General features: G+C 67.7%; 101 protein-coding genes and 18 pseudogenes (2 of these 119 only partly in view). 72 read left to right on the top strand and 47 right to left on the bottom strand.

Annotated elements, in window-relative coordinates:
- From ACJX2R_RS10790 to ACJX2R_RS10815, 6 genes are all read left to right on the top strand, one after another.
- Positions 1-178 carry the 3' portion of a hypothetical protein gene (locus ACJX2R_RS10790; protein WP_413099897.1) on the top strand. 8 nt of this gene lie to the left of the window's left edge, so the window shows 178 of its 186 coding nt (coding positions 9-186); its start codon lies off the left edge, out of view; the stop codon is at positions 176-178.
- Positions 179-241: 63 nt separating this feature from the next.
- Positions 242-502 (top strand): AtaL-like protein, encoded by a 261-nt coding sequence (locus ACJX2R_RS10795; RefSeq protein WP_413099898.1) that lies wholly within the window; start codon positions 242-244, stop codon positions 500-502.
- Positions 495-1,418 (top strand): VOC family protein, encoded by a 924-nt coding sequence (locus ACJX2R_RS10800; RefSeq protein WP_413099899.1) that lies wholly within the window; start codon positions 495-497, stop codon positions 1,416-1,418. Before ACJX2R_RS10795 ends, ACJX2R_RS10800 begins: the two co-directional genes overlap by 8 nt.
- Positions 1,419-1,772: 354 nt before the next feature.
- Positions 1,773-2,024, top strand: a complete 252-nt coding sequence (locus ACJX2R_RS10805; protein WP_413099900.1) for a hypothetical protein — start codon at positions 1,773-1,775, stop codon at positions 2,022-2,024.
- A 202-nt stretch (positions 2,025-2,226) separates the two neighbouring features.
- Positions 2,227-2,832 (top strand): dihydrofolate reductase family protein, encoded by a 606-nt coding sequence (locus tag ACJX2R_RS10810; RefSeq protein WP_413099901.1) that lies wholly within the window; start codon positions 2,227-2,229, stop codon positions 2,830-2,832.
- Positions 2,833-3,029: 197 nt separating this feature from the next.
- The gene (locus ACJX2R_RS10815) at positions 3,030-3,578 is read left to right on the top strand and encodes an integrase core domain-containing protein (protein ID WP_413099902.1); all 549 of its coding nucleotides are present in this window, start codon (positions 3,030-3,032) and stop codon (positions 3,576-3,578) included.
- A 76-nt stretch (positions 3,579-3,654) separates the two neighbouring features.
- Here ACJX2R_RS10815 and ACJX2R_RS10820 read toward each other — a convergent pair whose 3' ends face one another.
- Positions 3,655-4,353 carry a FadR/GntR family transcriptional regulator gene (locus tag ACJX2R_RS10820; RefSeq protein WP_413099903.1) on the bottom strand — a complete coding sequence of 233 codons (699 nt, stop codon included), beginning with the start codon at positions 4,351-4,353 and terminating at the stop codon, positions 3,655-3,657.
- Positions 4,354-4,593: 240 nt separating this feature from the next.
- Between ACJX2R_RS10820 and ACJX2R_RS10825 the strand changes: the two genes are divergently transcribed.
- The 6 genes and pseudogenes from ACJX2R_RS10825 to ACJX2R_RS10850 form a co-directional block, all read left to right on the top strand.
- Positions 4,594-5,838, top strand: coding sequence for an aminotransferase class V-fold PLP-dependent enzyme (locus tag ACJX2R_RS10825; RefSeq protein WP_413099904.1), 1,245 nt, complete (start codon positions 4,594-4,596; stop codon positions 5,836-5,838).
- A gap of 85 nt (positions 5,839-5,923) precedes the next feature.
- Positions 5,924-7,225: an ABC transporter substrate-binding protein gene (locus tag ACJX2R_RS10830; RefSeq protein WP_413099905.1), complete on the top strand. Its 1,302-nt coding sequence runs from the start codon at positions 5,924-5,926 to the stop codon at positions 7,223-7,225.
- Positions 7,226-7,227: 2 nt separating this feature from the next.
- Positions 7,228-8,217: a carbohydrate ABC transporter permease gene (locus tag ACJX2R_RS10835; protein WP_413099906.1), complete on the top strand. Its 990-nt coding sequence runs from the start codon at positions 7,228-7,230 to the stop codon at positions 8,215-8,217.
- Positions 8,214-9,050 (top strand): carbohydrate ABC transporter permease, encoded by an 837-nt coding sequence (locus ACJX2R_RS10840; protein ID WP_413099907.1) that lies wholly within the window; start codon positions 8,214-8,216, stop codon positions 9,048-9,050. The genes ACJX2R_RS10835 and ACJX2R_RS10840 overlap by 4 nt, the downstream gene beginning before the upstream one ends.
- A gap of 5 nt (positions 9,051-9,055) precedes the next feature.
- Positions 9,056-10,681, top strand: a complete 1,626-nt coding sequence (locus ACJX2R_RS10845; protein ID WP_413099908.1) for a hypothetical protein — start codon at positions 9,056-9,058, stop codon at positions 10,679-10,681.
- Between the two features lie 129 nt (positions 10,682-10,810).
- Positions 10,811-11,041, top strand: a pseudogene (locus ACJX2R_RS10850) (aminotransferase class III-fold pyridoxal phosphate-dependent enzyme); the annotation flags it as partial.
- Positions 11,042-11,073: 32 nt separating this feature from the next.
- Here the strand turns inward: ACJX2R_RS10850 and ACJX2R_RS10855 are convergent.
- Positions 11,074-11,655 carry a TetR/AcrR family transcriptional regulator gene (locus ACJX2R_RS10855; protein ID WP_413099909.1) on the bottom strand — a complete coding sequence of 194 codons (582 nt, stop codon included), beginning with the start codon at positions 11,653-11,655 and terminating at the stop codon, positions 11,074-11,076.
- Positions 11,656-11,795: 140 nt separating this feature from the next.
- Here ACJX2R_RS10855 and ACJX2R_RS10860 point away from each other — a divergent pair, with 140 nt between their 5' ends.
- Entirely contained in the window at positions 11,796-12,533 is a 738-nt protein-coding gene (locus tag ACJX2R_RS10860) for an SDR family oxidoreductase (protein ID WP_413099910.1), read from the top strand.
- A 444-nt stretch (positions 12,534-12,977) separates the two neighbouring features.
- Here ACJX2R_RS10860 and ACJX2R_RS10865 read toward each other — a convergent pair.
- The 3 genes and pseudogenes from ACJX2R_RS10865 to ACJX2R_RS10875 all read right to left on the bottom strand — a co-directional run.
- Positions 12,978-13,211: pseudogene (locus ACJX2R_RS10865) on the bottom strand (MFS transporter); the annotation flags it as partial.
- Complete coding sequence (locus tag ACJX2R_RS10870) at positions 13,118-13,507, bottom strand: MFS transporter (RefSeq protein WP_413099911.1); 390 nt, start codon at positions 13,505-13,507, stop codon at positions 13,118-13,120. The pseudogene ACJX2R_RS10865 and the gene ACJX2R_RS10870, both read right to left, overlap by 94 nt.
- Positions 13,447-13,701, bottom strand: a complete 255-nt coding sequence (locus tag ACJX2R_RS10875; protein ID WP_413099912.1) for an IclR family transcriptional regulator C-terminal domain-containing protein — start codon at positions 13,699-13,701, stop codon at positions 13,447-13,449. Before ACJX2R_RS10875 ends, ACJX2R_RS10870 begins: the two co-directional genes overlap by 61 nt.
- On the opposite strand from ACJX2R_RS10875, the gene ACJX2R_RS10880 reads away from it, so the two are divergent.
- The 3 genes from ACJX2R_RS10880 (at position 13,631) to ACJX2R_RS10890 (ending at position 15,418) form a co-directional block, all read left to right on the top strand.
- On the top strand, positions 13,631-14,392 hold the full coding sequence (locus ACJX2R_RS10880) for an iron-containing alcohol dehydrogenase (protein WP_413099913.1): 762 nt from the start codon (positions 13,631-13,633) through the stop codon (positions 14,390-14,392). The two genes, ACJX2R_RS10875 and ACJX2R_RS10880, sit on opposite strands and share 71 nt — an antisense overlap.
- 115 nt (positions 14,393-14,507) lie before the next feature.
- Entirely contained in the window at positions 14,508-15,023 is a 516-nt protein-coding gene (locus tag ACJX2R_RS10885) for a DoxX family protein (protein WP_413099914.1), read from the top strand.
- Between the two features lie 125 nt (positions 15,024-15,148).
- On the top strand, positions 15,149-15,418 hold the full coding sequence (locus ACJX2R_RS10890) for an alpha-amylase (protein WP_413099915.1): 270 nt from the start codon (positions 15,149-15,151) through the stop codon (positions 15,416-15,418).
- A 186-nt stretch (positions 15,419-15,604) separates the two neighbouring features.
- Here the strand turns inward: ACJX2R_RS10890 and ACJX2R_RS10895 are convergent.
- Positions 15,605-15,859 (bottom strand): annotated as a pseudogene (locus ACJX2R_RS10895) (phosphotransferase); the annotation flags it as partial.
- A gap of 58 nt (positions 15,860-15,917) precedes the next feature.
- Positions 15,918-17,231 (bottom strand): amino acid permease, encoded by a 1,314-nt coding sequence (locus tag ACJX2R_RS10900; RefSeq protein ID WP_413099916.1) that lies wholly within the window; start codon positions 17,229-17,231, stop codon positions 15,918-15,920.
- 572 nt (positions 17,232-17,803) lie between these two features.
- Between ACJX2R_RS10900 and ACJX2R_RS10905 the strand changes: the two genes are divergently transcribed.
- Complete coding sequence (locus ACJX2R_RS10905; RefSeq protein ID WP_413099917.1) at positions 17,804-18,493, top strand: GntR family transcriptional regulator; 690 nt, start codon at positions 17,804-17,806, stop codon at positions 18,491-18,493.
- Positions 18,494-18,788: 295 nt separating this feature from the next.
- Here ACJX2R_RS10905 and ACJX2R_RS10910 read toward each other — a convergent pair whose 3' ends face one another.
- Complete coding sequence (locus ACJX2R_RS10910; RefSeq protein WP_413099918.1) at positions 18,789-20,138, bottom strand: MFS transporter; 1,350 nt, start codon at positions 20,136-20,138, stop codon at positions 18,789-18,791.
- A gap of 313 nt (positions 20,139-20,451) precedes the next feature.
- Between ACJX2R_RS10910 and ACJX2R_RS10915 the strand changes: the two genes are divergently transcribed.
- From ACJX2R_RS10915 to ACJX2R_RS10970, 12 genes and pseudogenes are all read left to right on the top strand, one after another.
- Entirely contained in the window at positions 20,452-21,333 is an 882-nt protein-coding gene (locus tag ACJX2R_RS10915) for a glutamate cyclase domain-containing protein (RefSeq protein ID WP_413099919.1), read from the top strand.
- A gap of 64 nt (positions 21,334-21,397) precedes the next feature.
- On the top strand, positions 21,398-22,066 hold the full coding sequence (locus tag ACJX2R_RS10920; protein ID WP_413099920.1) for an aspartate/glutamate racemase family protein: 669 nt from the start codon (positions 21,398-21,400) through the stop codon (positions 22,064-22,066).
- A gap of 56 nt (positions 22,067-22,122) precedes the next feature.
- Positions 22,123-23,394, top strand: coding sequence for a 3-oxo-tetronate kinase (otnK, locus tag ACJX2R_RS10925; RefSeq protein WP_413099921.1), 1,272 nt, complete (start codon positions 22,123-22,125; stop codon positions 23,392-23,394).
- 66 nt (positions 23,395-23,460) lie between these two features.
- Entirely contained in the window at positions 23,461-23,898 is a 438-nt protein-coding gene (locus ACJX2R_RS10930) for a class II aldolase/adducin family protein (RefSeq protein ID WP_413105820.1), read from the top strand.
- Positions 23,895-24,761 carry an alpha/beta fold hydrolase gene (locus tag ACJX2R_RS10935; RefSeq protein WP_413099922.1) on the top strand — a complete coding sequence of 289 codons (867 nt, stop codon included), beginning with the start codon at positions 23,895-23,897 and terminating at the stop codon, positions 24,759-24,761. The genes ACJX2R_RS10930 and ACJX2R_RS10935 overlap by 4 nt, the downstream gene beginning before the upstream one ends.
- A 10-nt stretch (positions 24,762-24,771) precedes the next feature.
- Positions 24,772-25,209 (top strand): RidA family protein, encoded by a 438-nt coding sequence (locus ACJX2R_RS10940; RefSeq protein WP_413099923.1) that lies wholly within the window; start codon positions 24,772-24,774, stop codon positions 25,207-25,209.
- The gene (locus ACJX2R_RS10945; RefSeq protein WP_413099924.1) at positions 25,206-26,018 is read left to right on the top strand and encodes a hydroxypyruvate isomerase family protein; all 813 of its coding nucleotides are present in this window, start codon (positions 25,206-25,208) and stop codon (positions 26,016-26,018) included. The genes ACJX2R_RS10940 and ACJX2R_RS10945 overlap by 4 nt, the downstream gene beginning before the upstream one ends.
- Positions 26,019-26,025: 7 nt before the next feature.
- Complete coding sequence (locus ACJX2R_RS10950; RefSeq protein WP_413099925.1) at positions 26,026-26,790, top strand: molybdate ABC transporter substrate-binding protein; 765 nt, start codon at positions 26,026-26,028, stop codon at positions 26,788-26,790.
- Positions 26,791-26,860: 70 nt separating this feature from the next.
- Positions 26,861-27,145: pseudogene (locus ACJX2R_RS10955) on the top strand (hypothetical protein); the annotation flags it as partial.
- 78 nt (positions 27,146-27,223) lie between these two features.
- Positions 27,224-28,087 (top strand): annotated as a pseudogene (locus ACJX2R_RS10960) (SpoIIE family protein phosphatase); the annotation flags it as partial.
- A gap of 495 nt (positions 28,088-28,582) precedes the next feature.
- Entirely contained in the window at positions 28,583-29,395 is an 813-nt protein-coding gene (locus ACJX2R_RS10965; protein WP_137969203.1) for an SDR family NAD(P)-dependent oxidoreductase, read from the top strand.
- Between the two features lie 276 nt (positions 29,396-29,671).
- A pseudogene (locus ACJX2R_RS10970) lies at positions 29,672-30,609 on the top strand (serine hydrolase domain-containing protein).
- A gap of 50 nt (positions 30,610-30,659) precedes the next feature.
- On the opposite strand, the gene ACJX2R_RS10975 reads toward ACJX2R_RS10970, so the two are convergent.
- The 4 genes from ACJX2R_RS10975 to ACJX2R_RS10990 all read right to left on the bottom strand — a co-directional run bounded on the left by ACJX2R_RS10975 (position 30,660) and on the right by ACJX2R_RS10990 (position 34,626).
- The gene (locus tag ACJX2R_RS10975) at positions 30,660-31,853 is read right to left on the bottom strand and encodes a cytochrome P450 (protein ID WP_413099926.1); all 1,194 of its coding nucleotides are present in this window, start codon (positions 31,851-31,853) and stop codon (positions 30,660-30,662) included.
- 10 nt (positions 31,854-31,863) lie between these two features.
- Positions 31,864-32,781: a PDR/VanB family oxidoreductase gene (locus ACJX2R_RS10980; RefSeq protein WP_413099927.1), complete on the bottom strand. Its 918-nt coding sequence runs from the start codon at positions 32,779-32,781 to the stop codon at positions 31,864-31,866.
- A gap of 166 nt (positions 32,782-32,947) precedes the next feature.
- Positions 32,948-33,766 (bottom strand): SDR family oxidoreductase, encoded by an 819-nt coding sequence (locus ACJX2R_RS10985; protein ID WP_413099928.1) that lies wholly within the window; start codon positions 33,764-33,766, stop codon positions 32,948-32,950.
- Between the two features lie 71 nt (positions 33,767-33,837).
- Complete coding sequence (locus tag ACJX2R_RS10990; protein WP_413099929.1) at positions 33,838-34,626, bottom strand: SDR family NAD(P)-dependent oxidoreductase; 789 nt, start codon at positions 34,624-34,626, stop codon at positions 33,838-33,840.
- 385 nt (positions 34,627-35,011) lie between these two features.
- Between ACJX2R_RS10990 and ACJX2R_RS10995 the strand changes: the two genes are divergently transcribed.
- Positions 35,012-37,405, top strand: a complete 2,394-nt coding sequence (locus tag ACJX2R_RS10995; RefSeq protein WP_413099930.1) for a SpoIIE family protein phosphatase — start codon at positions 35,012-35,014, stop codon at positions 37,403-37,405.
- On the opposite strand, the gene ACJX2R_RS11000 is transcribed toward ACJX2R_RS10995, so the two are convergent.
- The 6 genes from ACJX2R_RS11000 to ACJX2R_RS11025 all read right to left on the bottom strand — a co-directional run bounded on the left by ACJX2R_RS11000 (position 37,389) and on the right by ACJX2R_RS11025 (position 45,884).
- Positions 37,389-39,023: a long-chain fatty acid--CoA ligase gene (locus ACJX2R_RS11000; protein WP_413099931.1), complete on the bottom strand. Its 1,635-nt coding sequence runs from the start codon at positions 39,021-39,023 to the stop codon at positions 37,389-37,391. The two genes, ACJX2R_RS10995 and ACJX2R_RS11000, sit on opposite strands and share 17 nt — an antisense overlap.
- An 80-nt stretch (positions 39,024-39,103) precedes the next feature.
- Positions 39,104-40,348 carry an MFS transporter gene (locus ACJX2R_RS11005; protein ID WP_413099932.1) on the bottom strand — a complete coding sequence of 415 codons (1,245 nt, stop codon included), beginning with the start codon at positions 40,346-40,348 and terminating at the stop codon, positions 39,104-39,106.
- A 5-nt stretch (positions 40,349-40,353) separates the two neighbouring features.
- On the bottom strand, positions 40,354-41,349 hold the full coding sequence (locus tag ACJX2R_RS11010) for an NAD-dependent epimerase/dehydratase family protein (RefSeq protein ID WP_413099933.1): 996 nt from the start codon (positions 41,347-41,349) through the stop codon (positions 40,354-40,356).
- Complete coding sequence (locus ACJX2R_RS11015) at positions 41,346-41,672, bottom strand: hypothetical protein (protein WP_413099934.1); 327 nt, start codon at positions 41,670-41,672, stop codon at positions 41,346-41,348. Before ACJX2R_RS11015 ends, ACJX2R_RS11010 begins: the two co-directional genes overlap by 4 nt.
- Positions 41,659-43,629 (bottom strand): hydantoinase B/oxoprolinase family protein, encoded by a 1,971-nt coding sequence (locus tag ACJX2R_RS11020; protein WP_413099935.1) that lies wholly within the window; start codon positions 43,627-43,629, stop codon positions 41,659-41,661. The genes ACJX2R_RS11015 and ACJX2R_RS11020 overlap by 14 nt, the downstream gene beginning before the upstream one ends.
- Positions 43,626-45,884, bottom strand: coding sequence for a hydantoinase/oxoprolinase family protein (locus tag ACJX2R_RS11025; RefSeq protein ID WP_413099936.1), 2,259 nt, complete (start codon positions 45,882-45,884; stop codon positions 43,626-43,628). Before ACJX2R_RS11025 ends, ACJX2R_RS11020 begins: the two co-directional genes overlap by 4 nt.
- Before the next feature lie 106 nt (positions 45,885-45,990).
- Here ACJX2R_RS11025 and ACJX2R_RS11030 point away from each other — a divergent pair, with 106 nt between their 5' ends.
- The 7 genes and pseudogenes from ACJX2R_RS11030 to ACJX2R_RS11060 all read left to right on the top strand — a co-directional run bounded on the left by ACJX2R_RS11030 (position 45,991) and on the right by ACJX2R_RS11060 (position 52,010).
- Positions 45,991-46,893 carry a LysR family transcriptional regulator gene (locus ACJX2R_RS11030; RefSeq protein WP_413099937.1) on the top strand — a complete coding sequence of 301 codons (903 nt, stop codon included), beginning with the start codon at positions 45,991-45,993 and terminating at the stop codon, positions 46,891-46,893.
- A gap of 114 nt (positions 46,894-47,007) precedes the next feature.
- Positions 47,008-47,871 carry a fumarylacetoacetate hydrolase family protein gene (locus ACJX2R_RS11035; RefSeq protein WP_413099938.1) on the top strand — a complete coding sequence of 288 codons (864 nt, stop codon included), beginning with the start codon at positions 47,008-47,010 and terminating at the stop codon, positions 47,869-47,871.
- The gene (locus ACJX2R_RS11040) at positions 47,868-48,800 is read left to right on the top strand and encodes an ornithine cyclodeaminase family protein (protein ID WP_413099939.1); all 933 of its coding nucleotides are present in this window, start codon (positions 47,868-47,870) and stop codon (positions 48,798-48,800) included. The genes ACJX2R_RS11035 and ACJX2R_RS11040 overlap by 4 nt, the downstream gene beginning before the upstream one ends.
- A 17-nt stretch (positions 48,801-48,817) precedes the next feature.
- Positions 48,818-49,978 carry a hypothetical protein gene (locus ACJX2R_RS11045; RefSeq protein ID WP_413099940.1) on the top strand — a complete coding sequence of 387 codons (1,161 nt, stop codon included), beginning with the start codon at positions 48,818-48,820 and terminating at the stop codon, positions 49,976-49,978.
- A gap of 36 nt (positions 49,979-50,014) precedes the next feature.
- Positions 50,015-50,929 (top strand): 4-hydroxy-tetrahydrodipicolinate synthase, encoded by a 915-nt coding sequence (gene dapA, locus ACJX2R_RS11050; protein WP_413099941.1) that lies wholly within the window; start codon positions 50,015-50,017, stop codon positions 50,927-50,929.
- Between the two features lie 199 nt (positions 50,930-51,128).
- Positions 51,129-51,359: pseudogene (locus tag ACJX2R_RS11055) on the top strand (helix-turn-helix domain-containing protein); the annotation flags it as partial.
- 72 nt (positions 51,360-51,431) lie between these two features.
- Positions 51,432-52,010, top strand: coding sequence for a hypothetical protein (locus tag ACJX2R_RS11060; RefSeq protein WP_413105821.1), 579 nt, complete (start codon positions 51,432-51,434; stop codon positions 52,008-52,010).
- Positions 52,011-52,092: 82 nt separating this feature from the next.
- Here the strand turns inward: ACJX2R_RS11060 and ACJX2R_RS11065 are convergent, their stop codons facing one another.
- On the bottom strand, positions 52,093-52,653 hold the full coding sequence (locus tag ACJX2R_RS11065) for a hypothetical protein (RefSeq protein WP_413099942.1): 561 nt from the start codon (positions 52,651-52,653) through the stop codon (positions 52,093-52,095).
- A gap of 482 nt (positions 52,654-53,135) precedes the next feature.
- The gene (locus ACJX2R_RS11070) at positions 53,136-53,903 is read right to left on the bottom strand and encodes a creatininase family protein (RefSeq protein ID WP_413099943.1); all 768 of its coding nucleotides are present in this window, start codon (positions 53,901-53,903) and stop codon (positions 53,136-53,138) included.
- 132 nt (positions 53,904-54,035) lie between these two features.
- Between ACJX2R_RS11070 and ACJX2R_RS11075 the strand changes: the two genes are divergently transcribed.
- The 6 genes from ACJX2R_RS11075 to ACJX2R_RS11100 all read left to right on the top strand — a co-directional run bounded on the left by ACJX2R_RS11075 (position 54,036) and on the right by ACJX2R_RS11100 (position 59,617).
- Positions 54,036-55,214 (top strand): LLM class flavin-dependent oxidoreductase, encoded by a 1,179-nt coding sequence (locus tag ACJX2R_RS11075; RefSeq protein ID WP_413099944.1) that lies wholly within the window; start codon positions 54,036-54,038, stop codon positions 55,212-55,214.
- Complete coding sequence (locus ACJX2R_RS11080; RefSeq protein WP_351905750.1) at positions 55,211-56,029, top strand: enoyl-CoA hydratase/isomerase family protein; 819 nt, start codon at positions 55,211-55,213, stop codon at positions 56,027-56,029. Before ACJX2R_RS11075 ends, ACJX2R_RS11080 begins: the two co-directional genes overlap by 4 nt.
- A 12-nt stretch (positions 56,030-56,041) precedes the next feature.
- Entirely contained in the window at positions 56,042-56,821 is a 780-nt protein-coding gene (locus tag ACJX2R_RS11085) for an enoyl-CoA hydratase/isomerase family protein (protein WP_413099945.1), read from the top strand.
- Positions 56,814-57,314, top strand: coding sequence for a flavin reductase family protein (locus tag ACJX2R_RS11090; protein WP_413099946.1), 501 nt, complete (start codon positions 56,814-56,816; stop codon positions 57,312-57,314). Before ACJX2R_RS11085 ends, ACJX2R_RS11090 begins: the two co-directional genes overlap by 8 nt.
- A gap of 46 nt (positions 57,315-57,360) precedes the next feature.
- Positions 57,361-59,190 carry an AMP-dependent synthetase/ligase gene (locus ACJX2R_RS11095; RefSeq protein WP_413099947.1) on the top strand — a complete coding sequence of 610 codons (1,830 nt, stop codon included), beginning with the start codon at positions 57,361-57,363 and terminating at the stop codon, positions 59,188-59,190.
- 229 nt (positions 59,191-59,419) lie between these two features.
- Complete coding sequence (locus ACJX2R_RS11100) at positions 59,420-59,617, top strand: LysR family transcriptional regulator (RefSeq protein WP_413099948.1); 198 nt, start codon at positions 59,420-59,422, stop codon at positions 59,615-59,617.
- Here the strand turns inward: ACJX2R_RS11100 and ACJX2R_RS11105 are convergent.
- Together ACJX2R_RS11105 and ACJX2R_RS11110 are read right to left on the bottom strand one after the other, a co-directional pair.
- Positions 59,534-60,337 (bottom strand): annotated as a pseudogene (locus tag ACJX2R_RS11105) (transposase family protein); the annotation flags it as partial. The gene ACJX2R_RS11100 and the pseudogene ACJX2R_RS11105 sit on opposite strands and share 84 nt — an antisense overlap.
- Positions 60,334-60,897: pseudogene (locus tag ACJX2R_RS11110) on the bottom strand (AMP-binding enzyme); the annotation flags it as partial. The pseudogenes ACJX2R_RS11105 and ACJX2R_RS11110, both read right to left, overlap by 4 nt.
- Positions 60,898-61,230: 333 nt before the next feature.
- Between ACJX2R_RS11110 and ACJX2R_RS11115 the strand changes: the two are divergent.
- Both ACJX2R_RS11115 and ACJX2R_RS11120 read left to right on the top strand, forming a co-directional pair.
- A pseudogene (locus ACJX2R_RS11115) lies at positions 61,231-61,449 on the top strand (transposase); the annotation flags it as partial.
- Positions 61,450-61,531: 82 nt separating this feature from the next.
- Positions 61,532-61,785: pseudogene (locus tag ACJX2R_RS11120) on the top strand (transposase); the annotation flags it as partial.
- A gap of 170 nt (positions 61,786-61,955) precedes the next feature.
- Here ACJX2R_RS11120 and ACJX2R_RS11125 read toward each other — a convergent pair.
- Positions 61,956-62,963: a glycoside hydrolase family 3 N-terminal domain-containing protein gene (locus ACJX2R_RS11125; RefSeq protein WP_413099949.1), complete on the bottom strand. Its 1,008-nt coding sequence runs from the start codon at positions 62,961-62,963 to the stop codon at positions 61,956-61,958.
- A 13-nt stretch (positions 62,964-62,976) separates the two neighbouring features.
- A pseudogene (locus tag ACJX2R_RS11130) lies at positions 62,977-63,245 on the bottom strand (decarboxylase); the annotation flags it as partial.
- A gap of 137 nt (positions 63,246-63,382) precedes the next feature.
- Between ACJX2R_RS11130 and ACJX2R_RS11135 the strand changes: the two are divergent.
- Positions 63,383-63,490: pseudogene (locus ACJX2R_RS11135) on the top strand (IS5/IS1182 family transposase); the annotation flags it as partial.
- Between the two features lie 29 nt (positions 63,491-63,519).
- Here the strand turns inward: ACJX2R_RS11135 and ACJX2R_RS11140 are convergent.
- The 4 genes from ACJX2R_RS11140 to hisD all read right to left on the bottom strand — a co-directional run bounded on the left by ACJX2R_RS11140 (position 63,520) and on the right by hisD (position 69,041).
- Positions 63,520-65,307: a thiamine pyrophosphate-binding protein gene (locus ACJX2R_RS11140; protein ID WP_413099950.1), complete on the bottom strand. Its 1,788-nt coding sequence runs from the start codon at positions 65,305-65,307 to the stop codon at positions 63,520-63,522.
- Positions 65,308-65,344: 37 nt separating this feature from the next.
- Positions 65,345-66,013, bottom strand: a complete 669-nt coding sequence (locus tag ACJX2R_RS11145; RefSeq protein ID WP_413099951.1) for a ThuA domain-containing protein — start codon at positions 66,011-66,013, stop codon at positions 65,345-65,347.
- Complete coding sequence (locus ACJX2R_RS11150; RefSeq protein WP_413099952.1) at positions 66,010-67,620, bottom strand: APC family permease; 1,611 nt, start codon at positions 67,618-67,620, stop codon at positions 66,010-66,012. Before ACJX2R_RS11150 ends, ACJX2R_RS11145 begins: the two co-directional genes overlap by 4 nt.
- 95 nt (positions 67,621-67,715) lie before the next feature.
- Positions 67,716-69,041, bottom strand: coding sequence for a histidinol dehydrogenase (hisD, locus tag ACJX2R_RS11155; protein WP_413099953.1), 1,326 nt, complete (start codon positions 69,039-69,041; stop codon positions 67,716-67,718).
- 129 nt (positions 69,042-69,170) lie between these two features.
- On the opposite strand from hisD, the gene ACJX2R_RS11160 reads away from it, so the two are divergent.
- Positions 69,171-70,775 carry a PucR family transcriptional regulator gene (locus ACJX2R_RS11160; RefSeq protein WP_413099954.1) on the top strand — a complete coding sequence of 535 codons (1,605 nt, stop codon included), beginning with the start codon at positions 69,171-69,173 and terminating at the stop codon, positions 70,773-70,775.
- A 491-nt stretch (positions 70,776-71,266) separates the two neighbouring features.
- Here the strand turns inward: ACJX2R_RS11160 and ACJX2R_RS11165 are convergent, their stop codons facing one another.
- The 3 genes and pseudogenes from ACJX2R_RS11165 to ACJX2R_RS11175 all read right to left on the bottom strand — a co-directional run bounded on the left by ACJX2R_RS11165 (position 71,267) and on the right by ACJX2R_RS11175 (position 74,909).
- Complete coding sequence (locus ACJX2R_RS11165) at positions 71,267-72,847, bottom strand: GMC family oxidoreductase (RefSeq protein WP_413099955.1); 1,581 nt, start codon at positions 72,845-72,847, stop codon at positions 71,267-71,269.
- Positions 72,848-74,242: 1,395 nt separating this feature from the next.
- Positions 74,243-74,473, bottom strand: a pseudogene (locus tag ACJX2R_RS11170) (transposase); the annotation flags it as partial.
- Positions 74,474-74,516: 43 nt separating this feature from the next.
- A complete protein-coding gene (locus ACJX2R_RS11175) occupies positions 74,517-74,909 on the bottom strand; it encodes a winged helix-turn-helix transcriptional regulator (protein WP_413099956.1) in 393 nt (130 codons plus the stop codon).
- A gap of 106 nt (positions 74,910-75,015) precedes the next feature.
- Between ACJX2R_RS11175 and ACJX2R_RS11180 the strand changes: the two genes are divergently transcribed.
- Both ACJX2R_RS11180 and ACJX2R_RS11185 read left to right on the top strand, forming a co-directional pair.
- The gene (locus ACJX2R_RS11180; protein WP_413099957.1) at positions 75,016-75,849 is read left to right on the top strand and encodes an enoyl-CoA hydratase/isomerase family protein; all 834 of its coding nucleotides are present in this window, start codon (positions 75,016-75,018) and stop codon (positions 75,847-75,849) included.
- A gap of 97 nt (positions 75,850-75,946) precedes the next feature.
- Positions 75,947-76,114: pseudogene (locus ACJX2R_RS11185) on the top strand (transposase); the annotation flags it as partial.
- 693 nt (positions 76,115-76,807) lie between these two features.
- On the opposite strand, the gene ACJX2R_RS11190 reads toward ACJX2R_RS11185, so the two are convergent.
- From ACJX2R_RS11190 to ACJX2R_RS11210, 5 genes are all read right to left on the bottom strand, one after another.
- Positions 76,808-77,764 (bottom strand): fumarylacetoacetate hydrolase family protein, encoded by a 957-nt coding sequence (locus ACJX2R_RS11190; RefSeq protein WP_413099958.1) that lies wholly within the window; start codon positions 77,762-77,764, stop codon positions 76,808-76,810.
- Positions 77,765-78,022: 258 nt separating this feature from the next.
- Positions 78,023-78,907 (bottom strand): fumarylacetoacetate hydrolase family protein, encoded by an 885-nt coding sequence (locus ACJX2R_RS11195; RefSeq protein ID WP_413099959.1) that lies wholly within the window; start codon positions 78,905-78,907, stop codon positions 78,023-78,025.
- Positions 78,908-79,015: 108 nt separating this feature from the next.
- Entirely contained in the window at positions 79,016-79,942 is a 927-nt protein-coding gene (locus tag ACJX2R_RS11200) for an alpha/beta hydrolase (RefSeq protein ID WP_413099960.1), read from the bottom strand.
- 58 nt (positions 79,943-80,000) lie between these two features.
- Positions 80,001-80,936: a VOC family protein gene (locus ACJX2R_RS11205; protein ID WP_413099961.1), complete on the bottom strand. Its 936-nt coding sequence runs from the start codon at positions 80,934-80,936 to the stop codon at positions 80,001-80,003.
- Entirely contained in the window at positions 80,918-82,549 is a 1,632-nt protein-coding gene (locus tag ACJX2R_RS11210; RefSeq protein WP_413099962.1) for an FAD-dependent monooxygenase, read from the bottom strand. Before ACJX2R_RS11210 ends, ACJX2R_RS11205 begins: the two co-directional genes overlap by 19 nt.
- A gap of 47 nt (positions 82,550-82,596) precedes the next feature.
- Here ACJX2R_RS11210 and ACJX2R_RS11215 point away from each other — a divergent pair.
- Together ACJX2R_RS11215 and ACJX2R_RS11220 are read left to right on the top strand one after the other, a co-directional pair.
- Positions 82,597-82,791: pseudogene (locus ACJX2R_RS11215) on the top strand (helix-turn-helix domain-containing protein); the annotation flags it as partial.
- 108 nt (positions 82,792-82,899) lie between these two features.
- A complete protein-coding gene (locus ACJX2R_RS11220; protein WP_413105822.1) occupies positions 82,900-83,364 on the top strand; it encodes an IclR family transcriptional regulator C-terminal domain-containing protein in 465 nt (154 codons plus the stop codon).
- Positions 83,365-83,467: 103 nt separating this feature from the next.
- Here ACJX2R_RS11220 and ACJX2R_RS11225 read toward each other — a convergent pair.
- Positions 83,468-83,605, bottom strand: a pseudogene (locus ACJX2R_RS11225) (IS5/IS1182 family transposase); the annotation flags it as partial.
- Positions 83,606-83,736: 131 nt separating this feature from the next.
- On the opposite strand from ACJX2R_RS11225, the gene ACJX2R_RS11230 reads away from it, so the two are divergent.
- Positions 83,737-84,537 (top strand): IclR family transcriptional regulator, encoded by an 801-nt coding sequence (locus ACJX2R_RS11230; RefSeq protein ID WP_413099963.1) that lies wholly within the window; start codon positions 83,737-83,739, stop codon positions 84,535-84,537.
- On the opposite strand, the gene ACJX2R_RS11235 is transcribed toward ACJX2R_RS11230, so the two are convergent.
- From ACJX2R_RS11235 to ACJX2R_RS11255, 5 genes are read right to left on the bottom strand one after another with little or no spacing between them, the layout of a single operon-like run.
- Positions 84,503-85,507, bottom strand: coding sequence for a glycerate kinase (locus ACJX2R_RS11235; protein WP_413099964.1), 1,005 nt, complete (start codon positions 85,505-85,507; stop codon positions 84,503-84,505). The two genes, ACJX2R_RS11230 and ACJX2R_RS11235, sit on opposite strands and share 35 nt — an antisense overlap.
- Positions 85,498-86,472 (bottom strand): 2-hydroxyacid dehydrogenase, encoded by a 975-nt coding sequence (locus tag ACJX2R_RS11240; RefSeq protein ID WP_413099965.1) that lies wholly within the window; start codon positions 86,470-86,472, stop codon positions 85,498-85,500. The genes ACJX2R_RS11235 and ACJX2R_RS11240 overlap by 10 nt, the downstream gene beginning before the upstream one ends.
- Positions 86,469-87,413 (bottom strand): hypothetical protein, encoded by a 945-nt coding sequence (locus tag ACJX2R_RS11245; RefSeq protein ID WP_413099966.1) that lies wholly within the window; start codon positions 87,411-87,413, stop codon positions 86,469-86,471. The genes ACJX2R_RS11240 and ACJX2R_RS11245 overlap by 4 nt, the downstream gene beginning before the upstream one ends.
- A complete protein-coding gene (locus tag ACJX2R_RS11250; protein ID WP_413099967.1) occupies positions 87,410-88,645 on the bottom strand; it encodes a CaiB/BaiF CoA transferase family protein in 1,236 nt (411 codons plus the stop codon). The genes ACJX2R_RS11245 and ACJX2R_RS11250 overlap by 4 nt, the downstream gene beginning before the upstream one ends.
- Before the next feature lie 28 nt (positions 88,646-88,673).
- Entirely contained in the window at positions 88,674-90,089 is a 1,416-nt protein-coding gene (locus tag ACJX2R_RS11255) for a GntP family permease (protein WP_413099968.1), read from the bottom strand.
- 464 nt (positions 90,090-90,553) lie between these two features.
- Here ACJX2R_RS11255 and ACJX2R_RS11260 point away from each other — a divergent pair, with 464 nt between their 5' ends.
- From ACJX2R_RS11260 to ACJX2R_RS11275, 4 genes are all read left to right on the top strand, one after another.
- Complete coding sequence (locus ACJX2R_RS11260) at positions 90,554-90,715, top strand: hypothetical protein (RefSeq protein ID WP_413099969.1); 162 nt, start codon at positions 90,554-90,556, stop codon at positions 90,713-90,715.
- Between the two features lie 71 nt (positions 90,716-90,786).
- On the top strand, positions 90,787-91,008 hold the full coding sequence (locus tag ACJX2R_RS11265) for a hypothetical protein (protein ID WP_413099970.1): 222 nt from the start codon (positions 90,787-90,789) through the stop codon (positions 91,006-91,008).
- 202 nt (positions 91,009-91,210) lie between these two features.
- Positions 91,211-91,705, top strand: coding sequence for a phosphotransferase (locus ACJX2R_RS11270; protein ID WP_413099971.1), 495 nt, complete (start codon positions 91,211-91,213; stop codon positions 91,703-91,705).
- Positions 91,635-91,925: a phosphotransferase gene (locus tag ACJX2R_RS11275; RefSeq protein WP_413099972.1), complete on the top strand. Its 291-nt coding sequence runs from the start codon at positions 91,635-91,637 to the stop codon at positions 91,923-91,925. Before ACJX2R_RS11270 ends, ACJX2R_RS11275 begins: the two co-directional genes overlap by 71 nt.
- 273 nt (positions 91,926-92,198) lie before the next feature.
- On the opposite strand, the gene ACJX2R_RS11280 is transcribed toward ACJX2R_RS11275, so the two are convergent.
- Together ACJX2R_RS11280 and ACJX2R_RS11285 are read right to left on the bottom strand one after the other, a co-directional pair.
- Positions 92,199-92,768 (bottom strand): MaoC family dehydratase, encoded by a 570-nt coding sequence (locus ACJX2R_RS11280; protein ID WP_413099973.1) that lies wholly within the window; start codon positions 92,766-92,768, stop codon positions 92,199-92,201.
- Positions 92,769-92,824: 56 nt separating this feature from the next.
- Positions 92,825-93,718, bottom strand: coding sequence for a LysR family transcriptional regulator (locus tag ACJX2R_RS11285; RefSeq protein WP_413099974.1), 894 nt, complete (start codon positions 93,716-93,718; stop codon positions 92,825-92,827).
- 112 nt (positions 93,719-93,830) lie between these two features.
- Between ACJX2R_RS11285 and ACJX2R_RS11290 the strand changes: the two genes are divergently transcribed.
- Genes ACJX2R_RS11290 through ACJX2R_RS11300 form a run of 3 tightly spaced genes read left to right on the top strand, consistent with a single transcriptional unit; the run spans position 93,831 to position 97,157 of the window.
- A complete protein-coding gene (locus ACJX2R_RS11290; protein WP_413099975.1) occupies positions 93,831-95,048 on the top strand; it encodes a CaiB/BaiF CoA transferase family protein in 1,218 nt (405 codons plus the stop codon).
- Positions 95,038-96,282: an SLC13 family permease gene (locus ACJX2R_RS11295; RefSeq protein ID WP_413099976.1), complete on the top strand. Its 1,245-nt coding sequence runs from the start codon at positions 95,038-95,040 to the stop codon at positions 96,280-96,282. The genes ACJX2R_RS11290 and ACJX2R_RS11295 overlap by 11 nt, the downstream gene beginning before the upstream one ends.
- A 23-nt stretch (positions 96,283-96,305) precedes the next feature.
- Positions 96,306-97,157 carry an HpcH/HpaI aldolase/citrate lyase family protein gene (locus ACJX2R_RS11300; protein ID WP_413099977.1) on the top strand — a complete coding sequence of 284 codons (852 nt, stop codon included), beginning with the start codon at positions 96,306-96,308 and terminating at the stop codon, positions 97,155-97,157.
- Between the two features lie 401 nt (positions 97,158-97,558).
- Here the strand turns inward: ACJX2R_RS11300 and ACJX2R_RS11305 are convergent, their stop codons facing one another.
- Complete coding sequence (locus ACJX2R_RS11305) at positions 97,559-98,173, bottom strand: NIPSNAP family protein (protein ID WP_413099978.1); 615 nt, start codon at positions 98,171-98,173, stop codon at positions 97,559-97,561.
- A gap of 41 nt (positions 98,174-98,214) precedes the next feature.
- Positions 98,215-98,592: a YciI family protein gene (locus ACJX2R_RS11310; protein WP_413099979.1), complete on the bottom strand. Its 378-nt coding sequence runs from the start codon at positions 98,590-98,592 to the stop codon at positions 98,215-98,217.
- A 134-nt stretch (positions 98,593-98,726) separates the two neighbouring features.
- Between ACJX2R_RS11310 and ACJX2R_RS11315 the strand changes: the two genes are divergently transcribed.
- The 8 genes from ACJX2R_RS11315 to tcuA all read left to right on the top strand — a co-directional run bounded on the left by ACJX2R_RS11315 (position 98,727) and on the right by tcuA (position 108,288).
- A complete protein-coding gene (locus ACJX2R_RS11315) occupies positions 98,727-99,350 on the top strand; it encodes a TetR/AcrR family transcriptional regulator (protein WP_413099980.1) in 624 nt (207 codons plus the stop codon).
- A 705-nt stretch (positions 99,351-100,055) separates the two neighbouring features.
- The gene (locus tag ACJX2R_RS11320; RefSeq protein ID WP_413099981.1) at positions 100,056-101,330 is read left to right on the top strand and encodes an MFS transporter; all 1,275 of its coding nucleotides are present in this window, start codon (positions 100,056-100,058) and stop codon (positions 101,328-101,330) included.
- Positions 101,327-102,319: an Ldh family oxidoreductase gene (locus ACJX2R_RS11325; RefSeq protein ID WP_413099982.1), complete on the top strand. Its 993-nt coding sequence runs from the start codon at positions 101,327-101,329 to the stop codon at positions 102,317-102,319. The genes ACJX2R_RS11320 and ACJX2R_RS11325 overlap by 4 nt, the downstream gene beginning before the upstream one ends.
- A complete protein-coding gene (locus ACJX2R_RS11330; protein ID WP_262705555.1) occupies positions 102,312-102,812 on the top strand; it encodes a PaaI family thioesterase in 501 nt (166 codons plus the stop codon). Before ACJX2R_RS11325 ends, ACJX2R_RS11330 begins: the two co-directional genes overlap by 8 nt.
- A complete protein-coding gene (locus ACJX2R_RS11335) occupies positions 102,790-103,848 on the top strand; it encodes an LLM class flavin-dependent oxidoreductase (protein WP_413099983.1) in 1,059 nt (352 codons plus the stop codon). The genes ACJX2R_RS11330 and ACJX2R_RS11335 overlap by 23 nt, the downstream gene beginning before the upstream one ends.
- On the top strand, positions 103,845-105,488 hold the full coding sequence (locus ACJX2R_RS11340; RefSeq protein ID WP_413099984.1) for an AMP-binding protein: 1,644 nt from the start codon (positions 103,845-103,847) through the stop codon (positions 105,486-105,488). The genes ACJX2R_RS11335 and ACJX2R_RS11340 overlap by 4 nt, the downstream gene beginning before the upstream one ends.
- An 8-nt stretch (positions 105,489-105,496) precedes the next feature.
- Positions 105,497-106,432, top strand: coding sequence for a pyruvate carboxyltransferase (locus ACJX2R_RS11345; RefSeq protein ID WP_413099985.1), 936 nt, complete (start codon positions 105,497-105,499; stop codon positions 106,430-106,432).
- Positions 106,433-106,821: 389 nt separating this feature from the next.
- On the top strand, positions 106,822-108,288 hold the full coding sequence (gene tcuA, locus ACJX2R_RS11350) for an FAD-dependent tricarballylate dehydrogenase TcuA (RefSeq protein ID WP_413099986.1): 1,467 nt from the start codon (positions 106,822-106,824) through the stop codon (positions 108,286-108,288).
- A 186-nt stretch (positions 108,289-108,474) separates the two neighbouring features.
- Here the strand turns inward: tcuA and ACJX2R_RS11355 are convergent, their stop codons facing one another.
- Positions 108,475-108,996: a MarR family winged helix-turn-helix transcriptional regulator gene (locus tag ACJX2R_RS11355; RefSeq protein ID WP_413099987.1), complete on the bottom strand. Its 522-nt coding sequence runs from the start codon at positions 108,994-108,996 to the stop codon at positions 108,475-108,477.
- Positions 108,997-109,092: 96 nt separating this feature from the next.
- Between ACJX2R_RS11355 and ACJX2R_RS11360 the strand changes: the two genes are divergently transcribed.
- The 5 genes and pseudogenes from ACJX2R_RS11360 to ACJX2R_RS11380 all read left to right on the top strand — a co-directional run.
- On the top strand, positions 109,093-109,602 hold the full coding sequence (locus ACJX2R_RS11360) for a flavin reductase family protein (protein ID WP_413099988.1): 510 nt from the start codon (positions 109,093-109,095) through the stop codon (positions 109,600-109,602).
- Between the two features lie 99 nt (positions 109,603-109,701).
- A complete protein-coding gene (locus ACJX2R_RS11365; protein ID WP_413105823.1) occupies positions 109,702-110,466 on the top strand; it encodes a TIGR03084 family metal-binding protein in 765 nt (254 codons plus the stop codon).
- A 44-nt stretch (positions 110,467-110,510) separates the two neighbouring features.
- Positions 110,511-110,890, top strand: a pseudogene (locus tag ACJX2R_RS11370) (acyl-CoA dehydrogenase family protein); the annotation flags it as partial.
- 16 nt (positions 110,891-110,906) lie between these two features.
- Positions 110,907-111,071, top strand: a complete 165-nt coding sequence (locus tag ACJX2R_RS11375) for a hypothetical protein (protein ID WP_413099989.1) — start codon at positions 110,907-110,909, stop codon at positions 111,069-111,071.
- An 866-nt stretch (positions 111,072-111,937) separates the two neighbouring features.
- Positions 111,938-112,421: the 5' end (the start) of a sulfatase gene (locus tag ACJX2R_RS11380; RefSeq protein WP_413099990.1), read on the top strand. 1,274 nt of this gene lie beyond the right edge of the window; 484 of the gene's 1,758 nt are visible here — the first part of the coding sequence; the start codon lies at positions 111,938-111,940; the stop codon falls past the right edge of the window.

A 112,421-nucleotide genomic window follows, 5' to 3' on the forward strand; every position in this document is an offset into this window, starting at 1 on the left:
ACGGCAGGTGCAACAACACTGCGGGGCCCTGGCCGAGGAACTCCACGACCGCCGCAGCACCGCCACCCGGATCGTCGACTGCTGCACTCTGGGCGGCCGGACCACGCCCGCTGTCAGCCGCGCTTCGCCCGGCGGCAGCCTTCCGCGCCGGATCCTGGACGGCATCACCCACCCTTGACACTATACCCCCCGGGGGTACAAGCTGCGGAGTGTTCGTGCACTCGTTTGCCGTGGAGGCGTCGTGTATGAGCTGAGCCGCGCGGCCCCTGAGGACGACGGCCAGGCAGGCGGACCCAAGCTGACCAGGAGCGAGGTGTGGGCCGGGTTGCTCATCGGGGCCTGCGACGCGCGTCCCGTCGGTCCGCTGATCACCCACTGTGAGGTTGTCGAGGAAGAAGCGCAGTTCCAGCGGCTTGAGGACAGCTGCCTGCACACGGTGGCGGCGACGTTGGCGCATCCGCGGGAGCTGAAGTACAGCGGGCAACCGGCGATCAGTGTCTGAGATCATCGAGAGCGAGGAAGACTCCGTGAGCAGCACATCCGTGGATGTTGACTACCTTGACCACTCCGTGGTCGTGACGGTCACCGACCTCAACGGGTTGTACGACACCTATGAGGCACTCGGTTTCACGCTCACACCGCGGTCAACGCACGCAGGTACCGCACAGCCCGACGGCGAACGGCAGTCTCTCGGCACGGCCAACCGCTGCGCCGTCTTCGGCGAGAACTACATCGAGTTGCTCGGTCACCTGGACAGCAGCCTGCCGGATCCGTGGGGCGTGCGTCGACTCGCAGCTGCGTACGAGGGGCTCCGGGGCTACGTCTTCGGCTGCGGTGACGCCGATCACGTCGCTCGGAGACTTGCCGAGCAAAGGATATCCACCACGGGTGTCCTCATGCTGCAACGCGACATTCCGACGCCCGACGGCGTCGGGACGCTGCGGGCGCGGGTAATCCAGGTGGATCCTCCCCTCGCTCCCGAGGGAGGCGTTCGCATCGCAGAGGTCCAGGGGCTGGACCCCATTCACCAGCCGAGATTCCTCGACCACCCCAACGGGGCGGTGGGCCTGTCTCGGGTCACGCTCGTGGTCGCCGACGAGGAAACCGACCGCTACGTGGAGCGATACCGGAAAGTGCTCGGCATACCCGCGCGCCAGATTGGGCCGCGCCATGTGTTCGCTCTGCGGGTCGGCGGCCTGGAGATCGTGCCGTTGTCAGCCCTGGACGAGATTCTTCCCGGCGAGAAGGCCCCGACCTTGCCGTACGTCGCGGCTCAGACCGTCGCGGTCAACGACCTCGGCAGGGCCAAGTCGGTCATCGAGGGCAACGGGTTCGCCATCCGTCCGCTGCCCGGCGGCTTCTTCGTGTCAGCAGACGACACCCGCGGCGCCAACCTTGTCTTCGAAGCGCGGGCATGACCGAGCGCGCCGGACACGCGCCTTTCGCGGCCACCCGTCGCGGTCTGGTGCGTGGCCTCCGCCAGGGCCGGATCGCGGCGTTTCGTGGGTTTCCCTACGGGTCATCGCTCACCGGACCGGCGCGGTTCTCACCCGTCCGCAGGAACTCCCACGTAGCTTGTGTCGAGCGGAAACGCAAGATCAGGGCGGTCATCCCGGAGAACTAGGCGATCAACCCGCTGATCAGAACCACGCACAGGCCCTCCGCCCCTCCGGCCCACATACACTGCGGCGGTCGAGCGGTATCTGACCGGCGCGGGCATCGCGAAGTCCTCCGCCCGGATCCACCGGATCTCGCTGACGACGTGGGGATGGGTGTTCGCCGGCGAGCGAGCACCGACCGGACCGGACCGCCGCAGCACGAAGTCGCCTCCCGTCCCCATCACGGTCATCGACGATCCGGCGCTGCCGGAGGCGCTGGCCGAACTCGCGACTGCCCGCGCGGACGAGATGGACGCCAACACCGTCAACCGGGAGCTGCCCATCGCGCGCAAGGCAATTGGCTGGTGGCAGCGCCAGAGCTGGATCGCATGCGATCCGACGATCGACATCGAGCGGTGGCCGTGACGTTGTTCAGCGGCTCCACCATGACTTCCCCGACTGCGTGCATAGCGCAATCATATGGGCCTCCGGGTCCTCCGAAGCAGTGCCGTCCGTCGGCCTGATCGGATGCAGCGTCATGGGTTTTCTCGTTACTCCACAGCGCGACCGATGAGTTTGTGGCTCCCGGCCGGTCCTAGCTCGTGACACCCTAGGAAAGGACACCGCCATGTCGGAGCTTCTCGTCGACTTCATCACCTCCCTCGACGGCTATGCATCGGGAGAGGGATGGCCCGGGTTCTGGGGCCTCGAGGGCCCGGAGTACCTCGCATGGCTCGGCGAGCAGCCCGGGGCCACCTACCTGATGGGAGCGAACACCTACCGCCTGATGTCGGGCTTCGCCGCAGGCGAGGTCCCGAGTGGCCAAGACGAGTTCAGGCCCGAGGAAGAGGCGTCCGTCGACGAGCTCACGCAAGCGTCCAAGGTGGTGTTCTCCTCCTCACTCGAGGAGCCACTGACGTGGGCCAACTCCACGCTCGTCCGCGACGACGCCGTCGAGGCGGTCCGCGCCATGAAGTCGAGTGGCTCGGGGCTCCTCAGCACGATCGGCAGCCTCAGCCTGTGCCGGTCCCTGCTACGAGCCGGACTCGTCGACCGCTTCCGGGTCGTGATGTTCCCGGTGATCACCGGGGCCACGGGCGAAGAACGCATCTACGACGGCTATCCGGACGTTGCCCTCGAGATGATCGAGCACCGCACCTTCGACGGCCGCATCCAGCTGGTCGAGTACAAGCCCCGCGTGCTCGAGCACCCGCCGCTCGGCGTCCCCGCGTGACCTCGCCCCGTCCGCCGGTCTGGACGGCCGCCAGGCCGGCGCCGGCGGGCGCGGAGCAAGACCTGATAGGGGGCGAACGGCCAACGTCAGGACGCCCGATCCAGGTCGTGGCCGCGTGAGGGTGTCGGCATGATGGCCGACATGCCGACCATCGACGCTGAGGACTCGCCTTCCTCAAAGCCCAGGCCTCCGCCATCATGGCCACCGACCTCTTCCACATCGACACGGTCTTCCTGCGGCGCTGGTTCGTGCTGTTCTTCATCGACCACGGCACCCGACACGTGCACATCGCCGGGGTCACCCGGCACCCGACCGGCCCCTGGATCGCCCAGCAAGCACGGAACTACCTCGTGGACCTCGGTGACCGCGCAGAGTCGATCGGCCTCCTCATCCGGGACCGCGGCACCTACTTCACCGACAGCTTCGACGTCTTCCGGGCGATCGGCGTGCACGTCATTCCGACACCGCCCCGGGTGCCCCGAATGAACGCCATCGCGGAACGCTGGATCGCATCATGCCGACGCGAGGCAACCGACCGCGTCCTGATCGCCGGAGAGCGCCACCTGCGCCTCGTCGTCGGCGAGCACGCGAAGCACCACAACAGACACCGGCCGCATCGATTCCTCGGACAACGGCCGCCAGACCGACTCACCGACCCCGAGCCGACCATCGCCAAGGACCACACTCGCATCAGTCGACACGATCGACTCGGCGGCCTCATCCACGAACACTCGCGGGTCGCATAGGGTGACACAGATTCCGGCACCCACAGGCGCATTGCGAACGCGCAATGGTCTGACGCGTCAAACGCAACGCAACGCGTCAGGCCGGGGAGTCCTCCTCCATGGGCGGCATCAAGGCGCGCAGCCATCGCTCCGTCTGGGCGACATGGGCCTCGGCCGCTCCGGCGGCGGCGCGCGGATCGCGGTCGGCGATCGCGGTGGCCAGCAGGCGGTGATCCTCGTCGCTCTTGCGCCGCATCTGCTCGCCCTCGGGGAGGGTGAAGATCTGGTACTTGCGGGAGCGGGCGCGGAAGACCGAGAGCAGGGAGCCGAGGGCGGGGTTTCCGGCCGCGGTGGCGATCTCGGCATGGAAGCGGTGGTCGAGGTCCGATGCCTCGGTGGGGTCGTCGGTGGCGTCCATGGCCTCGATGAGCGCGAAGAGTTCCCGCACCGTCTCCGGGGTGCTGCGGGCCGCAGCCTGCGCCGCGACGTGGGACTCCAGGACACGCCGGATCTCGTACACCTCCAGCAGACCGGAGAGCGGCAGCAGTTCCAGGGTGAGCGACAGGCTACCTATGATGTCCTCCGGCCTGAGCTGGGAGACATAAGTACCGGAGCCGTGCCGCGGCTCGATCACCCCCAGGGCCGCGAGCATCCGTACGGCCTCGCGCAACGGCCCCCGGGACACGCCGAGTTCCTCGCACAGCTCGCCCTCGGGCGGAATGCGCCCTCCGGCGCTGAGGCGCCCGGTGGCGATCATGTGGCGTAGGCCGTGGAACGCCTTGTCGACTGCGGACATCCGATTCCTCCCGAACGGGCGGGGCGCGGTCCCGCGCCCTTCGTCGCACTGTACCGATTCATCAGATATGTCAGAGGTATCGATCGGAAGTCATCTGATGATCCACGCTGCTACACCCCTTGATTGCCGGGAATCCATCATGCAGGATGCCGAGTCATCATACGTGTTCTGGTCGCGATCAGATCTCTCTCGTTGCTGACGCCCCTCGGAACACCCGGACCCCGGCAGATCGGGACTCATGTGAGCGAGACCGATGTCATCGCGGCGCCACGCCCCCTGTTGCTGGCCGACGGCCGTCCCGCCGACCGGGCGTGGACGCTGGACCCCGCCATGAGACACCTGAACCACGGTTCCTTCGGCGCGGTCCCCCTGGTGGCACAGGAGCGGCAGAAGCAGCTGCGGGTGGAGATGGAGTGCTCTCCGGTGGTGTGGTTCCCGGCGCTGCCTCAGCGGATCGCCGACACCAGGGTCGAGATCGCCGACTTCTTGGCGGTGGCCGCCGACGACCTGGCCCTGGTGCCGAACGCGAGCGCGGGCATCAGCACCGTGTACGCCGCGCTCGACCGTCGCCGCGGCGGGGAGATCGTCGTCACCGACCACGGTTACGGCGCCGTGACCATGGGCGCCGAGCGGCTGGCGCGCGACCGCTGGGATGGCGGGGTCCGCACCGCGCGGATACCCCTCGACGCAGATGAGGAGCAAGCGTGCGAGGCCGTGTTCGCCGAACTGTCCGAGGCGACGGACCTCATCGTGGTGGACCAGATCACCTCGGCGACCGCCCGCCGGCTGCCGGTGGAGCGGATCGGAGCGGAGGCCCGGCGGCGCGGGATCCCGCTGCTCGTGGACGGTGCGCACGCACCTGGTCTGCTCCCCGCCCCGCTCTCGGGGCTGACCTGTGATTTCTGGGTCGGAAACCTGCACAAGTGGGGATGCGCGCCCCGGGGCACCGCAGCGCTCGTCGCCCGCGGTCCACTGCGTGAGCGGCTCTACCCACCGATCGACTCATGGGGTGCAGAGGACCCGTACCCCGACCGCTTCGACCAGCAGGGCACGGTGGATGCCACCTGCTATCTGGCGGCACCGACCGCGCTCGGCTTCATCGAGCACACCTGGGGCTGGAGGCACGCCCGCCGCTATATGGACCACCTGGCCGGTTACGCCGCGCAGGTCATCGGTGCCGCGTTCACCGAGCTGACCGGCGCCGACAGCAGCGTCGACGTCGGCATGCCGGTCCCCGGGATGCGTCTGGTGCGGCTGCCCGAGGGGCTCGGCGCCACCCGCGTCGAGGCCGACGCGCTGCGTGACCGGGTCGCCGGGGAGCTGGGTGTCGAGGCGGCCTTCACCAGCTTCGGCGGCATCGGCTATCTGCGGGTGTCCGCCCACGTCTACAACACCGCCGCCGACTACGAGTACTTCGCCGAGACCTGCGTCCCCGTCCTCGCCGAGTGGGCCCGCGCGGCTCGCGGGCGGCACGGCGCGCCATAGCGGCGCGACACCGTACTCCCCTCCCCACCCCCGACTCCCCAAGCCGCTCCGAGCGCGGCCCGCACCCAAGAAAGAGGTCAGCACGATGAGGAGAAGGACGGCAGCCCTCGCCCTCGGCACCGCCGCGGCGATGGTCCTGACCGGCTGTTCCGCCATGAGTCCGAACGCGAACGGCACGGTCACGCTCAACATGGTCGAGAGCCTGACCAACCCCTCCCGCACCGATCTGCTCAAGGGGCTCATAGCCGACTTCGAGAAGCAGAACCCCAAGATCAAGGTCAACCTGATCTCGCCGCCCACCGAACAGGCCGATCAGAAGATCCAGCAGATGCTCCAGTCCGGCAGCGGCGTGGACGCACTCGAGGTACGGGACATCACGGTCGGCCCGTGGTCGAACAACGGCTGGCTGTACGACATGGCAAAGGACCTCAAGGGCTGGCAGGGCTGGAATGCCATGACGGAGAACGCCGTCAAGGCGTCCGAGGACGCCAAGGGCCGTACCTTCTTCGTCCCCTACGGCTTCTACGGGCTGAGCCTCTTCTACCGCAAGGACCTGATCAAGGACGCCGGGTTCAGCAAGCCCCCGGCCTCCTGGGACCAGCTGCTGAAGCAGGCATCCGCCATCAACGACCCGGCGGAGCGCCGCTACGGCTACGCGTTCCGCGGCGGGGCCAACGCCAACAGCAACGCCACCGCCATCATCGAGGCGTACGTGGCCGACAAGGTCGACCTCGCCAACGGCTACAAGCTGAAGAACGGGCGCACGATCTTCTCCGCGCCCGAGGCCCTGGACGCCCTCAAGACCTACCTCACGCTCTTCAAGAAGGCGTCGCCCAAGTCATCCGTGTCCTGGGGCTATCCGGAGATGGTCGAGGCGTTCTCCAACGGCTCCACGGCCTTCCTCCTCCAGGATCCGGAAGTCATCGCCACGGTCTCCGAGTCCAAGTCGATCTCGAAGGAGCAGTGGGACACCGCTCCGCTGGTGGCCGGACCCAGCGGGAAGACCGTCCAGCCGCTGGCCACCGCCGGGTGGGGCATCGCGAAGGGCAGCAAACACAAGGCCGAGACCGTCAAGCTGATCAAGTTCCTGTCCCAGGGCAAGGCGTCGACGGACTTCACCAAGAAGAACAGCCTGGTGCCGATCCTCAAGTCGGCGACCGATGACCCGTTCTACAAGACCGGCCCGTGGTCGTCCTACGTCACCATGACCAAGCACCCCGACACCTATCTCAACGTCAGCCAGCCGCGCGGCGTGACCTGGTGGAGCGAGTGGGAGCAGAAGTCCGACGCCGATGTGCAGAAGATGGTGACCGGCAAGATGTCGCCCAAGGAGCTGCTGACGGGCTGGGACGCGTACTGGACCGAGAAGTGGGAGCAGGAGAAGTAGGGATGCCCGCCACGTCCGAAACGACGACCGGGCCGAAGACTTCGCGCCCCGTCCGGAAGCAAGCCGCCCCGCGGGCCCGGAACGGGCCGCGGGGCGGCCGGAAGCGGGAGTTCACGACCCGCCGGGGCCTGCTCATCGCCGCCTTCATGGCGCCTGCCGCGATCTTCGTGGCGGTGTTCACGTACTACCCCATGATCGCGGGCAGCCAGATGGCCTTCCGCCACTGGGATCTGAACGATCTCACGGACACCTCCTGGGTGGGCCTGGACAACTTCCACCGTGTCTTCTCCGACCCCAACTGGGGCACCGTGCTGGGCAATACGGGCGCCTGGGTCATCGGATCGATCGTCCCCCAGCTCGTGATCGGTTTCGCGCTCGCCCTGTGGCTGCGCCGCCGGTTCCGCTTCCGTGGCGTCTACCAGGCGCTGATCTTCTTCCCCTGGGCGATCTCCGGGTTCCTCATCGGCATCCTGTTCCGCTGGATGTTCAACAGCGAGTTCGGCGTCGTGAACGATCTGCTCCAGAAGGCGGGGCTGATCGACGAGCCCGTGGCGTGGCTGGCCGATCCGCACAAGGCGATGATCGCCGTACTGATCGCCAACATCTGGTACGGCGTCACCTTCTTCGCCATCATGCTCCTGGCCGCGCTCCAGTCGGTCCCCGACGAGCTGTACGAGGCCGCGGCGCTGGACGGGGCCGGGAAGGCACGCACGCTCTTCCAGATCACCATCCCCTATATCCGGGTCACGCTGGTGCTCACGGTGCTGCTGCGGGTCATCTGGATCTTCAACTTCCCCGATCTGATCTTCGGGATGACCGGTGGCGGGCCGAACAACCAGACACACATCGTGACCACCTGGATGATCAAGATCACTCAGCAGGGCGACTACGGCAAGGCCTCGGCGCTCGGTCTCCTCGTGGTCGCGGGGCTGCTGCTTTTCACGGTGTTCTTCCTGCTGGCCACGCGTGAGAAGCGAGAGGTGAGGTCGTGATCGGCAAAGAGACCGCGGCCGGCCGGGCCGTCCGGATCGTCTTCCTGGTGCTGTGGCTGGCCTTCACCGTGTTCCCGCTGTACTGGATCGCCATCACCTCGCTGAAGGCGCCGGGCGACATCTTCTCCTTCCCCCTCGCCTACTGGCCCGAGCACTTCTCGCTGGAGAACTACAGTGAGCTGTTCAACAAGGCCGACTTCGGGACCTATCTCACCAACAGCCTCATCGTCGCGACCGTCGCGGGCGCGGTCGCCACCGCCATCTCGATGCTGTCGGCGTATGTGCTGGCGCGCTTCGAGTTCCGCACCAAGTCCGCGTTGCTGACGGCCGCCCTGGTCACCCAGATGATCCCGGCCTTCATCGCGCTGGGCCCGCTGTATCTGCTGATGACCGACCTGAAACTGGTCGACAACCGGCTCGGGCTCATCCTCGTCTACATCGCCGTGTGTATCCCCTTCTGCACGGTGATGCTCCGCGGCTTCTTCGAGAACATCCCCGACGCACTGGAGGAGGCCGCGATGATCGACGGCCTCTCCCGGTTCGCGGCGCTGTTCCGGGTGCTGCTCCCGGTGATGCGTCCGGGGATCGTGGCGGCGTTCATCTTCAACTTCGTCAACTGCTGGAACGAGCTGTTCCTGTCGGTGACCCTGATGAACAGCGACGCCAACAAGACGACCCCCACGGCCCTCAACGGATTCATCTCCAGCTTCAACATCGACTGGGGCTCGATGTCCGCGGCGGCCGTGTTCACGATCCTGCCAACCATGGTGCTCTTCGCCTTCGCGAGCCGCCACATCGTGCAGGGGCTCACCTCCGGCGCCGTGAAGGGGTGAGGCCGATGGCCGCGATCGACGTTCCGCTGCCCGACTCCGTCCATGTGATCACCGGTCCGTCCGGGGACCCGCGCACCGCCGCACCGGCGGGGGCGGGCCGCTGGACCGTGCCCGGCGCCGAGGTGACGGCGCGACACGATCCATACGGCGCCCTGCGGCTGGTGCTCGCCGCGCCGGGTCAGGAGGGCCTGTCGACGGTGGCGCTGCGCTGGCGCCACCACCCCGGCGGTCACCGCCCCGCCCTGGTACTCGGCGATGCGTGGGAGCGCTCGTACGGCGAGTTGCAGTGGCGCGGCGTCCAGCCGGAACGCCCCCTGCCCTGGTACTGGCTGAGCACCGACCCGGCGACCGGTGGCTGCGCCGGGCTGGGCGTACGGACCCGCGCCGGGGCGCTGTGCTGCTGGACGGTGGACGAGGACGGCACCACGCTGTGGCTGGACGTACGCTCCGGCGGCCTGCCTGTGCTGCCGGGCGACCGGGAGATCGCCGCCGCCACGGTGGTCGGGGTGGCGACGGGTGCGGACACCACCCCGTACGCGGCGCTCCAGGAGCTGTGCGCCGCCATGTCCCCCGATCCGCTGGTGCCCGCGCAGCCGGTGGTCGGCTGCAACAACTGGTACTACGCCTACGGCCAGGACTTCGGCCCGGACGCCGTACTGCGCGACGCGGCCACCATCGCCGAGTTCGCCGGGGACCATCCAGTGCGGCCGTTCTGTGTCGTCGACGACGGCTGGACGGAGGGCGGGGGAAGCGCCCCGGGAGGGCCGTGGGACACCGGCCTGCCCGGGCTGTTCGACGACATGGCGGGCCTGGCCGCGGGCATCGCCGACCGTGGCGCCCGGCCAGGCCTGTGGTTCCGGCCGCTGCTGTCCCGGGTGCCGACGGAGGGGATGCGCACGGACACCGGCGCTCCCGGCCGGATCCCCCTGGACCCGTCGCTGGACGCGACGCTGGCGACCGTCGCCGCCGATGTCGCCCGCTTCCGCTCCTGGGGTTTCGAGCTGATCAAGCACGACTTCAGCACGTACGACGTCTTCGGCCGCTTCCACCCGGACACACCGCACGAAATGGCCGGTGCCGGATGGCGGCTCGCCGACCGCACCCGCACCACCGCCGAAGTGCTGGTGGGCCTCTACCGGACCATCGCCGAGGCGGCCGGGGGCGCCGTGGTGCTTGGCTGCAACACCGTCGGACATCTGGCGGCGGGTCTGGTACGGGTGCAGCGAACCGGTGACGACACCTCGGGCCGTCACTGGGAGCGCACCCGACGGATGGGCATCAACACCCTCGCCTTCCGGCTGGCCCAGCACAGCCGCTTCTACGCGGTGGATGCCGACTGCGTGCCCTGTGCCCCGGCCACCGAGTGGCGGCTGAACCGTCAGTTCCTGGACCTGGTGGCCCGTTCCGGCACCGCGCTGTTCGTCTCCGTCGCCCCGGCCGCCCGTACCCCGCAGACCGATGCCGACCTCGGCGCGGCCGTCCGGCTCGCGCTGGACGGCGGGTCGCCCGGCGGCGTCGAACCGCTGGACTGGCTCGGGACCACGGCCCCGCGCCGCTGGCGGACGGGCGACGAGGAACGCACGTACACGTGGTCCCAACCCTGGGGTGCGTGGCCGCCGCTTCCGCTCTAGACAGCTGTCGACGGCCCTGGCCATTGGTCAGCCGCGGGTGGATTCGCGACACCGCCGGACGGGTGGACGACCTGATGAACTGTCTCACCGCGAACTCGATATCGACCTCTCGTCGGCCGCTTTCTATTTGACGGACAGCGAGGACTCGCTACCCGCTACTCGCTGATTGGAGAGGTCCGAGGCACCGGGCTCATACTCGGGTTCGAACTCATCGAACCGAAGACCAAGGTCCCGGCCGTCGCGGCGACGAACGCCGTTCTCGCGCAGTGCCGTGAGCGCGGGTTACTCATCGGGAAGGGCGGGTTGTCGGGCAACGTCCTTCGCGTGGCACCGCCGATGACGGTCACACTCGATGAGGCCAGGCAAGCGCTGCCTGCTCAGGCACCGCAACTTCAACGTGCTCGGGGACGAGCCTTCAGGCCGTCAAGGGTGAGGTCGAGCAGCCGTTCCGCTCGTTGCCGTTGTTCAGGGCTCGCCGAGGTGAGGGCGATCCCTTCGAGGGCGGCGCCGATATCGGCGGGACTGATGTCGGTACGAATCGTCCCGGTGGCCGCGCAGGCGGACATGAGGGCGCTCAGGGCGGCTTGGATCATCTCCCGGCTGTGACCGTAGGGGTTGCTCCCCGTCGCGGCGATGGCGCGCAGGGCATCGATCATGCCGTACTTGGCCGTTACGTAGTCCAGGAAGAGGCGGGTCCAGGCACGCAGGGCCTCAAAGGGCGGCTTCGCCGCCAGCAGGGTGGGGGCCGCGTCGCACAGCTGGGCCACTTCATTGCGGTAGACGGCCTCGACCAGCGCTTCGCGAGTGGGGAAGTTGCGGTACAGCGTGGCACTGCCCACCCCTGCCTCTTTGGCGATGCGCTCCAAGTGGGCGTCGAGCCCCTCCGTTGCGAATAGGCGCACTGCCGCCGTGAGGATCTTCTCCCGGTTGCGCCGCGCGTCAGCTCGCAACGGCCGTTGCGCTCCCTCGGCCATAAGCGCTCGCCATCCCTTCTCAGGCTTCCCAGCTTGTTAAACGGGGGCGCGCCCACTTAGGGTATCGTTAATCGGAGGCGCCCCCAATTCCACTGTAGGTCAAGGTATTGGCCTGCACACACCTCACCTAGGGACTGGTCATGTCAGGCATCAAGAGCAAGGTCATCGCACTTACAGGCGCCAGCAGCGGCATCGGAGAGGCGACAGCGACCTATCTCGCCCAACGAGGGGCCAGCTTGGTGCTCGGAGCTCGGCGGAAGGACCGGCTGGACACGGTGGTGGAGCGGATCACGGCGCAGGGCGGCTCAGCCATCGGGATTGTCGTCGACGTGACACGCCGCGAAGACGTCAAGCGCCTGACCGATGCGGCAGTCAACCACTTCGGCCGACTCGATGTCCTGGTCTCCAACGCGGGAACCATGGCGGTCTCACCATTCGACGAGCTGCGCCAGGACGACTGGGACGCCATGGTCGCCACCCACATCACGGGCCTGTTGAACGGCATCGGGGCGGCACTGCCCATCTTCCGACAGCAGCGCTCCGGACAGTTCGTCAATGTGGCCTCCACCGCGGCCTACGTCGTGAAGTCGCCCCAGGGCGTGTACGCAGCCACGAAGACGGCGGTGAAGGTCCTGACCGAAGGACTGCGACTGGAGTCCGGTCCGGACCTGCGCGTCACCCTTGTCTCGCCGGGCATCACCGACACGGAGGGCGTGGGCAAGGGAGCAAGCGCCGAAGCAGCAGCGACGATGATCCAGCTGCGCGACGAGATCGCCATGCCGCCCTCGGCCATCGCCTCCGCCATCGGTTACGCAATCGAGCAGCCCGATGGCATCGACGTCAGCGAGATCGTCGTCCGCCCCACGGTCCAAGCCTGACGATCAGCACGCAACGGCTACCGCCCGGCCTGTCGCCAAACGATGGCGAGCTCAAGCGGTCAGCACATCACCGCTGTTCAGAAGACCAGCGTAGACCTCTGCCGGAGTGCGTGCCTTGGGGGTACTGCCGCAGCCGGTTGGTGTTCTCGTTGGAGCCGCGCTGCCACGGGCTGCGCGGCTTGCAGAGGAAGACTCCTCCGGTAGCGCGGGGCACGCTCGCAGTGGACCGAGATCGGCGAGAGGGCGAGTGCCGCTATGGCTGCGGCGCAGACCAGGGCGTAGAAGCCCCAGGGGTAGGCGATGCCGGCGGTGACCAGCGTGCCGACGCCGCCCACAAGGCAAGCTGGTGACGAGGTTCGCGCCCCGGACAACGTCGGCTCGGTTCCGCCGTGCGGGCTCAGGCGAGGTCTCTCGCTGCCGACTGGCCGCGAGGTAGGTCTCGGACTCCGGAAGTTTGGCCCACAGCAGCGGGAGCAGCGCGGTGCCCAGGAGGCCGCCGACCACAAACATCGACCGCCAGCCAAGCTCGGGCACGAGGACGAGTGCCAGCAGCGCGGTCAGGACGGCGCCGGCGTGGTTGCCGGTCATGGCCATGGTGACCGCCGTCGCGTTCTTCCCCTCGCGGGCATGTTCGGAGATGAACGCCAGCGAGGTCGGCAGACATGCGCCCAGTCCGATGCCGACGACGAAGCCAGGATGATGAAGGCAGTCATCGTGGGGGCGAACCCGCCGACGAGAGTCGCGGCTGAGAAGAGTGCGATGCTGCCGAGCAGGGTGCGGCGCCTGCCCCAGCGGTCGGTCAGCGCGCCGGTTGCCACAGCCCCGAGACCGACGCCGACGAGACCCAGAGTCGAGGCCGTCGTCAGCCAGGCGTCAGTGAAGCCGAGGTCTCCCGTCTTGGACAGGGTGGGAATCACCGTGCCGAGTACCACGAGGTCGAACCCGTCGAGCGCGACCGCGATCCAGTAGAGCACGGCACGATCCCCAGCGCGCCCTTCAGCGCGCCCTGAGCGTCGAAGAGCGGTGCGGCGACTGAGCATGCTCCCAGGGTCAGCTCTTCGATGGCCCAACCCAGTGATGTCTGGCGCACCTGCGCGATGTTGGCGGTCAGCCGGCCGGGCTCGACGAGCGTATACGCCGTGTGCCGCTCCAGCCCGGCGTCGAGCACCTGGCTCAGCAGGCTGGGGTCGGAGAAGGCCAGGATGAGGGACGCCCGGGTTCTGGCGCGCGTGGTCGTCTACGACTCCGAGCTGACCGACGGCCTTCCCCGGTCGGTGAGTGGCCTCAGCGGCCTGAACGCGGTCGCACACGCGGTCGAGGCCGTCTACGCCCCTGACACCTCGCCGTTGGTGGCCGTCACCGCCGGTGAGGCGATCGCGGTGATGACCCGGGCCCTGCGCGGCCTGGACTGCGGTTGGAATGACCGTGACCGGGATAAGGCACTGTACGCTGCCTGGCTCTGCGGCATCTGCCTGGACTCGACCACCATGGGCCTGCACCACCGGCTGTGCCACCTGCTTGGCGGCAGGTTCGACGCCCCGCACGCCGCCACCCACGCCTTGGTTCTGCCGTTCGTCCTGCGCCACCAGGAGCCCTGGCTGCCGGCCGCGCATCGCGAGCTGATGGCCCGGTCAGCCGACGGCGGGGACCTGTGTACGGAACTCCTTCGCCTGGCCCGCGCCTTCGGCGCGCCATCCGGCCTGCGACAGCTCGGAGTCGGCCTTGACGACCTCGCACCGATCGAGCGGCGACTGGCCCAGGGATCACCCCCGGCATCGGCCCGCACGACGAGGAAAGCCTGCTGGCCCTGCTGCGCGCGCTCCACGAGGGCAGTCTCGCGCCGCCGATCGATTCCGTGAGGGACGGGCGAGCGCCCCGCTGAGCGGAACCGATGCGTTGGGGCACGCCGGTCCCCAACCGTTCACCGGCGACATGTCACCCGATCGCCAAAATCCCTCGGTCCCAGGAGGAGCCATGCCGAATCCACTGCTGATGCTGGACCCCAGGAAGCCCCCTCTGACACCACGGAACACACTCGACGACACGGCTCTGCTCATCCTGCGTCTTGCCGTAGGCGGACTGCTTGTCATCCATGGATTCCAAGGGCTCGGCGACCCGGGGCATCGCATAGCGCTCTCCCGCGGCTTCGGGGTCCCGTTCCCGGAGGTGGCGAGCTGGCTCAGCATCCTGGGCGAGATCGGCACCAGCCTGGCTGTCGTGGCCGGTCTGCTCACACGGCTCTCGGCAGTGCTCATGACCGTCCTGATGACGACGACGTGGCTGACCTCAAGCCTGGGCAAGCCCCTCATCGGGGGCAGGGACACTCCGGCCTCGGCGACGGCGGCAGCGGCTGGAGTGGTTGAAGCGTCATCTGGCCCCTCAGGTGCCGCAAGGGCCCCGTTCGCGCCGGTTCCGAAAGGGCCGGGCTGTCCGAAAGAGGGCTCATCGGGTTGCGCTTGTGCTCGCCCCATCGGAACCTTCAACTCCTGAAGGCTTCGCGGCACATTGAGGGTGAAGCATTCAACTACATGTACACATGCGGTCAGCGCGACGAGGAGTAGATGGTGCATAGTTGGATCAAATGGAACGCAGTGCTTGCAGGAGTCGTCACAGCGTTGATTCTCCCGCTCGGCCCATCCGCGTCGGCCGCCGCCGGAGACGGGACATCCGGGCCGGCCCCGGCCTGCGTGGCGATGTACGAGAGCTGGCGATACACCGATGCCGCCAACAACTGCGCGGACACCGTGGGTGTGATGGTCGTCTACCAGGACGGCGCGACCGGCCTGTGCTCCACGCTGCCGCCGGGCGCGTCCAGAACGGTCGGGGAGGGATACCTCGGCCGACACGGTCACCCCGACCACCTGGCGGCCTGCGAGCCGTCCTGAGCCCGCTGCGCCGGATCACGAAGGCTTCATACGGTGTCTCGCCGCTGTCCGCGCAATGCTGAGCAACCTCGTCGAGCACCGTGTCAGCCGTAGTGGTGTCCACCGACCGCGCCGCCAGTGCCAGCCGCGTCCGGGCGTTCCATCGGGTGGTCTCATCCGTCATGACAAGTCCTTCACGCCCGCGCCCGCGCCCGCGTCACCGGAGTGCCAGTCGAGCACCCGCGGGACCGGTACGCCCTGACCGCTCAGCCATGCGACCCGGTCGTGCTCGGCCTTGAGGTCGGCCGCATCCGCAGCGGGCACGCACTTGGCATACCGAGTGGTATCAGCGCTGCGAAAGACGGCTGCTCCCGACTCGCCGACGGTGACAGGCACCCAGTCATCGTCACCCAGACCGAGCAGCAGCGGCGATACGACCTCAGGTCCGAGATGATCGCTCATGGCGCGGATTCTAGCCAGCCCGGCATACCGGCTCGGGGCCGTGGGATCCCCTCCCTCATCACACCCGCGCGACCCGCTGGCGGACGACGTAGATGATGGTGAGGAGGGCGAACCAGACCGCACCGGTGTACAGACCCACTCGTGTGTCACCCTCGAATGCCAGGCTCACCAGGACGATGACCACCATCGCGACCACGAAGAGGTTCGTCCAGGGAGCGCCGGGCAGCCTGAACGCCGGCAAGGGTGCGCCCTCCAGCGCCAGCCGACGGCGGAACCGCATATGGGAAATGGCGATCATGCTCCACGTCCACAGCCCGGAGGCGCTGACGACACTGGTCAGCGTGATGAAGGCATGAGCGGGCGCCAGATAGTTGAAGAGCACTCCGACGCCGACGGCGAGCGAGGTGACCGTCAGCGCGCGCCCCGGCACCCGGCGCCGTGTCGTGTGGTGGAGCGCTCGCGGCGCCGAACCCGCGGATGCCAGGCCGTAGAGCAGCCGACTGGCCGAGAACATATTCGCGTTACAGGAGGAAAGAGCCGAGGTCAGGACGACGAAGTTCATGATTCCCGCGGCGCCGGCCAGTCCCGCTTTCGAAAACACCGAAACGAACGGGCTCACGTCAGCGGTGTACCGCGCCCACGGCTGGACGACCATGAGGACGAACAGCGCGCCGATGTAGAAGACGATGATGCGCCAGATGACGTTGCCCACCGCCTTGGGGATCGTCCGCTCCGGGTGTGCCGCCTCGCCGGCTGTGATGCCGAGCATCTCCACCCCGATGAACGCGAAGACGGCGATCTGTAGGGTGAGGAAGAAGCCGTGCCCGCCATTCGGGAAGAAGCCGCCGAACGTCCAGAGGTTGCTCAGGCTCGCACCGTGGCCGAGCGCGGTCACACCGGTGACGATGATGACGGCCCCGAAAAGGATCAGTCCCACGATGGCGATGATCTTGATCAGGGCGAACCAGAACTCGGACTCCCCGAACATCCGGACCGAGACCCAGTGCACGCCGAACAGCAGGACAAGGCCGATGAGCGCGGGCACCCACTGCGGAAGGTCCGGATACCAGTAGTGCATGTAGACACCGCTCGCCGTGAGCTCTGCCATCGGGCCCACGATGCACTGGAGCCAGTACGTCCAGCCGGTGACGAACCCGGCGAAAGGGCTCACATGGATACGGGCGTACTCGCTGAACGATCCGGCGTGCGGCGAATGGACGGCCATCTCCCCCAGGCCGCGCATGAGGCAGTACACGACGGCCCCCGCGAGAGCGTAGGCGATGAGCAGCGCAGGACCCGCGATGTGGATGCCTCGCCCGGAGCCGAGGAACAGTCCCACGCCGATGGCCATGCCGATGGACATCATCTGCATGTGCCGCGGACTGAGTCCTCGTGCCAGCCCGGAATCGCACTCCGGCCCCGTCGGCGTGTGGCGGGTGGCCGGTGCGGCCGCCGCCCCGGCCGCGGTCACGTTCGGTCGCGATCGTGACAGGTCATTGTCGGGTGTACTCGGCATGAATGGTCCCGCCTTCCCAATGGATACTTAACGTATACTTGGCGTATCGATGGCGCGTCCAGGGTTCTCACACGGGTCTGAGCATGTGAAACGGGGGTGTTACCGAGGTAGCGGACCCATGGGATGCCACGCCCACCCCCGCGCGCGGAGGCGGACGCCGGTTACCATCGGTGGCGTCTGGGCGGCCAAGGGGTGGGTAACGGCCTTCCCTTCCGGGCCGACGCCGTGGATCACAGCGGAACGTCCGGATGATGCTTCACCCGTCGTTCCCGTTCGCAGGAGAGTGATGAATGCCGGAAAGCCGGAAAGCGGCGGCTGCCATGTCGAAGTCCGGACCAACTGAGCCCAGTGCCGCGGCGGTGGAGACGAACGCCGAAACGGGCCGGACCCCTGCCTCCCCGAAAAAGGTCTCCCAGACCGGGGCCGCCGTGGAGAAGATTCGCTCCCGCATCATCGACCTGACGATCCCGCCGGGCAGCCGGATCGACGAGCCGCTGCTGCTCAAGGAGTTCCAGCTGGGCCGGACCCCGGCGCGAGAGGCCATCAACCAGCTGGCCGCGGAGGGCTTTGTGAACATCGTGCCCAACCGGGGTGGCACGTTCGTCCGCAAGCTCGACCTGGCGGAGATCGGTGAGATCGTGGTGGCTCACCAACTGGTGGAGAACAACCTCGCTCAATTGTGCAGGCTCGACGACGAGACGCTGGCCGACGACCTGGAACGCATTCAGACGCTGTACCGCGTGGAGGTCGACAACCGCAGGTACCTCAACATCACGGCGCTGAACGAGCAGTTCCATATGCGCATGAACCAGTCGATCGGCAACAGCTTCTTCCACGGCTTCGCTCAATCGACCCACCGCCATGTGCGTCGGCTGCTCGTCTACCTCTACACACTGGAGTCGGCACTGCCCGAGCAGCAGGACGAGCAATTCGAGCTCAATCTCCGGCAGCATGACCGCATCATCGAAGCGGTGCGCGACAAGGACCGCGAGACGCTCACCGAGGTGCTCCCGGAGCACGCGGGCGCCACGCAGGACCGGCTGGTACGGCTACTACAGAGCAACACGGTCGCCCCATTCCCCGTCACGCTGCGCCCTCTCGTTCTCCCGGGGGACTGAGCACACCCGGCTCAGTCCCCCGGGACGAACCGGTTACCCACCTTCTCACCGCTTGAGCAGCGTGGACGAGGAGCTCGCCCCCTCCCCCACCGAGATCGCGCCCCCTCCCGCGGGGGCTGACTGCCGTGGCCTCCGAGCAGTAGGTGCTGCCGGCGCAGGGCCTCCTGGTACCGCTCTGATGGGCTCCTCATCCCGAGCTACCAGGAAGCCCCGCCGACATGTCCCGACTACGCATCACCGGAACGGGAATCGTGCTCGACCGACCAAGCCTCCCGGCCGGCAAGCGGAATGCTTCTCAGAGCAGACTCTCGGCGAACTGGCGCTCCTCCTCCGCGTCGTGGTCGCGACCCAGCCAGAGAGTCCCGGCGATCGTGACCGCGCAGGCGAGAGCGCTGTATACGGCGAGGAGTGGCCATGTTCCCTGCCAGCTCAACAGGGCCGTGAACACCAGCGGGGCCATGGCGCCGCCGAACGTACTGCCGATCGCGAAGGCCAGCGAACTGCCGCTCGCGCGAAGGCGGGGTGAGAACTGCTCGGTGATGAAGGCGCCCTGCGGTCCGTACATGAATGAATGCAGCCCCAACCCGACCACGATCCCGCCGACGAGGACTACGAATGAACCGTTCAGAACGGCCGGCAGAAACACAAACGGCCAGATGGCCGCGATTGCCGCGGCCACCGCGTACATCCGGCGGCGGTTGACGCGGTCGGACAGTGCCGCGGCGAGCGGGATGAGCACGAGTTGCGTGGCTGAGCCGATCAGTACCGCAATCAGCACTTGCTGCGACGTGAAGCCGGCTTCCTTCGTGCCGTAGACGAGGCTGAACACAACGAACAGGGCGTACGTGACGTCCGGTCCCACCCGGGCACACGACGCGGCGACGAGGCCACGCCGCTCGGTGGAGAAGACCTCACGGACGGGAGCGGACGGGCTCTCCCCCTTGTCGCGGATGGCGCGGAACACCGGCGTCTCCTCGAGCCGGAGCCTGATCAGCAGTCCGACCCCGACCAAGACCGCGGACGTCAGGAACCCGACTCGCCAGCCCCATGAGAGGAAGGCGTCGTGTGACATCGACACCGTGAGAAGGGCCAGCATCCCGTTCGCCAGCAGATTCCCGGCCGGCGGACCGATTTGCGGCGCACAACACCAGAGCCCCCTCCGTTCCGGGGCGCCGAACTCGCTGGACAACAGCGGAGCCACGCCCAGCTCTCCGCCGACCCCCACTCCCTGCGCGAATCGCAGCGACACCAGCAGGATCGGCGCGGCGATGCCGATGGTGCCGTACGTGGGCAGCAAGCCGATGACGAACGTGGCCGCGCCGATCAACAGCAGTGTCAGGACGATGACTTGTTTGCGTCCGATGACATCACCGAGCCGCCCGAGTGCGAACGCCCCCAAGGGGCGCGAGATGTAGCCGACGGCATAGGTGGAGAACGCGAACAGCTCCGCGGCCGCGGAACTGGAGTCGGGGAAGAACAGAACGGGAAAGACAAGCGCGGCTGACACGGAGTAAATCCCGAAATCATACCATTCCAGCGCGGTGCCCGACAGGCTGGCCGCGAAGGCGTTGGCGATCTGTCGAGGTTGTGGGGGTGGCGGATTCACGCCCACATCCGAGGGGCGGGGGAGCAGTTCTTCAGGCATGTTGCCTCCAGCAGGACGAGGTATACGGAACGTATATTTGCCTTGAGTGTCAGGTCAAGGGCTCGCGCTCGCCCAGCCAGCCCGGCACTGATGCCGGTCACTCCCAGTAATATACGTCGCGTATATTTAGATCATCTGGGCGAAAACAAGCCATGGTCGCGGAGATGGGCGCACCACCGGAACGTGCGGGCCGCCCTGGAGCGGATGTGTGGTTGACACACCTAGAGGTCATATATACGTTAGGTATACGCCACGCCTTGGAGGGTAAATGCCAACGCCTATCACCGAGATCGAAGGCATCGTCGGACGTAAGGTGCGCCGTGACATCAGTCGGCTGGTCGCGTTCGCACAGGGGAATCTGGAGCGCGCCGCCCAGTCGATAGCGGACCATCCCTCGCCGCACATCGGCATCGTGTGCGGGTTCTTCGTCCGGCACGCGGAACCGCCGTCACCTGAGACGGACGGCCTGAACGGCATGGGGCAGCTCGCCGCGGGGTTCGTCGAGGCCGGTATCCCCGTCACGGTGATCACTGACGCGCCGTGCGCCAAAGCGGTATGGGCCGTCACCGGTGTTCTGCCGGGAAGGGTCGCACTGGAGGTTGTATCGGTGGACTCCGACGCCGTGCGGAGCCTGCGCGGACGTCTGGAGTCGGCGGAGCAGCCGCTCACCCACCTCATCGCGATCGAGCGCTGCTCGCTGGGCGCCGATGGGAGGGCGCACCGCGAGCATGGGTGGGACATCTCGGATGACACCGCGCCGCTGGACTATCTGTTCGAGGATGACGGCTGGAGCTCGCCTTGGACCACCATCGGTATCGGTGACGGCGGCAACGAGATCGGCATGGGTCTACTGCCCCGGAAAATCGTCGAGGAGGACATTCCGAACGGTGCCCTGGTCGCCGCGCGCACCGGCGCCGACCACTTGATCGTCTCTGGTGTCGCCAACTGGGGTGCCTACGGGTTGCTCGGAGCGGTCGCGAGCCTGCGGCCCGATCTTGCCCCGTGCCTGCTCAAGCACTTCCACGCGCAGTCCGAGCACGACGTCCTCACCGCGGCGGTCACCATCGGCCAGGCCATCGACGACAGCCGTGTCGATCGGCTCGGCCAGTTGCAGATGACGATCGACAGGCTTCCACTCGACGACCACGTTGAGATCATAAAGTCCATCACGGCCGTTTTGTCACAGAGTTCCTGACCCGCCGATTCAGCCGCCCGCCGGCGGGCGGGCAACCGGTGTGACACACAGAGCAGAGAAAGCAATGACAGGCACAGCACGTATTGTCCTCATCCACGCGACGCCCGTCGCCATGGCGCCCGTCCATGACGCGTTCGCAAGAGAATGGCCCGAGGCCGAGCTGACGAATCTGCTCGATGACGGGCTCACCACCGAGCGGGCACGCCAGACAGAGCTGACTGAGGGGTTGACCGAACGTTTTGTGGATCTGGTGCGCTATGCCTACCGCACCGGTGCCGACGGCATCCTGGCGACCTGCTCGGCGTTCGGCCCGGCGATAGACCGCGCGGCGGCTCTGCTGCCCGTGCCGGTGGTCAAACCGAACGAGGCGATGTTCCGGGCGGCACTCGCGCGCGGCACCGATGTCGGGATGCTTGCCACATTCGCCCCCTCGGTCCCGACCATGGAGGACGAATTCGCCGCCGAGGCGGAACGTCTGGGATCACCCGCGAAGCTCAGATCGATCGTCGTCGGCTCCGCGCTCGAGCTGCTGCGTGCGGGGGACGCAGGCTCACACAACCGGCTGGTCGCGGAGCAGGCATCAAGGCTCTCCGGCTGCGACGCCATCGTCCTGGCCCATTTCTCCACCTCGCAGGCGGTGGAGCGGGTCCGCGCACGGGTGGACGTGCCCGTCTACACCGCGCCGCAGACAGCCGTCCTCGCCCTGAAGGAGGCTGTCCATGGCGCCGCGTGACCGCCGCTGTCCCCCTGCGGGCCCGTCGGCCGACGTGATCGGAAAGGGGCGCGGACATGTTGCTCGGATGCATCGCCGATGACTTCACAGGCGGTACCGATCTCGCCTCCGCGCTGGTGGCGCAGGGGATCCGAACGGTGCAGGTCATTGGCGTCCCCGAGACCGGGGAGGAGGTTGTGCGGTCGGGCGCGGAGGCGGTCGTCGTCGCGTTGAAGACCCGCACGGCGCCGGTCGCCGACGCGGTGGAGCAGTCCCTCACCGCACTGCGGTGGCTGCGGGAGATCGGCTGCGAACGCTACTACTTCAAATACTGCTCGACTTTCGACTCCACCCCGGCGGGCAACATCGGCCCGGTCGCGGACGCCTTGGTGGACGCCCTCGGCATGGATTTCACCGTCATATGCCCGGCGCTGCCGGCCAACGGCCGAACCGTCCGCGACGGCCGGCTCTTCGTGGGCGATGCGCCGTTGGACGAGACTTCCATGCGTCAGCACCCCCTGACGCCGATGGATGACGCGAACGTGGTGCGGTTGATGCGGCGGCAGACTGGCTCGCGAGTCGGTCTGGTCGGCCACGGAACCGTGGCTCAGGGGCCGGAGCGGATCCGCGCGGAGTTCGGCGCGTTGCGCTCGGCGGGAATCCGATTCGCGGTCGTTGACGCGATCGACGACCACGACCTTCTCGCCATCGGCCGCGCGTGCGCCGATCTGCCGCTGGTCACGGCGAGTTCTGGGCTCGCGATCGGGCTCGCGGAGACCCCCCGTGCCCGGCCACCGCATGGTCTCACCGACGGTGATCCCCACGCCCCGGTGCCATTCGGTGGGGCGCGGGCCGTCATCGCGGGCAGTTGCTCAGCGGCGACGAACGCCCAGGTCGAGGCGGCGCGCGCGGTGTATCCGACCTTCCCCGTCGACCCCTGCGCGGTTGTCCGAGGCGAGGATGTCGTCACAGCGGCGCTGCGCTGGGCCCGCCCACTCCTGGCGGATGGTCCGGTCCTGCTGCACGCGACGCAACCGGCGCGGAATGTCATGGCGGCGAAGTCACGGCTTCCGGACGACACCGCCTCACGGATCGAGGACGCCCTCGCCTCGATCGCCCGGGGCCTCGTCGACATGGAGGTCGGCCGGTTGATCGTCGCCGGCGGGGAGACCTCGGGTGCGGTCGTAGCGGCACTTGGCGTTACCGGGCTGGTCATAGGGCCGGAGATCAGTCCAGGAGTCCCGTGGACATGGAGGCTTGGCACTCCTCGGCCACTCGCGCTCGCGCTGAAGTCGGGGAATTTCGGCTCGCGCGACTTCTTCCTCGACGCCTGGGAGCGGCTGCCATGAACCTGATCACGAAAGGGCACGAATCCCAGCTGCGGGAACGGCTCACCACGCTGGGCGCATCCGAGTCTGGGCACCCTCGATCCGGATCGGCTGTCAAAGCTGGACGAGAGCGGGCGCCACGTCGGCGGAGACCCTCCGACCAAGGAGAGCCTCCTGCACCTGGCGCTGTACAGACAGCGACGGGACGCCGGTGGCATCGTTCACCTGCACTCGACCTACGCGGCGGCGGTGTCCTGCATGGAGGGGCTCGATCCGGTCGAGTGTGTTCCACCGCTCACCGCCTATTTCGCCATGAGGATCGGCCGGCTGCCCCTCGTCCCCTACTACCGGCCCGGTGACCCGGCGCTGGCCACCGCGATCTACGACCTCGCCGCCCGTTACCACGCGATCCTGCTTGCCAACCACGGGCCGATCGTCAGCGGCACGACTCTTTCCTGGACCCGCGTACCGCACCGCATGGCCGACTGCCATACCCGACAACAGTTCCTGAGAGGACAGCGATGACTGATATCGAGCTCCAGCACCGTATGGTGTGGGCGGACGACCTCCGGTTCCACATCGTGGAAGCCGGCGAAGGACCCACGATCGTGTTGGTCGCCGGTTTCCCGCAGAGCTGCTACGCGTGGCGTCGCCTGATGCCGCTGCTCGCGGACCGCTTCCATGTGATCGCCGTCGACCTCCCTGGACAAGGGGACTCCGATAAGCCGGTGGACGGCTACGACACCCTGACGACCGGCAAGCGGCTCCGCTCGCTGCTGAAGGTCCTCGGCGAGGACCGGTACCTGCTGGTCGGGCACGACATCGGTGCCTGGGTGGGATACGCCTACGCCCATCAGTTCGCCGCCGACCTCCGGGGTGTGGTGCTCCTCGACGGCAACATCCCGGGTGTCACGCTACGGCCGACGATCACGCTCGGCCCGGACAACTGGCGGAACTGGCACTTCCTGTTCAACCCGATCCCCGACCTGCCCGAGGCACTGCTCCAGGGACGCGAGCGCATCCTCATCGAATGGTTCTTCAGCCGTAAGACCGCCAACTGGCGAACCACTTTCAGCAAGGCCGACATCGACGAGTACGAGCGCGCGTACCAGACCCCGGGCGGACTACGGGGCATGCTCGGCTACTACCGAGCAGTCCTGGAGGACATCGAGCAGAACACCCCCCTGATGCAGAAGAAGATCGACGTCCCCGTGCTCGCCCTCGGCGGTGAGGTCGGTTCCGCGCCCGACCTGTACGAGAGGATGCAGCCGCTGGGCCGCAACGTGCGCGGCGGCGTCATCGCAGGCAGCGGTCACTACATCCCGGAGGAAGAGCCCGAGGCACTCGCACGGGAAATCTCCGACTTCGCCAACAGCCTCAACGCCTAGGGAGTAGACGATGACAACAGCGAACAAGGCAGCATCCGCCCCCAGCGGTTATGTGACCCCGCTTGTGGTGCATGAGGGCTTCGCGTATGTCAGCGGCCAGCTTCCCCGGAAGGACGGCGGGATCGCGTATCACGGGAAGGTGGGAGCGGATGTCGACCTGGACTCCGCGCGCGAGGCGGCACGGCTCTGCGCACAGGCGTGCCTCAACGTCCTGAACCGGGAACTCACCGGAGGACACCGACTCCAGCGCATCCTCAAGATAACGGGATTCGTCGCCTCGGGACCGGACTTCACCGCGCATGGAAGGGTCATCGACGCGGCGTCGGAAGTCTTCATCGAAACCCTCGGCCAGGCCGGGCGGCACGCCCGCAGCGCCATCGGAGTGGCTCAACTCCCGCACGGCGCCTGCGTCGAGATCGAAGTCGTCGCCGCGGTCACTGGTCCGTGACCACAGTGGACAAGGGATTGCGCTTCTGCGCGAACCTGGGCTGGCTCTTCGGTGATGTGCCCTTTGAGGAACGCTTCACCGCCGCGGCCGAGGCCGGATTCAGTGCCGTCGAGTATGCGTCGCCGTACGGCCATTCACCGCTCACGCTGCGACGCCGTTTGCAGGAGGCGGGACTGTGCCAAGCGCTGATCAACAGCCCGGTGGGGCCTCGGGGAACTCCCACATTCGCGGGAACGGCGTGTCTGCCCGACCGGGTGCAGGCGTTCCGCGACGGCATGACCAGGGCGCTTGACTACGCGGTCGAGCTGGAGTGCCCACTGGTCCACCTGCGCGCCGGAGTAAGGCCATCAGAGGTCCAGTGGGACACGGCCTTCTCGCAATACGTCACAAACGTCGCATGGGCCGCGCAGCTCGCCTCCACGGCCGGTGTCCGGCTGGTCCTGGAGGCGGTCAACTCCCGCGACATTCCTGGATACCTCGTGAATACCCAGGAGCAGGTCGCGGGTGTGGTAGATGCCATCGGCAGCGACCAGGTCGGCATGCTCTTCGACGTCTACCACTGTCAGGTTCAGCAGGGCGACATCACCACCCGGCTGGAGACGTTCCTGCCGTCGATCGCGCACCTCCAAGTCGCGGACGTGCCCGGGCGGGCAGAGCCCGGCAGCGGGGAGATCGCCTGGGACTTCGTCTTCGACCGGTTGCGGTCTCTCGGTTACATGGGCCGGATCGGCTGCGAGTACCGCCCCGCGAACGGTACCGCCGAGGGGCTCGGGTGGCTGACGCGGTTCGTCCATACAGAGGAAGGGTGAAGGAGCCATGCGCGGACAGGACTCCGCTGGTAGGCAGGTATCCCTCTTCAGCACCCTGGCGGTTCAAGCCGCCCTGGAACAGCGATTGCTCAGAGAGTTCACCGAGGAGACGGGCATCGGCGTCCAGCCGGACTTCGATCCGACATCGGTGCTGCTGGAGCGTATCAACTCCGGAGAGGTCCCCGATGTCCTGATCGCCGTTACCGATGACATCCGGCAATTGTCGGCTCAGGGAACCGTCGACGGTCGGGCGCGCCTGCCGGTTGCCAGAACGGGCATCGGACTCGCCGTCCGGGCGCGGACGCCGCGACCGCCGATCGCGACCGTCGACGACCTGGTGCGGACATTGCTCGACGCCCGTTCGGTCGCCTACTCCAGAACGGGGGCCAGCGGCATCTACTTCGCTCAGTTGCTGGGCCGACTCGGCATCGCGGAGGCGGTGAACGCACGGGCCACGATCGTGCAGAAGGGCTTCGCCGCCGCCACCTTGCTGGATGGCAGGGCGGACCTGGCGGTGCAGCAGGTGAGTGAGTTGATGACCGTTCCCGGCGTCGATGTGGTGGGTCCCTTCCCCGCCGACGCGGCGCACGACACCGAGTTCAGCATCGCGCCGTCCACGGCTGCGGCGGGGTGGTCCCCCGCGTCGGAGTTGGTGTGCTTTCTCGGCTCCGAGCGGGCACGTACGGCTTACGGGGCATTCGGTCTCACGGCCCCGCTGCCGGTGAGGCACTTCTCCACCGGCCGCCCACGGACATCTTCGGAATTCAGCTGAAACATGCGCACTGCTTCCGGGGACCACCGCACCACCCTGTAGCGGCGCCAGTCGCACTCCTCGCACCCCAGTGCGTCACAAGCCGACCGGTGTCGGCAGCAGTCAGCGCGAGAGCACCCGGGATGCGCGAGACCGAACACTCGCCGCAGCCGAGGCTTTCGCGCACTCGCCCGGCATGATCGAAGCCCTGTCCGACCGGAATCCCACGCACGTGCTACAGCCGCTCGCCGAGGCTGCCCGGAAGGACGCCCGCCTCGACTACATCGTGGTGTGGAACACGGCTGGGATCCGGTACACCCACCCCGACCCCAAGAAGATCGGGAAGCACATCGTCGGCCCGTACGAGGAAACACTCGAACAGCTGCCGGTGGTGCTGGGTTCGGGGGCCGGTGCACTCCTTCTCGCCTCGGGCAGTTCCGTGCTGGCGAGCCGGCGGCTGCGACGGCAGACGCACGGCCTGGGCGCGGCCGAGATCACACGGATGTACGACCACCACAACGCCGTACTGCACGCGGTCCGCGAAGGGGTGGTGATCGTCCGGGGCGACGGGCGGCTGCTGCTGGCCAACGAAGGAGCCACGGGGGCCACCTGTCTGTACGCCATCTACGATCCGGTCTCCGGCCGATGCACCATGGCACGGGCCGGACACCCGGGACCCGCCATCGTCCGTCCCGATGGCGCCGTGGAATTCCCCGATGTGCCCGCCGGCCTGCCCCTCGGCCTCGGGGGCCTGCCCTTCGAGGCCGTCGAACTCCAGCTTGCCGAAGGCAGCCAAGTCGCCCTCTTCACCGACGGCCTCGTCGAAGACCGCCACCGCGACATCGACGTGGGCCTCGAACTCCTCGGCCGCGGCCCTGGCAGGCCATCCGGACCGCAGCATGGACGACACCTGCCAGGCGGTACTGGACGCACTGGTACCCGACGATCCGAGCGATGACATCGCACTGCTGATGGCCCGAACCCGCATGCTCGCCTCCACACAGGTCACCACCTGGGACGTACCCGCCGACCCTGCCGCCGTCGCCTCCATCCGCAGCCGGGTCGCCCGGCAGCTGGCCGACTGGGGGCTGGAGGAGACCGCCTTCACGACCGAGCTGATCCTCAGCGAGTTGGTCACCAACGCCATCCGCTACGGCAGCGAACCCATCACCGTTCGCCCTCTGTACAGCGTTGGGGAACCCGCTACACGCCGAACGGCAAGGTGATCTGGGCCGAGCAGACTCTCGACGACGGCGCGGCAGGCACACATGGGACGGTGGAGTCCCTCTTGGAGCAGTGGCAGGATCCGCTCCTGTGACCAAGGACTGGCCGGCGAGGTGTGCGACTTCTTCGCGGCACAGGCAAGGCTCGTAGCCATCGTCGCCCAGAGACAGCGGGTGAGCATCGCCCTGTCAGTCCTAGGCAGAAGCGGCCTCTCGTGCCAACAGCGGGTGGAGGGCACGGTGATGTCGAGGCGACCGCGATCCGCAGCCGCCATTCTCGAGGAGCGTCACCGTGCATCAATCCAATGGGCCACGAGGCCCTGGCGGCCGCCGCCTGGGCGGAAAGACCGCCCTGGTCACCGGGGCACCGCACCCATCCCCGTCTCCACCTCCCGCACCACCGTCTCGCTACAGTCCGCCGACGGGCAGACAGCGATCACCTGGCAGGGCGGTTACGGCGTCGCGGACAGTGCCGCCGCGGATCTCGTCACCCGTGTCAACCGCGAGGTGGTCTGGCCCGCGACCGCCCAGGCACTGAAGACCGCGCTCGACCACTGAGCTCGCTTGCGCGTCACCCATATCTCTTACGTTTGGAGAACACCATCATGTCGTCCCACCCCAATCACCACCCCGCGCCCGTGACCATCCAGGCCCGCCGGCTGGAGGATAAGGTCATCCTGATCACCGGCGCGTCCGCCGGCATGGGCGAGGCCGCCACGCGTCGCTTCGCCGCCGAGGGGGCACACGTCGTGGCCGGCGCCCGGCGCACCGACCGCCTCCAGGCGCTGGCGGCCGAGCTGTCGACCGCCGACAACCAGGTCATCGCCGTGCCGCTCGATGTGACCGACGAGGCCACGGTGGAAGCCGCCGTAGCCACTGCGGTCAAGCGGTTCGGTCGCCTCGACGGCGCGCTCAACAGCGCCGGCATCACCAGCGACGGCACACCACTGCACGAGAAGAACACCGATATGTACGACCGGGTCATGGAGGTCAACGCCAAGGGCGTCTTCTTGTCCATGAAGCACGAGATCCCCGCGCTGCTCGCCGCCGGGGGCGGCTCGATCGTCAATGTCTCCTCCATCGGCGGCATGGTGGGAGTGGCGGGCATCTCGGAGTACGTCGCGTCGAAGTGGGCCGTCAACGGGCTCACCAAGAGCGCGGCCCTGGAACTGGCCTCCTCCAACGTGCGCGTCAACTCCCTCGCACCGGGCTCCACCCGCACCGAGATGTGGGACATGCTCCCCATAGAATTCCAGGAGCACCTGGCCGCCAAGTCCCCGATGAACCAGATCGCCCTGGCCGACGACATGGCCCGCGCCGCCCTGTTCCTGCTGTCCGACGAAAGCCGCTGGACCACCGGCGCGGTCATCCCCGCCGAAGGCGGCCACCACATCGGACGCTGACCAACAGGTGCTCGGGCCCCCGCCACAGCGGGGCCCCCGAGCACCTACCGGCGGGGCCCGGGAGGCAGACTGGCCCGCGCTGTTCGTGGACCAGCAGCGGCGCCGCAACCCCTTCTCCCTGGTTCGGGCCGTGGTCCGGGTGGTGCCCTGACTACGCTGCTGAAGCCCTGTACTGGGACCGAGTGGGGACAACCCCACCCCGCATGCTGCTGTCGGCCGGATCGCCCCACGGAGACATCTCATGACCGAGCGAGCGCCGGTGTTCCGGGAGTGGCCGTGCGGATCGACGACGGTCATGGGCCCGCTGTCGAGTCCGCCGGGCAGGCCCCCTGGACCGTGGCCGACCACAAACTCGCGGTGGACGACGAGTTCCGTATGGGTTCCAACACCAAGACGCTCGTGGCCACTTTGATCCTGCAATTCGTCGCTGAGCACCAGGTCGACCTGACCGACTCGGTGGACAGTTGGCTGCCCGGCCTGGTCCCCGGCGGACGCGCGATCACTTTACGCATGCTCCTCAACCACACGAGCGGCCTGTACGACTACACCGACGACCCCGCCGGCCTCGCCTCGGTCACCGGCCAGGACCAGCGGCAATGGACCCCCGAAGAACTGCTCGCACTGGCCACCAGGCACCAGGCGCTGTTCACTCCCGGCAAGAAGTGGTCCTACAGCAACACCAACTACATCGCGCTCGGCATGGTGCTCGAGAGGGCCACCGGCCGTAGCGTGGCCGACCTGATCGACGAGCGGATCGTCCGGCCGCTGCGCCGGGGACGTCCTTCGCGGGTCCGAGCCACGACGACCACGTAGACACGACCGGGATCAACCCGAGCTGGGCCTGGGCCGCGGGAGCCGTTGTCTCCACCGCGGCCGACTGGGCGCGCTTCGACACCGCCTTGATGTCCGGCGAATTGCTGCCCCTGGCTCAGCTGAGGCAGATGCGCACCACCGTCCCGGCCTCCGCTCTCTGGCCCGGGGCTCGCTACGGACTCGGCCTGATCAGTACCCCACTGAGCTGCGGGGGCCTCGTCTGGGGCCACGGCGGTGACATCCCCGGCTACGAGACCCGCGGCGGCGCCACCGAAGACGGCCGCGCCGTCTCGGTCACCGTCACCGCGCTGCCCAACGCCCTACCCACCGACCAAGCCGGTCGGCAGACCGCCGCGGACCACGTTGTCGACTTCGTCGACACTGCCCTCTGCGGTAAGTGACCCGCCCCACCGGCGTCGGGTCCTCGCGCCGCTGCCCGGCTCTTCCGTGGTCAGCGCGGCATGTGAACGGGTAGTTCGGTGGCACCCCGGAACATCCACCCGCGGACGATGATTTCGTGATCGGGTTCGAGACGGATACGGGGATGGCGAGCGAACAACTCCTCCAGCGCGATGCGTGCGATCTGCGGTGCGAAGGCACTGCCGGAGCATGCGTGGCGGCCGGTGCCGAAAGCCAGATGGCCATGCGCAGGCCGGTCGAAATCGTAAATCTCCGGCCGGTCGAACTCGGCCTCGTCGTGATTCGCCGAGCCGTAGCACAGCCACACCGTGTCACCCTGACGCAGCCGCACGCCGGACAGCTCAATGTCGCGGTTCGGCACCCTGGAGGCCCCGCTGAACAACGGCGACAACCAGCGCAGCCCCTCTGCGACGGCCTTCGGGAGCAAGGCGGGATTCGCCACGACCCGACCGAGCTGCTCGGGTCGGGTCGTCAGACCCAAGAAGGTGGACCCGCAAGCGTGGCCCGGCTCCTGGAGCCCTCCGAGCAAGATGATCAACAGGGACGGCAGCATGTGCTCGATGCCGCGCACCTCGCCATCGGGCATGCCGTCGTGCAGCCAGTGCGAGATCGCCGATTCGTCCGGCCGGCCGCGGAGCCGTTCAACCATGTCCTCGACAACCTCACGGATCTCCGCCGCGGCGGCGTCGCCCCCTTCGTACGCCTCGGGGTCGACCAGACCGCGCGCCGCCGCGTGGGACAAGCTGTGGAACCAGCGCTGGAGCCGATCGGTACTGATGTGGGTGAAACCGAACCGGTCCGCCACGCAGCGCACGCTGACCGGTTCGAAATAGTCGGCCAGCAGATCAATGTGTGTTCGCCCGGCCAGCTCGTCCAAGCGAGCGCGAACCGCCGCCCGCACGGTGGTGTCCAGGGTCGACTTGAAAGCACGCGGACGCAGTGGCGGGTCGATCACTCGCCGCAGCTCGCCGTGCGTCTGCCCCTCCGCGCTCAGCACGTTGGGCTGACCGAACACGCGATCGTGGCCGGGACTCGTGCCGCCCCGGAAGTGCTCGGCGTCCTCGGCGATCTCGTGACAGTGACGCCAGGTGGTGGCGATCCACGCGTTGAGCGCCGGTATCCAGGCGATCGGCGCCTCCTTGCGCAGCCGGGAGAAGATACGGTCCGCATCGGTTTCCAGTTCGGCCAAGGTCATGTTGTCCAGCCAGGCGACGTCAACGGCCATGGTCATCCTCCTAGAGGTCGAGGGCCAGGTGGGGCGTCAGGGAACGAGAGGTACAGATCATCATCACGTCGCCGGACTCACGCTCGTCGGCGGAGAGAACGTCGTCGCGGTGATCGGGGATGCCCCCCAGCACCGCCGTTTCACATGTTCCGCACGTGCCCGTACGGCAGGAGGACAGGACCTCGACGCCCGCCTCCTCCACGACTTCCAGGATCGACTTGCCCGGCGGAACCGTAAGTGTGTGGCCGGACCGTGCCAGACGGACCTCGAACGCCCCACCCACGGCATCGCCGGCGGGGCTGAACCGTTCGAAGTGGACGGTACTCCCGGGCCGTTCGTCCACGTGCCGCCGAACCGCGTCGAGCAACAACTCCGGTCCACAGCAGTAGACCCTGGTCCCGTTGTCGGCACAACGCAGCGCCGTGGACAGGGGAAGCAAGCCCCGCTCGTCCTCCGGGTACACGTGCACCCGGTCCCCGTACCGGGCCAGCTCGTCCAGGAACGCCATGGAGGCGCGACGCCGCCCTCCGTAGTAAAGCTGCCACTCGGACCCCGAACGCTCCACCTCCGCCACCATGGGCAGGATCGGCGTGATGCCGATCCCGCCCGCGATGAACACGTACCGGCGAGCGGGTATCAGCGGGAAGTCGTTTCGGGGCCCGTCGATACGGAGTACCGACCCCGGGGCGACCACGTCGTGCAGATATCTCGATCCACGGCCGGCCGGCACCCGCAGCACGGCGACGCGCCAAACGCCGCTGTCCACGCCTCCGGTCAGCGAGTATGGACGGGTGAGTCCGGGCTCGAGCGCGATATCGACATGGGCGCCGGGTGTCCACGCTGGTAGGGGGCAGCCATCGGGATCGCTCAGTGTCAAGGCGACGACATTCTCAGCGATGCTTTGTTTATGGGTCACCAACAGGTGCATGAGCGGCTTCTCCCGTCCGACCGCGGTGTGACGACGGCGACCGGAACTCTCTACCGATCGGGCAGGAGCACGACCTTGATAGCCCCAAGGTCATGGGAATCCCGCCCGGCGACGCGGATCGCCGAGTTCGCTTCATGAAGAAGGGGGAACCGGCGGCTGAAGGGGCTCAGGCGTAGACGCCGTGAAGCGCGCTCGGGTCGAGCAGACCCTCGGCCTGACGACGGAGCATATCCGCGACATCCGGTGTCGAGGAGAGCAGAAAACGGCCCTCGCGCAGCCCCTCGACGTAGGCCCGGCCGATCTCCTCCGGCTGCTGGATGCCGTAGGGCACCTTGTCCTCGATGGCTGCCGCACCATCATCGCCCTGATCCACCGGAACTCCGTAGAACTTGACGGTGTTATCGAAATTTGTCGCGGTGTGGTCCGGAGCCAGCAGAGAAACCCCCACTCCTTGGGGCCGCAGCCACTCGGCGAGGCACTGCGTCATACCGACGATCGCGTTCTTGGAAGTGATGTACGGCGCGACCATCGGCGAGATCGGATGCCCGGCGACGACTCCGAGGCTCGATGTCGTGTTGACCACGTGCCCGCGGCTCTTCTTCAGATGGGGCAGGAAGGCCATCACGCCGCGCACCTGGCTCAAGACGTTGAACTGCAACACCCGCTCCCACTCCTCGAGTGGGATCTGGTCAGGAGACCCGGCCACGCCGATACCCGCGTGATTGTGCAGGAGATCCACGCGGCCGAACCGCTCGACCACCCGATCGGCCAGCGCCTGTACATCGCGGTCGCTTGTGACGTCGCAGCGGATACCGACCGACTCATGGCCCAGAGCGCGAATTTCCTCGGCAGCCCGTGCGGCACCCTCGGCATCAATGTCCGCGATCACCACCGTACTGCCCTGGTGGGCGAGCGCGGCGGCGCACGCACGGCCGATCCCACCGGCTCCGGCGGTGATCACCGCTATCTTGCCTGCGAATTCCATGAGTGCTCCTCGTCGTCGAGTGAGACATAGGCTGATGGTTGTGAATCGGTATGAGCGAAGAAGGGGCCAAGCTAGGGGACGACCAGTCCACCGTCTGCCAAGTAGGTCGCACCGGTGACGAAGGACGCGGCGTCCGAGAGCAGGAAGACCGCTACATTGGCGATTTCCTGCGGATCCGCGAGGCGGCCGATCGGGGTCTTGCCAACTATCGCTTCCATCATTTCGTCGGTACTGAGCCAGTCCAACAGCATCCTCGTACGGGTCGCGCCGGGCGCGAGACAATTGACCCGGATGCCGCGGTCCGCGTAGTCGAGCGCCGCGGCCTTGGTCAGTCCGACGACGCCATGCTTGCTGGCGATGTACGGAGAGATGAATTTCTCGCCGATAACGCCACCCACCGATGCCGTGTTGACGATGGCACCACCACCACTGGACAGCATGGCGCTGATCTCGTGCTTGAGGCAGATGAACGTGCCACGCAGATTGACGCCGACCACCCGGTCGAAATCCTCGATGGTCAGTTCGTGCAACGGCCCTTCGGCATGCGCTGCGGCGTTGTTGAAGGCGAGATCGAGGCGACCGTATTGGTCGACCGCGGCCTGCACAAGACTCTCCACGGAGTCCGGGTCGGCGATGTCCGCACAAATACCGGTCGCCTCACCCCCCATCTCCTCGATCTCTTTCACCAGTGCGTCGAGTTCGTCCCGCGAACGCGCTCCGCACACGACCGAGGCCCCTGCCGTGGCGAGGGTCCGCGCCGCGGCGGCTCCAATACCGCGACCGGCCCCGGCGACGATAGCGACACGGTCGCGCAGATCTACCTTGAGCTGAGTGGCTCCGGGTGCTCGCTCAGGAATCATGACGATCCTTTCGATGAGGCCATAAGATCGCCGCCAGGTTCGAAGAACGTATTGGTCCGGCGCACCCAGTGTGTGCTTCAATATGCTGGCGCGCTCATCGACTGGCAGAACGAATAGGCCGTGCAATGTCCTTTTCCAGCATTCTCTGCACTGCGGCCTTGCTCACACCGAACGGTAGGCCCCCGGCATACATAAAGGCAATTATCGCTTTTTCAATGTATACATAAACGACCTCTTATGGCATCCGGGCCCTGGACGACGGACGCACACCGAGGGTAATCGAAGATGCGCCCTTAGTGGCGGTTTACACATGGAACACATGCCACCAGATTGGACATAATGGACGCAGTGTTCTGGGCAGGTAGCATCGCTAATGAGGAGCGAGATGAACGCCTTCAGCGATCATGAGCGAGGCGAAGCGTTCCCGTTCGGCGACGTGGCGGCCGCCCTGGTCGATGGCAACGGCATCGTGCGGGGATGGTCCCGGACGGCCGCGCGACTGCTGGACCGCTCACCCGCGGACGTTTGCGGTCACTCGCTCCGGCGACTGCTCGTCCAGCAGTCGGATCCGACGTGCGGGCCTGGAAGCGCGGGGCAGGCGCTGCTGCGTCATCGTTCCGGCCGCGCGGTTGACGTCGCCTTCGACGTACTGCCGTTGGACGGCACACCCGACCTCCTCGTCCTGGCCGCGCCCACGTTCCGCGTCACCGGCTGGGGGCGGAACGAGGCTGTCGTGCGCGCGCTGCTGGCGCAGGACCGGGTGGGGCTCGGCATCCACGACATGGACCTGATGACCCTCCACAGCAATGTCACCCCCGATATGTTCGGTGGAACCCTGGTGGTCGACAGCCAACTGCGCGAGATCATCTCTGATCCGGACGCCGCGGCGGCACTGCGGCAGGTACTGGTCACCGGCATCCCGATGATCGATCGGAAGCAGCGCGTTCGGACACCCCGCGTGCCCGGCAAAGAATGGTGCTTGTCCCTGTCAGCCTTCAGACTGGAGGATGCGAAGGGGCAGCCCACCGGCCTCGCCACCCTGTTCACCGACATTACCGAGCAGCAGCGCTCCAGCTACCACCTGGATCTGCGCCATGAGGCCGCGACACGGGTCGGCCGTTCCCTCGACGTTCTGCGCACAGCTCAGGACTTGGTTGACGTTCTCGTCCCGGCGCTCGGTGACCTGGCCTGGGTCAGCCTCGCCGAAGCCGTGCTCGAGGGTGACGAACCTCCGAAACTGGCAGGCCCGGGACAGTGGCACCTGCGCAGGGCCGCCGCGGCATCGGTCGGTCCCTGGCCACCCGGGCTCTGGCCCCCCGAACTCGGCGATGAGCCGCCGATGCCGGACGTACCCGTCCTGCGCAGGGTCCAGCACGGCGAGACCGTGGTGGCACCGGACCGGGCGGCCTTCATGGCCATGATCGACTTCGACTCGCAACTGGCCGCGTTCTTGATTCCCGAGCACGGGCACTCGTTGGTGGCGGCACCTCTGTTCGCCCGGGGGCTCGTGCTGGGAGCCGTTGTGGTCTGGCGGACCAGCCGGCCTGAGCCATTTGACCAGGCGGACGCGGAGTTGCTGACGGAGATCGCTACCCGCGGTGCGCTGAGCGTCGACAATGCCCGCCGATACACCCGCGAGCACCGCGAAGCAGTCGTCCTGCAACAGCGCCTGCTTCCCCGCGCCGCCACGGACACTCCAGCGGCCGAAACCACCGGCTTCTACCGGCCCGCCGGAAATGGGGCCGACATCAGCGGAGACTGGTTCGAAGCCATCCCCCTGCCTTCCCTGCGGGTCGCCCTCATCATCGGGGACGTGACCGGTCACGGCCTGCCGGCCACCGCCACGATGGGGCGCCTCCGGGCCGCCATCCATACCCTTGCCGACCTGGAAATGGAGCCGGACGAACTCCTCACGCATGTCGATGACCTCGTCCAGCAACTCGGCAACGAGGCGCCTCAGGGACAGCAGGACACGGTCGGTGCGACCTGCCTCTACGTTGTCTACGATCCCGTCACCGGACGCTGCACGATGGCCAGCGCGGGTCATCCGCCCCCCATCGTGGTCAGGCCCGATGGCACGGTGCGGGACATCGACGTCACCCCTGGGCCTCCCCTCGGGGTGGGGGGCATGCCCTTCGAGGTCGCCGAGACCCATGTGGCGCCCGGATCCATCCTCGCTCTCTACACCGACGGGCTGGTCGAACACGGAGATCACGATCTCGCTGCCGGAATCCAGCAACTGACCGACGACCTCGCCGCCTTTGGTGGCCCAGGTCAGACCCTGGACGACATCGGCCGCTCCCTGCTCACCGGCACCAGCGATGCCCCGGCCCGGGACGACATCGCCCTGCTCCTGGCCCGCACCCGGGCGATCCCGTCGGACAACGTCGCGAGCTGGGAGTTCGCCGCCGACCTGACCCAGGTGGCAAGCGCCCGAGAGGCCACTACCCGCCAGCTCGCGGCCTGGGGGCTGGACGTGGAGGACGTCGCGTTCACCACCGAATTGCTGGTGAGTGAGCTGGTCACCAATGCCATCCGCTACGCCGGCGGGCCGGTGGGGCTGCGGCTCATCCGCGAGGACGTGTTGGTATGCGAGATCTCCGACCCCAGCAACACTCAGCCGCGGCTGCGCCGGGCTCGTACCACCGACGAGGGAGGTCGCGGCCTGTTCCTCGTGGCCCAGCTCGCGTCCCGCTGGGGCTGCCGGTACGGGCATACCGGAAAGACCATCTGGACCGAACAGCCCCTTGCTGCCGCCGGCGCTAGGACTGAACGGTGACGGAGAGCAGTCCGTCGGCATGCAGGCGCCGAAGCTCCTTCTTGTCGAACTTGCCAACCGACGTACGCGGCACCTCAGTCACGAAGGCCCAGCGTTCCGGCAGCTGCCAGCGTGCGATACGGCTGCTGAGGAACTCCCGCAGTTCGTGTGTCGTGACGTCATGGCCCGGTGCCGCGACGACCACGGCCAGCGGCCGCTCGCCCCACCTGTCGTCGGGCACCCCGACCACGGCCGCCTCGGCGACCGCCGGGTGGCCCATGAGGTGATTCTCCAGTTCGACGGAGGAGATCCACTCGCCACCGGACTTGATGACGTCCTTGGCCCGGTCGGTGAGTGTCAGATAACCGTCCGGCGAGATGCGTCCCACGTCGCCCGTGCGCAGCCAGCCGGAGTCGAACTTGTCAGGGTCGGGTTCCCCGTCGCCGATGTAGGTCGCCGTGATCCATGGGCCTCGTACCAGGAGCTCTCCCACCGATGCGTCGTCCCAGGGGAGTTCGGCGCCGGTGTTGTCGATGATTTTGGCTTCCACCGGTGCCAGGAAGCGGCCTTGGGTCAGCCGGTACGTGCGCTCGGTATCGCCGTGGGCAGTGGCCGGTGGCCGGGCGATGGTGCCCAGCGGCGACATCTCCGTCATTCCCCAGGCCTGAAGCGCGGTCACGCCGTGCTCTTCGGCGAACGCCCGCATCAGGGAGTCGGGCATGGCCGAGCCACCGACGACGGCTTCCCGCAAGGAGGACAGATCGGTCCCGGGTTGCCGGCGCGCGTACTGCAACAGACCGCTCCATACAGTCGGGACGCCGGCGCCCTTGTTGGGACGAACCGCCTGGATGAACTGGGCCAGTGGTTCCGGCGAGAGGAACCGGTCGGGCATGGCCAGCGAGGCGCCGGTCAGGAATGCCGCGTACGGCAGTCCCCAGGCCATGACGTGAAACTGCGGGACGATGGCCAGTACCAGGTCCCGTTCCGAGAGTCCGAAGGCGTCCGGCAGTGAACTCGCCAGCGCGTGCAGGTAGACGGAACGATGGCTGTACACCACTCCCTTCGGGTCGCCGGTGGTGCCCGAGGTGTAGCACATGGCGGCCGGGGCGTTCTCGTCGATGTCGGGCCACGCGTAGGAGACGGGCGCGTTGGCGGTCAGTTCCTGATACGAGTGCACCGCGACGCCCAGGCCGTCCAGGGGCGAGAGGTCCGCGGGGCCATTGACGATGACGTGCTCGATGGCCTTGCTTCCCGGCAGGATGGACACCAGCGTCCCGACCAGGGTGTTGTCGACGATCACGACCTTGTCCTGGGCGTGGTCGGCGATGTACTCCACCTGCTCGGGGAACAACCGGATGTTCAATGGGTGCACGATGGCCCCCATCGCCGGCACGGCGAAGTAGACCTCCGCGTGCTCCTGGTTGTTCCACATGAAGGTGGCCACGCGGTCGCCGCCGCGCACTCCGAGGCTGTGCAGGGCATGCGCCAGACGTGCGGCGTTCCGGCCTGTTTCGGCGAAGGTGGCGGACCGCGGGCCGTGCGGGCCCGCTGTGACGATCCGCGAGTCCCCATGGATGCGGGAACCGTGTTCGAGAAGTCTGCGGATCTGGAGCCCGACTCCCTGCATGGTGCTGTGCACTGCGTTTCTCCGATCGGCTTGGGGCCCGCACAGGGGGTTGGCCCGGTGATCACGGGGGCGGGGGCGTCGGCCCTGGCTGGTCACACCGGATCTCTGACGACGTTGAGGCTGATCGGCTGCCCGGACTCCCGCCGGGGATGCGGCAGGAGGACGATGAGCAGCGCTCCGACCGCCGCGGGCAGCGCGAAGGCGTAGAAGTTCCACGCCGACGGCAGGTGGGAGTCCAGCAGCACTCCTCCGTACAGAGGGCCGGCGATCCCGCCCAGGCGGCCCAGGGCGAGGGCGGTGCCGAGTGCGGTCGCCCTGAACTCGGCCGGGTATCTGCCGGCGATGTACACATTGAGCAGGATCTGGGTGCCCAGGCTGCCGATACCGGCAAGTACGACGGCGATGTACACCAGCAGCATCGACAGGGGCTGGCTCAGCGTGGCGACGCCCACGACGGCCGTCAGGAAAGAGATGATCACTGTCCGCCGAGAGCCGATCCGGTCAGCCAACTTGCCCATGACGACGGGACCGACGGCCGTGCCCAGATTGAGGACGACGAGGAAGGTCAGTGCCGATCCGAGGGGGTATCCCGCGGTTCGCATGAGGACGGGCAGCCAGGTGGACAGGCCGAAGACCACCAGCAGCGCGCTGAACATCGCCGCGCCGAAGGTGATTGTCGTGAGGAGGTAGGGGCGGGTGAACAGTACGGCGAAGCGCCGTAGACCGGAGTACTCGGCCGCCGCCTGCCCGGCTGTGGGCAGATCCGCCGAACGGGGCAGATGGAAGTGGGCGAGGGGCAGCACGATCAGCGCGGCCAGCCCCCCGGCCAGGAACTCGAAGCGGAAGCCCAGGCCGGGTACGAGAGTGGCGGCGATGACGGCGGCCAGGGCGCCCCCGACTCCCGCTCCGGCGAAGGCCAGGGTGGTGTAGAGATTGCGGCGGTGGTCGGGGGCATGCTCGTAGACGAGTGCCGCGACGGTGGGCAGTACTCCTCCGACACCGAGCCCGACCGCGAATCGGCTGACGCCGAAGAGCTCCGCGTTCGGCGCCATTCCGCAGGCGAGCATCGCCCCCGAGAACAGGGAGACGCTGATGAGGACGAGCCGTCGGCGGCCGATCAGGTCCGCGGCCCATCCCATGAGGAGAGCGCCGAAGAGCATGCCGATGGGGGTGAGGCTGCCGAGGAAGCCTGCCTGACGGGACGTCAGTCCCCAGCCGGAGTCCGCCAGAAGGTGCGGCAGGGTGGCGCCGAAGGCGATGACGTCGTAGCCCTCGAGGACCATGCACACAGCGCACAGCGAGAGGACGGCCGGGGTGCGGGGAGCCGTCTGGGGCATGGAGATCACCAACTGCTCTCGTCGGTCTGGGCCTGTGGCTCGATCCCCAGCCGGGCCAGCGACTCGACGTAGTCGGCGACACCTGACACCAGGTCGAACTCGGGCTCGTAGCCGAGGTCACGGCGTGCTCGGGTGATGTCCATGACACCGTGCACGGGGCCGATACCGAGATATTCGAAGCCTCGGCCGATGGTGATGTCGGCAGACGGGTACTGAGCGCGCACCGCGTCCGCGAAGTCTTCGAGTGTGGTGCGTACGCCAGTGCCGATGTTGTACACCCAGGAGCCGAGGTTCGTGCTGGTACAGGCGCGCACGATGGCCTGGGCGACGTCCTTGGCGTACATCATGTCGTCGCCCTGCTGGCCTCCGCGGCCGACGGTGGCGGGAACGCCCAGCATCGCGTTCTCGATGATGCGACTGTGGACTCCGACGGGACCGTGGCGGGCCTTCTTGCCCGGTCCGTAGATCGCGCCGAACCGCAGGGCCACGAAGTCCATGCCGAAACGCTCGGCGTATACCCGTCCGGCCTCCTCGCTAAGGATCTTGGAGGCGCCGTAGGCCCGCAGACCGGGTGTGGGGCCGCGGGGGTAGTCCTCGGTGACCGGCACGTAGGTGGGGTGGGCGAACTCGCCCGTGATCGGGGCGTACACCGCCTTGGAACTGGTGTAGACGACGCGTCGCACCTCCGCCCGGCGCGCGGCTTCCAGTACGCCGACCGAGCCCAGTGCGTTGACTTCGAATGCCCGGTAAGGATCGGACGGCGCCACCACGACGGCGGCGAGATGGGCGACGGTGTCGATGTGCCGGCTGGTCATCAGCCGACCCAGCCCCTCGACGTCCATCAGATCCTGTTGCACGAACTCGAAGTGGGGTTCCAGGTCGGGCAGCAGGTCGAAGTCCGGACGCACATCCAGCACTGTGACCTGGTGGCCTTCGGCCAGGAGTCGTCGTACGGCCCAGGCGCCGTTGACACCGAGACCGCCGGTTACCAGAACCTTCATGGTGTCTCTCCGTTCCGTGCGGGCACAGTCTCGGTGAACAGCGCGGTGAAACATCCCGGGCAGAATCCCTGGCGCAGCACGACGTCCACGTCGAGGTAGTGACGGGCGTTGTCGTTGAGGTGGGGGCCGGCGGTGCTCGGGGCGCCCTCGAAGACCTTGGTCAGCCGGTGGCGCCAGTCGGGACCCGCGGGTGCCACGGGGGTGTCGCAGTGCCGGCACACGTAGTGCGGGGAGCCGTCCACCAGGCGCTGAACGAGGTTGTCGTCCACGGCCTGCTCGTCGGCGGGCATCTGATGCGCGGTGTGGGTGTCAGCCTTGGACACGGTTCCTCCTGTCGGCACGGACGGCTTCGCGGCATGCGGCGGTGGCTGTCGCGTTGACGGTGAACGAGTCGTCGAGGACGACGCCGTAGACCGTGCGCGCCGCGTCGGGCGACACCTTCAGTTCACGGACATCCGTGGCGACCAGTTCGGGGTCGCGGAGCACCGGGTCTCCGTATCCGCCGCCGCCCTGCCACCGCATGACGTAGACGTCGCCCTGCTGAAGGAGACTCTCCTCCTGGTTGGAGGGGAACTCGGGGGTGCCGCCGAGTTCCGCCACCGTGGAAGGCAGCTCGCCCCGGGCGAGCAGTTCCGCCGCGTCGGATCCGCGTACGGCGATGTCCTCCTGTGCGGCTCCGGGGTGGCCTCCGGCCAGGCCGCGATTCATCGAAACGGCCTTCCCCGAACCGGAGATGACCTGATAGATGGGCGCCGGGCTGTGGTAGGGGGTGAAGGCGACGCTGCCGCTCAGGCCGCCGCGGTAGCGGCCGGGACCACCGGAGTCGGTCTCCTCGCGACGCCACAGGTAGAGCAGGGGTGTGGTGAACTCGTTCATCTCGACGTCCGGGACCTTGCCCATGGGGATGAACGGCAGACCGGCCGTGTCGACACCATCGTGGTCGCTGCCCGCGCCGAAGCCACCGGCCATCGGTTCCAGAATGGAGGTCGCGAACGGTGCGCCGTGCTGGTTGAGGCCGGCGACGATACTGAGGTCCCAGCTGCCACAGCAGACGCTGGCCACCGAGGACCGGGTCGACGGATGCGTGTCCAGCATCTGCGACAGGCACTCCATCACCGCGTTGGTGGTCGCCCAGGAGGATGCGACCGAGCCCTTGCCGACGGCGGCCGGGAAGGTGGCGTTGTTCAGGGTGCCGGGCTCGCTGATGATGTCGACGCACCGCATGATGCCGCCGGGCGCCCATGGCAGGTCGCCGCAGAGCAGGGGCATCATGGCCGAGATGATCCCGCCGTAGAGTCCGGTGAAGGTGCAGTTGATCATGCCGGACTGCTCGTCGGTCCCGGTGAAGTCGAACAGCAGGTCGGAGCCGGTCTTGGTGAGCTTCAGCCGGATCGCGTGTGCCTTGCGGTCGCCGGTGTGCGACTGCTCCTGGTGATTGACGGCGGTCCAGGTGCCGTCCGGGATCGCGGCCAGCCTGTCCCGCAACCGCTGCTCGGCATCGCGCATCTGCAACTGCATGACCTGTTGGACGGTATCCGCGTCGAATTTGCGGATCAGCTCCGCGATGCGCTCATGGCCCAGCTTGTTGGCCCCCACCTTGGCCCGCAGGTCCAAGGCGACCAGCTTGGGGATGCGGGAGCGGCGTACGTACGCCTCCTCGACGTCACATTGGATCACTCCACCGCGTACCACCTTGATCGGCGGCATGGGCAGTGACTCCCAGAAGACGTCTTCCGCGCGCGGGGTCCAGCTGCCGGGGCTCACTCCGCCGACGTCCAGTTGGTGGGCGACGGCCGCGGTCCAGCCGAACAGCTTTCCGTCGTGGAACAGGGGGGCGAAGAGCGCCACATCGTTCTGGTGGAGGCCACCGCCCACCCACGGGTCGCTGCACAGAAACATGTCTCCCGGCTCGATGCCCGGGTTGTCGGCGCGATTCCGCAGGATCCAGCCGATGGCCAGCCCGATCGACGCGACGAGCTGGGTGTTGTACGGGCCGACCTGCACGATGTGTCCGTAAGGGTCGGTGAGCGCCACGTCGAAGTCGTTGCAGTCGGTGACCACGAGGGAACCGCTCATGCGGCGCAGTGCGTCGCCCATCAGGTCGGTGATGGCGAAGATGCGGTTGCGTACGACTTCGTAGGTGAGCGGGTCGACCTCGGCGCCGCCGAGGTCCGTGGGGTACAGCGGCAGGTGCGCGGGAAGGTCCGTACGGATCTCTTCGTTCGTATACGGCCTGCTGGCGAAGATCTCCGAGCCGGGTACGGGCGTCACAGCCATCATGGCCTCCGGTCATCAAGGTGAAGAATGATGTTGCGCAGGGAGTCCACCTGAGCCGAGGCGTCGCGGGGTACGACGACGGTGGTGGTGCCGGCCTCGACGATCGCCGGGCCTTCGAGACGGTGTCCGTGGGTGAGGCGGGCGTAGTCGTAGATCGCCGTCACCTCCCACCCCCTGCGCGAGTCCAGGAAGACTCGCCGGGTGCCGCTGAGCGCGCTCCTGGCGTCCTCGCTCTCCGCCTTGGGGGCGATCGGCAGCTCAGGGGTGAAGGCGGTGGAGCCGATACCGAAGACACGGTGGTTGATGAGCTGGAAGCCGGCGTCGGCGTGCCCCGTTCCGCGGCCGAACATCTGTTCATATGTGTATTCGAAGTCGGATATCACGCTGTCCATGTCGGCGTCGGTGAGCGGGCCCGAGCCCACCGGCGTCGGAACTTCGAACATTTGCGCCGTATAGCGGATGTCGAGCTGCCGGCGCATGCCGATGGAGGTGAACGACACTCCTTGGGCCTCGAGCCGAGCGGTGAGCCCCGCCTCGAGTTCGGCGAATTGCCGCTCGACCCGCGCCGCGTCGAAGGGGTAGGTCGCGGGGTTCGAGAGTTCGGCGGACAGCACGACATCGGAGGTGGTGAGGCCGTACGCCGAGAAGGCGTTGGCGTCACCCAGCGGGATATAGATCTCCTTGATTCCGAGATCGGCGCCGTAGGCGAAGCAGTGCGCGGGACCGCCACCGCCGAAGGCGTAGAGGACGAAATCGCGAGGATCGTGGCCCTGTCCGACCACCACCCGGCGCAGCAGGTCGGCGGTCTGAGCGTTCTGGATCTCGAAGACCGCGGCCGCGGCCTGTTCGGCGTCGAGGCCGAGAGGTGCGCCGATCCGGGTCTCCAGGGCCTTGCGCGCCCGATCGACGTCCAGCCTCTTGGTGCCTTCCGCGAACGTCTTCGGATCGAGGATGCCCAGGACGAGGTTGGCGTCGGTCACCGTCGGCTCGACGCCGTCCTGGCCGAAGCAGGCGGGCCCCGGGCGGGCGCCGGCACTGCGCGGGCCCACGCGCAGATTGCCCCCCGCGTCCAGCCAGGCGATCGCACCGCCGCCCGAGCCGATCGAGGTGACGTTGACCATCGGGGTGCTGACGGTGAACTGGTTCAGCGTGGTGGAGCTTGAGTACACCGGTTCCCCGTCGACCACCAGGCCGACCAGGAACGTCGTGCCCCCGATGTCGGAGGTGATGATATTGCGGTGGCCCAGTTTGCGGCCGAGGTTACGGGCTCCGACCACGCCACCGGTGAGCACCGAGCCGATGGTCGTGATGGCCTGTGCGGGTGCGTCCTGCGCCGAGACCGTTCCCCCGCTCCCTTGCATCACCAGCAGCGCGCCGTTCAGCCCGCGGAGCTCGAGTTCCTTGGTGAGCGGTGCCAGATAGTCCCGCAGGGTCGGACCGACCTGCGCGTTCATGACGGTGGTCACGGTCCGCTCGTATTCGCGGATCTTGGGGCTGAGGTCACTGCTCAGGCATATATAGGTGCCCGGGCTCTCTTCCTCGATAATCTTGCGGAGCCGGATCTCGTGCTCCGGATTGACAAAGGACCACAGCAGGCTCACCGCTATCGCGGCTACGCCGTCTTCCAGTAGTTCCCGGATGGCGACGCGCGCCTTGTCCTCGTCGAGACGTACGACGACCTTTCCCTGGTAGTCGATGCGCTCGGTGATCTCCTTCACCATGCGTTTGGGCAGGAGCGGCGGGGGCTTGCGTGTCGCCGCGACGTTCTGGATCTCCTCCGGCCCAAGGCCGGCGTACCGGCCCTCGACATTCATGATGTAAATCGAGTCACGGTGCCCTTTTGTGGTCAGCAGTCCAACCCGGGAGACGTTTCCGGTGACCAATGCGTTGAGAGCCGCCGTTGTTCCGTGACAGATGTAGTCCACATCGGACAGCGTCGCCTCACGGGACCGGCCGAGCTTGCGGCCGATCTCGTCCACGGCGTTGAGAAACCCCTCCGCAAAATCGGGCGGAGTGGATGGAACTTTGGCGGTGGTGATGTTGCCCTGATCATCACCCAGAAATGCGTCGGTGAACGTGCCACCGATATCTATCCCGAGAATGGCACTCATATTGTCCCTAGCTCCAAGCATGGCTAAGCCGATCGGCCACGAAGAGGAGTCAAATACCAGGCGCTTTGTTTGTCGGCCCAGCGGAGGCACTTGACCCGGCGCATTCATCTCAAGAGATGCGGCGTTGCCGGGTAACTCTAGGGGCATCCAAGCCATATGCATAGTAACGCTTGTTCGATGAATCCATAACGGATACCTTATGGACAACTGCCAGTGAGGCAGGACCTGAACGACCGTGCGGGAGGGCCGCCCCATGGAATCCCAACTTTCGCTGCGCAGGCTCGAGGTCTTCTGCCTCGTGGTGGAGGAAGGCAGCGTGACGCGCGCCGCCGAGCGGCTCAGAGTCGCCCAGCCGGCGGTCTCCAGCCAGCTCCGCGCGCTGGAGCAATGGATCGGGGCGCGGCTGTTCGTCCGGACCTCCGGCCGCATGGTGCTGACCGAGGCGGGCACCCGGGCCCACCTGTGGGCCCGGGAGATGCTGGCCAGGTGTCTACAGGTCCGCCGCGACGTGGAGGAGCTGACACTCGGCACGGGAGGCAGTGTCGTGCTCGCCTCCAGCCTGGCCGTCGGCACCTATCTGCTGCCGCCCCTGATGACAGCGTTGCGCGCCGAGCGGCCCGGAGCCGATATCACCATCCATGTCACCCAGCCGGAACACGCACTGCACGCCGTGGAGATCGGCGAAGTCGACTTCGCCGTCATGACCCGCGACGAACGCGCACTCCCCACCTCCGTCGTCGCCGAGACGCTGCTGGACGAGCCCTTGATCCTGTGCGCCAGTCCCGGTGGGCCGCCTACGGCGGACTCCGTCTCGCTGAGCGCCCTTCCCAAACTGCCCCTGGTAGGAGTGCCCAGGCATGTGGCGTTTCAGCGGAGCATCGACACTCAGCTGAAGGAGCTGGGCGTCGGCGAACTCGACACGGTCATTCGGCTCGGCCACGCCGAGGCGATCAAGACAGCGGTCATCGAGCACGGCTGGGCGGCGCTCTTCCCCCGCTACTCAGTGGAACGCGATCTCGCGGAGGGAAGACTTCGGGCGATCGAGTTCACCGATGGAGCCCTGCACGAACGCATCGGGCTGTTCTACCGGACGGACAAGTACTTCTCTCCCCTTCAGGCGTCCGCACTGGACGCGATCAGGCTGGCGGGGCGGTAGCCATCGCCGAGTGCATAAACAATGCATTATGAAGAACAAAAGAAAACGTTAATGGACTTATGTTCCTTGTTTACCTAGCGTGGTGGGCACAGAGCCGAGCAAGGAGCACACCCGATGAAGCTGGCGCGCTTCCACACACCACCTGACGGATCCGGGGCATCGTTCGGTGTGGTCGACGGAGACGAAGTGGTTGACCTAGGGCACCGCATGGCCTCCTTCGAGGCGATGCTGACCGACCTCCACAACGCCACGCCCCGCCCCGACGACCCCCGCCGGCCCATCGGCACCGTCACATGGCAGCCCCCCATCGGGACGCACGCCAAGGTCGTGTGCGTCGGGTACAACTACCCGTCCCACGCCGTGGAGTCCCAGGAGGCGCAGCCCGAGTGGCCCACCCTGTTCACCCGTTTCCCCGACTCCTTCGTCGGCGCGGGGCGTTCGGTGGTCCGCCCGTACGACACGGATTCCCTGGACTGGGAGGGCGAAGTGGCCTTCGTGGTCGGTCACCCGGCGCGCCGGGTGACCGCCGACCGCGCGGACCGGCATATCGCGGGCTTCACCTGCATGGCGGAGAACAGTGTGCGGGACTGGCAGTTGCACACGCGGCAGGCGACCGCGGGCAAGAACTGGTACGCCAGCGGCTCCTGCGGGCCCTGGCTCGTCACCCCCGACGAACTGGGGGACGGTCCACTGCGGGTGACCACCCGGCTCAATGACACCGTCGTGCAGGACGACTCGACCGATCGGCTGACCTTCCCCTTCGGCGAACTGCTCGCGTACATCAGCGCCTTCACCCCACTGCGACCCGGCGATGTCATCGCCACCGGGACCCCTCAGGGCATCGGCCACCGGCAAGATCCACCCCGGTATCTGCGCCCGGGAGACGAACTCGAAGTCGAAGTGGCGGGCATTGGCGTGCTCCGGAACCCGGTCACCGACGAGGCTCGCTCCCTGAACCCCGCGGAGGTATACCGATGAGCCCCTACCAGTGGAGCGACCGGGACGTCGAAGCCCGCGCGGACCTTCCGTCCGTCATCGACGCGGTACAAGGTGTCCTGGAACACGAGGCGACGGGTGCCGCCTGGAACATCGACAAGACCATGGCCACGTGGTCGCCCATGAGCAGCGCCCACGCGCTGGGCGCGATCGACACCGAGGAACAACTCGTCGTCTTCAAGACCTGGGTCAACACCCCGGCCGGAGCGACGGCCGTCCTCACCGCCTTTTCCGCCGCCGACGGCAGTCTGCGAGCTTCGCTGCAAGCCGGGGTGGCCGGTGCCCTGCGTACCGCCGCGGTCTCGGGACTCGCCACCCGCTGGATGAGCCACCCGGACGCCGATGAACTCGCCGTCCTGGGCACGGGGCGCCAGGCCCTGCGCCAGGTGGCCGCGGTCGCCGCGGTCCGGGAACTGCGCCGGGTCCGCGTCTGGAGCCGTACCCCCGAGCGAGCAGTGGGCTTCGCCGCCCAGGTGCAAACGGACCTCGGGCTCGCCGCTGAAGCGTTCCCCACGGTTGAGGCAGCGTCCCAGGACGCTCCCATCGTCACGCTGATCACCCGTGCCACTGACCCGTTCTTCGCCCTTGACGCCCTGGCCGAAGGGGCCCATCTCAACGCGGTCGGCGCGATCCTGCCCGCCAACGCGGAGTTCGACGCGGCCCTGTTGGCGTCCTCAGCACTCACCGTGGTCGACAGTGTGTCCAACGCCCGACGAGGCTCGCGCGAACTGGGCGAATTCTTCGGCGACGACTGGACTTCGGTCCACCGGCTCGCCGATCTGGTCACCGGCAAGGTGGCCCGCCCCGAGCGGCCACGCTGCACCGTCTTCAAGGGCATGGGCATGGGACTGTCCGACCTTTCGGTCGCCGCACTGCTGCTCCGCGGCGCCCGGCCCTCTCCACAGGAATAGACCAAGGAGCCGTTACCGTGAGCGTCACCTCTTCCCCCTCAGACATCGACGCCCTCCCCGCCGCACGGGATGTGCACGCCCGGTTCGTGGACATCAGCGGACAGGAGCCCGAGCCGATCCGGCCCTGGGCGCCCGTGAAGATCTCCCGGGCCCGGATCGAGGCGGAGATCGAGCGCCTCGCCTCGCTCCCCCGGCCGGCGAACGGCCGTCGAGGCACTCTCATCGTGCATCCGGACGCCGTGGGCCTCGGCCCGGGACTCGCTCCCGGCGTTGACGTCACCATCGACGTGCTCAGGCCGGGCGAGCGGACCACACCGCTGCGGCGCAACACGGGGCAGGTCGAGATCGGAATCGGCGGCCGCGGCGTTGTCCACGTCGTCGGCAGGTCCACGCGCATGGAGCGCTGGGACGTATGCAGCATCCCCTCGATGAAGGGCCATTACTTCGAGAACGACGGCGACGAACTCTGGGTTCGGTTGAGCTACTCCAATGCTCCGCTCCTGGCCAAGCTCGGAGTTCTCTACAGTGAGCCGCTGACCGACGAGCAGATGGCCGCGGGCCCCGGTGTCCTGCCTTCCGCCGACCGCAGGTCCGAGCGCTACATCCGGGAAACCGCCCCCGACATCGAGCTCAACGACTCCGGCGCCCGGCTGCGGGGCTACGAATACCTCGTGGACATCGAGGTGGTCGAGAACAACCCGCTGCACTGGGCCTGGAACGAGGTCCGCGAACACCTGTCCTGGGAGGAGGGCGACGGCAAGCGGACGATCATGGCGCTGTACAACCCGGCGACCGAACGCCGCAACGGGGCCACCCACAGCTTCTTCGTGACCGCCTCCTCGATGCCGCCCGGCGTCGCGGCACAGCCCTTGCGCCGCGGCCACCGGCACAGCTCCGTCGCCATCAACTATCACTTCCTCGGCTCCGGCAAGAGCGTCGTCGAAGGACACGTCGTCGACTGGAGCGCCGGCGACCTGCTGCTGTCGGCCCCCGGCTGGAGCGAGCACGACCACTACCACGGCCCCGACGGCTTCGGTGTCTTCACCGTCCAGGACCACCCCCTGCACATCGGCATGGAATCGCTGATCTGGCAGGAGAAGATGTCCGGCCCCATCCTCGCCCTCGGTTCCGAAGCCGGCCAGACCGGTTATGTCGGCCCCCGTACAACAGGCGCCTGAGGTGCGCGAACGAGCACACGACGAGGTGAGGCCCTCATGAAGTTCCGTAGCGATCCGACGCAGATCAAGGGTTCCGTGGCTCCCGTCATCACGCCTTTCACCAGCGACGGCGCCCTGGACCTGCCATCCCTGCGGGGTCTGGTCCGCCGACAGCTGGAGGCCGGCTCACACGGCATTTCGATCGGCGGCTCCACAGGAGAACCGGGAGCGCAGTCCGTCGCGGAGCGGATCGAGGCCATCAAGGCAGTCGCCGAAGAGGTCGCCGACGCGGTGCCGTTCCTCCCCGGCACGGGCTCCGCCAAGCTCGACGAAACCGTGGAGATCACCGCCGCCGCCGAGGCCGCGGGCGCCGACGCCGCGCTGATCATCACCCCCTACTACGCACGCCCCACCCAGGAGGGGCTGTATCAGTGGTATGCGACGATCGCCCGTGAGTTCCCCGACCTGCCACTGATCATCTACAACGTGCCGTCGCGCACCGCGGTCGACATCGCTCCTGACACCGTCAACAGGCTCCACCGCGACTTCGGCAACATCGTGGGCATCAAGGAGACCACCAAGGACTTCGAACACTTCTCGCGGGTTCTGTACAAGACGGGCGCCGGCTTCCTGGTGTGGTCCGGGATCGAGCTGCTCGGTCTTCCTCTCCTCGCTCTCGGTGGCCGCGGCTTCATCAGTGCGGTGTCCAATCTGGCTCCGGCCGCCGTGGCCCGCATGTATGAAGCGTGGGAAGCCGGCGACCATGCCACGGCGCGCGAATTGCACTACGGTCTGCACCCTCTGGTGGATCTGCTGTTCGTCGAAACCAACCCGGCTCCTTTGAAGTACGTCCTCCATCAGAGGGGCCTCATCTCCTCGGCACATGTCCGGGCGCCGCTCACCCCGCTGACCCCGCAAGGAACCCTGCGCGTCGAGGAACTGCTCAGCGAGGGCTCCGGCCTCCTCGCCTGACATACACGTGCGGATGCTCTCCGAGCTGAGACGATTCGACGACTCACGTCGTCGATGTCGGTTTCCCGCACAAGCGGGTGTCTGCCGCACCGGGCAGACACCCGCCGGTCGGCCGGTCGGCGGGTGTCTGCCGGTCGGGGGGCGCACCCTGCCCCCTTTCGCCAGGATCTGAGAGCACCGGACGGGAGACGTTGGATACGTGGATCGCAATGAACTCGCACGATGCTTGCGGGACTGGCGGGATCGCGTCAGTCCCGCAAGCGTCGGACTCCCCGCAAGCAGCCTGCGGCGCGCGCCCGGCCTGCGCCGCGAAGAAGTCGCACACCTCGCCGGACTGTCAGTGGACTACCTCGCCCGCCTTGAGCAGGGGCGCGCCGGCAACCCGTCTCCCTCAGTGCTGGAGGCTCTGGCACGGGCACTGCGACTGACCGATGACGAGAACACCCATCTGTTCCATCTGGCCGGCCACGCGGATCCTCGTATCAGTGGCATGAACCGGCACATGACCCCAGGTGTCCACCGGATCATCGACCGGCTCGCGGATACACCCGTCATCGTCCTGGACGAGGCCTGGCAGCTCGTCGCCGCCAATCCGCTGGCCACCGCGCTGCTCGGCGACATGCTCGGTGAACCGGCACGCCAACGCAACCTCCTGTGGCGGCACTTCACCGGCATGCCGTCCCGGATCGTCGCCACCCCCGAGGAGGACGCCGCCTTCGAGCGGGCAGCCGTCGCGGATCTGCGCGCCGCGGCTGGACGCCATCCGGACGACGGGCCGCTACAGGCTCTCATCACCGACCTGCGCAAGGTGAGCCCCCGCTTCGACCAACGCTGGCAGTCCGCCGCTGTCGCACGCCACATGGCGACGCGCAAGACGATCCTCCACCCACAGGTCGGGCCGATGACCCTGGACTGCGACGTCCTCACCGTCGGGGGCAGCGACCTGCGTGTCGTGGTCTACACCGCCGAGCCAGGATCATCCGACGCCCGCACGCTGACGCTGCTCAACACCATCGGCACGCAGACGTTCACCACGCCCACAGCGTGGCGTGAGCCGTTCTCTGGCGATGCCGCGCCATAGCCGCTGCGGCGCTTCTTCGGTACATGGTCACGGGCCGGTGCTTCCCGCCGCGCCGAGCATGACGGTCGGGATCCCCCTTGCATCACTTCGGCACCGTTGAGCGCCACCCGCAAACTGGACAGATCCATCTGGTCCATGTCGGTCGCCGCATCGCGCAAGCACAGTTCGAAGCTGAAGGCGGGCACCATGAGACGGTGTCGGGTTTGTACTCCAGGATGCCGAAGTTGGTCGTGGCCGCCGAGCTCCCGCGCCACCCGCCCGAACCGGGTGCGGTGCAGATCGCTTCGACAGGGGCTGAGCTTGAAGGCGGTGAAGCCGAAGCGTTGGTGCAGCTCCGAGGTGGTGTCCCGGAGTTCGGCGAGGTCGGGGGCTGTGTACAGCCCTGCGTACACGTGTACTCGGTCACGGACGGCGCCGCCGAGCAAGACTGGAGCAGAATCTGGTCGACGTGGCTGGGACGCCGAGCATCCATACCTCTGATCTGCTCGAAGAGGTAGTCGAGCAGGGGTGGATACGCGAGGTCGGGGCCGTGGTTGTACACCTCCGACCAGCCCTCGACCCCGGAGTCAGTGGTGATCTTCACCAGTACGCGGGGGCGGTTCCCCACCCGCTGGAGGTAGGTGTGAAGCGCATCGATCCTCATGCCACGCGCTCCCTGCCGAGTTGGGGCACAAGGGAGCGCCACGGCTGGATCGCCTTGGCCACCTCCCGCGCGAGCGTTGTAGGTGCCAAAACCTCATCCGAGCTGGTCATGACGGGCGAGCGCTGCGGTGGGCCCGCCGACCTCGTTGCCGACCCAGCCTCTCCCCCACCAGCATGGTGGAGTGCTGCTGCGACTGCTCTACCTGACCTTGACGAACGTGTTCACCTTGATACGGCTCCTGCCGCGGCGAACTCAATTGGCACCACGCGTTGTTCGGGCTCCGCTCTGGGCGTTGACCCGCGCGGGCCGCCGGCGGTGATGTCAGATCGTGTCTGCTGGGATGAGGAGCGCGTTGATGGCGGCTGTGCGGATGGTGCGGGCGACGATGTCGGGGTCCAGGCCGCTGTTGAACTGCGCAACCGCGTTGATCATTGAGAAGACGGCGTGTGTCAGGAGAGCTCGGCACTAGACTAGTGGCTACCTTAAGTGAGCGGCTGATAACGTGCCGTTGCATGGGCGGCGATCAGGTCGGCTACGGCGTTCAGACATGAAAATCCCAGTTCAGACGACATGCCCTTCGGGTCGCCAAGCACTCCGTTGGGAGCGACTGCTCTCACGCCGTCCGTGAATACGCGAGCCAGCAGTTCATCGTTCATCGACCCGGTGAAGCCCGCAGCAGCTCGATCGTTTCGCACCGCCTCGGGCCGCACAGCCAGCATGATCGAAGTTTCCGCGACGTCGGCATGGCCTCCGACGTGGTCGGCGAGGCCGGCGACCTGCTGGGCTGCGGAGCGCCACGCTTGGAGGACTGCTGTCGAGTCTGAGTAGGCGATGACATCTAGGTCGCGGGAAAGCCGCTCGTCAAGCCTTGATTCGATGTCTTTGAGCAGCGGGTAGTTGCCGATGTGCGCCGAGAAGATCACAACGCGACGGAACCCGTGCACAGCAAGACTCTCGCAGCAGTCTGCGCAGATCGCCTCGAGCGTACCGGCCCGCAGGGACAGTGTCCCGGCGAACCCCAGGTGGTGCGCAGAACAACCGATCCGCACCGTCGGAAGCACAAGCGCGTCGCCAAGCCGCTCGGCGACAAGGACACCCAGCCGGTCAGCATGATCGCTGTCGACGGACAGCGGTAGATGCGCGCCATGCTGCTCCGTCGCACCCAGCGGCAAGATCGCCGTACGCATGCCCCTCGCCATGGCTTCCGCGATATCAGGCGAGGTCAAATGCTCAATCCGCAACTCACTCATGGTGGGTCTCCTCCTCCTGTGCGCACCTGGCCAACTCCACGAAGTTACCAACACCTAACAGATTTTGGGCCTTGACCTGGGCTGAGCTACGATCTATGTTATCGCCCAATAACATTTGACGGAAGGGTCGGTATGGACTTCATCCTCATGTCTGAGGGGGACACCCCGGTCGGGCTTACGCATGAGCACCGCTACCGGGAGCTGGTGGAGGAGGTTCTGCTTGCGGAGCGGGTTGGCTTCGATGCCTTCGGTAGTTCCGAGCAGCATGTTGCTCTGGGTACGGCTTCGGTCTCCGCTCCGGAGGTGCTTTACCCGTACCTGATGGCTCTGACGAGCCGGATGCGGTTCATCCACCTGGTGACGCTGCTGCCGACGCGGATGAACCATGCGCTGCGCGTCGCGGAGCGTGTGGCGACCGAGGACATCCTGTCCAACGGCCGTGTCGAGCTTGGTACCGGGCGCGGCAACACCACGCTCGCCCTGCGCGCGTTTGAGGTGGACCCCTCCGAGAACAAGGCCCAGTGGCGTGAGGGCATCGAGCTGATCCGGAGCGCGTTCCTCAACGACGTGTTCTCGTACGTGGGCGAGCACTACAAGATTCCGCCGCGCAGCCTGGTCCCCAAGCCCCTACAGGGTCCCTACCCGCCCATTTCGGCTGCCGCCGGCAGCCCGAGCTCGGTCGAGACGGCCGCCTCGATGGGTATCGGCGCCATCATGGGCGGCCTCTACCTCGGGTTCGACCTCGTCGAGAACATGGTAAAGCTCTACGACGACACTCTCGCCGCCACCAACCACCCCTACCCGATCACGCCGCGCAAGATGGTCGCGGTCGCCGGTGGTATGCACTGCGCCGAGACCACTGCCCAGGCCCGCCTCGAGGCGAAGCCCCTGTTCGAGATGGCCAAGCTGTCCACCGACGCATATGAGCGCCTGTCGAAGCTGTCGAAGGACTACGCCTACATGGGCGCTGTCAAGGACATCGACTTCAACGACGAAGAGTACATGTTCGAACGCTCCCAGGGCTTCATGGTCGGCGACCCCGAGCACTGCATCGAACACGTACAGCGATACGCGGACATGGGCGTCGAAGCACTCGTCCTGCGTGTCGACAGCCTGCCCCACGACCAGCTGATGCGCTCGATCGAACTCTTCGGCAAGTACGTCATCCCCCGCTTCAAGCACCCCCGCAACGTCGTGCGCCCGGCCGACGACATCCTCGCCGAGATCCGAGCCGCCCGCCCCGCCCACGAAGAAGCACTCCGCCAGTTCAACGACACGCACAACCTCGCGCAGAAGGAGACGGTTCGTTGAGCGACCTCTACCAGCACGGCACGGGTGACATCCTCGTCGAACGCAAGGACAACGGCGTCCTCCTGATCACGTTCAATCGCCCAGAGCGGTACAACGCGTTCACCCTGCCGATGTTCGAAGAGATGAACCGGATCTGGGCTGATGTCGAACGCGATGACCAGACCTGCGTCGTAGTCGTGACCGGGGCAGGCAAGGCCTTCTGTACTGGTATGGACGTTGCCCAGCCCGATCCCACGCACGAAGACGCGCTTGCGATCATGGAGACCGAACGCAAGCGAACTTCAACGATCCTGCGGATCGAGAAGCCGATCATTTCTGCGATCAATGGGCCCGCGGTCGGTTACGGGCTGTCGACGGCGCTTCTCGCCGACATCAGCATTGCTGCGGACGATGCGGTGCTGATCGAAGGGCACACCAAGGTCGGCGTGACCGCCGGCGACCACGCCGCACTTATCTGGCCGCTGCTCGTCGGCATGGCTAAGACCAAGTACTACGTCCTTACCTCCGAGAAGCTGAGTGGTGCCGAAGCCGAGCGGATTGGTCTCGTCAGTCTGTCCGTTCCGCGTGAGCAGGTACTGCCCCGTGCCCTCGAGGTCGCGTCCCAGCTGGCACGTGGGTCCCAGCAGGCGCTCCGATTCACCAAGCGCGCTCTCAACACCTGGCTCACCAATGCGGCGCCTCAGCACGAGCTGTCTACAGCGCTCGAGATTCTCGACTTCGCTAGCGCCGACTACGCCGAAGCGCGCCAGGCTTTCCGGGAGAAGCGCCCTGTGGACTTCCCTTCTGCGCGCAACGCCGGCGCACCCGCGAAGTAACCGGAGACGAGCATGACCGCAGGTTCGCAGAACACAGCACTAAGCCTCGTCCACGCATCAGACGAAGTGGACGGGGTGGTCGTACTCACCCTTAGCCACCCGCCTGCCAACGCGCTCAGTAACGCTCTCGTCAGCGAGCTGACAGCGAAGCTGGTCACGCTCGCCACCGGCCCTAACGCTCCCGCAGTGGTCCTGACGGGAGCTGGCGAGCGCTTCTTCTGCGCAGGTGGTGACATGAAGGAAGCCGTCGACTTCGACGCCAATGGCATGGTCGAGCGGATGGCAGGCTTTCACGCGCTGCTTTGCGCACTGGAGAACTATCCCCGGCCGCTGGTGTGTGCGGTCAACGGGTGGTGCGTCGGCGGCGGGATCGAGATGGCCCTGTTCACCGACGTGGTCTACGCGGCGGTGGGAGCGCGTTTCGTCTTCCCTGAGATCAAGCATGGGATGCTGCCGGCTGTGAAGGGCATCTCGCGAGTGCGTTCGGTCGCGGGTGACCGTGCAGCTTGGCGTCTCTTGCTGGGCGGAGAGCCCGTCGACGCAGCGACTGCGGAGGCAATCGGGATTGTCGACCAGGTCGTCGAGCAGAACGAACTACTTGCGACCGCGGTGGCGGATGCGCGCTCAGCAGCGGCGAAGCCACCTGCCGTATTCGCAGCGCTGAAACGGGCCCTGCACTCGGATACGACCGGCTGGCCGGACGAAGAGCAGCTTCGCGTCACACTGGCTGATGCGCGCACGGTCTTCAACGACCCTGCCGCCCGAGCTGCCCGCGAGGGGTACAATGGTTGATCAATTTCAGGAACTGGACCCTGCCGCTTTCCGCTCGGCATTGGCTCAGTTCCCTTCAGGTGTGACGATCATGACGACGCGAAGCGAGGCAGGCACACTACACGGATTCACCGCGAGTTCCTTCGCCGCGTTGTCTCTCGATCCCCCGCTCATCTTGGTATGTCTGGACCGAGGAGCGGACTGCTTTCCCGTCTTCATGGCGGCTAAGCATTTCGTCGTGAACATTGTGACGGACGCCCATGCCGACTTGGCGCTGAAGTTCGCCACCAAGGGTGAGAACAAGTTCGCGGACGGCAATTTCGAACTCGATGAGGCAGGCAATCCGCTGTTGCCGGATGCGGCAGCAGTCATCAGCTGCGAGCTGGAACAGACCGTGCCCGGCGGAGATCACGTAATCCTCATCGGTCGCGTACGCGATGCACGGACAGGTGCCGACAAGCCGGTGACGTGGTACCGGGGTGGCTTCCTTCCCCTTGGGGAGCGAGCTGCATGAGTCTCATTGAGCACGGGCTTGCCTGCTCTGGAAGAGAGGCCGTCTCATGGATCTGATCAATTTCCAGCCGACCCGGACGCTACCGGGACTGCTCCTCGATCGCGCGCGCAAGGAACCCGATGCCGTTGCGCTGCGCTACTGGCGTGATGGATCTGTACAGACGATCACGTGGCGCGCGTACGCCGATCGTGTGCGCGAGGTTGCACTCGGTCTCGTGGCTCAGGGTGTCAAGCACGGCGATCGCGTAGCAGTGATGAGCAGCGCGCGCCCAGAGTGGGCGTGCGCAGCGCTTGCCGTTCAGAGTGTCGGCGGTGTCGTCATCGGCGTGTATCCCACCAACTCGCCTGCCGAGATAGAGCAGACCCTTGTACATAGCGAAGCGGTGGTCTTCGTCGGTGAGACGGCCACGGAGCTCAACAAGGTGGCTGAGGTCGCCGCTCGCACCCCGGATCTGCGGCTTGTGGTCGGAATCGATGCCGATCCGCCGACACTGCCCAAGGGTGTCAAAGGAACACGGTGGCAGACCCTGTCCGATGAAGGCGCCCGACACCATGAGGACGGCTCAGGTCTCCTCGCCCAGTTGGTCGCTGCGGGATCCCTCGACGATGCCGCCGTGCTCTTTTACACGTCCGGGTCCACGGGAGTACCAAAGGGCGTCACGCATTCGCATCGAACACTCCAGCACTCGGTCCAGACCTTTGTCGGTCTCTATCCGCAGAGCCGCCGCCAGGAGCACGATGCTGTGGGCTTCCTGCCGTTGGCCCATGTAGCGCCAGCCCTTGTGTCGATCTTCGCGCCTCTGCTCTCACGTCTGGTGGTCACATACTGCAACATCGGTGACTACGAGAGAGTGCTGCGCTCAGTCCGGCCAACGGCAGTGCTATGGCCTCCGCGGTTCTACGAGAAAATCGCCGGCGAACTGATCGCGCATACGGAGACTTGGCCACGACTTCGCCGCGCTGTCTATGACGCTGCCATGTGGGTTGGCCGCAGGGTGGCTGAGGACCGCTGGTCTCGTCGCACGCCCTCAGTGCTGCTCCGGATCGCATACGCTGCCGCACTTCGTGGAGTGTTTCTGCCACTGCGGGCAAAGGCCGGGATGGATCGCATCCGCGTGGCCTACACGGCATCTGCGGCAATGCCTGAGAGCGTCATCGCGATTTGGCAGATCTGGGGGCTCGATCTGCGTGAGTGTTATGGCCTCACCGAGACCACCGGAGCCCCCATCGCGCATTTCAACCAGCCGTTCCCCCGGCCAGGCTTCATCGGCAGGATTTTCCCGGATCCGCGCTTCCAGGTGAAGATCGCGGAAGACGGAGAAATGCTGCTCCGAGCGCCGCTGCTCTTCGACGGATACTGGCGCAACCCCACGGAGACCGAAGCGGTCTTCCAAGATGACTGGTTCTGCACCGGTGACCTGGTAGAGCGTGCACCGAATGGTGACATCCGGCTTATTGGCCGGAAGAAGGACGTAATCATCACTCGGGGCGGAAAAACGATCAATCCTCAGCCCATCGAAACCCGGTTGAGGGAAAGTTCGCTCATCAACGAAGCCATCGTCGTCGGAGACGCCCGTAAGTACCTCACCGTCCTCATTGAGCCGAACACACCAGCAGACGGCCAGTCGACAGAGGCGGTGGCTGAGCTTCTGCGAGCAGAGGTTGCTCGGGTCAACGCAGACCTTTCGCGTGTCGAGCAGTTGAAGGACTTTCGCGTTCTACCACGGTCCCTGCAAGTCGAGCATGGCGAGCGGACTGCGAACGGAAAGATCAAGCGTAATGCCGTCGTCCGCTCTTTCGCAGCACTGATCGACGAAATGTACGGCGCTAACGAAGATGCGGCGATCGCGAACCACGTGCGCTCAAAGTCGAATTAGCTGGCTCATTCATGACAGTCGCTTGATTGGAAGCGATCTTGAAGGCGTTGGAGGAGGGCGTTCCACTTCGATGTGCAAGCAAAGAACCGAACACCCTTCCAACGGCCTGCCTATGGCCATTCCATGGCCCGACGATCTGGTCGTCGTACCCCGGCAAGCAGTGCTGAATCCGACCTTTCCTCATCGCCTATTGCCATGTCCGTCCGTCTGTGCGGCACTAGGTGGTGCCATGTCGATACCTGACCTGACGCTGCGGCAACTGCGCGCAGTCCGGACCCTCGCCCAATCAGGTAGCTTCACGAAGGCAGCTGCGGCCGAGCATATTTCCCAGTCGGTCCTCAGTAGACTTGGTGCGGTCGGAGACGAGGCCGGCGACGGCGCGGTAGGTGTCGGGAAGGCGGCCGCGTCGGTGGGTCCAGTGCGTTAGTTGTTTCCAGCGTTTGTGGTCAGCCAGGGCGTGTTCGACCGTGATGCGGTCGGAGGAGTGCACGTGACGGTCGCGTTCCCACTGCTCGACTCTGCCGGGCAGTGCTCCCGGACGCGGATTTCTTGGTGGTGTGATCGCTTGCCCGCGGTGGTCGCGGCTCAGGCCGAGGCAGCCGTCGATGACGGTGGCCTTCATGGTGTTCTGTTTCTTCTTCCCGGAAACAGATGCGCGCCGTCCACCGCGGCCCGCCGGTGGCCGGCGTACCTGGATCTCGGTGGCATCCAGCCGCAGCCCGATACCTTCGGCCTGGGCGCAGGCGAACACGTCGGCCATGGTCCGTAATCGCAAGTCGGGGCGGTCGGGGACTGCGCACCCCCGCTCGGCCAGAAGCGTACGTATCTCTGCGATCGCACGGGTGATGGTGGAGCGGTCGACGCCGAACAGCAGCCCCAGTACCGAGTACGGCAGGTCGTGCCGCAGACGGATCAGCCTGGCCACCAGCCGGTCGACGAAGACCAGCTGGTGGCGGGCGCCGGCCCCCGCGGCCCGCCTTCTGGCCCCACCCCGCGCAGCATGACGACGACCCTCGACCCCGGCTCGTCACGGCACCACCAGCTCCTCGACCAGACACGCAAGATGACGCCGAGAGATCCCCGTGAACAGCCGGTGCGGACACCTGGCGCGGTCGCCGGGTGCCCTCCGGACGCGTTCCTCGCTCAGTCTTCGCTCGGCGCCGCCGGGAGCTTCGCCTGGATGAGGTCCATGACGGTCGAGTCGGTCAGCGTGGTGACATCACCGAGCTGGCGGTTCTCGGCGACGTCCCGCAGCAGCCGGCGCATGATCTTGCCGGAGCGGGTCTTCGGCAGCTCGGCCACCGGCAGGATCCGCTTCGGCTTGGCGATCGGGCCGAGGGTGGCGCCGACGTGGTTGCGCAGGTCGGCGACCAGGTCTTCTGTCTCGGCGGCCGTACTGCGCAGGATCACGAAGGCGACGATCGCCTGCCCGGTCGTTTCGTCCGTTGCGCCGACGACGGCCGCCTCGGCGACCGAAGGGTGCGACGCCAGCGCCGACTCCACCTCCGTGGTGGAGATGTTGTGCCCAGACACCACCATGACGTCGTCGACCCGGCCCAGCAGCCAGATGTCCCCGTCGTCATCCTTCTTCGCCCCGTCACCGGCGAAGTACTTGCCCTCGAACCGCGACCAGTACGTGTCCAGGAACCGCTGGTCGTCGCCCCAGATGGTGCGCAGCATCGACGGCCACGGCTCGGTCAGCACAAGGCGGCTTGGGGCAGTGCGGTGTCGATGGCGTCCACGGCGTCGTGGGCGGCTTGCTGGGTGAGGTGGCTGTAGGGGTTGGCGGTGGTGGAGAGGGTGGAGTGCCGCAGGGTTTCGGAGACGACGGTGAGCGGGGTGCCCGCGGTGATGGACAGGGTGGCGGCGAGGTGTCGCCGGTCGTGCAGGGTGATGTGGGGGGACGTCTGCTTCCTTGGCGTGTCGGCGGAAGCGGTCCAGGACGGTCTGAGGTCGCAGTGGGCGGCCGTCGGGTCGGCAGAAGACCAGTCGTGGACACCTGGAGACTGGGGCCTGAGGTTCCAGAGGACGTAGCACCAGGTGGGAAGTAACTACACGAAGCGGTACACCGCGGAGTTCAAGCCGGACGCCGTCCCGCTGGTCGACTCCACAGGCCGGACAGTCACCGAGGTCGCCCGGGAGCTCGGGGTCAGCCCGGAGTCCCTGCGCGGCTGGTACCGCCAGGCCAAGGCGGATCGTGGCGAGGGCCGGCCGGGTGAACTCACCACGGCGGAAAGGGAGGAACTCAAGCGGCTGCGGCGACAGAACGCCGAGCAGGCCAAGACGATCGAGGTCCTGCGAAAAGCCGCGGTCTTCTTCGCGAGAGCGATCGATCCTTCAACAACGCCGGGCAGAACAACAGACCGAGGAATGGAAGAAGCGGTACCAGGGGTGGAGGGCAGTATCTCGCAGGCGGTACGGCGCGCCGGCACCCGGCGTACTCGCTACCGCGGCCTCGCCAAGACCTCACTGGCCCAGGTCCTGACCGCGGCCGCACTCAACCTCTACCGACTCGACGCCTGGTGGACAGGACCCCCGCTGGGCACGACACGAGTCTCCCACTACGAACAGCTCGTCCTCAGCCTCGCGGCCTGATCGACAAAACCCCAGATCACATCGACCAACAGAGTCCTGAAGGATGTCAATATTCCGATCAAGCTGCTGAACTGGGCGTTGACGATCGGGGCGAACGCGCTGCGCGTCGCCACTGCTCTCGCGCGGGCGACCAAGGGCGGCTGAACCGCCGGGGGCGCGCCACGGGCCGGTCACCTCGCCGAACGCTGCCGGCCGGCCAGGGCGCGGACGCGTTCGGCAGCGCCGTGAAGGGTGTGGGCGAAGGCGGTGTCGCCTTCGGCGGTCTCGATCAGGGCGGCGGCGACGTCGCCGAGGTGTCCGTCCTCGGGCGCGAGCAGGAGGTGCACACCGGCGCGGATAGCGGCCACCGCGGTCCGGGGGGCGGTGCGCCCCCGGAGGGTGGCGGGGGCATCGAGGTCGTCGCTGACGATCAGGCCGTCGAAGCCCAGGTCCCGAAGGAGCGCGACCGTGGCGGGGGAAGCGAGGGCGGCTTCGTCGCCGTCGAGCCCGGCGACGGGGGCCGGGCCCATCATGACGGCTCGTGTGCCGGCCCGGACGCAGGCGGCGAAGGGGATGAGGGCGCTTTCGGTCCAGCAACCTTCGGGAACGTGTGCCACGTCCAGAGCGGGATCCGCGGTGACCTCTGGAAAGCCGGGGAAGTGCTTGGTGACGGCTGTGACACCTGCGCGCTGCACGCCGGTGACGAAGGCTGCCGCCAGTTCTCCGATACGGGCCGGAGGGAGATCCAGGGTGCGCCCCCGCAGCCAGGGGTTGTCTCCCGTCAGGCGGTCGCACACAGGGGACAAGAAGGTGTTGACGCCCAGTCGCAGGGCGGCACGGCCCAGTTCGTGGGCGGAACGCTCCACGTCCGCCGGGTCGGTGTCCGGTCCGAAGTCGGGCAGGCCGGGGACGAGGCGGTGCAGCCGCTTGGTCCCCCAGGGCTCCTGGTCGACGGCGACGAGCACGCTCGCGCCGGCGATGGCGCGCAGCCGTGTGGTGAAGTCGATGAACTGCTGCGGGGTCTCGGTTGTCTGCCGCTCCTCGGTCATGGCACGGGCTACGTACTCGGCGCGGGACTCTCCAATGATCACGGAGCGGGTGCCGGAGGCGAGCAGTGAGGCCAGGGAGTCGGGGATGGTGAATCCGTCGACCGCGGGCAGCAGGACGGCGTGACCGTCCTGCGTGATGGTGGTGGTCATGTTGGGCAAGTCCTTACTCGGTTCGCGGTGCGGTGCGCCCCGCGCGGTGGCCTCGTCGGACGGTTTTGACGACAGTGCCGGCCTCTTCCAGCCCGGCCACCTCATCGGCGGGCGCCGTCGTGTCGGTGACGAGGGTGTGCACGAGCGCGAAGGGGCCGACGTGGGGTGGGCGGTGCGGCCGAGCTTGCTCGCGTCGGCGGCGGCGATGACACGGCGCGTGGAAGCGATGATCGCCTTCTTCACCGCCGCGTCGTCGAGGTCGTAGGCGGTCAGGCCCTCGGCCTCGTGGGCGCGTAGTGCGAAGGGCGGCTCCTCGCCCCTGAGCAGCGGAGTGGCGTGGCCTGGCACCGCTTCCTCGCCTTCCCGAACATCTGGTTCAAGCGCGACGCCACCGGTGGGGCAACCCCGGCGTGCCCGACCTCAACGCCAGTTGCGAAGCCATGGTCCACATCGCTTCGATCGACAACCTCACCAAGCGGGTAACGGACGAGACCATACCCGCCTGGCGAGGGACTGCCGGCATTTAAGGGGTAATTCACCTATATCAAACGCCCTCTCAGAGGTGCTGTTCCGTGGCCCTGGTCCGCTGGTACTCGTCCTGCCGCTCGTCCGTGATGTACGCGGGCACCGGGAAGTCCCACCAGCCGGGCACCCAGGGGCCGGCGGCGTCGCGGTCCGTCGGTACCTCGACCAGGGCCGGGGCGCCCGACTGGACGGCCTTGTGCAGGGTCGCTTCCAGCGACGCGGCGTCGTTGACCTTCCACGACTCGATCCCGAAGGACCGGCCCATGGCGGCGAAGTCGGGACTGTACGGCGAGCCGTCGGGGTGCGAGAACTCGACGCCGATGTGCCGTGAGGTCTGCTTGCGCTGGCCGCCGCGGATCGACATGTAGCCGGCGTTGTTCTGCACGACGAAGACCACCGGGGCGCCGGCGGTGACGCTCAGGGCGATCTCCTGGGCAGTCATGAGGAAGTCGCCGTCGCCGAGCACGCACACCACGGGGCTCTCCGGCCGGGCCAGTTTCGCGCCAATGGCGGCCGGTACGGCCCAGCCCATGGAGGAGAAGCCGCCGGAGGTGAGGTGCGTGCGCGGCGAGTAGACCGGGAAGGTCTGCTTGACCGCGCCCTGGGTGTTGCCCGAACCGGCAACGATGATCGCATCGCGCGGGAGGACGGAGCGCAGGGCGCCCAGCGGGCGCTGCGAGGTGAACGGGAAGCGGTCGCTGTCGCGGCGGCCGGCGAGCTTCTCCTCCCACTGCTCCTTGAGCGCGGCGAGTTCGGCCAGGTACTCGGTGCGGTCGGCGCCCTTGGCGGGCAGCGAGTCCACGATCGCGGCGACCGCCCGTTGCGCGTCCGCGACGATGCCGACCTCGGCCGGGTAGTTCTTGCCGATCTCGTGCGGGTCGATGTCGATGTGGATCAGCTTCGCGGGCGGGATGGAGAAGGTGACGCCCTTGGCGTAGCTGGAGGCGGACCAGTCGGTGAAGCGACAGCCGACGGAGACGACGACGTCGGCGGAGCTCGCGATCGCGTTGCCGACCAGCGTGCCGGTCTGACCGACGCTGCCCGCGAACAGGTCGTGGTCCTCCGGGAAGGCGCTCTTCCCGTTCCATGTGGTGACGACCGGGATCTTCCACCGCTCGGCGAGGGCGAGGACCTGGTCGGACGCCTCGGAGGTGATCGCACCGCCGCCGACCACGATGACCGGCCGGGTGGCCGCGCGCAGCACGTCGACAGCGCGTTCCACGGCCTCCGGGTCGGGGTGCTGGCGGCCGACGGGGAGGCGCCGTTCGAGGTCGTGGAGCTCCACGTGCGCGGCCTCGGCCTGCACGTCCATCGGGACTTCGAGGTGCACTGGGCCCGGACGGCCGGTCAGCATGGAGTTGAAACAGCGGTGCAGGACGAAGGGAAGCTCCTCGACACGGGTGACAACCCAGTGCCGTTTGCTGACGGCTTCGGCCACCTTGGGGAAGTCGTTGGCCGTGTAGCGGTCGAGCTCCTGGAGCAGTCCGTGACCGCGCATATGGGTCGGCGGGCCGCCGGTGATGACCAGGACGCTGGTGGAGTCGGTGAAGGCGGTGCCCATGCCGATGACGGTGTTGCTGGCGCCGGCACCGATGGAGGTCACCGCGGCCTGAGGACGGCCGGTGACCCGGTAGTAGCCGTCCGCGAGGTGGACGGCGCTCTGCTCGTGGAACGTCTGGATGAAGGGGATCTTGGATTCGTCGTCGAGGAAGGCATCGGTCAGCGACCAGATGCCGTGGCCGGGAATGCCTGCGACGTAGTCGACTCCGTAGTTGCGCAGGGTCCGCGCAACGATCTGGCCTCCGGTGAGGACAGGCATGGGGTGCTCCCAGTCGGGTCGGTTCGGGTGGTGGGGGTCAGGCGCCCCGGCGGGCGGCCCAGGCGAAGCCCTGCGCGCACAGCCGGGTGACGTCCGGGTTCTGGAGGTCGTCGAGGTCGTGTCCGACCGCGCTGTAGAAGACACGGCCCTGTCCCCAGGTGCGGGTCCAGGCCTGCGGGATGGTCCGGTCCTCCAGCCAGGGCAGGTGCTCGCCAGTGAAGGTGGTCTCCGCGAGGACGTGGTTGTTGGGGTCGACGGACATGTAGTACTGCTCGGAGGCGACTTGGAAATCCTTCACGCCGTCGGTGATCGGGTGGCCGGTGTCCGCGACGGTGACCTGGTAGGGGTACTTTACGCCTTCGCCCGCGGGGTGTTCGAGAAAGCTGCCGCCGATCAGCCAGTGGTACTTCAGGCTCATCCGGAACGCGGCGGCAGCGCCGTGCCAGGCGGCGATCCCGGTGCCGGCCTCCACTGCCCCCAGCAGACTCGCCTCCTGGGCGGCTGTCAGCCCCTCGGACAGGAGGGCGTTGTTCCAGTTGAGCGCGATGAGGTCGTAGCCGGTGAGGTCGGCGTCGAGCGCGAAGATGTCGTTGGCCTCGTCGACGTCGAAGCCCAGGTCCCTGAAGATCGGCATGGCCCATTCCTCGGCGACCTGGTAGGGCTTGTGCCCCGGCCAGCCTCCGTACAGGTACAGAACGCGGGTCATGCGATGTTCCCTCCGGTGGCGGGCGTGAGGGCCGCGGCGCGGGCGCGCAGTTGCTCGGCGATCTCCAGGGCGTCACCTTCCGATGCGGTGGACTTGCGCTCGGGCTTCGCGGCCAGCAAGTAGACGAGGCCCACGGCCGAGACGACGAGGAAGCCGATCAGCGCGATCCACCGGTCCAGGAGCGGGGTTCCGGCTTCGCCGGTGGGCCAGGCAAGCAGAACCATCCCGAGGACGCCGTAGGCCAGGGCCGCCACGTTCACCACGAATCCCCAGCGGCCGAGGGTCCAGGCTCCGGCGGGACGCCATCCCTTCAGGCGCATCCGCAGCGCGGCGAGCACCACCATCATGAAGGCCGCGTATCCGGCCAGCATTTGGAAGGCCACGATCTTGGTGAGCGAATCGGGCGAGTAGTACACGAACACGAAGATCACCAGTGGAACGACGTTCACGGCCAGCAGTGCGTTCAGGGGGACACGGTGCTTGCGGGAGATCTGCGAGAAGACCCGGGAGCCCGGGAACATGTCGTCGCGGGCGAAGGAGAAGACGATCCGGCTCGCAGCGGCCTGCTGGCTCATGACGCCCGCGATGAAGGAGGTGATGCCGACCATGAGCACCGCCTTCGTGCCCACGGTGCCGACCGAGCTCTGTAGGATCGAGGGGATCGGGTTGGCGTCCTTGCCCGAGAGGATCGAGGGCAGGTCGGGGGCGGCGAGCGCGTAGCCGACGAACGCGAGGAGCGCGGCCACTCCGCCGACGGCCACGGTCAGCTGCATGGCCCGGGGGATGCTGCGGGAGGGGTTGGGGACCTCTTCGGCGATCTCGCCGCATGCCTCGAAGCCGTAGAAGAGGAACAGCCCGACGAGTGAGGCGGCGATGAAAGCCATGAAGTAGTTATCGTGGGTGGAGCTGCTGGTCTCGAAGAAGATCGAGACGGAGTTGCGCCGCTCGAAGATCAGCAGGTACAGGCCCACGAGAACGATGCCGATCAGTTCCGCGGCGAGCCCGATCTTGGAGATCAGGGCCAGTGTCCTGGTGCCGAAGCAGTTGCAGACCAGACAGACGACGGTCATGCCGATCGCGATCCAGAGGCGCTCGGTGGGGGTGGAACTGATGCCCGGCTCGTCGGCGGTCCCGCCGAAGAGGCTGGCCACGAAGTCCGAGCTGAACAGCGCGGTACTGGTGATGCCGATGGTGATGCAGCAGATGTAGGTCCACGCGTTGAACCAGGCGTAGCGCCCGTTCCAGAGCCTTCGGACCCACTGGTAGAGCCCGCCGGCGAGCGGGAACTGCGAGACGACCTCCCCGAAGACCAGCGCGACGAGGAACTGCCCGGCTCCGACGATGGCTATCCAGAAGATGGACGGCCCGCCGGCGGTCGACAGACCGAGTGCGAAGAGGGACACGACGCCCACGAGGGGCGAAAGGTACACGAAGCCGAGGGCGAAGTTCGCCCACAGGCTGACCTTGCGGTCGAAGCGCTGCTCGTAGCCCAGCGCGGCGAGCAGTTCCGCGTCCTCGGCCGAGGAGACAAGGCCTGGGGTCCCGCCCGAGGGGGGGACGCGGTGGGATCTGGGCGCCGTGTGCGCCTCGTTCTCTGTTGCTGACATGACGATCTCCGGGAGTCGAGGGTGAGGTGCTCCTTGTGGAACGGATGCCGCGCCGCGCCTGCGGTCCGGTGTAAGCCCTGGTCCGTCATCGCGGGTCAGGTCTGGTCGAGGGCGTAATCGGCCCAGCCCAGCGGGGCTGATCCGTAGCGCGCGGCGCGGACGTCAGCCGAGCGCGCGTGTCCCTCGAAGTTCTCGATGCGGGACGCCCTGCCGCAGATCTCGCCGAGCCGGGCACTGGACCCGGCGTCCCTGATCTCCTGGTAGGTCACCGTCTTGAGGTACTTGCCGACCCAGAGACCGCCGGTGTAACGGGCCGCCCCCAGGGTGGGCAGTACGTGATTGGTGCCGATGACCTTGTCACCGTATGCGACACATGTCTTGTCACCAAGGAAGAGGGCGCCGTAGTTGCGCATCCGGTGCAGGGCCTCGCGGGGCTCGGCCGTGAGGATCTGGACGTGCTCGCTGGCGTACCGGTCGGCGAGTTCGTAGGCGGTGGTGAGGGTGGGAACCACGATGACCTCGCCGTGGTCGCGCCAGGCCCGCCCGGCGACCTCGCCGGTGGGCAGGTCCGGCAGCAGTTTCTCCACCCAGGCGATGGTTCGCGTGGCCACGTCCTCGGAGGTGGTGATGAGGACCGCGGGAGAGTCCGGCCCGTGCTCGGCCTGGGACAGCAGGTCGGTGGCCACCACGAACGGGTCGGCGGTCTGGTCTGCGACGATCAGTAGTTCCGTGGGGCCGGCGAACAGGTCGATCCCGACCTCACCGAAGAGCTGGCGCTTGGCTTCGGCCACGTAGGCGTTGCCGGGGCCGGCGAGCATGTCGACCGCGTCGATCGTCTCGGTGCCCAGGGCCAGGGCCGCCACGGCCTGGACGCCGCCCATGACGTAGATCTCGTCCGCGCCGGCCAGGTGCATCGCGGCGATGCTGACGGGCGGCGGGGCGCCGCGATCCGGCGGGGTCGTCGCGGCGACCCGCTCCACACCGGCGACCTTGGCCGTCAGGACGGTCATGTGGGCCGACGCGGTGAGCGGATAGCGGCCGCCGGGCACATACGCGCCGGACGCACCGACGGGGATGTTGCGCTGGCCCAGGAACACCCCGGGCAGGGTCTCGACCTCGAAGTCGGTGAGCGAGTCCCGCTGCGCCTGGGCGAAGCCGCGGACCTGCTGCTGGGCGAACCGCAGATCGTCGAGGACCGTCTCCGGGACGGAGGAGACCGCAGCGACGATCTCGTCGGGGCCCAGCCGGAAGGACGGCGGACTCCACTGGTCGAACTTCTGCGACCAGCGGCGCACGGCGGCATCGCCGTTGGCGCGCACGTCGGCGATGGCCTCCGCGACGGTCTCGACGATTTCCGGACGGCTGGTCCGTGTCGGCTCCGAGGCTGCCGGAGCCTTGATGAGTTTGCGTGATGAGGACACTCTTCACTCCTTTTAGGTGGTCGTGCCTGCGGGCTCGACCTGAAGTCTGGGTAAACACAGGAGTGGGGCGACAGGCACAGGGTGTGCAATATTGGCCGTAGATCCTGCACACTTTGAGGTAATGCGCACATGACTGATGTCCTGACGGTTCGCGCCGCACTGCAACTTGAGGTGTTCACCCGCACCGAGGTGCGCGTCTACGCCGGAGAGCGGAATCTCGACCGCCCCGTGCGCTGGGTGCACACCGGGGAGATCCCGGACATCCACCGCTTCCTCACGGGCCAGGAGATGCTGCTGACGGCCGGCCTCGGCATGGGCGACACGGCACTTCAGCAGCGGGCCTTCGTCCGGCGGCTCGCGGACGCCCACGCGGCCGTCCTCGTCGTCGAGCTGGCCGGGCGCATGTTCGACATCATGCCGCGGGCCGCTGTCGAGGAGGCCGAGGCGGTCGGCCTGCCCTTGGTGGGACTGGCCGACGAGATCCCCTTCGTCGAGACATCGGCCCAGGTCCACGAGGTGCTGGTCGGCATGCGCGTCAAGCAGCTGATCGCCGAGGAGGCCACCAGCCAGGCGTTCATGGACCTGCTGCTGGCCGACGAGGACTACGTGGGCGTGGTCAGGGAATTGGCCCGCAAAACCGGGCGGCCCGTGGTGCTGGAGGACGTCGCCCACCAGATGCTCGCGTACGGAGGCGCCACCCCGGAGGCCGACCGGCTCGTCGACGAGTGGAGCGCGCACTCCCGGGCCATCCACGAACGCCACCACTCCCTCGTGACGCACGGCCGCGAGGTCCCCAACGCGCCGGCGGCGTCGTTCCGCGAAGTCGTGCCCTGCGCCCGCCAGCCGGTGATCCTGCGGGGCGAGTCATGGGGCTGGCTGCACCTGCTGCACGGCGGAGCGCAGCCGAGCCCGGCCGAGCTGCGCACGCTGGAGCGGGCCGCCGCGGCCGTGGCGATCACGCTGGTGAGTGAACGCGAGAGCGGCGCGCGGGCCTCCCAGCGCCAGACGGCGCTGCTGAACCGGCTGCTGCTCGGGGACATCACGGGTGAGAAGTTCGTGAGCCTCGGCCTGGCGCTCGGGCAGGATCTGCGCGGCCGGGACCTGATCGTCGTCACCGCCTGCTCGGGGGACGACGAACCGGCCCAGCACGCCCTGGCCCGGCTGCTGTGGGAGACGGGCCGGCCTGCCATCGTGGGCGACACCGGGGACTTCGACATGGCGGTCGTCGGCCTGTCCGGACCCAGTGACGCGGCCGACGTGCGCACCGTCCTGGCCGAGCATGGTCTGCGCGGCGGCATCAGCAGGGTCGTGGAGCCCGCGGCGCTGCCGCTAGCGTTGCGCCAGAGCCGAAGCGCCGCCTCTGTCGCGGCGGTGGCCACCACCGCGGAGGTGCGCCACTTCGACGACCTGGGGGCGCTGCGGCTGCTCGTGGCGCTCTCCGAGGGCCCCGAGCTCAGACGTTACGTCGAGGACGAGCTGGGCCCGCTGCTGGAACACGACGCACTGGTGAAGAACCCGCTGCTGCCCACCCTGCGCACCTTCCTCGACTGCGGTGGCAACAAGGCGCGCGCGGCCGACGCACTCTTCGTCCAGCGACGCACCCTCTACCACCGCCTCGAACGGCTCTCCGAGATCCTCGGCCTCGACCTCACCCGGGTCGACAACCAGCAGCGGCTGCAACTGGCCGTACGCGGCCACGACCTGCTGCGCAGGCCGACCCTGCGACGGACATGACCGCCTTGCGGCGTCAGCTCTTCGTCGCCTTGGCCAGGGCCGGCGCGATACGCAGAGCGTTCGCCCCGATCGTCAGGGCCGGGTTGAGGGCCGCGAGCGGAACCGCCCATGCCGGAGCCGATGATCAGGACATCAGTGCTGATCTCTGCGGCGGCACTTACTGAGACGAGGGCATCAGGCCGAAGCTCCGGAGGCGTGTAGTCCTTTCGGACCGGGCTGGACGTTGAAACAGAACTCCCTCACATGCGTTGTGTGCGCCGAGCAGTTTGTCGAAGTTGGCCGGCGGGTTCCACACCCATCAGTGGCGCGGCGGCCGCGCTGACCGTCCACCGTGCGTCCTGCACACGCGAACGCTGCGGCGGCCCTGCGTGGCACCACTGCAACGATCACCGGGACGTATCGGAATCTCCGTGAGCGGGTAATTCTGGCGGACCAGATTACCCATGGGTCAGCCCCCTCTCAAGGCTTATGAGGGGATTCCATAAATGCTTTCAGCCTGTCGACGCCCGAATGAATGAGGCGGCCCTTTCTCCCGTCATGATGGCTGGAGCATTTGTGTTTCCGGTGACGAGTGTCGGCATGATCGATGTGTCTGCCACGCGGACGTTCTCGAGCCCGTACACACGAAGTTCATGGTCGACGACCTTGCCCATCATGCAGGTGCCGGACGGGTGGTAGAAGGAGAACGATTGAGTGCGAATGAAGTCGTCGATATCCTGGTCGCTGTCCGACACCGGGGCGAGTCCGGCGTTGGCGGCCGCCCGCAGGTCCGATTCCAGCATGGCTGTCAGCCGCGGTTCACGGGCGATGCGCATGCACAGACGGACGCCCTCTCGCAGCCGCCGGCGGTCGTCAGCGTCGTCGAGGTAATTGTGAAAGATGCGCGGCTTGGCGTACGGGTGGGAATGCCGCAGCCGCACCGAGCCGCGGCTCGCAGGCCGTGCAACGTAAGGACCGAATGACATTCCAGGCTCGAGTGGCGCGGCAAGACCTTCGTCACGGACGATGCCCAGTGCAGCATGAACTTGGATGTCAGGGGCGGGGACATCGTCGCTGGAGCTGAAGAAGCCGCCGACCTCGTTCCAGGCCATCGGGCCGGTACCGTGCCGGCGCAAGAGTTGTTCTTCCCGCGAGGTGTCCGGTCCCAGGATCGGCTCGGTTCGGCTGAAGAAGCTGATGAAGCACCCGGTGTGATCCTGCATGTTCCTGCCGACATCAGGCAGGTTGTGCAGGGGGGTGATTCCCCCTGCGGAGAGTTCGTCGGCTGGCCCAACGCCGGACTGGAGTAGCAGGTGGGGCGAGTTGTAGGCCCCTAGGGACAGCACGATTTCACGGTTGACGCGGATTGTCCGGACGGTTCCCAGGTGGTCGACTTCCAGGCCGACCGCCTGGCTGCCATCGAAACAGATGCGCAGAGCGGTCGTCGAGGGCAGAACGGTGAGGTTTGCGCGACCTGCGGCCGGCTCCAGGAACGCTGCGGCGCTACTACAGCGCAGGCCGTTTCGCTGCGTGACCTGGTGGTAGCCAACGCCCTCCTGCTCGGGTCCGTTGAAGTCCGGGTTGTGTTTGTGCCCCGCATCCTGAGCCGCCTCGACCCATGCCGTCAGAAGAGGATGAACCGAAATGGGGTCGCTGACCGCGAGGGGGCCACCGACACCGTGGAAGTCGTCGGCTCCGCGCTCGTTGTCCTCGGACTTCTTGAAGTACGGAAGGACATCGTCATAGCCCCAGCCCGGGTTGCCGAGTCGCTCCCATGTGTCGTAGTCATGGCGGTGACCGCGAACGTAGAGCATCGTGTTCATCGAACTGGTTCCGCCGATCACCCGGCCGCGGGGCAGGTAGGCTCGGCGCCCTCCGAGCCGGGGCTCGGGTTCCGTCTCGAAGTCCCAGTCGAAAGCGGTCTTGAGCTGCTGCGAGAAAAGCGCGGGGATCTCGAAGAGGCGGCCTCGGGCGGGCGGCCCTGCTTCAATCAGCGCGACCGTGACGTTCGGATCCTCGGACAGGCGGGCCGCAACCGTGCAGCCGGCCGAGCCGGCCCCGACGACGATGTAGTCATACGATTCCGCGTTCATTCCGCCTCCATGGAAATCCAGTCTCGACGACCTGCGTCATCGCCATCCGCGTGCCGGGAAGAAACGAGTGTTCGGGTGGGGAACTGGGCGTGAGGCCGGAGCGGCCTTGCCCTGCACTGGTTCCTGAAGAGGCTAGATAGGTCAGACATACTCAGCACATGCACGAGGTGGGCAATATTCACCCGCGTGAGTACACACTGTGAGGGCTCGCCCCTTGCCCGGGGGCGGGGCCACATCCGGTGTGGCCCCGGCCCGCTCGGACTGGCGTCAGGGAGGGCTCCCTCACCTCATCCCCGGGTGTCGACACGGGCATGCAGTACGAACCAGTGACGGGCGAGGTGGACGCCCCGGTGCGTGGTCGCCTGTGACACGTACCGGTCGAAGGTCGCCCGGTCGCCGACAGGGACACGGCCACGTACCCGATGGCCTCGTCGGCTGAGCGGCTTGCCGCTTGCACCACGGACATGTCCGGCTGCCGGCCGATGTGGTCGGCCGCACCCGCACGGGCCGGCGGGTCACCCCCGTACAGGACTACGGTGATATCGGAGGTCGGCACCTGCCGCGCGTTCCCTGCCGGTGTCACTGGTTCGTTCGTACTGGGATTCTGGGCGGCCTGCTCGGGTACGCCTTTGCTGTGGGGTGGGTCGTGGGGTCCCATGTACTTCCTTTGCTGTGAGCAAGCGCAGTTCTCCCCCGTAGCTGCCCAGGGACGCGCCCGGTCTTGATCTCCATGACGAAGAACACGTAGAGACGTCTGAGGAAGACGGTCTCCACGTGCATGAAGTCGCAAGCGAGCAGGGTGTGGGCCTGGGCTCGGAGGAAGGAGCGCCAGGTCTGCTGGCTTGCTCGCTGCGGTGCGGGGCGGCAGACCGGAGCGGCGCAGGACGCGCCGGATCGTGACGGCGGCAACCCGATGACCGAGCCGTCGCAGCTCACCTTGGATCCTGACGTATCCCCAGGTCGGGTTCTCTCTTGCCAGGCGCTGGATGAGCGCGACTGTCGCTTCCGGCAACGGCGGCCGGCCGGGCCTGGCTGGTGCCTGTCGCCATTTCCAGCGCACCAGACGGCGGTGCCAGGTCAGCAGGGTGCCGGAGTGAGCAGGCGATGGCGACGTAAGGCAGGTGGCAGGTGCCGGGCGAGAGCGGAGAGCACGGCACGGTCAGCCCATGAAAGCCGCGGCCGCTCGACCTGCCGACGCAGTGCAGCGACCTCATGCCGAAGGGCAAGGATCTCGACGTTCTCCGCGGCGGCCGACCGGCCCAACAAGAGGAGGCAGCCCAGTAGTCGGCAGAGATCAGGTAGAGCAGTCGCAGACCCACGACCAGGGATCATGCCCATACTCGGACGATCGCAAAGCCCCAAGTCAACCACCGTACGGCAATAAAGACACCCTTCAGCCTTCGACCACTCGGCGAGGCGCGGGTGGGCCGTCACTCCCGAGGGCCCGAACGACGCGGACGGCAGTTGCTGCCACGTGCAGCCCGACGTGGCCACGAACACGATCGCGGCCAGCACCTCCCGGTCACCATGCCGGCGCCGGCCGCCGCCCTGCGGACGAGTCGGCGCCTCCGGCACCACCCGCTGGAACAACTCCCACAACTCATCCGGCACCAGCCCCTCAACGATCCCTACACCGAGGCCCCACCGAACACTCCAAATGAGATGGGCTCTAAGCGTCAGCCCTGGTGTCGTACGCCCGCTGGCAGTTCTGGATCTCTCCGCTGTGCTCGACGGTCCAGTCGTAGAGCTGGCCGAACGGCTCGCGCAGGGACTCGCCCAGGGGTGTGAGCGAGTACTCGACGCCGACCGGTGAGGTCGGCAGCACCGTGCGCTGAATCATGCCGTTGCGCTCGAGACGGCGCAGTGTCTGGGTGAGGACACGTTGTGTGATGCCCTCCAGGCCTCGCTTCAGTTCATTGAACCGGGTGGGCCGCTCCAGCAGCGCCATCACCATCATCGACCACTTGTCCGCTATCTGGTCGAGGATCGGCCGGCTGGGGCAGTCCGCCCGGAAAACCGTCCCTGTTTCGGCGTCAACCCCGTGCAGATCGGTGTCCTTCATGATCCTAGGTGCTCCCAAAGTGCGTTCTTGACCATATGGGCGCCGGCTCCGACGGTAGGTATGCATCGCTAACCTACATACCCAACGGTAACCAACGGAGCACCTCATGACGAACGATGCCTACTCGACCCTGCGCGTGAGCAGCGAACACGGCGTCGCCCGGATCGTCCTCGACAATCCCCCGGTGAACGTGCTCGGAACGACGATGATGCGTGAGCTGCGGACGGTGTTGACGGGCCTCAAGGACGACCCTTCCGTCCGCGTGATCGTCTTCTCGAGCGCCGACCCGGAGTTCTTCATCGCTCACGTGGACATGCACATCGGGGAAGAGATGGACGTTCTCCAGGAACTCGCCGCATCCACGCCGGCGGACGTCAACGTGTTCCAGGCGATCGGTGAGTTGATCCGCCACCAGCCCCAAGTGACCATCGTGAAGCTCGCCGGGAAGGCCCGCGGAGGCGGGGCGGAATTCGTGGCCGCAGCGGACATGGCATTCGCCGCCATCGAGACCGCTGGACTCGGTCAGATCGAAGCGCTCATGGGCATTATCCCCGGCGGAGGCGGAACGCAGTACCTCCGGGACCGCGTGGGTCGCAACCGCGCACTGGAGGTGATCCTCACCGCCGACTTGTTCGATGCCGAGACCGCAGCATCCTACGGATGGATCAACCGGGCCCTGCCGGCCGACGAGCTCGACGAGTACGTCGACCGTATCGCCAACAATATCGCCGCGCTGCCCGGCAGTGTCATCGAAGCAGCCAAGCACTCGCTGCCCGTCGATGACTTCAAGGAAGGACTCCTCCGTGAGAACGATGCCTGGGCTTCTACGTTCAGTCTGCCGGCCGCTCAGCACCTGATCAGCGGGGGCCTACAAGACGGGGCACAAACACCGGTCGGCGAACGCGACCTTGAGGGACTGATGCGCAGCGTTGCGCGCTGACTGCCGGGCACATGACTCATCGCTGAACGGCCCCACAACCTCCTGTTCGTCCATCAAGCCATTGAGCTTCCGATTCGGGTTCGGAAAGGTCAGGAGCATGCCTACGCGACGCCCCTATCCGAGCGATCTGTCCGATGCCCGCTGGGAGTTGATCGAGCCGGTGCTGTCCGCCTGGCGCTTCGAGCGTCGCGGCAGGGCCCTGGACTTCGGGCGGCCACCCGAACACGACCTGCGCGAGATCATGAATGCGAACTTGTATGTGGACGGCCCGCCGGCCAGCTTGACGAACGTCCTGCGGGAACAGCTCCCGCGGTCGCAGAAGTACCGGCGCACCTGGAGCCGGGCCACGACCCTACGGGAGCCCAACGGCCTTTCGGACACGCTGTTGGTAGGAGCTGATGTACACGCCTCGCCTGCTTCCGGCAGTCCGGGCACCGGCCCGGACGACCGGTGGACACCGCCTCCACCACCAGGCCGCCGGAGAAGTCGCTGACGCGCTCCACTCGCACATCGATCCCGGGAAAACAGCACATCCTCGACCGTCTTGCTCGCCACAGCAGGAAACACCCTGCTGAAACGACCCCCGTTCCCACCCCTCACCTGGAACCCCCGGACGAGGCGCGGCAGGAGGCTCCGGGCATGGAGGACGGCCGCATGGCGCTCCCGCCGCCGTTGCGGGTGGCCGTCGGGCTCCTTCTTTTCGGCGGCTTCGGCTTGGCCACCTACTGTGGCCTATCTGCGTTCTGCCGCCTGGCGCGTTTGCGCTTGGGGCACGGCGACAGGGGAGGCCGGTCGGCGAGACCACCCGCACCACGCTTCTCACCGGACTGCCCACGCCGGCGGGGGCCGTGCCCTACGCCAGCCGACCCCCGGCTGAAGCAGGGGTCCGCGCTCAAGAAGTCAGGTCAGCGGATGCTATTCGCGTCTCCTCGCTGGTCTCGGTCTCGTGGAGCCGACCTCACCGCATCCTCGGTGGTGGCAACGGGTGCAGGCCGGGGTAGGAAACGATCTTCGAGGTGATGGTGCCGAGAGCGTCGACGGAGATCGTGACCGTGTCGCCGGGCCGCAACGGTGGATGGGCGTCACAGCCCTCGCGTCCCCATAGCTCGGCGAGACAGCCCCCGCCGCAGGTGCCGGAGCCGAGTACGTCACCTGGGCGAACCTCTGTGCCACGGCTCGCATACTCGATCATCTCGGCGTAGGAGAAGTGCATCGCGTCCCACCGGTCGGTGCCGATCACCTCGCCGTTGACCACCGCGGTCATCCTCAGGTCGAAGGCCGTGCCCGAGCGGTACGGAGCAAGCTCGTCGGCCGTGACGAGTACCGGCCCGAGCGTGAGGGAGGTGTCCTTCCCCTTGGCGGGCCCTAGCCCGACAGTCATCTCCTCGAACTGCGTGTCCCGCGCAGACCAGTCATTGAGCAGGCAGTATCCCACGATGTGCCGTTCGGCCTCGGCCGCACGGATGTCCCGCCCGCCGAGCCCGATGACAGCGGCCGCCTCCAGTTCGAAGTCGAACAGATCACTCCCCGGGGGGACGGGGACGTCATCGTGCGGCCCCAGCACGGCGGTGGGGTTCGTGAAGTAGAACGCGGGAGCGTCGTACCACCGCGGCGGAATCTCGTCGGCGCCTGCAAGTCTCCGCGCGCCCTCGACGTGCTGTTCGAAAGTCATGAAATCGCGGACGGAGGGGGGATCGGGGATAGGTGACCGCAGCCGCACGCCGTTGAGGGGCAGGACGTCTCGCGGATCGCTCAGCGCTTGCTCTCCCGCCCGGTGCAGGCGTTCCCCGTCATCTCCCAGGAGCCCACGCAGGGTCACTCCCGAGGCGAGGGCGTAAATCCGCTCTTCGCTGAGCACGCCTACCCGGTCGGCGGGGTCGTCCGCAGGCCCGTCGGCGTAGGTGACGAATCGCATCGTGCCCGTTCCTTTCAGCCAGGGGACCGGCTCGGCCGGCCCCCGTCGTACCGCCGGCCCCTTGCGGCCACCAGTCCTTGCGACTTTCTGTGTGGCCCGAACCCGCGGCCGAGGTGGATCCGGATCCGCTCAACGTCGAAGGCAGCGTCGGGGCTGCACGACGGTGCAACCCCGACGCTGGATTGGACCCGCACCAGGGTCAGATTTAGGAAGCTGCCGAGCAGCGCGGGGAGCGATGAGGCGGTGAGGCCGACTGCATCATGCGGTCACCTGTCGCTCTCCCGTCCCGGCAAAGGCGACGCAGACCTGGCGGAGTTCACCGATGCCGCCGATACTCGTCTCGACGACGTCGCCCTCCAGGAGGAAGCGGGCGGGCTTCCGCGCTCCGCCGATCCCGGCCGGGGTGCCGGTGAAGACGATGTCACCCGGCATGAGGGGCAGGACCGCCGAGAGATGCTCCACCAGCTGGGGCACCGAGAAGATCAGCTGCTTGGTGGAGCTCCGCTGCATCGCCTCGCCGTTGATACGGCACTCGATCGGGAGGTCGTCGGGGTCGGCGACCTCATCGGGCGTGACCAGCCAGGGTCCTTGTGGCGCGAACCCGGGGAACGACTTGCCCAGCGAGAACTGAGGTGCGGGGCCGGCAAGTTGCAGGGCACGCTCCGAATAGTCCTGCCCCACGGTCAGACCGGCTACATAGGACCATGCTTCGGCGGCGGTCACCCGCTCGGCCCGGCGGCCCACCACGACCACCAGTTCGGCTTCCCAGTCGACCGTCGCCGTCGGCAGCGACAGTGCGCCGACCGGTCCGGTGAAGCTGCTGGCGAACTTCGTGAACGTCGGCGGTGACGTCGGGTAGTCGAATCCCGACTCATCAGCATGGTCGCGGTAGTTGAGCCCGATGGCGAAGACCTGCCGTGGGTCTGGCGAGGGCGCGCCGAGTTCCGCGAGGATCAACGGGATGCCCTTCATGGCGAAATCGATTGATGCGTGCTCTGCCCAGTCGACGAACTCGTCCCACGCGTCGTAGACGCTCCTTGGCCCGGGGCCGAAGCGCCCCTGGCTTGCTTCCGCGACGTCGACGAGGGACGTAGCGTCAGGCGAGATCAAAACCGAACGGCCATGACGTGTAGCGATGCGCATGCGTACGTGTCTTTCTGGCTGACAATTGTGGATGGGGCACGCCCGTGAGAGCGCCGTGGTCGGCTGCACAGGCCGGCAGTAGACAAGACGAGCCGACGGCGGTACCGATCACGCCGCCAGCGTGGCAGCCCACTGTGTGAAGATCTCGACGTACCGAGGCGGGTCGAACTGGTGCATCATGTGCAACGCGTCCGGCACCGACGCATAGTCGACCTTCACCCCGGCGGACCGCATCAACAGCCTGGCTCGGGCGGCCTGCTCGTCGGAGAGCGCTCCGACCAGGTGGCCGGTGTCCGGGTCGATGTCACGCATGTGGTGTGTGAGAAGCACCGGCGTTTTGACTTGGGTCAGCAACTGCTCGTGCGGACAGTGCAATGCGACGGTCCCCTCCCAGAAGGCCCGTGCCCATTCCGGGTCGTACTCCCGCATGTGCTGCGGGATCTCGTCCGCCACGAAGTACCGCGCCATCGGCGACGACGAGGCGTCGGCCGCGCGGCAGTAGCCCGTCCAGTCGCCGACGCTCCACTGGTCGCCGAGGTACGTGCGGTAGAGCTCGAACAGGGGCCCCGCCGCCTGACGGATCGAGTGACCGCACGTGGTGACGAGCTCGGACGCGAAGAACGGGGCGTCCTCGCACAGCACCCCCCGCACCTGCCCGGGCATGGAGTAGGCCGATAGCCAGGCCGCGAGGACGCCACCGGAGGAGTTGCCCGCGACGATGACGGGGCGCTTCACCACCAGGGCGATGAACCGGACCAGGTCGTTGCCGAAGTTGTCGAGGCTGTACCGCTTCGGGGTCCAGCTGCTGCGCCCCTGGCCCCGCAGGTCGACGGCGTAGACATGGAAGTTCTCGGCAAGCAGGCCCATCGCTTCCTCGTACCCCCACCATGAGCCAGTCTGCTCGGGGATCAGCAGCACGGCGGGCATGCCCGGCTCGCCGGCCTCGGCGTAGTTCATGGTGATCTCGCCGAGATCGGCCTGCTTCTCGGGATAGGCGTGCGGGACGAAGACGTCGCGCTGTGCGGGATCAGCCACCGTTATTGGCTCCTTCTCTTTGGTCTGCGATGCCCGAGTCATTGGACAACGAGTGTGGTCACGAGGAGTGTCCTCCGGTCATCAATGCGGCGAGGTCGTCGGGGGCGAGAAACGATGGCGGCGGGGGCGGTCCCCACTGGTACAAGGAGCGGGTGCCCTCCCACACACCCGGCGTCCACAGGGCGTCGTCGACGATGCAGTCGATGTCGGAGTGGTACTCGGAGAAGTTCCCGGCCGGGTCCTTGAGGTACCAGAAGAAGTTGGAGCCGATAGCGTGCCTGCCCAGGCCCCACACGTGCCGTTCCGGGTCGGCCTCGAGCATGGCCGTGGCGCCGCGCCCCACCTCATCGATGTCGTCGACCTGCCACGAAGTGTGGTGCAGGAAGCTGACCGGAGCGCTCTGGACCAGCACGTTGTGGTGGTCGGTGGAGCATCGGAGGAACGCGGCGACCCCGGGCACGGTGTCGCTGATCTTGAGTCCGATGCCCTCGATGAAGAAGCGCTGCGAGGTCTCCTGGTCGGTGGAGCCCAGCACGACGTGGCCCAGCTTCCGGGGACGCACCGGCCTGTCCCTCAGGACGGCATCCGCCCGCGAACCCAGCCGCGTCGCCTCCCCCGGGCGGTTGTACACCGGAGAGGGGCTCGGCTCGGAGGCGATGCGCGGGGCGATCTCGACGTGAACCCGCACGCCGGTGCCGGGATCGCCGGCCTCCACTGAAGCCGCGGACCGTTCGACCTCGACCCCCAACCTGTGCAGGCTGCCGGCGACACGGTCGAGGTCGTCCGGGTCGTCGACACCGATGCCGAGGTCAAGCAGTTGCCGGTGCGGCGCTTGCCTGAGAGTGAGCTGTTCGCCGCCGTCGACGGTGCTGAAGAGGGACGTGTCCTTGCCGCTGCCGGGGAGCGGTGTCAGGCCGAAGTCGGTGTAGTACGCGGCTGTGGCCGCGACGTCGGGTACGCCGAGCGTGATTGCGGTCAGTCGGTGCATGGGCACAGGTGTGCTCCTTCCTGCGTTTTCTCGCTGCTAGCCGTGGGTGACCCGCTGCACCGCGAAGTGCCACAGAGGCGGCTCAGGTCAACGCCTTCGAGGTCGCGGCCGCGCCAGGCGATGTGCTGGTCGGGCCGCACGAGGAGGTAGTCCTGAGTCCAGTGCGCCCCCTTGGGGAACTCAAGCAGGGTCAACGGGATGCCCAGAGCAGCGGCCCGATCGGCGAAGGCGGCGACCGCCTCCGCATCGGAGTCCGACGGTTGCAGCAGGGTCATTCCGAGGCCGAGATCGTCGTACAGGGCATGCCCGGGGGAGACCCACGCATGCGGAAGGCGTGCCCCCGGCACCGTCGTAGGGACATAGTTCTCCACGCCGAGGTGGGGAGGGTCGTCCTCGTCGGCACCGGTGATCACCGGCGAGCCCGCGTAGGAGTAGCCCAGTACCAGCCCCAGCGAATAGAACTCCTCCGCCTTGGTTTCCTGGATCCTTTCGGTGGTGGTTGCCCGTTCCGGTCCGGAAGCCCGCAGATTGCGGACGGCTGAGGCGAGGGTGAGTTCGGCCACGCCCCGACGCTCGACCTCGTAGGAAGCCAGCAACCCGGCACCGGCCCACCCCTGAAGCACCGCGGCGATCTTCCACCCGATGTTGACACCATCCCCGACACAGGTGTTGAACCCGTGTCCGCCCAGGGGCGGATTGACGTGAGCGCTCTCACCGACCAAGAAGACTCGCTCAGTGGCGAACTGGTCGGCCAGCATCATCCGTGGTGTCCACGGATCGGTCGAGAGCACTTCGATCCCGAGTTCCACGACGGATCGGCCCGCAAGCCGCGCGATCAGCTCCAAGGCGCTTTCGGTTCCGACCGGCTCACCGACCTCCCCGAGGCTGACCCACCACGTTCCATCGTGGTCCAGCGGGCCGACGACACCGGGCACGTCCGTCCCGACCACCCAGTAGTGGAGGGCCGTACCCGACGCGGGACGCAGACCGGGCGCCCGGATGACCGCGTTGAGGTTGGCGTATGGGGCGGAGCTGCCGTGCAGCGTGGCACCGATGCCGTCCCGCACCGTGCTTCGGCTGCCGTCGCAGCCGAGCAGGTACTCCGAGACCAGCCGGTAGGCCGATCCGTCGGCGCGGATGATCTCGCAGCTCACGCCGTCCGGCTGCTCGGTGAAGCCGCGCAGGCGCTCGCCGAGACGGATCTCGGCGAGGCCGGTGCGCGCCAGGTGCTCACGCAGGACGTCCTCGACGACCGGCTGCATCACCTGCTGCCCCGACTCGGCAGCCAATCCGTGCTCCGCGGCGCTGAGGCCGAAGACGTCCTGGAACTCGGTGATCGCCTCGCAGGCGAGATCGTCGCAGAACACGACACGTCGGCACCACTCACGTGAAAGCGGTGCCGCGCGGCGTACCGCATCCGCGACGCCCCAGCGGCGGAACAGCTCCATCGTCCTCGCACTCGTGGTCTTCGCGCGGGGCCTGATGTAGGAGATCTCGCGGCGCGGCTCGACCACGATGGATCGGATGCCGTGATGGGCAAGCTCGCTCGCGGCGGCCAGCCCAGCCGGGCCTGCGCCAGCGATCAACACCGACGGCTGCGCGTCGTGCGGATGAGTCATAGCGCTACTATTCGAGCTGTGACCAGCGAGAGGCACGGGCGATTTCAATGAGTGGAACGCGAGTGCCTCATCGTCACTCAGGACGGCCGTTGCACGGTGAGCCGATCCTGGAGCGGGCGTTCCGGGTCCTGGGTGCCTTCACAGAAGCCGGGGAAAGCCTGCCGCTCCACAGGCTCGCGGCTCGAGCAGGTCTTCCCAAGAGCACCACGTCGAGAATCGCGGCCCAGCTGATGGGTGTGGGTGCCCTCGAACGCCTCGATGACGGCGAATTCGTCGTTGGCCTACAGCTGCTTGAAATCGCGTCGCTGGCTCCCCGCGGTCACGGACTACGAGCCGCTGCGCTCCCGTTCATGGAGGACTTGCACCAGGTCACCCGCCAGCACATCCTCCTCGCGGTACGCGACGGCCATGAGGCCGTACTCGTCGAGCGCCTGTCGGCCCGGGACGCGGCGGCGGTCAAGTACCGGGTCGGCGGCCGCCTTCCTCTCACCGAGACCGGCATCGGTATCGCCCTGCTGGCCCATGCTCCCGATCAGGTGCGGGACGAGGCACTGGCCGGTGCGCCCGACGCGGGCCACCTCCGTCGACTCATGGCCACCGTCCGTACGGAGGGCGTCTGTGCCATGACGGGGCCCAATCCGCTACGCACCGGGCACGCTACGATGTCGACGGTCGCCGCCCCGATCTTGAACCGTCGTGGTGACCTATTGGGCGCGCTGTCACTGGTCGCGCCTGATGAGGGCGGAACCCGGGCCGCCGCTCGAATCGCGCTGCGAACGGCGAGCCTGGCGGTCTCTCGGACGGTGGGGCTCTGAGCTGCGACAGCGCCGAGTGGTGATCGCCGTCAACAGGCCGGCTCCGGAACCACGCATCCTCCATGCCCGAACCTTACGGATGGCCTTCGGCTCAGGAGTGCTTTCAGGAAGCTGGGAGTCTGCGGGCGAGGATCATGCACTGAGCGAGTTGGAGGAATGCGTCGTGTATGTCGTCCCGGGACTCCCGGCGCACACGTAAGCGACGCGGGCCGTGGAGATGGGCGATGGCGGATTCGGCCGGCCGCGTCCTCCAGGGGGCTCGGCCGGATCACCTCCGCACACCGTCGGGCGGCCGCGACTACATCCGAAGCGCCTACACCGCCGGTCCTGCCGTCCTCAGTCACCTATTTCTCCTGTCGTATCGTTGGGCGCATGGCAGCCCGAGGAAAGTCCGCCACGGTGGCGAACGAAGGGTCGAAGCAGGCTCCGCTGCTCGTCCTGGGAAAGATCTCCGAGATTCTCAACGCTTTCACACTGGCCCGGCCCTCTATGAGCCTGCGCGAGATCCAGCAGCAGACCGGACTGCCTGCCTCGACTGTGCAACGCCTGGTGACGAACCTGGTCGCGCACGGGTTTCTCGACCGCTCCGAGGACACGTTCCGGATCGGGGTGAAGATGGCCTACTGGGCGGCTGCCGCGGCTAAGGACCTCGACATCCTCCAGGTGGTCAACCCCGCTCTGAAGGACCTTCGCGACCGGACCGGGGAGACCGCGTGCTTCTTCCGCTCCGAAGGCACCCAGCGGGTGTGCATCGCGGTCGCCGAGACCCGGCACGCGCTTCGCCGGGAGATGTCGGTGGGGAAGATCGCCCCCATCGCCGTGGGGTCGTCGGGACGTGTGCTGCTGGCCTGGGATCCGGATCTCGCCGAGCGCGTACTGCGGGAAGAGCTTCCGCGGCTGACCGAGAGCACCGTGACCGACCGGGACGAACTGCGCAGGCTGATCAAGCAGACGCGTTCCGAGGGCTATGCCATCACGGTCGGCGAACGCATCGACGGTGCGTCGGGCCTCGCGGCCCCGGTGTTCGACTCGGCCGGCGATCTGGTCGGAGCGCTGATGGTCCATGGGCCGACGCTGCGCATGCCCTATGAGCGGTGTGTCGAGTGGGTCGATCTGGTGGTGGAGCATGCCGAACAGATCACCCGAGCGCTCGGCGGCCGATACCCGGCCTGAGCCGGAGCCGTTGTCCGATGACCCGGCCTGCCGCTTCCATGGCTGCCTCGTCGCTCGCCACGATGATGTCCGTGAACTCCTCGTGCAGAGGCCCGAGATCCGCGCCGACGGAGCCCGCCACGGCGAAGCGCGCGATGCCGACCGAGCGGGCCAGCACGGCCGAGACGATCTTCCCCTGACTGCTCTGTGCGTCGAGTCGCCCTTCCCCGACGATGACAGCTTCGGCGTCGCAGAGGTGGTCATCGAAGGACAGCCCGTTCAGGACGTAGTCCGCGCCTGATACGAGTTCGGCGTGGAACTGTGCCCACATCGCTCCGGCGAAGCCCCCCGCGGCCCCGGTCCGTGGCACGTGCGTCGGGTCGCGCCGCAGCAGCCTCGCCTGGTGATGCAGGCGCAGCGTCAGGGAGGCGACCTGCCTGGTATCCGCGCCCTTCTGCGGGCCGAACACCCGTGCCGCTTCCGCGTAAGGGGTGGTGACGTCGGTCAGGACCGTCACCGGGGTGCCGCGCAGACCACCGCGTTCGTCGATCGCCCGCAAGGCCCCGAACCCGCCGTCGCTGGTGGCGGATCCGCCTGCGGCCACGACGATCTCGGTGACGCCGTGACGGGCGGCGTCGGCCATCAGCATTCCGACGCCGTAGGTGTCGGCGGCCACCGGATCCCGCGGGCCGTCGTGGGGGGCGTTGATCCCGCACACCTGGGCGAGCTCGATGTAGGCGGCGCCGGAGGGCGCGAGCGCGATCGCTCCCTCGCATTCCGCCCCCCAGGGGTTGCGGGCAGGAGCGGCACGGTAGCGCAGTCCGAGGGGTTCGGTGAGTACGGCGAGCGTTCCCTCGCCGCCGTCGGCCACGGGTAGGAGCACGGGGACGGCCGAGGTTTGGTCCAGTCCCCGGCCGATAGCCGTGGCCACCTGCGGTGCGGTGTACGTGCCCTTGAAGCTGTCGGGCGCCACGAGGACCTTCACCGCCACGCCTCCGGGTTGACCGCATGGGCCGGCATCTCGCCCCGCGCTATGGCGACGGCGTTGTTCGCGCAGACCTCGGCCATGGTGGCGCGGACGGAGCGGGTGGCGCTGCCGACGTGGGGCAGGAGGGTGGTGTTGGGCAGGTCGGCGAGGCCGTCGGCGAGCGCGGGTTCGTCCTCGTACACGTCCAGCCCCGCCCCGGCGATCTCGCCCGAGCGCAGCGCATCGACGAGTGCTCTTTCGTCCACCACGGGCCCGCGCGAGGTGTTGACGAGGCAGGCCGTCGGTTTCATGGCGCGAAGTGTCTTCTCGTCCACGAGATGGTGTGTGGCGTCGGTCAATGGGACGTGCAGCGAGAGGAAGTCGCTGGTGCGCACCAGGTCGTCCCACTCGGCGAACTGGACCCTGCCGGCGAGGTGTCCGAGCCGCTCGCGGTGGACGGGTCCGCTACGTGTGGTGTAGCGGACGGTCATGCCGAACCCGAGGGCGCGTTCAGCCGTCGCCCGGGCGATCCGTCCGAAGCCGATGAGTCCGAGCGTTGTCCCGCTGACGTCGCCTCCGAGGAGCAGCTCGGGCTGCCAGCCCCGAAATTTCCCCGCGCGGACGAAGCGGTCCGCCTCCACGCAGCGCCGTGCCGTGGCCAGCAGGAGGAGCGTCGCGATATCGGCGGTGGCGTCGGTGAGGACACCGGGCGTGTTGCCCACGAGGATTCCGCGCTGTGTGGCGGTGGCCACGTCGACGTTGTCGTATCCGACCGCGTAGTTGGAGATGCCCTTGATCTTCGCGTCTTCCAGGACGGCCCGGTCGAACACATCCGTCAGCTGGGCGACGACGACGTCGACGTCACTTGAGGAACATTCCCGGCGCAGCTCGCCCGCGGACAGCCGCCGATCGGGCACACGCACCTCACCGGCCGCTTCCAGAATGTCCATTCCGGGAGCCGGGATGGGCGTTGTCACCAGGAACTTCATCGGCACTCCCGCGCGTCCGGCGCCGCCACGGCCCACTCGAACGCGGTGGTGCTGGAGTGCGCCGCCTGACCTGCCCGGGAACGGTTCGGCTCGTCCAGTTCCGCCAGCAGCCCGTCGGCCAGTGCGACCACGGCGCCGAAGGTGTCCGGCGTCAGCCAGTCGGGGCGCAGTGCGAACAGCAGGTCCTCGGTCGCGGCGTTTCCGCTGGCGCCGGGTGCGAACGGGCAGCCACCGAGGCCGCCGAGCGCCCCGTCCAGTTCGCTTGCTCCGGCGGCCACCGCGGCGAGGGAGTTGGCGACGCCCATCCCCCACGTGTCGTGCCCGTGGTAGACGATCCGTCGCGCGGGCGATCGCGTTGCCACTGCGGAGACCAGGCTGGTCACCTGGGCCGGTGTGGCCTGCCCGAGGGTGTCGCACAGCACGATATCCTCGGCGCCCTCAGTGCGGGGGTCGCTGGCGATCCGGAGCACTGTTTCCTGCTGGACGAGGCCGTCGAACGGGCAGGTGAACGCCGTGGCGACGCAGAGCTGAATGCGCCCGCCGGCCGAGCGCGCGTGCTCGATCGCCGCCGGCATGGCCGCGAGGCTGTCCTCGGTCGGCCGGCCGATGTTGGCCTGGTTGTGACGGTCGGACGCCGACAGGCAGTACTGGAAGTTCACCGCGCCCGCCCTCGCCGCCTTCTCGACGTGCCGTGGGGTGGCCACCCAGACCCAGGACCGGGCGAGTTCGTCCGGAGTCAGGCTTTCGATCACCTCCACTGTGTTGGCCATGGGCGGGACGAGGGCCGGATTGGCCAGCGAGCCGATTTCCAGGCTGGGGATGCCGAGGGAGAGGAGTTCGCGGACGATGGCCACCTTGCGGTCGGTGGACAAGGGCTTGCCGGTGAGCTGGAGGCCGTCGCGAAGGGTCACATCGCGCAAGGTCACAGGGGTACTCGTCACTTCTTCTCCATCTCCGTGATGATCGCGTCGGTCTCCTCGTCGGTCTTGCCGAGCAGGTCGGTGAGCACCTGTCGGGTGTGCTCGCCGAGGTCGGGGCCGAGGGACCGGACAGACAGGGACCTCTCGCCAAGGACGGGGACGATGCCGGGGAATCCCACCTCCCGGGACTCGCCTGCCGCTATCTCCACCGGCAGCCGCTGGATCATGTCGCGGGCGGCGAACTGCGGGTCCGCGCAGATGTCCGCCGCGGTGTAGATCGGGCCCGCTGGGACGCCTGCGGCGTCGAGGGCTTTGAGCACCTCGTCACGAGGAAGCGTCTCGGTCCATGCGTTGATCGCGCCATCGAGTTCGTCACGACGTGCCCATCGCTCCGCGTTAGTCCGCAGTCCGGGATCGTCGGCGAGGTCGGGACGGCCGATGGCCCGCATATAGCGCCGGAAGATCGCGTCGCCATTGCCTGCGATCACCACGCTGTGTCCGTCGCCACACTCGTACGCGTTGGTGGGGGCGATGCCCTCCATCCTGCCGCCGACCCGCTGCCGTTCAAGGCCGTAGGCGAGGTAGTCGGGAACAAGCGATTCCATCATCGAGAAGACGGCCTCGTGCAAGGCGACGTCCACCGTCCGCTCGGACAAGGGCGACTTCATGGGGACCCGTTCGCGCCGCAGGAGCGAGATCACGACGCCGAACGCCGCGTACAGGCCCGCGATCGAATCGCCGATGGACACTCCGACCCGGGAGGGCGGACGGTCGGCTTCCCCCACCAGGTGGCGAAGGCCGCCCATGGCCTCGGCCACCGCGGCGAATCCCGGGCGGTCCGACAGGGGCCCGGACTGCCCGAACGCGGAGATACGGGCCAGCACGATGTCGGGGTTGGCCTCTTCGAGGATGGCGGGGCCGAGTCCCCAGCGCTCCAGCGTGCCGGGGCGGAAGTTCTCGACCACGACATCGCATCGCCGCACCAGTTCGAGCACGGTCGCCCGGCCGCGATCCGTTTTGAGGTCCAGCACCACGGACTTCTTGTTGCGGTTGATGGTGCGGAAAAGCATGGAGACATCGCCGGCGTAGAGCCGCCAGTTCCGCAACTCGTCGCCGGTATTCGGGCGTTCGATTTTGATCACCTCGGCACCGAAGTCCGCGAGCAGCCGTCCGGCGGTGGGTCCCGCTATGTAGTTGCCGAGTTCGAGCACACGCACTCCATGCAGCGGCAACTGTGTGCGGCGGTTCTTCATGGGTCCTCACGTGGTAGTCGAGGGAGGGTCAGAGGATGGCGCTCAGCGCGAGGATCGGGCCCATCGCGACGACGGAGGCGACGGAGACCCCGACCGAGCAGGTCTTGAGCGTGCCTCGGGTGGTCTGGCCCATCAGGGACTGGAGCAGCCAGAAGGTGTTGCTGGTCAAGTGAACGAAGAACAGCGATCCGGCACCGGCGGACAGTGCGATCAGTACGGGATCGAGGCCCAGGGTGGGGGCCACCGGCGCGAGCATACCGGCGGCGGTGATCGCGGAGATCGTCACCGAGCCGACCGCGATGTGCAGCACCGCGGCCACCAGCCACACCAACAGCAGCGGGGCCCAGGTGTTGGCCTTGAAGTACTCGCCGAGGATGTCCCCCAGTCCGCAGGCGGCGATCACCGCTGCGAGACAGCCTCCGACGCCGTTGAGGAGGAGGATCTGTCCGCTGTCGCGCATGCCCCTGCTCAACGAAGCGTCCACCCGGGGCTGCCCGAGGTAGCGCCGGGCGACGAGGCAGGTGGCGACCAGTCCGAGCAGGAGAGCCACAACCGGGCTGGAGAGCAGTTCCACGACGGAGTTGTGCCATGTCGCCACCTGGGCGAGGGCTCCGGTGGCAATGAGGAGAAGGGAGACGAGGAGGGGCGAGAAGAGGAGAAGGAGTCCGGGCTGCGGCTGCGTGCGCGCCTTCACCTCCACAGCTGTCATGGTTCCGCCCGCAGGGCCGTTCTGGCCGACGCGGTCCGCGTGGTCGGCCGTACCGCCGTCCGCGGGCGCGCTCGGCGCCGGGCCGGGAACGTCCTCTTCATCGAGTGCCGGGTTCCACCAGCCGCGCGTCAGCGCGAAGTTCATGACGGCGATGGCGATGGTCACGGTCGGGATGACGACGATGAGTCCGTACAGCAGATACGTGCCGAGCGGCACGTCGAGGAGCGCGGCGAGCGCCAGCGCTCCGGCACCGGGGACCGTGAAGACGATGCCGCACTCCAGTCCGATGGCCAGCGCGGTGGCCATGCGGGCGGTCCCGTACCGGCCGAGCTTGGAGGCTATGCCCTTGGCCAGCGGCCCGGTGATCACCAACAGCACGTCCAGATAGATGGACTGTAGGAAGGTGGCGATCGTCAAGGCCATCGCGTGGGGGATCCGCTTCGGGCCCGCGGCGCGCAACAGGGTTTCGACGAGGCGCTCGATGGCTCCGAGGTCGCGCAGGAGTGCTCCGATGAGCACTCCGAACGCGATCAGGAGTCCGATGTCGGCCATGACGTCGCCGAACCCCTTGCTGATCGTCTTCACGGTCTTGTCGACCCCGAGGCCGGTCGCGAGACCGAGGTAACAGGCGCCCAGAACCAGGGCGACCACGGGGTTCATCCGCAGCCGCACGATCAGGAACACGATGGCGATCACGGCGACGGCCGTGTTGATCAAAATTGCGGTATCCGACATGCCCACCGTCCGTTTCGTGCGAGATGGGGCGTATATGAAGCTGGCGGCTCGATCCGGTGGCCCGCATTATGAGCACGAACCCACGATGCGGGTCAACAAAATCGACGCATCGAGCCCCGACTTCCGCTATCGCGGAGCCTGTGCGACCGCGCCGCCTTGTTGGGCAACCTCCCCTCGCAGGAGCGACCGCTGGGCAGCTCGCAGAACTGGCCCTCGTGCTCGTACGGATGCTGTACCTGGTCCGCATCACGCGTCTTCACACGGGTGGCGCGACGAAGTCAGCGGCTTGTTGTGGGTCGGTCATCGTGGAGGGGCAGCCGAAATGGGCGGCGGTGGACACTGCGCTTGCCGAGAATGTCGTCCGCCCTGGTAGGAGGCATGGACCCGGACTGGCGGTCGTCGGCTCCATCGCTCGAGTCGGCGCTCTCGCGTAGCGGGTAGTCCACGCGTCATGATGATCGACCGTGCTGCTGCGGCTGGCCTACCTGGGCGTGACCAACGCGTTCGCGCTGCTGCGCCTGCTGCCGGTGAGCGACCGGGACAAGGATGCGGAGACCCTGGCCCTCCGCCATCAGATCACGGTGCTCGAACGCCAACTCGGCGGTGACCGAGTGCGGTTCGAATGAACTCGATCATGGAACGCGGGACGGCGCCCGCTGGTACCGCACGGGTGATCTGGTCGGGGAGGCGGCCGACGGTGTCCTTGTGTTCAAAGGACGCTCCGACCGCCAGGTCAAGATCCGCGGCTTCCGGGTGGACCTGCTTCGATGTCGAGGCGCTGATCGGACGCTGCGAGGGGGTGTCGTCGGTCGCGGCCGCCAGGGTGGACCGCGCCGGGCACTCCTCGCTGGCCGCGTTCTTCGTTCCCCTGCCGGACTTCGAGCCGGGCGAGGTCGCCGCGGCATCCGCGACCGCCTGACCAGAACGGCGCCACCGCATCTGGCGCCCAGCCTGATTGTGCCGGTCGACGCGCTGGAGCAGACTCACACCGGCAAGGTGGACCGGAACGCGACCCGCGACCGCCGCCTGGGCGTCGTGGCGGCCATCCGATCAGCGCCGCCGCCACGGCTCCGGGAGCGGAGGTCGCGGAGCTGGCCGCGTTCGCTTCACGGAGGCTGGGCGTGGCACTCGTACCGGAGTCCGCACGGACCGACGACAGCGGCTGGGACTTCCGTGTCACCCACATCCGCGCCGCCGACGGCACGCACTGGATCCTGCGGCAGCCGCGGTGGCCGGAGTCCGCCGACCAGCTGGCCGTGGAGGGCGCCGTACTGAGCGCCATACGCGATCGGGTCCCGGTGCCGGTGCCCGGCTGGCGGATGCACACCCCGGACCTGGTCGCCTACCCCCGCCTTCCCGGCGAGGCGGCGGGCAGTGAGGACCCGGTCACCCTGGTCTACGGGTGGTCGATGGACCCGCTGGCCCACCCGGACCACTACCTCGAGCCGCTTGCCCGCTGCCTGGCCGCGGTGCACTCCACGCCCCTGAACGGCACAGGGCCGCCTGGTACTCGTCCACGGGGACGTGCACCCGGGCCACACCCTGGTGGAGCCCCACCCGTCCGGCCCCTCGGCGCTGTCGGCCCTGCTGGACTGGGCGAACAGGGGCATCGGTGATCCGGCGGCCGACTTCGTGGACATGCTCTACGCCGGCGACACGCACGTCCTCGACCGGCTCTTGGACACCTACCGGGCGGCGGGCGGCGAGGTCCCCGACGGCATGCGGTCGCACATCCTGGCCCGAGCGTCCTTCATCTGGGTCCATGTGGCGCTGCGCGGCCTGGACACCGGCCGCCCAGTGTGGGTGGAGACCGCGCTGCGGAGGATGGCCCGGTGAGTGGCGGGACGGCGTACACGGTCCACGGTTCGGGGCGACCGGTAGTCATGATCGCCGGTTCCGGCACCATAGAAGTCAACGCCTATGCCAACGGGCGCACCGCGCCGTTCGGCGGTGTCAAGAACAGCGGCCTCGCGCGAAGCCACCGACCGCACCCTGATCACCGGACAACGCCACCTCATCGCTCGGTGCGGACACGCCGGCGAGGTCATCTGCTGGAAGCAGGAACGACTGCGGAGGTGGCGGCGACTGCCGCCCGGAGGTCTGAACCGGTCAGCGCAGTCCCGCAGCCCTGCGGGACCGCTCGTCCCAGACCGGTTCCACTGCCGCGAACCGGGGCCCGTGTCCGCGGCGGTAGACCATCAGTGTCCGCTCGAAGGTGATGACGATGACACCGTCCTGGTTGTAGCCGATGGTGCGCACGCTGATGATGCCTACGTCAGGGCGGCTGGCGGACTCCCGCTTGTGGAGGACCTCGGACTGCGAGTAGATCGTGTCGCCCTCGAAGACCGGATTGGGCAGCCTGACCCGGTCCCAGCCGAGATTGGCCATCACGTGCTGGGAGATGTCGGTGACACTCTGTCCGGTGACCAGGGCGAGCGTGAAGGTGGAGTCCACCAGCGGCTTGCCCCAGGCGGTGCCCGCCGAATAGTGGCGGTCGAAGTGCAGGGGCGCGGTGTTCTGCGTCAGAAGCGTGAGCCAGGAGTTGTCAGTCTCCAGGACCGTGCGGCCCAGGGGGTGGCGGTACACGTCGCCGGTGGTGAAGTCCTCGAAGTAGCGGCCCTGCCAGCCCTCGACGGCAGCGGTGCGGGTGGCCTCCTGGCCCGGGTTCTCAGTCGTCATGGCGCTCATTCTGGGAAATCCCCGATCCGCTGTGAAATACCGAACCTTCACAGGGTTCATACGTACGGCGCATGAGCCCTGGACCGTACGTAGTCGAAGAACCTCGCCACCACTGGCGCGCGTGGTCCTCCGGCGAGTGTGATCACGCCGACCGTGCGGTGTGCCTGCGGATCCTGGAGTGGCACGGCGACGGCGTGTTCGCCGGGGCCGGATGGGCTGCCGGTGAGGGGGGCGACGGTCACGCCGAGGCCGGCGGCGACCAGGGCCCGCAGCGTGCTCAGCTCGGTGCTCTCCAAAGCGACCCGCGGCGTGAATCCGGCCGCAGCACAGAGCCGGTCGGTGATCTGGCGCAGTCCGAAGACCGGCTGTAGTGCCACGAACACCTCATCGGCCAGCTCCGCGGTCCGCACCCGGCGGCGTCTGGCCAGCCGGTGTCCGGGCGGGACGAGCAGGCACAGTGCCTCGTCCCGCAGCGGTGTCCACTCCACATCGTCCCCGGCTGGTCGCGGGCTGGTCAGGCCCAGGTCCAGTCTGCTGTTGCGGACGTCGTCGACGATGGTGTCGGCGGCGTCACCGCGCAGCTCGAAGGTGGTGCCGGGAGCCAGCCGGCGATACCCGGCGAGGAGGTCGGGCACGAGCCAGGTGCCGTAGGAGTGCAGGAAACCCAGTGCCACGGTGCCGGTGTCGGGGTCGATCAGGGCGGTGATGCGCTGCTCGGCGCCGGAGACCTCACTGATCGCGCGCAGGGCGTGGGCGCGGAAGACCTCGCCGTACTTGTTGAGCCGGAGCCGGTTCTGGTGCCGGTCGAACAGCGGAATGCCCACTCGTCGCTCCAGCCGCCGGATGGCCCGGGACAGGGTCGGCTGGGAGATGTTGAGCCGTTCCGCGGTGGTCGTCACGTGCTCGTGCTCGGCCAAGGCCGTGAACCACCGCAGCTCCCGTATCTCCATGCAGGGACTATACGTTCCGAGCATGGTCCTGGCGAGGTTTCGTCATTTCACAACGGTCGGGTGGCGGCCCACAGTGAGTCCTCACCAACCAGGACTCCATGGGAGGGACCCCATGTCCGAGCCGCATTCTCGCCCTGAGCACGAAGGCCCCGACGGGCCCCTGTCCGGTCTGCTCGTGGTTTCTCTGGAGCAGGCCGTCGCCGCTCCGTTCGCCACGCGCCAACTGGCGGACCTGGGCGCCCGCGTCATCAAGATCGAGCGCCCCGGCAGCGGCGATCTCGCCCGCGGCTACGACCGCACGGTGCGTGGCATGTCCAGCCACTTCGTCTGGCTGAATCGAGGGAAGGAGAGCGTCCAGCTCGATGTGCGCTCACCGGAGGGCAACCGGCAGCTGCACGCCCTGGTGGACCGGGCCGACGTCCTGGTGCAGAATCTGGCACCCGGCGCCGCGGTCCGCCTGGGCATCGGCCACCACGTCCTTGCGCTGAGCCACCCGAGGCTGATCACTTGCGACATTTCCGGCTACGGAAGTACCGGCTGCTACCGCGACCGCAAGGCGTACGACCTCCTGGTCCAGTGCGAAGCAGGGTTGGTCTCCATCACCGGCACCCCCGAGACCCCGTCCAAGGTGGGCCTGTCCATCGCGGACATATGCGCGGGGATGTATGCGTATTCCGGCATTCTTACGGCTCTGCTGAAGCGGGCCCGCACCGGCCGGGGCTCGCAGTTGGAGGTCTCGATGCTCGAAGCCCTCGGTGAATGGATGGGATACGCCGAGTACTACACGCGCTACGGCGGCACGGCTCCGGCCCGCGCCGGCGCCAGTCACGCGACGATCGCCCCCTATGGCCCGTTCACCACGCGCGACGGGCAGACGATCAACCTCGGGCTACAGAACGAGCGGGAGTGGGCTTCTTTCTGCGGGATCGTGCTGCGGCGTCCCGGTCTGTGCGACGACCCGCGCTTTTCCGGGAACGCCGACCGGGTGGCCCACCGCACCGAGCTCGATGTCCTGGTGAGCGAGGTGACGGGCACACTCACCGGCGAGGAACTGGTGGCGCGGCTGGAGGAGGCGTCGATCGCCTACGCACGCCAGCGCACCGTGCGGGAGTTCAGCGCACACCCCCAACTACGTGACCGTCGACGCTGGGCTCCCTTCGACAGCCCGGTCGGTGCACTGGAGGGCCTGATACCCCCGGTCACGTTCCACGGCGAGCACCCGCAGCGGCTGGGCCGGGTCCCGGAGCTGGGCGAGCACACCGAGTCCGTCCTGGCGTGGCTGGCCCCGTCCCACGGCGCCGCCCGCGAGGAGGCCAGCCATGCCGAATGAACTCATCGGAGTCCTGGCGCTCGCCGCTGTGTTCCTGCTCTCCAGCGTACGGGGGCTGAACATGGGCATGCTCGCCCTGGTCGCCACCTTCCTGCTCGGGGTGGTCGCCCTCGACCGAACGCCGGACGAGGTGCTGGCGGGTTTCCCGACGAGCATGTTCCTGGTGCTGGTCGCCGTGACGTTCCTCTTCGGGATCGCCCGCGTCAACGGCACGGTGGACTGGCTGGTGCATGTCGCGGTGCGGGCGGTGGGTGCCCGGGTAGGAGCCGTCCCCTGGGTGCTCTTCGGTCTGGCGACACTGCTCTGCGCGACAGGCGCGGCCTCGCCCGCGGCGGTGGCGATCGTGGCGCCGATCGGCGTCGCTTTCGCCGTCAAGCACCGCATCAATCCGCTGTATGCCGGGCTGATGGCGGTGAACGGGGCCGCGGCGGGCAGTTTCGCCCCCTCCGGGATCCTGGGCGGCATCGTCCACTCGGCGCTGGAGAAGAACCATCTGCCCGTCAGCGGCGGGCTGCTCTTCGCCGGCACCTTCGCCTTCAACCTGGCGGTCGCCGCGGTGTCATGGCTCGTCTTCGGGCGCAGACGGCTCGAACCGCAGGTTCTGGAAGAGGACACCGACCCTACGGAAATGGACCCGGCTTCTCGCCCAGGCACGGAGCAGGTGGTGACGCTGACCGCGATGGTCGCGCTGGTGCTGGGGACCACCGTCCTCTCCCTGGACACCGGTTTCCTGGCCCTCACCCTGGCGGCGTTGCTGGCGCTGATCTTCCCTGGCACGTCCCAGCAGGCCACCAAGGAGATCGCCTGGCCCGTGGTGCTCCTGGTGTGCGGCATCGTGACCTACGTCGCCCTGCTGCAAGAACTGGGCGTCGTGGACTCCCTGGGGAAGATGATCGCGGCCATCGGCGCCCCGCTGCTGGCCGCCCTGCTGATCTGCTACGTGGGCGGTGTCGTCTCGGCCTTCGCCTCGACCACCGGGATCCTCGGCGCCCTGATGCCGCTGTCCGTGCCGTTCCTGAAGTCCGGTGCCATCGGGACGACCGGCATGGTGATAGCACTGTCGGCCGCGGCGACCGTAGTGGACGCGAGTCCCTTCTCCACCAATGGTGCGTTGGTGGTGGCCAACGCTCCCGAGCGGCTGCGGCCCGGCGTGTACCAGGGGTTGTTGTGGTGGGGCGCCGGGGTGTGCGCGCTGGCTCCCACCGCCGCCTGGGCGGCCTTCGTGATCGCATGAGCGCGGTGAAGGGAGGGACACCTGTGGAGCCCGCTCCTCGTACTCTGCTCTTCGTGCCCGGCGACCGGCCGGAGCGCTTCGCGAAGGCGGCGGCCAGCGAGGCGGACGGAGTACTGGTCGACCTTGAGGACGCCGTGGCACCGGGTGCCAAGACCGTGGCGCGGGAAGCCGCGATCCAATGGCTGAGCACACACGACGGCTTCTTGAGGATCAACGCCGCGGACACCCCCTGGCACGCGGGGGACCTGGCCGCGCTCACTGCGGCCCGGAGGCTGCGCGGCGTGGTGCTGCCGAAGAGCTCGACGGCGGACGGCGTGGCCGAGGTGCTGCGCCGGCTGCCGGACGGTATGCCGGTGCTGGCCTTGGTGGAGAACGCCCTCGGGGTGCGGGAGGCCGCGGCCATCGCACAGGTACCCGGGGTGGCGCGGCTGCTCTTCGGAAGCATCGATCTCGCGCTGGACATGGACGTCGTCCCCTCGGAACCCGACGAGCCGGAGCTGCTGTGGGCCCGCTCTGCGCTCGTGGTGGCTTCCCGAGCGGCCGGATTGCCCGCACCGCTCGACGGTGTGTACACCCACCTTGATGACGAGGCTGGTCTGGCCGCCATCTCACAGCGCAGTCGCGGGCTGGGCTTCGGCGGTCGCATGTGCGTCCACCCTCGACAGGTCGCTGTAGTTCACCAGGCATGGCTACCGACGAACGCCGAGCTGGAATGGGCCCGGCGGGTTGTACAGGCCGCCGGGGACTCCGATGGCGCCGCAGTGCGCGTGGACGGACAGATGATCGACTGGCCGCGCCTACAACGGGCTCGATCACTGCTCGGTGCGTGTCGAGCGACACCTCTTGGTCAGCCAGGCGGGGAGGGCCGCATCTGACATCCTGCCTGGACAGCTTGGGCGCGGAATCGCAGGCGGCCGGAACCGGCACAGGATCGCCACCTCGACGACCTGTGCCGTCGCCTCCTGCGGCGGATGCCGGAGCCGGGCCAGCAGCAGGCGCCGCTGATCCTTGGCCACACGCCATCAGCCGGTCGGCCCCGGAGCCCGGCGCGGCGATCCAGCGCTGCCCGCGCAGGTCGGCGACGTCGAGCCGCCTTCCCGGGTGCGGATAGTGATGTCCGGGTGGGAGACACGCGGTCCTTCCCGCCGGTTCGCCCTCGCCTGTCCGTCGAGGAGCTACGGGCGGCCAAGAACACCCAGCCGATCCGTTCCCTGGACGACCTCGTGGCGGACACCTTCGAATCCGATGGTGATCGTGACGGGTGTCAATGTTCCGATCACGACAGGGGGGAAATGGGGGTGGGCAGGGCGATCGTGGAGGTGGCCTTGGCGATGTTCTCCGGACCGTTCCGCGGGGGCCAGATTCCGCGTTCGTAGGAGTCACGGCGGATCTTCAACCGGGCGTTGAGGTCGGGGAAGGGCCAGATGTGGGTGATACGGGGGGCGCCGTCAAGGCCGTACATGGCAGTCGTCAGCGGGTAGAGGCTGGTGCGTTCGGGTACTGCGGCCTCCCATCCAGCCATCGTGGGCACGAGACCCCCGACTTTGAGGTGGTAGGTGCGGAATTCGTAGACCGAGCCGTAGTGCCCCGGTTCGACCGGTGGCAGGAAGGGGAACGGGGCGTAGCTTTCCACCTGGAAGGCGGTTAGGTGCTCACCGATACCGAACGGGTCTGAGCTGGTGAGGACGCGCCTGCGCTCCTCGGTGAGTTCCTCGGCGTTCTCGAAGCCGCGCAGAACGAGCAACTGCCCGACGATGACGCCGTGTTCGGGTTCCCAGCAGCCAAGCAGTTGGCCGCCGGTGGAATCGCTCGTGGTGTAGGCCTCCAGCGCGGACAGCGCCTTCCGGACCGCGTACAGCTTGAGTGACAGGGTGGCGAGTTCGTAGAGCATGGCGGATGTCTCCCGATGGTTTTTTCAGCACTGTCGCTCTCTTATCGGGCCAGCGCGGCAAGGTGCTCGAACAGCTGCGCGTCGCTGACGCCGGCACGGCTTGACTCCTCACCGAGGACCCCGAAGATCGGGTCCCACCGGGTGATCGTCATCTCCTGCACCTGGCCCTCCACCAGGTAGGGGTCGGTGGCGACGATCTTGTGCAGAGTCTCCTCATCGGCCGCCGCGAACACCAGCAACGCGGTGCGCTCCCACGCCCGGCCCGGCCGTCCCGGCGCCGTTTCCGTGTGGGTGGTCGGTCCTGAAGCGCGCAGCTGACCGGACTCCACGCGCTCGACCAGCCACCGCAGGTGCGCGTCGAGGTGGCGTGCCCAGCCGGTGGGATCGCGGTGGACGTAGGTGACGACGAAGTGCGGCATGGCATTTCCCTACTTGATTTCCGGCGGTTCGCTCGGCCGCCTGACGGCGACAGGATTGCCTCATCGCGGCGCAACGAACTAAAGTGAAACATCATTTTAGTTTCGAGAGCAAGCCCCGAAGGAAGGCCACGCCAGTGGAGACCCCCACCGGAGCACCCGGAGCGCCGAAGCGTCCCCAGCACCCACGCAGCGCTCGGGCGCATGACGCAGTACTGACAGCCACCAGCGCACTCATGCGCGAGGACGGCATCCCGGCGATCACCATCGACCACATCGCCAGCCGGTCCGGTGTAAGCACGGCCACGATCTACAAGCATTGGCCCTGTAAGGCCGCGATCATCGCGGAGGCATTCGGTCGCGACACGGCCAAGGCGGTGGCACTCCCCGACACCGGCCACCCCATCGACGACCTTGTCACCTACGCCGCCGATCTGCTGACCTACTACACCAGTTCGAAAGGCGCCCTCTTCGGGCAGTTGCTGGCCACCTGCGCGACCGAGCCGCAGGCCGCACCGTACTTCCACGAGTTCTTCCTCATGCCCCGCCGGGCAACCCTGGAGCCGTGCTGGGAGCGGGCGGCCGAGGCAGGGTTGACCCGGCCGGGCGTGGATGCGGCGACGGCCACGGACGTGCTGATGGGCCCACTGGCGTTCCGCCTGCTGTCCGGGCACGGATCACTCGCCCCCGACGAGGTGCGCAAACTGGTGGAGTACGCCCTGCACGGCCTGCTCGCCCCAGGCACCCACCGCGACAGCTGAGTCATCAGGTTTTGCGTCCAGCGCCGCCTCCGGGAGGCCCCATGGAGCCTCGGCCTGCCTCCCGACCCCGGGATGCGGTTCATCCATCACCAACTGCCGCCCAGCGAGTGGCCATTCGGCAAGCCGCGGCCCCCGAGCCGGACAGCGCCACCTGGGCGAAACCCACAACGAGCACCCCCCTGATAGCGCTGTCGCCCGGGTCAACGGGGGTGGTCCGTCGGGTCCAGGTGGAGGACGACCGTCGGATTTCCGCACACGGTCACTCGACCAGGCCTTGCTCGGCCAACACGCGCCAGGCCATCCAGCTCAATAGCGCGCGGCGCCTGTAGCACCGGTTCCCAGCGGGCCGGCAAGGTCAACCGTATCAGCATGCTTGCATATAGCTTCGCACGCTTATACTGTATCAGCATGCTTACTGGGACGGACTCCAGGTCCCGTTACACAGGTCCCGACCTGGCACGGCATCGGTCCACATCCTGGGCCACCTCCCCAGCGGCATCGTGACGATCCGTCGCGCGACACCCACGGCAGGTCGGTGAGCATGGCCGTCTTGCTTTGGCGGCCGACACCACAGCGTCCCCGCTGTTCTTTCGCAACCAGCGCCGCAGGCTCTCAGCCTGACGCGGTGGACCGTAATCCCCAACCTCAATGGAGAGGCGTGTCATGGGCCATCCAGCAGACATCCCGGCCGGGACGTTGAGACGTATGACGCTCGCGGCAGCGATCGGTAATACGGTGGAGACTTACGACTACGCGGTCTACGGCTTCCTCGCCACCGTGCTGGCGAAAGTCTTCTTCCCTGCCGCGAGCCCTGCGACCGCGCTGCTGTCGTCGTTCGCGGTGTTCGGGTCGGCCTTCCTCGCCCGCCCGGCGGGCTCGGTGGTCTTCGGGCCGCTCGCCGACCGGCTGGGCCGCCGGCCTGTCCTGGTGGCATCGCTGCTGCTGATGGCGGGAGTCAGCACGCTGATCGGCGTGCTGCCCTCGACGGCGACCATCGGGATCGCCGCGCCCGTCCTGCTTGTGCTGCTGCGCTTCGCCCAGGGACTGGCGGCCGGCGGCGAGTACACAACCGCGATCATCTACGTCGCCGAGTTCGCCCCGCCGCACCGGCGCGGGGCCTTGTCGAGCCGCGTGCAGGTGGGCAGTCTCGCCGGGTTGCTCATAGGCGCCGTCGTCGTGCTCTTCCTCAACGCGGCGCTAACACGTGAGGAGATGCTCGCCTGGGGCTGGCGGGTGCCGTTCCTGCTCGCGCTGCCCATCGGCACGATCGGCCTTTACCTGCGAAGCCGGTTCGGCGAGACCCCGGCGTTCCTCGCGGCCCGCGACGAAACGTCCACAGAGGACGCCAAGGTCACCGACCAGTGGGCCCGGGTGTTCCTCCTCGTCGGGGTGTCCGTGCTGCATGTCATCGGCTTCTACATGACCTACACCTACGTCCAGAGCTACCTCATCCAGCTGCGTCTGTCCCCCTTCACCGCCACCTCGGTCATCGCCTTCGCGCTGCTGATCGGCCTGTTCCTGGTGGTCGCCGGTGGCCGGGCCTCCGACCGGAAGGGCCGGCCCCTGGTGCTGCTGGCGACCTCGCTCACCGTCCTCGTCGTCACGTATCCGCTGTTCGCTGCGCTATCCACCGCACCGCCGCTGTGGCTCGTGATCCTCTGCACCGTGCTGCTGTCTGCCGGTCCGGCGTTCTACTCGGGCGTCGCGCCGATCACCTACGTCCAGCTCATCCCGGTCCGGGTGCGCGGCAGCGTCGTCGCGGTGTCCTACAACATCGCGGTGGCGGCGCTGGGCGGCTCCGCGGTCTTCATCTGCCAGGCCCTGATCGAGCTGACCGGTGACAAGCGCTCCCCCGCCTACCTGCTGCTGGCCGCGGCCGCCGCGAGCGCGATCGCCGCGTTCGCCCTCACCCGCCGATCGGCCCAACGCCTGCTGCCCTCCCCCTCGCCCATGTCTTCGACCGCAAAGGCCGGTTCATGACGAATCTGTCCCTGCCCGACGCCCGCGCGCTCGTCGCGGCCGCGATGACCGCGTGCGGGCATTCCGCCGGGGCCGCCGAGACCATCGCCGACCACCTGCTCGACTGTGAACTGCGCGGGCTGTCCTTCGGCGGGCTCGCCCGGGCGCTGTCCATAGCGGAGCGCGTTCGCACAACCGCCGCGCCGCCGCGGCCGATCCGGGTCGTCAACGAGACGCCGGTATCCGCCACCCTGGACGGCGGCGACCAGGTGGGCTACCTCGTCGGCATGCACGCGCTGCGTCTGGCCGTGGCAAAGGCCCGCGCTCAGGGAATCGCGGTCGTCGGCGCGCGCAACACCTGGTACACCGGGATGTTCTCGTACTACCTGGAGAAGGCGGCGGAAGCCGGGCTCGCCGGAATGATCGCGGGCAGCGGGCCAGCGGTGGTGGCACCGAACGGTGGCACCGAACCCCGATTCGGTACCAACCCGATCGCCTTCGGTTTCCCGGCCACGCCGACTCCTGTTATCTGGGACATCGGCACCTCAGCCGTGATGTACGGGGAAGTGACGCTGAAGGCGCGGCTCGGGGAGAAGCTGGCCCCCCGCCAGGCCTACGACTCCGCCGGGGTGCCGACGCTCGACGCGGCCGCCGCGCTCGAGGGTGCGTTCGGCGTGTGGGGCGGGCACAAGGGCTCCGGACTCGCTCTGGTCGTCCAGCTGCTCGGCATGATGACCGGCGCGGCCGCCGACCCGCCCGGCGTTTCGGACTGCGGCTTGTTCGTCGTGCTGTTCGACCCCGGCGTGCTCACCGATCCGGACGACTACCGGCAGCGGGTCGCGGCCTTCGCCGATTCGATCCGCGCCACCCGTCCCGTCGAGGCCACCCGCCCGGTCCGGGTGCCGTTCGACCGCTCGGTGACCCGTCGGAACGAGACGCTCCGGCGGGGCACCATCGACGTGCCCGAAGCCGTGGTCGAGGCCCTGCGCAAGGAGGCCGCAGGTGTCTGAGGACCCCGACGCCTCCGCGATCGCGCCCTCCCCGTCGGGCCGGCTGCTGTGCGGCGGCTGCGCTCCGCACGACGCCTGCCGCCTGGGCGTTGAGATCGCCGACGCGCAGGACGACGTGGTGCGGTTCGAGGTCGTCTGCCCACGGTCCTGGCACGGCGGCCCCGGTGTCGCCCACGGCGGTTGGACGGCCGCGGTGTTCGACGACGTGCTCAGCGTTGTCGCGCTGCGGGTCGAACCGCGGCTGGTCACCAAGTCGCTGGCGATCTCCTACCTCCGCCCGGTCCCGGTCGAACGGCCCGTTCAGGTGCTGGCCCGGATCGACCGGCACGCCGGCAGGCAGTGGGAGGTCTCCGCCGAGATGACGCTCGCCGGCACGGCGCTGGCCACCGGCCGGGCCGAGCTGCGGACACGCCACCCGCACCATTTCGCCCGGCACGAGGCCTGGCTCGCCCGTCAATCACTGTCCCCCAATGGATCCCACGCAGAAAGCTGAGAACGCCATGGTCGAATTCTTCACTGGGCTGCAACCCCTCCAGGCCGGCGAAACCGACCCCGACCGCATGATGTCCAGGGTCCGGGAACTGGACCGCTCGCAGGTCGTGGACCGGGTCCTCGTCGGGTACTCCTCCACCTGGCCGCACAACCACGCCACCGCACCGTTCGCGCTGGCAGCATCGGAGAAGTTCTCACCGATCGTCGCGCACCGTCCCGGCGTGATGGCGCCGGTGGCCGCCGCACGCTACTTCGCCACCCTCGATGTGCTGGCCCGCGGGAGGCTCGCTGTCAATGTGGTCGTGGGCGGCTCCGAGAAGGATCTGCGCCGCGAGTCGGACGACCTGTCCAAGGCCGAACGCTACCGGCGGGCGGTCGAGTACCTCGACATCGTCCGTCGCGCCTGGACCGAAACCGAGCCCTTCGACCACCACGGCGAGTACTACACGGCCGAGGCGGTGAAGCTGCCGACCAAGCCGGTGCAGGGGCAGGTGCCGATCTTCATGGGTGGCGAGAGCGCCGACGCCGTGGACTTCGGCGCCCGGCACGCTGACCTGTACATGCTGTGGGGGGAACCGTTCGCCGGCACGAAGGAACGCATCGACCGGGTCACCACTGCCGCCGAGCGCTACAACCGCCCGATGCGGTTTTCGCTGAGCCTGCGTCTGTTCATCGGTGACACCGACGACGCCGCCTGGGCCCAGGCCCGGGCCGTGGAGCGGCAGATCGCCGAGGCCGCCGGGACCCCGACCTTCCTGCGCTCGTCGTCCACTGACACCTCCGTTGGACGGCAACGGGCACTCGCGCTCACCGACCGCGAGTTGCACGACGACTGCTTCTGGACCGGGCTGACCAAGCTCCTGGGCGGCTTCGCCAACTCTCAGGCGCTCGTCGGCACCGAGGAGCGCATCCTGGACACCCTCGGCAGGTACCGGGAGCTCGGGATTGACACGTTTCTCGTGACGACCGGCGCGGAGGCGGCCTGGGACCCGTCGTTGGAAGGGTTTCTGGCCCGGGCGAAGAAGGAGCTGGGATGACGGTAACCATCGCACCGGGCAATGGGGCCCGGGGCCTTGAGGACTTCTCCGGTCTCGGCGACGGCACGGTCGGCGGCCTCATCGCTGCCCGCGCCGTGGAACATCCGGACAGGCTCGCGCTGGTCTTCGAAGACACCGAGCTGACCTACGGCGCACTCGACGCGGCAGTCACCGACGTGGCACGCGGTCTCATATCGCTAGGCGCCACCCCGGGCAGTTCGGTTGGGATCCTCCTGCCCAACCAGCCCGAATACCTGCTCGCCTGGCTCGGAGCGGCCCGCGCCGGCCTCGTCGAGGTCCCGGTCAACACCGCCTACAAGGGCTCCTTCCTCGACCACGCGCTCCGCAGCACCGGCGTGCGCGTGTTGATCACCAATACACCCTTGCTGGAACTCGTCGCCGACCTGCCGGACGTACCGCGAACGCTCAAGACCGTCGTGCTACTCGACGCCGACCGGCACCGCCGCATCCCGCCCGGGGTAACGGTCCATACGTGGAGCGACCTGCTCGCAGCCGGCGACCCGGCGACAGAGCTCCCCCGTGTCGCGCCGCAGGACCCTGTCGCGATCATGCTCACCTCCGGCACGACCGGGCGGAGCAAGGGTGTTGTGCACCCGCACTTGATGCCCCTGGTCGCCGGACGCGAGTGCGCGGCGCAGCTGGCCACGACTGCCGATGAGCGGCTCTACACGTGCCTACCGCTGTTCCACGGCGCCGCGCAGGTCAACATATCCCTGCACGCCTTCTATGCGGGGGCGACCGTGGTCCTCGGGCGTCGGTTCAGCGCCAGCAGGTTCTGGGACGAGCTGCGCACCCACCGGGTCACCCAGTTCAACGCGCTCGGCTCCATCTTGCCGATGCTCCTGGCGCAGCCCCCGTCCGACCGCGATCGCGACCACCAGGTGACGAAGGTGTTCGCCGCGCCCGCCCCGCCCCAAGTGCTGCATCCGTTCGAGGAGCGCTTCGGCGTGCGCATCGTCGAGGGCTACGGACTCACCGAGATCAAGAACGTTCTTTACAACCCTCTCAGTGACCGGAAGGTCGGCTCACTGGGCCTGCCCACCGAATCGTCCGTCCTGGAGATCCACGACGAGTACGGCCATCGCGCCGCGCCCGGCCAGGCCGGGGAGATCGTGTACCGGCCTCGCCTGCCGAACATCATGTTCTCCGGCTACCACCGCGATCCCGAAGCGACGCTCGCGACCATGAAGGATCTCTGGTGGCACACGGGCGACCTGGGCTACACCGACGAAGACGGCTACTTCTACTTCATCGACCGCAAGAAGGACGCGTTGCGCCGCCGCGGTGAGAACATCTCCTCCCACGAGGTCGAATCGGTCCTGCTCGCCTACCCCGGCGTCGTGGTCGCTGCTGCCGTCGGCACTCCGTCCGAGCTGGGCGAGGACGAGGTCCTCGCGGTCGTGCAGCTCGAACCCGGACACGAGCTGGACCTCACCGAACTGTTCGCCCACTGCGACCGCTCGATGCCGCACTTCATGGTCCCCCGCTACTACCGCATCGTGGACCAACTCCCCGTCACACCGAACGGCAAGGTCCGCAAGCACCAGTTGCGTGACCAGGGCCGCGCTGATGCCTGGGATGCGCTCGCCGCCGGGCTCAAACCCACCCGCCACGCCTGAGGAGTCCCATGTCCCTACCCGACGGAGTGCGCATCCGCGAGATCGCGCCCCGGTTGACCTTCCAGGACCACGTAGTCCCGACCGCAATAAAGATCGAACTCGTGCAGCGCCTCGTCGACGCCGGTGTCCGCGCGTTCGAGCTGTCCTCCTTCGTCCGGGCCGATCTCGTACCTGGCCTCGCCGACGCCGCGGAGGTGTTCGCCCAGGTGCCGCGAGTGCCCGGGCTCAGCCTCGGCTGCTGCGTCGGCAATAGGCACGGGCTCGGCCGCGCGGTCGACGCGGGAGCCGACACCGCGTATTTCCTGCTGTCCGCTGACGAGGAGTTCGCCCGCGCCAATATCGGACGGTCCACCGCGGACTCGTTGCGCGAACTGGAGCGCATGCACGCGTACGCGGCAGACCAAGATGTCATGCTCGGCACCTACATCATCTTCGCCTGGGGTGGGCCGATCGCCCCAGCGCGCACCGGTGAGGATCTCGAACCTCTGGCCCGGCGGCTCCTCGATATCGGGGTGGACCATTGGATCCTCGCGGATTCCTCCGGCTACGCGGCACCGCCCCACATGCGCGAACTCGTCACCGCCGCGCTCGCGCACGTGCCGTCTGCGAACCTGACCGTGCAGATCCATGACGACCGCGGCATGGGCCTGGCCGCCCTGCTCCCCCTCCTCGAACTCGGCATCCACGCCATCGACACCTCCCTCGCCGGCAGCGGCGGCCACCCAGCGATGCCTGGCACCCAGGGCGGCGGTCTGTGCACCGAGGACGCCGTGCAACTACTCGAACTGTGCGGGGTGGACACCGGTATCGACCTGCCCCGCCTGATCGAGACAGCGAACTGGCTCACGGGCGAGGTCGGCGTACCCGGCAAGGGATTCGTTCGGCACACCGGTCCTGTACCGAGCGCTGGCCAGCCCAGCACACCGCTCACCTTCACCTGGTGACAGCATGAGCTTCTTCCTCGTGCACCGCGGCCACCCGGACGACAAGGTTGGCATAAGCACCTCGGACAGCTCCTGGACTGGACACGTCACCGGCTCCCGACGGCTCGCTCGTCACGTCCGGACCGGCCGACGGCACTGACGCGCGCTCGGCGCTGATGATCCTGCAAGCCCCGGACCGCGATGCGGTGCGGGCAGTCATCGACACCGATCCCTTCATGGTCCAGGGCACGTTGATGCCCTGGAGAACCGAACGGGACCCGTAATTCGGTGCGTTCCACCACCAGTCCCGAATGGCTTCCGCACCGGAAGCGAAGATCGGCCGCTGAGCACCGGTTCAGCGCCATGGTCAAGGAGGACCAGTGACGAAAACCAGCGCACCCACGATCGTCGTGGCCGGCGCCGGGCTGACCGGCCTCTGCGCGGCGATCGCCGCGCGCGAGGCAGGCGCCCGCGTTGTACTGCTGGAAAAGGGCAGCCGCGGGGATGTCGGCGGAAACGCCGCCTTCTCCGGCGGGTTGTTTCTGTTCTGCTATGACGGGCCGGACGATCTCACGTCGATCACGGAGGACTTCGAGCCGGGCATGAAAGCTGACCGGATCGAGGCGCCGCCCTACACCCGGGATGCCTACGCAGCTGAGCTGCTGGCGATGAGCGGCGGCCAAGCCGACTCCCGCCTGGTCAACGCCCTCGCTGAACGGTCCTTGGACACGGTGCGCTGGCTGGCCGCGAAGGGCGTCCGCTTCACCTTCAACCGCACCCTGGGGGCGGAAGTCCGCGACGGCGTCCTGCACATCCCCCCGGGCCAGGTCCTGACGTGCACCGGCGAGGGAATGTCGCGAGGGTTCGAGGTGATCCGCCCCCTACTGGCGCACGCCGAAGGGATCGGCGTGGAAGTCCGCTGGTCCACCCCACTCGCGGAGGTGCTGCGCAGCGAGGGCCGACTCACGGGTGTCGCCGTCGGCGACGGCAGCGAGACCGTCCCCGCCGACGCCGTGGTGATCGCCACCGGCGGCTTCCAGGGCAGCCGTGAACTGCGCCGCGAGCATCTGGGGCCGCAGTGGGAGACGGTGCGCCTGCGCGGCACCCGCCTGGCCACGGGAGACGGGATCCAGGCCGCACTTCGCGCTGGGGCGGACAAGGCGGGCACCTGGTCGAGCTGCCATGCGGCCGCGGTCGACCCCACCATGCCCTCACCGGAATCCAGCGAGGCCTCACCACCGTTCCCGCTGCACGGCTTCTGGCTCGGCGTGCTCATCAACCGCGACGGCGAACGTTTCGTCGACGAGGGTCCCGGCCCGTGGGTCAAAAACTACTCGAAGATGGGCAAGGCGATCATGCGCCAGCCCGGGTGCGAGGCGTTTGAGATCTTCGACCAGCGGACCGCGGCCCAGGTGGCCGATGAGTTCGCCGGCGCGGCGGAGCCCACCATCGCGCACACTGTCCCCGAGCTCGCCAAACGGATCGGGGTGCCCGCCGACCGGCTGGCGCATACGCTCGAGACGTACAACAGCGCCTGCCCGTCCGGCAACGGCATAGCTGACGCTCGCGGCACGACCGGCATCGCACCACCCAAGTCCCACTGGGCCTTGCCCCTCGACCGGCCACCGTTCGTCGCCTACCACGCCATCGCGGGGCTGACCTTCTCATTCGGTGGCATCCGGATCGACCCGAACGGGCGGACGCTTGGGGTGGACGGGGCGCCGGTGACCGGTCTGTACGCAGCCGGCGAGGCTATCGGTGGTCTGTTCTACGGCGACTATCCCGGTGGCGCCGCCCTCATGCGCGCGGCGGTGTTCGGCCGCGCGGCCGGACACACTGCCGCGACCGAAACCAAACCGACTCCTCATGCGGCTTGAAGGACGCTGAGCAGGCGAGACAGGGACGGGCTGCGGTCGAGCTCGCCTTCAGGCCCGCCTGCAACTACCTCCAGAGCGGGGACACCCACAGCCCACACCCGTGTAGGCATGCATGCCCCACGTCGTGATCGTTCGACCCTCTGCCGCGGAACGAGCACGTGAGCTGCTTGGGTCACATCGGCGCGGCTAATCCCCGCGGCGGCCCATGTCCCGAAGTTCGTTCTCCACCACGAGCGCGGCCTGTCGCAGGCGGCGGTCGGTGGCAACGATGTCATCCCGCCCGAGCGTGTCGTTCAGCGTGTCACTGATCTTGAGGACCTCCTCGCTCATCTCACCCAAGGCGGCCAAGCCTGCCTCGGTGACCTGGAGCGAGAGCGCCCGTTCGCTCTCGGGATGTGCGTCGCGGGCCACGAAACCGCGGTTCTCCAGTTGGGTGACGATCCGCGTCATGGTCTGTGGCCGCGCGTAGCAGCGGCGTGACAGCTGAGCGAGGGTGAGATGGGGCTGATGGGCCAGGATCCGCAGGGCGGTGTAACTGGACAGCGTCATATTCCAGGGACGCAGTCGCGTGTTCCCGATCCTGGTGACCGCCCGCTCCAGCCGGAAGGCGGCATCGATCATCGAGGACGCTTCGTCCATGCCGGCGGTGACCTCGGTCGGCGAGCGTCCGTCGTCGAACGGGTTGATGTAGGGCAGTGGGCTTGTCACCCGTGCAGCATACGACCTGCGGGACCAGAACATCAGCATGCTTGCACACACCTAAGCATGCTTGCGTACATCTAAGCATGCTTGTACAGTATCAGCATGCTTACATCAGTGGACTCTCCGTGCTCGGGCCCCGACGCTGCGCGTTTCCGGGCCGTCCTCGGGCACTTCCCCAGCGGCATCACCGCCATCACCTCGCGCGATGCGCAGGACAGGCCAGTGGGTATGACCGTCGCGTCCTTCACCTCGGTCTCACTCACCCCTCCCCTCGTGGCGTTCCTGCCCGGCAAGACGTCGTCGACATTCCCGGTCATCGCCGAGCGCGGCACCTTCTGCGTGAACATCCTCGCCACCGACCAGGAGCGGATCTGCCGTGCTCTATCGGTGTCGGGAGGCGACAAGTTCGCCGACGTGACCTGGCGGCCCGGACCGAACGGAGACCCGGTCATCGACGGCGGGGTCGCCTGGATCGGCTGCACGATCGAAGCCGTGCACGACGCGGGTGACCACCACATCGTCATCGGACGTGTCGACGACCTCGACGCCGACACCACGGCGTCCCCCCTACTGTTCTTCCGAAGCCGCTACAACCACCTCACATCCGCCTGATCGGAGCGCCGGATCCACAGGAGGCCTCACAAGGAGGGGCCTCAGAACACTGACAGGAGAAGGGCCATCGACAGGGACTGCGGAGTTCCGGGCGAGCTGATCGACGATCTCACGGCAGAGTTCAACTCGCTGCAAGCACTCATCACACCGGGGACAGACCTACGGCAGCCAACTCCGGCCGCCGGCTGGGACATCGGAGCGAGCGTGTCGCACCTGATCGGTTGCGACCTTGTGGCCAAGGAAGCGATAGCCGCTCCCGGTGAATTCCAGCGCGCCCGTCCCGCTACGGACGATGGCCTGGCCGAACTCCTCGAAAGCCACATCGCGACCCGCCAAGACCTCCCGGTGGAGCAACTGCGGCAGGAATGGACTGACGCCTTCGCGGCACTGCTGAGGGCATTTCAGTCCACGCGTCGGGATGAGAAGGTTCCCTGGTTCGGGCCGCGGATGAGCCCGGCGACGCTGGCCACAGCTCGCCTGATGGAATACTGGGCCCACGGCCAAGATGTCGCCGAGGCCCTGAAGATCGTCCCTCGACCCACCGACCGGATCCGGCACGTTTGCCACCTCGGCTTCGTCACCTTCGAATTCAGCTTCGCCAACCGCGGCTTGGCCGTGCCAGCATCGCCACCGCGCGTCGAGCTGCGTTTGCCCAGCGGCCAGCCATGGGCCCGCGGCCCGGAAGACGCCCACACCTTCGTTACCGGCGACGCACTCGACTTCGCCCTGGTGGTCACCCAGCGCAGGCACCGGCTCGATGTGGCCCTGACCTGCCAAGGCGAAGCCGCCGAGCAATGGCTCGCCATCGCCCAATGTTTCGCGGGCCCGCCCGGCCCTGGACGGCAGCCGAGCGAAGTGGATTAGTTTGTGTCGGACTTGACCTGTGCCGCCCGATCGCGGAGCACGACATGCTCCGCGACATCGTCCGTTCGCCGGCCGCAGCGAAGATCGCGCCGTACGCCGCGCGGCGCACGAGGAGGCCCGCTTCCCGCAGGAGGCGATGGAAGCCCTCGTCGCCAGTGATCCGCACGCGGTCCACGTGCCCGAGGAGTACGGCGGCGCGGGCGCCGACGCGCTCGCCACGGTGATCGCCCGACGCGGGCGTGAGCGAGTACCACACGGTGGCGGCGGTGACCGAACCCGAGAAACGCAGCAAGGGCATATCGGCGTTCGTCGTCGAGAAGTCGGACGAGGGCGTCTCCTTCGGTGCCGGGAGAAGAAGCTCGGTATCAAGGGCTCCCCCACCCGCGAGGTCTACCTCGACAACGTCCGCATCCCCGTCGACCGGGGACCAGCCGGAGGGGATGTACGCCATCCTCGACGGCACGCACTACAACGGCGGCTGCCGGCTACGGCGCTCACGCCCCGGGAGTGCCCTATCTACCGGCAGACACCAAGGGGCTCACGAGATCTCTGCACTGCGCCGCAGGTCTACCGGAAAGGGTGACGGACGAATCGGGCACCGTTGACACGTCTGCGAGTTGGGAGCACACGCACCAGCTCCGTACGGGCGGTGAGCGTGGTGCCCATCACCGGCAGTTCACCGCGCTTGGCACCGTCCAGGAGCGCCCGCTCCGGCAGCGGCCCGGGTCGGGGGTCGTACGGGCCCGGCTCCAAGCGGCCGTCGGCGTGAAGATCCAGGCACGGGGCAACCGTCCAGCCGTAGCCCACAGTGCGTCCGGGACGGCGTCCAGCGGCTTACCCGTCCGCCCGTCTCCCGCACCACCCACTCGAGCCGCCAGTCGGCGGGGAGCTTCTGCCAGGAGAGGCACTCGTACAGTTCGCGCAGGTGGGCGTACCCGCCCTCGTGCACGGGCGTCAGAACAGTGATCGTCGTCATCACGAGCCGCAACGGAGAGAGGGCCTGAGCGGTTCAGCGGACCGCGAGACACCGGTGACCCCGCCGAGGAGGCATCAGGGCCTGCGCGCCGGCGTCACCGCGCGCACCAGCCGCTCGCCGCGACCGGGCCACGGGCTTCACCGGTCGCGGCTCAGACGGTCACCGCGGAAGCCCCCGCCCACCGTTCAGCCGATCCCGTCCGGCGCCATCGCGCCCACTCATGTTCCCGAAGAGTGTTGAACCGAGTCCGCGCTCGCCCCGTGGTAGCGATCGACGAAAACTGCACGCGGAGGAGACCTCCCCCGGGCCTCGCTTCCCTTCACCAGGCAGGACACAGGCCGGTGACGCGGGCCCCGGGACCGTTCGCGGGCCCGTGAACACCCACTACGGGACTCGCATCTACCTTCGTGAACTTAACGGCGGTTTCCCGTGAAGGGCACACGACCTGCCCGATCGGGCCTATCTCCACGGACGGGTGTTTTGGATACCGGACCCATGAAAGCCACGATCACCGAGAAGACCGAGAGGGGGACGACGGGAAGGCGCCGACACTCGGTAGTCTCCGTACCAACCACCGTGCTCGGCCTGCTTCTTCTGCTGCTGCCGGCCGCCACGGGGTGCGTCAGTGTCCAGGACGAACCGAAGGCCGAGAAGAAGCGGCCCAACGTGCTGATGGTGATGACCGACGACCAGTGGCTCGAGTCGATGAGAGTCATGTCCGAAACCCGGAAGCTACTGGGCGGCGAAGGCGTCACCTTTGACCGCTACCACCCGTCGTCACCTCTGTGCTGTCCCTCACGGTCGACCTATCTGAGCGGGCAGTTCGCCCACAACAACGGCGTACGGCACAACTCCGCCCCGCGGGGCGGCTACGACAAGCTCAACGAGAAGAAGACGCTGCCGGTGTGGATGCAGAAGGCCGGCTATGTCACCTCGCACATTGGCAAGTACCCCAACGGTTACGGCGTAAAGGACCCGA

Origin of the sequence: Streptomyces sp. Inha503, assembly GCF_047215865.1 — a bacterium.
GTDB classification, from domain to species: Bacteria; Actinomycetota; Actinomycetes; order Streptomycetales; family Streptomycetaceae; genus Streptomyces; species Streptomyces lycopersici.

What these genes read in the sequence shown, in the direction of transcription:
- ACJX2R_RS11220 (WP_413105822.1), top strand. Translation starts at nt 82,900, where the DNA reads ATGGAGGACTTGCACCAGGTCACCCGCCAGCACATCCTCCTCGCGGTA.
- ACJX2R_RS10940 (WP_413099923.1), top strand. Translation starts at nt 24,772, where the DNA reads ATGACAACAGCGAACAAGGCAGCATCCGCCCCCAGCGGTTATGTGACC.
- ACJX2R_RS11025 (WP_413099936.1), bottom strand. Translation starts at nt 45,884, where the DNA reads ATGCCCCTAGAGTTACCCGGCAACGCCGCATCTCTTGAGATGAATGCG.
- ACJX2R_RS11020 (WP_413099935.1), bottom strand. Translation starts at nt 43,629, where the DNA reads ATGATGGCTGTGACGCCCGTACCCGGCTCGGAGATCTTCGCCAGCAGG.
- ACJX2R_RS11310 (WP_413099979.1), bottom strand. Translation starts at nt 98,592, where the DNA reads ATGCCGCACTTCGTCGTCACCTACGTCCACCGCGATCCCACCGGCTGG.
- ACJX2R_RS10950 (WP_413099925.1), top strand. Translation starts at nt 26,026, where the DNA reads ATGCGCGGACAGGACTCCGCTGGTAGGCAGGTATCCCTCTTCAGCACC.
- ACJX2R_RS11085 (WP_413099945.1), top strand. Translation starts at nt 56,042, where the DNA reads ATGACCGCAGGTTCGCAGAACACAGCACTAAGCCTCGTCCACGCATCA.
- ACJX2R_RS11065 (WP_413099942.1), bottom strand. Translation starts at nt 52,653, where the DNA reads ATGAGGATCGATGCGCTTCACACCTACCTCCAGCGGGTGGGGAACCGC.
- ACJX2R_RS10990 (WP_413099929.1), bottom strand. Translation starts at nt 34,626, where the DNA reads ATGATTCCTGAGCGAGCACCCGGAGCCACTCAGCTCAAGGTAGATCTG.
- ACJX2R_RS11240 (WP_413099965.1), bottom strand. Translation starts at nt 86,472, where the DNA reads ATGAAGTTCCTGGTGACAACGCCCATCCCGGCTCCCGGAATGGACATT.
- ACJX2R_RS11010 (WP_413099933.1), bottom strand. Translation starts at nt 41,349, where the DNA reads ATGAAGGTTCTGGTAACCGGCGGTCTCGGTGTCAACGGCGCCTGGGCC.
- ACJX2R_RS11040 (WP_413099939.1), top strand. Translation starts at nt 47,868, where the DNA reads ATGAGCCCCTACCAGTGGAGCGACCGGGACGTCGAAGCCCGCGCGGAC.
- ACJX2R_RS11295 (WP_413099976.1), top strand. Translation starts at nt 95,038, where the DNA reads ATGCCGAATGAACTCATCGGAGTCCTGGCGCTCGCCGCTGTGTTCCTG.
- ACJX2R_RS11305 (WP_413099978.1), bottom strand. Translation starts at nt 98,173, where the DNA reads ATGCTCTACGAACTCGCCACCCTGTCACTCAAGCTGTACGCGGTCCGG.
- ACJX2R_RS11175 (WP_413099956.1), bottom strand. Translation starts at nt 74,909, where the DNA reads ATGAAGGACACCGATCTGCACGGGGTTGACGCCGAAACAGGGACGGTT.
- ACJX2R_RS11285 (WP_413099974.1), bottom strand. Translation starts at nt 93,718, where the DNA reads ATGGAGATACGGGAGCTGCGGTGGTTCACGGCCTTGGCCGAGCACGAG.
- ACJX2R_RS11140 (WP_413099950.1), bottom strand. Translation starts at nt 65,307, where the DNA reads ATGCCTGTCCTCACCGGAGGCCAGATCGTTGCGCGGACCCTGCGCAAC.
- ACJX2R_RS10910 (WP_413099918.1), bottom strand. Translation starts at nt 20,138, where the DNA reads ATGCCTGAAGAACTGCTCCCCCGCCCCTCGGATGTGGGCGTGAATCCG.
- otnK (WP_413099921.1), top strand. Translation starts at nt 22,123, where the DNA reads ATGTTGCTCGGATGCATCGCCGATGACTTCACAGGCGGTACCGATCTC.
- ACJX2R_RS10855 (WP_413099909.1), bottom strand. Translation starts at nt 11,655, where the DNA reads ATGGCCGAGGGAGCGCAACGGCCGTTGCGAGCTGACGCGCGGCGCAAC.
- ACJX2R_RS11125 (WP_413099949.1), bottom strand. Translation starts at nt 62,963, where the DNA reads ATGACCACCACCATCACGCAGGACGGTCACGCCGTCCTGCTGCCCGCG.
- dapA (WP_413099941.1), top strand. Translation starts at nt 50,015, where the DNA reads ATGAAGTTCCGTAGCGATCCGACGCAGATCAAGGGTTCCGTGGCTCCC.
- ACJX2R_RS10995 (WP_413099930.1), top strand. Translation starts at nt 35,012, where the DNA reads ATGAACGCCTTCAGCGATCATGAGCGAGGCGAAGCGTTCCCGTTCGGC.
- ACJX2R_RS11210 (WP_413099962.1), bottom strand. Translation starts at nt 82,549, where the DNA reads ATGACTCATCCGCACGACGCGCAGCCGTCGGTGTTGATCGCTGGCGCA.
- ACJX2R_RS10980 (WP_413099927.1), bottom strand. Translation starts at nt 32,781, where the DNA reads ATGCACCTGTTGGTGACCCATAAACAAAGCATCGCTGAGAATGTCGTC.
- ACJX2R_RS10985 (WP_413099928.1), bottom strand. Translation starts at nt 33,766, where the DNA reads ATGGAATTCGCAGGCAAGATAGCGGTGATCACCGCCGGAGCCGGTGGG.
- ACJX2R_RS11145 (WP_413099951.1), bottom strand. Translation starts at nt 66,013, where the DNA reads ATGACCCGCGTTCTGTACCTGTACGGAGGCTGGCCGGGGCACAAGCCC.
- ACJX2R_RS11345 (WP_413099985.1), top strand. Translation starts at nt 105,497, where the DNA reads ATGTCCCTACCCGACGGAGTGCGCATCCGCGAGATCGCGCCCCGGTTG.
- ACJX2R_RS11005 (WP_413099932.1), bottom strand. Translation starts at nt 40,348, where the DNA reads ATGCCCCAGACGGCTCCCCGCACCCCGGCCGTCCTCTCGCTGTGCGCT.
- ACJX2R_RS11335 (WP_413099983.1), top strand. Translation starts at nt 102,790, where the DNA reads ATGGATCCCACGCAGAAAGCTGAGAACGCCATGGTCGAATTCTTCACT.
- ACJX2R_RS10860 (WP_413099910.1), top strand. Translation starts at nt 11,796, where the DNA reads ATGTCAGGCATCAAGAGCAAGGTCATCGCACTTACAGGCGCCAGCAGC.
- ACJX2R_RS11325 (WP_413099982.1), top strand. Translation starts at nt 101,327, where the DNA reads ATGACGAATCTGTCCCTGCCCGACGCCCGCGCGCTCGTCGCGGCCGCG.
- ACJX2R_RS11090 (WP_413099946.1), top strand. Translation starts at nt 56,814, where the DNA reads ATGGTTGATCAATTTCAGGAACTGGACCCTGCCGCTTTCCGCTCGGCA.
- ACJX2R_RS11250 (WP_413099967.1), bottom strand. Translation starts at nt 88,645, where the DNA reads ATGAAGAACCGCCGCACACAGTTGCCGCTGCATGGAGTGCGTGTGCTC.
- ACJX2R_RS11340 (WP_413099984.1), top strand. Translation starts at nt 103,845, where the DNA reads ATGACGGTAACCATCGCACCGGGCAATGGGGCCCGGGGCCTTGAGGAC.
- ACJX2R_RS11030 (WP_413099937.1), top strand. Translation starts at nt 45,991, where the DNA reads ATGGAATCCCAACTTTCGCTGCGCAGGCTCGAGGTCTTCTGCCTCGTG.
- ACJX2R_RS11160 (WP_413099954.1), top strand. Translation starts at nt 69,171, where the DNA reads ATGACTGATGTCCTGACGGTTCGCGCCGCACTGCAACTTGAGGTGTTC.
- ACJX2R_RS11070 (WP_413099943.1), bottom strand. Translation starts at nt 53,903, where the DNA reads ATGAGTGAGTTGCGGATTGAGCATTTGACCTCGCCTGATATCGCGGAA.
- ACJX2R_RS10885 (WP_413099914.1), top strand. Translation starts at nt 14,508, where the DNA reads ATGCCGAATCCACTGCTGATGCTGGACCCCAGGAAGCCCCCTCTGACA.
- ACJX2R_RS11190 (WP_413099958.1), bottom strand. Translation starts at nt 77,764, where the DNA reads ATGCGATTCGTCACCTACGCCGACGGGCCTGCGGACGACCCCGCCGAC.
- ACJX2R_RS11255 (WP_413099968.1), bottom strand. Translation starts at nt 90,089, where the DNA reads ATGTCGGATACCGCAATTTTGATCAACACGGCCGTCGCCGTGATCGCC.
- ACJX2R_RS11180 (WP_413099957.1), top strand. Translation starts at nt 75,016, where the DNA reads ATGACGAACGATGCCTACTCGACCCTGCGCGTGAGCAGCGAACACGGC.
- ACJX2R_RS10830 (WP_413099905.1), top strand. Translation starts at nt 5,924, where the DNA reads ATGAGGAGAAGGACGGCAGCCCTCGCCCTCGGCACCGCCGCGGCGATG.
- ACJX2R_RS11165 (WP_413099955.1), bottom strand. Translation starts at nt 72,847, where the DNA reads ATGAACGCGGAATCGTATGACTACATCGTCGTCGGGGCCGGCTCGGCC.
- ACJX2R_RS10975 (WP_413099926.1), bottom strand. Translation starts at nt 31,853, where the DNA reads ATGGCCGTTGACGTCGCCTGGCTGGACAACATGACCTTGGCCGAACTG.
- ACJX2R_RS11195 (WP_413099959.1), bottom strand. Translation starts at nt 78,907, where the DNA reads ATGCGCATCGCTACACGTCATGGCCGTTCGGTTTTGATCTCGCCTGAC.
- ACJX2R_RS11290 (WP_413099975.1), top strand. Translation starts at nt 93,831, where the DNA reads ATGTCCGAGCCGCATTCTCGCCCTGAGCACGAAGGCCCCGACGGGCCC.
- ACJX2R_RS11360 (WP_413099988.1), top strand. Translation starts at nt 109,093, where the DNA reads ATGCTTACATCAGTGGACTCTCCGTGCTCGGGCCCCGACGCTGCGCGT.
- ACJX2R_RS11375 (WP_413099989.1), top strand. Translation starts at nt 110,907, where the DNA reads ATGTACGCCATCCTCGACGGCACGCACTACAACGGCGGCTGCCGGCTA.
- ACJX2R_RS10880 (WP_413099913.1), top strand. Translation starts at nt 13,631, where the DNA reads ATGTTGGCGGTCAGCCGGCCGGGCTCGACGAGCGTATACGCCGTGTGC.
- ACJX2R_RS10810 (WP_413099901.1), top strand. Translation starts at nt 2,227, where the DNA reads ATGTCGGAGCTTCTCGTCGACTTCATCACCTCCCTCGACGGCTATGCA.
- ACJX2R_RS11095 (WP_413099947.1), top strand. Translation starts at nt 57,361, where the DNA reads ATGGATCTGATCAATTTCCAGCCGACCCGGACGCTACCGGGACTGCTC.
- ACJX2R_RS11060 (WP_413105821.1), top strand. Translation starts at nt 51,432, where the DNA reads ATGACCCCAGGTGTCCACCGGATCATCGACCGGCTCGCGGATACACCC.
- ACJX2R_RS10920 (WP_413099920.1), top strand. Translation starts at nt 21,398, where the DNA reads ATGACAGGCACAGCACGTATTGTCCTCATCCACGCGACGCCCGTCGCC.
- ACJX2R_RS11280 (WP_413099973.1), bottom strand. Translation starts at nt 92,768, where the DNA reads ATGACGACTGAGAACCCGGGCCAGGAGGCCACCCGCACCGCTGCCGTC.
- ACJX2R_RS10935 (WP_413099922.1), top strand. Translation starts at nt 23,895, where the DNA reads ATGACTGATATCGAGCTCCAGCACCGTATGGTGTGGGCGGACGACCTC.
- ACJX2R_RS10900 (WP_413099916.1), bottom strand. Translation starts at nt 17,231, where the DNA reads ATGCAGATGATGTCCATCGGCATGGCCATCGGCGTGGGACTGTTCCTC.
- ACJX2R_RS11150 (WP_413099952.1), bottom strand. Translation starts at nt 67,620, where the DNA reads ATGTCAGCAACAGAGAACGAGGCGCACACGGCGCCCAGATCCCACCGC.
- ACJX2R_RS11075 (WP_413099944.1), top strand. Translation starts at nt 54,036, where the DNA reads ATGGACTTCATCCTCATGTCTGAGGGGGACACCCCGGTCGGGCTTACG.
- ACJX2R_RS10815 (WP_413099902.1), top strand. Translation starts at nt 3,030, where the DNA reads ATGGCCACCGACCTCTTCCACATCGACACGGTCTTCCTGCGGCGCTGG.
- ACJX2R_RS10845 (WP_413099908.1), top strand. Translation starts at nt 9,056, where the DNA reads ATGGCCGCGATCGACGTTCCGCTGCCCGACTCCGTCCATGTGATCACC.
- ACJX2R_RS11035 (WP_413099938.1), top strand. Translation starts at nt 47,008, where the DNA reads ATGAAGCTGGCGCGCTTCCACACACCACCTGACGGATCCGGGGCATCG.
- ACJX2R_RS11100 (WP_413099948.1), top strand. Translation starts at nt 59,420, where the DNA reads ATGTCGATACCTGACCTGACGCTGCGGCAACTGCGCGCAGTCCGGACC.
- ACJX2R_RS10835 (WP_413099906.1), top strand. Translation starts at nt 7,228, where the DNA reads ATGCCCGCCACGTCCGAAACGACGACCGGGCCGAAGACTTCGCGCCCC.
- ACJX2R_RS11230 (WP_413099963.1), top strand. Translation starts at nt 83,737, where the DNA reads ATGGCAGCCCGAGGAAAGTCCGCCACGGTGGCGAACGAAGGGTCGAAG.
- ACJX2R_RS10820 (WP_413099903.1), bottom strand. Translation starts at nt 4,353, where the DNA reads ATGTCCGCAGTCGACAAGGCGTTCCACGGCCTACGCCACATGATCGCC.
- ACJX2R_RS11320 (WP_413099981.1), top strand. Translation starts at nt 100,056, where the DNA reads ATGACGCTCGCGGCAGCGATCGGTAATACGGTGGAGACTTACGACTAC.